We start from the raw sequence: 100,954 nt of genomic DNA on the forward strand, positions 1-100,954 counted from the left end.
GAGGGAACCGGCGCCCGCGGGGCCGCCCTGACCGCCCTCGACTCACTTGAGGTCAAGGGCCGCGCGCCGAAGACCGGTTACTCCCGTGAGCGATTCGGCAGCGCCTGGGCCGACACCGACTCCAACTCCTGCGACACGCGGGACGACATCCTCAAACGGGACCTGAAGGAGGTGAAGTTCAGCGGAGGCACGTGCAAGGTCGTCTCCGGGGTGCTCGAACACGACCCCTACTCCGGCAAGACGGTCACCTACCGGCGCGGTCGCAGCCAGGTCGACATCGACCATGTCGTCGCCCTCTCGGACGCCTGGCAGAAGGGCGCCAAGTACTGGGACTCCAGCAAGCGCATAGCCCTCGCCAACGACCCCCTCAACCTCCTGGCGGTCGACGCGAGCACCAACCGCGGCAAGGGCGACGGCGACACCGCCAGCTGGGTCCCCCCGGAGAAGGGATACCGCTGCACCTACGTCGCCGCCCAGGTCGCCGTGAAGAAGAAGTACGACCTGTGGGCCACCTCGGCGGAGAAGTCCGCGATGAAGAAGGTCCTCACCGGCTGCCCCGACCAGAAGCTCCCCACGGGCGGCAATCCCACCAAGGCCCCGTCCCGCTTCCGGGCCCGCTGAGCACCGCCGCCCGGGCAGGTCAGCTCTGGTAGGTGAGCTCTAGCAGGTCAGCTTCGGCAGATCAGCTCTTGGCCTGCGCGGCCTTCAGCGAGTCCACGACGTGCTTCGCCAGCTTGGCGGCTTCGGCGGCGCCGTTGTCCTTGCCGGTGGAAGACGTCACGCTGACCACAGCGTTGCCCACGCGGGCGGCGACCAGGGTCGTGCCGTTCTCCCACTGGGCACTGGTGATCGTCATGGTGTAGGCGTCGTCGCCGAGCCCGGGGGTCGTGGTGCCCACGAGCTTCGCCTTCGAGTGGTCCTGGAGGTTCGTGAACGAGGCGCAGGTCCCGGCGGCGGCCCGCACCTCCTTCATGACCGAGGCGGCGGTCGCGCCCTGGAACACGTCGATCTCCTGGACCATCACCTCGGTCTCGTCCTTGTTGGCGTAGCCGCCCAGCGCGAACGAGGCGCCGCCCTTGTAACCCGTCACGTCGAGCCACGTCGTGTTCTCGAACTTGACGCAGTCCGGCTTCGCCGTGTCCCGGCTGACCGTCGAGGCGTACTGCTTGCCGCTGTCCGTGAAGCCGTCCTTCATCGGGCTGAGGTGCGACGGGAAGAACGACGCCGGCGCCAGAACTCCCTTGAGCTGGCTACCCGTCATCAGGCCGGCGTTCAGGTTCTTCGCCTTCGGCTCCTTGCCCGGCGCGGCGGAGTCGGAGGAGCCACCGGAGCAGGCGGCCAGGGCCAGCGGAAGCGCGGCGACGGCGAGGACCTGGGCGAAGCGGGACTTGATGCGCATGAGAGTTCCTACCGAGGAGTGGGTGAGAGGGGACGGAAGAAGAGGCAGAGGAAGAGGGGGGAGGGGGGGAGGGGGCGGGCGGGGCGAGAGGAAGGGCGGACCCGGTCCGGAAGATGAAGAGCGCCAAGGAACACGGCGTAGGGGCGTGACAGCCGCCCCCCCCCGCGCCACCAAAAGGTGTCGGCGGGTCAGCCGGTCCTTGTCCAGCCGCCGCAGCCGGACGACCTGAAGTAGGCGTCCGTGGAGCGGATGGTGACGACGGCGGTACCGGTCACCTCGGCGTCGGCGATCACCGACCCGAGGCCGTTCCCGGCGTTGGCGGTGCGCTCCCAGCGGCAGGAGCGGCGGGCGCCGCCGGTGGAGCGGTAGGTGCCCGGCTCGATGTCCGAGCCGACCCGGAAGGTGCCGTTCCCGGACAGCGGCGCCTTCACCGCGTCCGGCTCGGCGTCCCCGGAGACCCTGCCGGAGCCGTCCGGCACTTGGACGGAGCCGCTCCCGGCGGAGGTTGACACCCCGTTGTCCGGACCGCCGGCACCCCCGTGACCGGCGTTCGCGGACATGCTGCCGATGACCACGAGTCCAGTGGCCGCGCTGAGCGCGATCCTGCCCTTCATGCCCACGGCGAGGCCCCTCCCCGATGCCTGCGGCCACCCCCGTTGCGGCGGCCGCTCGTTCGCTGGGTCAATAAGAGCAGAGCTTGTGAACCGAGTCAACACAGTTCACGGGAAGTGAGGAGTGCACAGGTGTGAATCCATGGGTCTTGTTGGCGTCGGTATGCTCGGTGCACACATGGAACGAGGGGAGCCGGGGCCGGTGCAGGACAACGCGACAGAGGTGACCGCGGCCGGGATCGCGCGGCTCGCCGGGGTGGGCCGCGCCGCCGTCAGCAACTGGCGCCGCAGACACCCCGACTTCCCCAAGCCGGTGGGCGGCACCGAGACCAGCCCCTCCTTCGCCCTCGCCGAGGTCGAGGCATGGCTGCGCGAACAGGGGAAACTCGCCGAGGTCCCCCTCCGCGAGCGGGTCTGGCAGCAGCTCACCGGCCACCCCGAGGGCTCCGCCGTCGCCCTGGTGCACGTGGGCTGTGTCCTGCTGCTCATCCAGGAGCGGCCCACCGTCTGGCTCGACACCGAAGCCGGTTCCGACGAGCGCCTCGCCGCGCGGCTGCCCGGTGTGCTCGACCCGGTGATCAGGTCGCGGTTCGGCTGCGGGCCCGTGAGCGAGCCGGTGGTTGTGAACACCGCGGCGCCGGTTCACACGCCGTCCGGCCCGCAACTCCTCACCTCCGCCCCCCTCCTGCGGGGCGCGGCCGAACTCGCCGCGGAACTGGGTGCACGGCAGACCTTCGAGTTCCTGCTGGGCCGGTACCTGGACGCCCACTCGCGCCAGTACACGCCCACCCCGGCCGAACTGGCGGACCTCATGGCCGAGCTGGCCGGCCCCGCCGACACCGTCCTCGACCCCGCCTGCGGCACCGGCGCCCTGCTCCGCGCCGTGGACGCCCGCCCCCACCAGACCCTGTGCGCCCAGGACAGCGCCCCCGACCTCGTCGCCCTCACCGCGCTGCGCCTCGCCCTGCGCACCCGCGCCGCCGTGCGCGGCATGGTGGGCGACACCCTGCGCGCCGACGCGTACCCGGAACTCCGGGCCGATGTCGTCCTCGCCCACCCGCCGTTCAACGAGCGCAACTGGGGCCACGACGAACTCGCCTACGACGCCCGCTGGGAGTACGGCTTCCCGGCGCGCACCGAGTCCGAGCTCGCCTGGGTGCAGCACGCGCTGGCCCGGCTGGCCGACGGCGGCACCGCCGTGCTGCTCATGCCCCCCGCCGCGGCCTCGCGCCGCTCCGGGCGCCGTATCCGCGCCGACCTGCTGCGCAGGGGCGCGCTGCGCGCCGTGATCGCGCTGCCGGTCGGAGCGGCGCCGCCGTACAACCTCCCGCTCCACCTGTGGGTGCTGCGCCGCCCCGACCGGACACCGGCGGCGCCCGAGGTGCTGCTCGTGGACACCGGCGTGTTCGCCGGGGAGGCGCGCGGCGGCCCCGACTGGCAGGCGGTGCGGGACACCGCGCTCGACACCTGGCGCGCCTTCGCGCGCGACGGACGGCTCGCGGAGCGTCCCGGTCTCGCCCGTTCCGTGCCGGTCATCGAACTCCTCGACGACGACGTGGACCTCGCCCCCGCCCGGCACCTGCCGCCCGCCACCGCGGCCGACGGTGTGGAGCAGCTCGCCGCCGTCCGGGACGACCTGGCCGCCACCCTCCGCCTCGCCACCGGCCTCACCCCGCCGCCCGCCGCCCCGGCCCCGCCCGCGCGCTGGCCGGTCACCACCGTCGGCGAACTCGCCCGGGGCGGAGCCCTGACGCTGCGCACCGGCGGCACGACGGGCACCGTGACCACCGGCTTCGCCGCGGCCGCCGCGCCGACACTCAGCACTCCGGCAACCGGCACTCCGGCAGCGGGCACTCCGACAACCAGCACTCCCGCGACCGGGACCGGGACCGCCGCCTCCGGCGGCCACGCGCGCGTGCCCGTGCTGACCGACCACGACGTGCTCGCCGGATCGCGCCCCTCCGGCACGCTCGCCGAGAGCGACGAGGAGACCGTGCTGACCGAGCCGGGCGACGTGGTCGTGCCCGTGCTCGGCGGCGGCTCGGTGGCCCGCGTGGTGGACGCGGAGACCGCGGGCGCCGCCCTCGGCCGCAACCTCGTCCTGCTGCGCCCGGACGCCGCGTCCCTCGACGCCTGGTTCCTCGCCGGGTTCCTGCGCGGCACGGCCAACAACCGCCAGGCCAGCAGCTACGCCTCCACCGCCACCCGCCTGGACGTGCGCCGCCTGCAACTGCCCCGCCTCCCGCTGGACGAACAGCGCCGCTACGGCGAACGGTTCCGCGCCCTGGACGAGTTCGAGCGGGCGCTGCGCCAGGCGGGCAGGCTGGGCGAGCAGTTGCTGCGCGGCATGTACGACGGGCTCACGGACGGGACGGTCGCGCCGCACTGACCGGAACCCCGGGCAACGGTTCGGTACAACCCGTAACACCCTGTCGGCGTGGGCCTATACGCTCGGACCCTGATACCGAAACGTCCAGGAGCAGCCATGCACGGCCACGGCGAGCCGCCGCCCGCCCGCAACGCGGGGACCGTCATCACCCTTCGCGTGCTGATGGCCGCCTGCTCCGTGCTCTCGTGCGGCGTCTTCGCCTGCGTGCCGCTGTTCCGGGTCGCGTTCCTGAGGGGCCGCTGGTACGACTGGCTGGCCTCCTGGGTCAGCCTGGTGGTGTCCGTCGGCTGCTTCGTGACGATCGGCGAGCTGCCGGAGAACGACCCGCGCAGCGACATCGCGGTGATCGCCATCCTGCTCGTCGCGCTCGGCGCGGCCGTCCACTTCCTGGTCGCCGACATCCGGTTCCACAACAACGCCGCCGCGCACCCCGGTTACGCGCCTCCGCACGGCCGGACCATGCCCGCGGCGTACGGCTATCCGCAGCCCGCCGCGCCCTACCAGGACACGCCGGCCCCGATGCCCGTACCGCCCCGGCCCGAGCACCCGGCGCCGCAGACGTACACGCCGGCCCAGCCGCCCGTCCACCCGCCCGCCCCCGCCCGTCCGGCGCCCGCGCGCATCGACCAGGTGCGCGCCGAGCTGGACGAGCTGAGCGACTACCTGCGCCGGCAGGACGGCAAGCCCGAGGGCGGACGGTGAGCGTGACGCAGGGACGCGTCGTCGCCGGCCGGTACGAGCTGTCCACGCTGATAGGGCAGGGCGGCATGGGCCAGGTCTGGACGGCCTACGACCGCAGGCTCGACCGCCGGGTGGCGGTGAAGCTGCTCCGTCCGGACAAGGTGGCCGGGCAGGAGGCGGACGAGCTGCGCCGCAGGTTCCTGCGCGAGTGCCGGGTGACCGCGCAGGTCGACCACCCCGGCCTGGTCACCGTGCACGACGCGGGCAGCGAGGGCGAGGAGCTGTTCCTCGTCATGCAGTACGTGGACGGCGCCGACCTCTCCGACCACCTCGCCGAGCACGACCCTTACCCCTGGCAGTGGACGGTGGCGGTGGCCGCGCAGCTGTGCGCGGTGCTGAGCGCGGTGCACGCGGTGCCGATCGTGCACCGCGACCTCAAGCCGCGCAACGTGATGGTGAAGCAGGACGGCACGGTCACCGTGCTCGACCTGGGCGTGGCGTCCGTCATGGACACCGACACCACCCGCCTCACGCACACCGGTTCACCGATCGGCTCGCCCGCCTACATGGCGCCCGAGCAGGCGATGGGCGGCGCGGTCGGCCCGTACACCGACCTGTACGCGCTCGGTGTGCTGATGCACGAACTGCTCAGCGGCGACGTGCCGTTCACCGGGTCCACCGCGCTCGGCGTGCTGCACCGGCACCTGTATGAGCCCCCGCTCCCGGTGCGCCGCCTGCGCCCGGAGGTGCCGGACGCGCTGGAGGCGCTGGTGCTGCGGCTGCTCGCCAAGGACCCGCAGGACCGGCCGGCCTCCGCGCAGGAGGTGTACGAGCAGCTCGCGCCGCTCCTGCCCGGGCGCGGCGTGCCCACCGGGGCGCCGCTGGACCCCACGCGCCCCTTCCTGCGCCCGCACGCTCCCTGGCCGGACCGCGCCCGCACCCCCGCGCCGCAGCCCGCCCCGGTCGCCCCGGCGCCGCCGGTGGACGAGAAGCCCGACGTCGCCGCCGCCGTGGACGAGGTCAAGCGGCTGCTGGGGGAGGGCCGCATCACCCAGGCCGTGGACATCCTCGGCGCGATCCTGCCCGCCGCGGCCGAACAGCACGGCGCGCACTCACCGGTCGTGCGCACCCTGCGCAAGCAGTACGCGGCCACCCTGCTGGACGACGGGCAGTACCGGCGTGCGCTGCCCGAGCTGCGCCGCCTGGCCGACGAACGCGCCGCCGAGGCGGGCCAGGCCGACGAGCAGTCGCTGCGCTTCCGCTACGAGGCCGCGCAGTGCCTGGAGCAGCTGGGCGAACCCGCGGCCGCGCTCGCGGAGTACCGCGCGCTGCTGCCGTACTACGAGAACCGGTACGCCTTCGACGACCCCCGGCTCGCCCACGACGTCCGCCGCCGCATCGGCCATCTGCTGCTCGCCCTGGGCGACCGGCCGGCCGCCCACGACATGCTCGCGCGGCTGCTGATGGACGTGGAGCGGACGCACGGCCCGCTCGATCCGCTGGCGGCGGAGATCCGCCGGACCCTGCAGTGGCTGGGCCAGGTGCGGGGCTGACCCCGGTCCGCCGCGCGCCGGTCAGCGCGTGACCGGCAGCGCCGCGACGAAGCGCGGTCCGTCCGACTTGTGCTGGACAGGGAAGGTCACCTTCAGCCCCTGCTCCTGGCCGGCCACGGAGAGGACGGTGGCGTACTGCAGGCCGAGGAACGCCTTGCGGGAGTTGCCCGCGGAGAGGTAGGGGCGGGGCAGGTTCAGCAGGAGCCTGCCCGGCTTGCGGCCCTGGTTGCCGTCGAAGAACAGCAGGCGCTGGTCGGTCAGCACCAGGTAGAGCGGGCGGGGCGTGAGCGTGGCCATCACCGTCCCGCCGCTCAGCACACCCACCACCGCCGCGGTGAGCGCCTGCCTGCGCACGGACACCGAGCCGACCCCGGCGAGCGAGGTGAACTCGACCCGCTCGCCCTGGAGGAGCAGCGGTGCGGTGGCTTCGAGCAGCTGCCGGTTGCGGCGGGAGCTTATGGACATCCGGGACTCCGAGACGGTGCGCTGGGAAAAGGGACTCCAGGGAGACCTCTCCGAAGCGGCGATGGTTGTACGGAAGTTCCGGAAGGCGCCCCGTGCGAGGGGTTGTCACTGGTGTCGCCTAGTATCCGCCGCATGTCGATCGCTTCCGGATCATCCGCGCTGCCGTCACCCGACTTCGAGGCCGCCTCCGCCTACCCCGAGGTCGCGTGGCTCCGGCAGACCGCCGCCGCGCGTGACTGGGCGTCGGTCCGCGGCCATCTGGACGGCCTGCCGCGCGAGACCGCCCGCAGCTTCGCGGTCGGCGTGCTCGACGAGATCGCGGGGATCGAGACGTGGATGCGCGAGATCCTGGCCGCCGCACCCGACGACGTGCTCGCGCTCACCGTCCTCGGCGCCCGTGAGGTGCAGATCGGCTGGGAGATACGCACCTCGGCGTCCGCGAAGGACGTCAGCCGCGAGCAGTTCGCCGGGCTCCACGCGCATCTGCGCCAGGCCGAGCAACTGCTCATCCGGGCCACCGCGCTCGACCCGTCGTACGACGCGGCGTGGGCCGAGCGCATCACCACCGCGATGGGGCTGCAGCTCGGGCAGAACGAGGCGCGCCGCCGTTACGACCGGCTGGCCGCGCACCACCCGCACCACTTCAACGGCCAGTCGCGGATGCTGCAGCAGCTCTGCCCCAAGTGGAGCGGGAGCTGGGAGGCGGCCCACGGCTTCGCCCGGCAGTGCCTGCTGGACGCGCCCGAAGGAGCGCTGAGCGGAACGATGGTGGCCGAGGTCCACCTCGAGCACTGGCTCTCCCTGAGCGGGCAGGAGCGCGACGCCTACCTCCGCCAGGGCCACGTCCACGCCGAACTCGCCGAGGCCGCCGAGCGTTCCGTGCTCAGCGCGCACTTCCGGCGCGAGCACGGCTGGGTCATCGCCCAGAGCGCCTTCGCGGCGATGTTCTCCCTGACGGGCGACCTGGCGCGGGCCGCCGCCTGCTTCCGGGCACTGGGCAACCTCGCCTCCAGGTACCCGTGGGACTACCTGGGCGACGCCGCCAAGTCCTACGTCAAGCACCGCGACGCCGCCCTCGCCCGAGGTTGACCGCGACCGCACCCGCACCCGCACCCGACGACGGTCCACGCGTCCCCACCCTTCGCACGACGAACCCGCCGAACAGAGGCCGGAGATGAACCCCCAGGCTGCCATCCAGACCACCGAGGCCGACGGCATACCCGCCCTCTTCGCGCACGCCACCGGGCCGATGCGCGCCGGACTCGTCTTCCGTGCCGGAGTCGCCGACGAGACGCTCGCCCGCGCCGGGATCACCCACCTCGTGGAGCATCTCGCCCTGCACCGCCAGGGCCTGGCCGACTACCACTTCAACGGCGAGACCAAGGCGGCGTTCACGCACTTCTACATGGAGGGCGCGGAGCACGAGGTCGTCGCCTTCCTCCAGGGCGTCTGCGCCTCCCTGCACGACCTGCCCATGGAGCGCCTGGAGACCGAGAAGGAGATCCTGCGCACCGAGGAGTCCCGGCGCGGCTCGGCCCAGCTCCCGCTGTGGCGTTACGGCGCTCAGGGGCACGGCCTGGTCAGCTACCCGGAGTGGGGCGTGCGCGACCTGGGCCCCGACGACGTGCGGCACTGGGCGCGGACCTGGTTCACGCGGGGCAACGCCGTGCTGTGGGTCGCGGGCGAGCGGATGCCGGAGGGCCTGTCGCTGAGGCTGCCCGAGGGCGGCCGCATGCCGATGCCCGCCGTCACCTCGGCGCTCCCCGAGACCCCGGCGTACTTCTCCGACGGCAGCGGCGGTGTGCTGCTCGACGCCGTCGTCGCCGACACCGCCGCCGCCCGGCTGTACGCGGGAGTCCTGGAGCGCGAGCTGTCCCGCTCCCTGCGCCAGGAGGGCGGCTGGTCCTACACGGCCGGCACCGACTACACCCCCCGCCGCGACGGCATGGCCCTCGTGACGGCGTTCGCCGACTCCCTGCCCGACAAGCAGGACGCGGTGCTCGGCGGCTTCGTCGACGTCCTCGCCGCGCTGCGCGCGGGCCGTGTCCGGGCGGAGGACCTGGAGGCGGTGCGCGCCCGCTTCGACGCCGCGCTGACCGCGCCGGACGCCTCGGCCAAGCGGCTGCCCGGCGTCGCCGAGGACCTGCTCGCCGGACGCCCGGTGCGGACCCCGGACGCGCTGCGGGCCGAGCTGCGGGCGGTGACACCGGAGCAGGTGCACACCGTGGCGCTGCAGGCCGCGCAGACGGCCCTGATGCAGGTGCCGTCCGGGCACAGCGCGGACTGGGCGGGTTTCACGGCGGCTCCCACCGACTCGTCGTACACGGTGACCGGGCGCCGGTTCCGCTCGGTGCGCGACCGGAGCGCGGCGCTGGTCGTCGGCGCCGAGGGCGTCAGCGTGACCACGAAGGGGCCGGACGGCGCCGAGTGCGCGGTGTCGGTGCCCTTCCGTGCCTGCGCCGCCATGCTGTGCTGGCCCGACGGCGGCCGCCGGCTCATCGGCACCGACGCCCTGTGCGTCGACGTGGAACCCGGCCTGTACGACATCGACGCGCACACCATGGCGACCATCGACGCCGCCGTCCCGCCGCACGCGGTGGTGCGGCTGCCGCCCCGGCAGCAGCCGACGGCCGGGCCGGCCCCCGCGGCCGCCTCCCCGAGCGGCGCCGCCCAGGGCGCGTCCCCGGGCGGCCGTACCTTCACGCGGCGGACCGTCATGCAGTCCGTCGGACTGGTCGTGCTGGGGATACTCGCCGTCCTCTCCGGCTTGGTGGCCCTCTCCTTCACGGTCTTCGAGGCCGAGGACCCCGAGCTGACCATGGGGGAGTGGATCGCCATCTCGGCCTTCCTCTGGGGCGTCACCGCTCTGCTGGTGTGGCCCGCCGTACGGATCGTGCGGACCACCCGGCGGGCCTGAGGCGGCGGCGGCCGGGCGCCACGCCCTCGGCAGAGTGACGCGGCGGTGCCCGAACTCGTGGTGAATCGTTGGTCCAATGGGTTGGCCGGAGCAGTACGGCTGCCTAACATCGATCACCGCAAGACTTTGTGCACCGCCGCACAATCTCCTCAGGAGGTTCCCTTGCCCCGCCGCCGTCGCACCGCGCTAGCCCTCACCGCCGCGATCGCCGCCGCGGCCCCGCTCCTCACCGCCTGCGGGAACGACGCGCACCCCGGTGCGGCGGCCGTCGTCGGCGGACAGCGGATCACCGTGTCGCAGCTGGAGGACCGGGTGAACGAGGTACGGGCGGCGCAGCGCTCCGAGGTGACGGACCAGGCCCAGTACCAGCAGGTCCTGGCCTCCACCGGCAGCCTCACCCGCGACACCCTGCACAACATGGTCCTCGACCAGGTGCTGCACCGCGCCGCGCGGGACCAGGGCGTCACGGTCACCCGCAAGGAGGTCCAGCGGATGCGCGCGGACCTGCAGAAGCAGGCGGGCGGCGGGAAGCAGCTGAAGTCCGCGTGGCTGCAGAAGTACGGCATCGCCCCCGCGCGCCTCGACGACAACCTCGGGCTGCAGATCGAGGCGCAGAAGCTGGCCGCCAAGCTCGGCACCGACCCCAGCCAGCCCCCGTTCTGGGACGCGCTGTCCAAGGCGTCCAAGGCCCTGCGCATCGATGTCAACCCGCGCTACGGCGCCTGGGACGTGGCCAGGAGCAGCCGGGTCGACGCCCGTACGCCCTGGCTGCGGGACGCCACGGCGGCCCAGAGCGCCTGACGGGTCCGGTCGCGTCCGGCGCGGGCCGGGTGACCTGCTGGTTCCCGGCCCCGCACCACACGCCGGTCATACGATCACAGGACTCTCCCGGCCCTGTGGACGACCGGACCCGTCGTTCCGCGTCCTGGGTTACGTTCGGACCGTGAACGCAATCAGTCCCGAACCCGCCCCCGGCCGCATCGTCCTGCTCACCACCAGCCACCGGGTCGCCCCCGGCCTGCTGTCCTGGCCCGCCTGGCAGGCGCTGCGCTCCGCCGACGCCGTGCTGTGCGCGGACGGCGCCCATCCGCAGGTGCCGTATCTGCGCGAGGCCGGGATAACGGTGTCGGAGGCGTCCCCCACCGCAGAGGACCTGGTCGGCGCCTGCGCCGGTGACCGCACGGTGGTCGTCGTCGCCACCGGTGAGGGCGAGCCCGCCCTCACCGACGGCCTCGCCCGGCTCGCCGGATCGGGGCGGGTGCGGATGCCGGAGCTGGAGCTGCTCCCCGCCTCCTACGACCTGCCCGGCGCCCGCCTCCTCGACCTCGTCCAGGTCATGGACCAGATCCGCGCCGAGTGCCCCTGGTCCTCCCGGCAGACCCACGAGGGCCTCGCCAAGTACGGCATCGAGGAGGCGTACGAACTGGTCGAGGCCATCGAGGCCGGCGACCGGGAGGAGCTGCGGGAGGAACTGGGCGACGTGCTGCTCCAGGTCGTCTTCCACTCCCGCATCGCCGAGGAGGACCCGGACGCCCCCTTCTCCGTCGACGACGTAGCCGGGGGCATCGTCGCCAAGCTGATCCACCGTCACCCGCACATCTTCGGCGAGGAGACGGCCGAGACGCCCGAGGACGTCCGGGCGCAGTGGCTGCGCACCAAGGCCGAGGAGAAGCGGCGCACCTCGGTGACCGAAGGCATCCCCCTCGGCCAGCCCGGCCTGGCCCTCGCCGCCAAGCTCGCCTTCCGCGTCCGCACCGCCGGCCTGGACGTCCCCCTGCCCCAGGGCGACGGCGTCGGGTACGAACTGCTGGCCATGGCCGCCCGTGCCGAGAAGGCGGGCATCGACCCGGAGTCGGCCCTGAGGGCGGCCGCCCGCGCCTACCGGGACGCGATACGCGCGGCCGAGGGCGAGCCCGCCCCGGACCACGACACCGAGTAGCCGGGCCCGGCGCGGGGCCGCCGGCAGACCCGCGGGAAAGGAGCCGACCCGCCCCCACCCCGGGCCGCCGGATACCGTCGGGGAGTGACCCAGCCGCACCGCCCCACCCCCGACGACCCCACCCCCGGAGCCCCCGCCGAGGGATCCGCCCAGGCCCCCGCCCCGGACCTCTTCACCTGGGAGTTCGCCGCCGACCCCTACCCCGCCTACGCCTGGCTGCGCGAGCACGCCCCCGTGCGCTGGACCAAGCTGCCCAGCGGGGTGGACGCGTGGCTGGTCACCCGGTACGCCGATGCCAAGCAGGCGCTGGCCGACCAGCGGCTCAGCAAGAACCCCGCGCACCACGCCGAGACCGCGCAGGCCAAGGGCAAGACCGGTATCCCCGGTGAGCGCAAGGCCGATCTGATGACCCACCTGCTGAACATCGACCCGCCGGACCACACCCGGCTGCGCAGGCTGGTCAGCAAGGCGTTCACCCCGCGCCGGGTGGCCGAGTTCGCGGACCGCGTGCAGGAGCTGACCGACGACCTCATCGACCGGTTCGCCGAGCGGGGCTCGGCCGACCTCATCCACGAGTTCGCCTTCCCGCTCCCCATCTACGCCATCTGCGACCTGCTCGGCGTCCCGCGCGAGGACCAGGACGACTTCCGGGACTGGGCGGGCATGATGATCCGGCACGGCGGCGGGCCCCGGGGCGGGGTGGCGCGGTCGGTGAAGAAGATGCGCGGGTATCTCGCCGAGCTCATCCACCGCAAGCGCCAGGCCCTCCCCGACGAGCCCGCGCCCGGCGAGGACCTCATCTCGGCGCTCATCCGGGCCTCCGACCACGGCGAGCACCTCACCGAGAACGAGGCCGCCGCGATGGCCTTCATCCTGCTCTTCGCCGGGTTCGAGACCACCGTCAACCTCATCGGCAACGGCACCTACGCACTGCTCACCCACCCGGAGCAGCGCGAGCGGCTCCAGCGTTCGCTGGCCGCCGGGGAGAGGGGCCTGCTCCAGACCGGACTGGAGGAACTGCTGCGCTACGACGGACCGGTGGAGCTGGCCACCTGGCGTTATGCCACCGGGCCGCTCACCATCGGCAGCCAGGACATCGCGGCCGGGGACCCGGTGCTGGTGGTCCTCGCGGCCGCCGACCGCGATCCCGACCGGTTCGCCGACCCGGACCTGCTCGACCTCGGCCGCCGCGACAACCAGCACCTCGGTTACGGACACGGCATCCACTACTGCCTGGGCGCCCCGCTCGCCCGGCTGGAGGGCCAGACCGCGCTGGCCACCCTGCTCGGACGGCTGCCCGATCTGCGCCTGGCGGCCGACCCGGCCGAACTGCGCTGGCGCGGCGGACTCATCATGCGTGGACTGCGCACACTCCCGGTGGAGTTCACACCGGTCCGTCCCAGCCGTGAAACCTCACATGACGGACGTTCAACTATGTGATCTTCACGTGATCTGTGCGGCATGAACTTGTGACAACGGATCGTCTGACGCTACGTTCACCCATCAGTGTGGCGTCGAGCATCACCTGCCACGCCGTACTGCTGTCGCACGAAAGGCAACCGCATGCTCTCCGGGAACGGTAGGCACCGTCGCCCCCGCCAGGCTCCGGCGCTCCTCGTCGCGGCCGGCGTGACCACGTCCGCCATCGCCATCCCGCTCCTCGGGGCGGCCAGCGCGAACGCGGCCGACGGCACCACCTGGGACAAGGTCGCCGAGTGCGAGAGCGGAGGCTCCTGGAGCGCCGACACCGGCAACGGCTACTACGGCGGTCTCCAGATATCCCAGGACGACTGGGAGAAGTACGGCGGCACGCAGTACGCGGGCAGTGCCGACCAGGCCAGCCGTTCGCAGCAGATCTCGGTGGCGGAGAAGATCCTCTCCGACCAGGGCACCACCCACTGGGCCACCTGCGCCCTGATCGCCGGGCTCACCTCCAACTCCGGCTCGGTCGACGTCGACACGGGGGTGAGCGAGTCCCCGTCCGCGGACAAGGGCGACTCCGGCACCGATGACGACACGTCCGGCGAGTCCCCCGAGGCGAGCACCCCGGCCGAGGACTCCGGCTCGCCCGCGCCGTCGGACTCTGCCGCCTCGTCCTCCCCGTCCGCCGAGGAGACCGGCAAGTCGTCCCCGAGCGCCGACGCCAAGGCCGGTTCGGGGCACTCCGGCAAGGACACCGACACCTCCCGGTCCGGCGGCTCCGCGCCCGCGGCCTCCGAGGGCGGCTACCAGGGCGGTTCGTCTTCCCGCGCCGACGCGGGCAAGGACGCGGACGAGTCGTGGGAGGACGGCGGCTCCTGGAGCCTCGTCGACACCGGCGACCTCGGCGGCGGCGGCCGTCACCGCGGGAGCAGCGCCGCGGAGGGCGTGACGGGCGGTCAGCACACGGCCGGCACCGGACGCCACGCCACCGCCTCCCCGGGCACCTACACCGTCCGCGACGGCGACACGCTCGGCTCCATCGCCGACTCCCTGGATGTGCGGGGCGGGTGGGAAGCGCTCTACTCCGCGAACGAGCAGGCCATCGGCGGCGACCCGAACCATGTCGACCCGGGGCAGACCCTGAAGCTGCCGGGCGAAACGGACGCCGAATAGCGGGATTTGACGCCCACTATCTTCTTATATGTCCCATTTGGTGAAAGTGTGGGATGACTCTCAGAAGCCTTGATCGTCTTTGAATTTCGCCTCGGCGCATGTCTACGGTCGGGACCGCTCGTCACCACGAGCCCCCGAGGCCGCAACGCCGAATCCTGCCAGCGGCCGCCGGGGACAACCGTCGCGTAAAGCGCCGTAGGCAGGAGCGGGGGACCCAAGGTACGTGCCCGACCCGGTGTTTCGACGCCGGTGCGGGCTTGGGGTGGAGCCACGCCTTCCGGGAGTGATGGGGAGGGGTGGCCGGGCACTCATCCGGCCCGAACCCGACAGCTCACCTCGCAGGCGTCGGTGAGGGGATCGATCCATGCTGTTCTCCAGCAAGGGCATGCACCGTCGCCCGTCCAAGACCGCCCGTGTCCTCGCGCTCGCCGGTGTCGCCGGCGCGGCCGTCGTGGGCCCGGTGATGGCGTCGGGCAGCGCCTCCGCCGCCACCGGTTCCGAGTGGGACGCCGTCGCGCAGTGCGAGTCGGGCGGCAACTGGTCCATCAACACCGGCAACGGCTTCTACGGCGGTCTGCAGTTCTCCGCCTCCACCTGGTCCGGCTACGGCGGCACGCAGTACGCCGCCACCGCCGACAAGGCGACCAAGGAGCAGCAGATCACCGTCGCCGAGAAGGTGCTCGCCGCCCAGGGCAAGGGCGCCTGGCCGGTCTGCGGCACCGGCCTGTCCAGCACGCCGTACAGCGGCTCGGCCGCCCCGGCGCCGTCCGCGGACAGCAAGACGGAGGACAAGGCCGCGGCCGACACCTCCGAGCGCGCCGCCGACGACCAGGCCGCCTCCCGCTCGACCGAGCGCCCGGACGCGAGCAACACCGTCACCACCCCGACCGGCCAGAAGGTCGAGAAGGGCGACGGCGAGTACAAGGTGGTCAAGGGCGACACGCTCAGCTCCATCGCCGCGAAGCACAAGGTCGAGGGCGGCTGGAAGAAGCTGTTCGACCTGAACAAGGACATCGTGAAGAAGGCCGACGTCATCTTCCCCGGCCAGATGCTGCACCTGAAGTAACCGCGACCCGTTCACGGGGACCGGCCCCCCCGAACCCGTCCGGCCCCGTGAACCTCCGGTCCCCTGACGGACCCCCCGCCCCGGTGCGCGTTCCCCCCGCGCGCCGGGGCGGTGCGCTTTCCGCCCCCCCGGCCCATTCCTCCCCGGCCCATTCCTCCCCGCCCATTGCCCAGAACCCTTTGTTCCGGGCGTGAACAATGGGTACGGTCTCCCTGTCCCACCCCGTCCATGAGGCGGTCGGTCGACGGCCGACGCCCCGGGGACGGTTAGGCTCTAGACGCTGGGCATGCCATCAGGCACCCGCCCCGCACCGAACGCGTCACATCCACGAAGGAGATGCTCGTGCCGTCCATCGACGTCGTCGTAGCTCGGGAGATCCTGGACTCCCGAGGCAACCCCACGGTCGAGGTCGAGGTCGGCCTCGACGACGGCAGCACGGGTCGTGCCGCCGTCCCGTCCGGCGCCTCCACCGGTGCCTTCGAGGCCATCGAGCTGCGTGACGGTGACCCGAACCGCTACCTGGGCAAGGGTGTCGAGAAGGCCGTCCTCGCCGTCATCGAGCAGATCGGCCCGGAGCTCGTCGGCTACGACGCCACCGAGCAGCGCCTGATCGACCAGGCCATGTTCGACCTGGACGCCACCGACAACAAGGGCTCGCTCGGCGCCAACGCCATCCTCGGCGTCTCGCTCGCCGTCGCCCACGCCGCCTCCGAGGCCAGCGACCTGCCGCTGTTCCGCTACCTGGGCGGCCCGAACGCGCACCTGCTGCCGGTGCCGATGATGAACATCCTGAACGGCGGCTCGCACGCCGACTCCAACGTGGACATCCAGGAGTTCATGATCGCGCCGATCGGCGCGGAGTCCTTCTCCGAGGCCGTCCGCTGGGGCGCCGAGGTCTACCACACCCTCAAGAAGGTCCTGAAGAGCAAGGGCCTCGCCACCGGTCTCGGCGACGAGGGCGGCTTCGCGCCGAACCTCGGCTCCAACCGTGAGGCCCTCGACCTCATCCTCGAGGCCATCAAGGAGGCCGGCTACACCCCCGGCGAGCAGATCGCCCTCGCGCTCGACGTCGCCGCGTCCGAGTTCTACAAGGACGGCAAGTACCTCTTCGAGGGCAAGGAGCGCTCCGCCGCCGAGATGACGGAGTACTACGAGGAGCTGGTGGCGGCCTACCCGCTGGTCTCCATCGAGGACCCGCTGTTCGAGGACGACTGGGCGGGCTGGAAGGTCCTCACCGACCGCATCGGCGACAAGGTCCAGATCGTCGGCGACGACCTGTTCGTCACCAACCCCGAGCGCCTCGCCCGCGGCATCGAGGAGGGCGTCGCCAACGCCCTGCTGGTCAAGGTGAACCAGATCGGCTCGCTGACCGAGACCCTGGACGCCGTCGAGATGGCCCAGCGCAACGGCTACAAGTGCATGATGTCCCACCGCTCCGGCGAGACCGAGGACGTCACCATCGCCGACCTGGCCGTCGCCACCAACTGCGGCCAGATCAAGACCGGCGCCCCGGCCCGCTCCGAGCGCGTCGCCAAGTACAACCAGCTCCTGCGCATCGAGGAGATCCTGGACGACGCCGCGGTCTACGCCGGCCGCAGCGCCTTCCCGCGCTTCAAGGGCTGACCCCGGCGGGTCGGCGCGAGCCGGCCCCGCCCGTCGTACGTACGTCCCCGGACCCGGTCCCGTACCGTGTCCGGGGACGTACGCACGTGTGAGCTCGAAAGCACGCGCACAGCAGAAGACGCACAGGCACAGTGGAGGCGGAGCGCCAGATGGCCGCGAGGGACCGGGACCGTTTCTCCACCACGACCAGGCTGCGGCTGCTCGGTGAGCAGACGGCGGCCCGTGTCTACCGCTCCCAGACCAAGCGGCAGGCCCGCCGCTCCCGCCTCACCGGCCGGGCCGCGCTGCTGGCCCTCGTGCTGTGCTCGCTCATCGTCGCGCTCGCCTATCCGATGCGGCAGTACGTGTCCCAGCGCGCCGAGATCGCGGACCTGAGACACCGCCAGGAGCAGGCCCGCGACCGGGTCGAGCAGCTCAGGGACACCAAGGCCCGCTGGCAGGACGACGCCTACGCCGAGCAGCAGATCCGGCGCCGGCTGCACTACGTGATGCCCGGCGAGACCGGGTTCGTCGTGATCGACCCGGGCGCCGCCAAGCAGTCCCGTACCGACAAGGGGGCCGCCCACCGGCCCTGGTACGCGAACGTCTGGGACGGCGTCGACAAGTCCGACGCCTCCGACCAGTGACCGGCACCCGCCGGTGACCGAAGACCAGCCACCTACGGAAGCAGTCATGGAAACGCCCCCGCCCCACACCCCGCGCACCGAGCCCACCGAGGCGGACATCGCCGCCTTCGAGCTCCAGCTCGGCCGCCCGCCGCGCGGCCTGCGGGCCATCGCCCACCGCTGCCCGTGCGGTCAGCCGGACGTCGTGGAGACGGCGCCCCGGCTGCCCGACGGCACGCCCTTCCCGACGACGTACTACCTGACGTGCCCGCGCGCCGCCTCGGCGATCGGCACGCTGGAGGCCAACGGCGTCATGAAGGAGATGACCGAGCGGCTCCAGTCCGACCCGGAGCTGGCCGCCGCCTACCGGGCCGCGCACGAGGACTACATCCGACGCCGCGACGAGATCGAGGTCCTGGCGGGCTTCCCCAGCGCGGGCGGCATGCCCGACCGGGTGAAGTGCCTGCACGTCCTGGTCGCCCACTCGCTGGCCGCCGGTCCCGGTGTGAACCCGCTGGGCGACGAGGCCATCGCCATGCTGCCCGAGTGGTGGGCGAAGGGTCCGTGCGTGACGCCCGGCGACGCCTGCGGCGCGCAGCCGGCCGAGCCCGGTGAGGAGAGCCGGTGACCCGCGTCGCCGCCGTGGACTGCGGCACCAACTCCATCCGGCTGCTCGTCGCCGACGTGGACCGTCGGACGGGTGAACTGACCGACCTGGACCGGCGGATGACGATCGTCCGGCTCGGCCAGGGCGTCGACCGCACCGGCCGGCTCGCCCCCGAGGCGCTGGAGCGCACCTTCGCCGCCTGCCGGGAGTATGCCGGGGTCATCCGCGAACTCGGCGCGGAGAAGGTGCGGTTCGTCGCCACCTCCGCCTCGCGCGACGCGGAGAACCGGGACGAGTTCGTCCGCGGTGTCGTGGACATCCTCGGGGTGGAGCCGGAGGTCATCACCGGCGACCAGGAGGCGGAGTTCTCCTTCACCGGCGCGACCGGGGAGCTGAAGGGCGGCGACCACCTGGAGAAGCCGTACCTGGTGGTGGACATCGGCGGCGGCTCCACCGAGTTCGTCGTCGGCGACGACCACGCGCGGGCCGCGCGGTCCGTGGACATCGGCTGTGTGCGTCTGACCGAACGGCACCTGGTGCACGACGGCGAGGTCACCGACCCGCCCACGCACGAGCAGGTCGCCGCCATGCGGGCCGACATCCGGGCCGCGCTCGACCTCGCGGCCCAGACCGTGCCGCTCGGCGAGGCGCGCACCCTGGTCGGACTCGCGGGCTCGGTCACCACGGTGTCCGCCATCGCCCAGGAGCTGCCGGAGTACGACTCCGCCCGCATCCACCACTCCCGGATCTCGCGGGCCCGGGTCCGCCAGATCACCGAGTGGCTGCTCGGCTCCACGCACGCCGAGCGCGCGGAGATCCCCTCCATGCACCCGGGCCGGGTCGACGTGATCGGCGCGGGTGCCCTCGTGCTGCTCTCGATCATGGAGCGGACCGGTGCCGAGGAGGTCGTCGTCAGCGAGCACGACATCCTCGACGGCATCGCGTGGTCCATCGCGTAGCGAGGCCCGACGGCCGTACGAGAACGGCTTGTTACCGCCCAGTAGTGTGCGGCTGAGCAGGCTGGACGACGTTTGAGCACCCCCCGCGGGGCGGCCGACACGCCGCTTCGCGGGGCTCCGCCGGAAACCTTCGTGAAGTTCTTCACAAGGAATTCGGCCCTGGTGGGGGATACGGGGGTCCGCATTGACCCGTTCGGGGGTTCAACCACCCCTGGAGCGTGCTCACAACCGTATTGCGAGGGTGTTTCGCGGGGATGTCGAAAGCACCCGGAAAGGGTGCCCCGCGAGTGGCTCCGGAGGCCGGACGGCCAGCTCAAGAGGCATTGACAACGGGTCCGGGCGGCTCACGGTTCCCCCTCGTGAACATGACTTGCGTCACGTGAGTGGCGGAGGATAACACACCCCCTCCACAAGCTTGTGAAGGGGCGCACGAGCTACCCCCCAGGGGCGGGTGGATACTCGATCCCATGAGCACCACGGAGCGTCCCAGGATCCTCGTAGTAGGCGGTGGGTACGTAGGCCTGTACGCGGCTCGGCGCATCCTCAAGAAGATGCGCTTCGGCGAGGCGACCGTCACGGTCGTCGACCCCCGGTCGTACATGACCTACCAGCCCTTCCTCCCCGAAACCGCCGCCGGCAACATCTCCCCTCGCCACGTCGTCGTACCGCTGCGACGCGTGCTGCCGAAGGCGGAGGTCCTCACCGGCCGGGTCACCACCATCGACCAGGACCGCAAGGTCGCCACGATCGCCCCCCTCGTGGGCGAGGCGTACGAGCTGCCGTTCGACTACCTGGTCATCGCCATGGGCGCGGTCTCCCGCACCTTCCCGATCCCCGGTCTCGCCGAGCAGGGCATCGGCATGAAGGGCATCGAGGAGGCCATCGGCCTGCGCAACCACGTCCTCGAGCAGCTCGACAAGGCCGACTCGACGACCGACGAGGAGATCCGCCGCAAGGCGCTCACCTTCGTCTTCATCGGCGGTGGCTTCGCGGGCGCGGAGACCATCGGCGAGGTCGAGGACATGGCCCGCGACGCCGCCAAGTACTACAAGAACGTGTCCCGCGAGGACATGCGCTTCGTCCTGGTCGACGCCGCCGACAAGATCCTTCCCGAGGTCGGCCCCAAGCTCGGCCAGTACGGCAAGGAGCACCTGGAGAGCCGCGGTGTGGAGATCTACCTCTCCACCTCCATGGACTCCTGCGTCGACGGCCACGTCGTGCTGAAGAACGGCCTCGAGGTCGACTCCGACACGATCGTGTGGACCGCGGGCGTCAAGCCCAACCCGGCGCTCGCCCGCTTCGGTCTGCCGCTCGGCCCGCGCGGTCACGTCGACTGCGCGACGACCCTCCAGGTGCAGGGCACGGACTACATCTGGGCCGCCGGCGACAACGCCCAGGTCCCGGACCTCGTCGGCCGCAAGGCGGGCAACGAGAACGCCTGGTGCCCGCCGAACGCCCAGCACGCGCTGCGCCAGGCCAAGGTCCTCGGCGACAACGTGGTGTCCGGCATGCGGGGCTTCCCGCAGAAGGACTACGAGCACGCCAACAAGGGCGCCGTCGCGGGTCTCGGCCTGCACAAGGGCGTGGCGATGATCGTCATGGGCAAGATGAAGATCAAGCTCAAGGGTCGTCTCGCCTGGTACATGCACCGCGGTTACCACGGTATGGCCATGCCGACCTTCAACCGCAAGATCCGCGTCTTCGCGGACTGGACCCTCGGCATGTTCCTCAAGCGCGAGGTCGTCGCCCTCGGCGCCATGGAGCACCCGCGCGAGGAGTTCTACGAGGCCGCCAAGCCCGCCCCGGTCGCCGCCGCGCCGAAGACCGAGGAGAAGGCCAAGGCTTCCTGACCTCCGGTCAGCCTCGGCACCCGGCTTCATCCGAAGGACCTCCCGCCATCCGTGGTGCGGGAGGTCCTTCGGCGTTCCCGGCCCGCCGCGTCCCTCGTTTTGCCCTGTCGTAACCCCAATGCGGGACTGTGCCGGGTACGCGCGGGTGTTTACGTGGTAACGGACATCCGGGATCGTCGTCTTGGAGGTGTGCGTCATGGCCCACGCCGCGTCGCGCTTGGTGAACGCTGCCGAACAACTGCTGGGGGCACCGCTGCCGGTGCGGGTCCGGGCCTGGGACGGCTCGCAGGCCGGACCGCCGGGAGCCCCCGTGATCGTCGTCCGCAACCGGCGCGCCCTGCGCCGTGTGCTGTTCAAGCCGGGGGAACTGGGCCTGGCCCGCGCCTGGGTCTCCGGCGACCTCGACATCGAGGGCGACCTCTACACCGCCCTCGGCGCCCTGGCCGGCCCGCTCTGGGAGCACGACGACGACGCCGAAGGCCGCTCCCTCGCCCGGACCCTGCGCGACCCCGCCGCGCGGGCCGCCGTCCGCGAACTGGTGCGGCTCGTCGGGCCGCCGCTGCCCCCGGCCCCGCCGCGCGAGGAGATCCGCAGACGGCGCCATCTGCACACCCGCCGTACCGACAAGCGGGCCATCAGCCACCACTACGACGTCGGCAACGACTTCTACGAGCTGATCCTCGGCCCGTCCATGGTGTACTCCTGCGCCTACTGGGAGGACGGCGGCTCCCTGGAGACCGCCCAGCGCGACAAGCTCGGACTCGTCGCGGCGAAGCTCGGCCTGAGGCCCGGTCAGCGGCTGCTGGACGTGGGCTGCGGCTGGGGGTCGATGGCCATCCACGCGGCGCGCGAGCACGGCGTGAGCGTCGTCGGCGTCACCATCTCCCAGGAGCAGGCCGCCCTCGCCCGCAAGCGCGTCGCCGAGGAGGGGCTCACCGACCGGGTCGAGATCCGCGTCCAGGACTACCGCGACGTCCGCGACGGCCCCTACGACGCGATCTCCTCCATCGGCATGGCCGAGCACGTCGGCGCCGAACGCTACCTGGACTACGCCCGCGACCTGTACGGCCTGCTGAAGCCCGGCGGACGGCTGCTCAACCACCAGATCGCCCGCCGCCCGCGGCGTGACGAGACGGAGTACGAGGTCGACGCGTTCATCGACTCCTACGTCTTCCCCGACGGCGAACTCGCCCCGGTCGGCACCACCGTCACCCAGCTGGAACGCGCCGGTTTCGAGGTGCGGGACGTGGAGTCGCTGCGCGAGCACTACGCCCGCACCCTGCGCTCCTGGGTGACCAACCTGGAGGGCGACTGGGAGCGCGCGATGCGGCTCGCCGGACCCGGCCGGGCCCGCGTCTGGCGGCTGTACATGGCCGCCTCCGCGCTCGCCTTCGAGCGCAACCAGATCGGCGTCAACCAGGTACTCGCCGTGCGCACTCCGGAGTCCGGCACCTCCGGACTCCCGGCCCGCACCCGCACCTGGAACACCTGACGGCACACGTGGGGCCCCGCTCCGATCCCGGAACGGGGCCCCACGCCTACGGCCGCCCGGCGGCTACTCGGCCTTGATCGCCGCCAGCATGTTCAGCCGGGCCGCGCGCCGGGCCGGCCACAGCGCGGCCAGCACGCCCACCAGGGCCGCCAGCAGCAGGAACAGCGCCAGCCGGGACCAGGGGAGCACCAGCTCGTAGGTCGCCATCTTCGTGCCCAGCAGCTCACCGGCCGCCCAGCCGAAGAACACGCCGAGGCCGATGCCCAGCACCCCGCCGAACAGCGAGATGACCAGGGACTCCAGGCGGACCATCCGCTTGACCGACCCGCGCTCCAGGCCGATCGCCCGCAGCATGCCGATCTCCTGGGAGCGCTCGAACACCGACATGGCCAGGGTGTTGATGACACCGAGGACCGCGACCACCACGGCCATGCCGAGCAGGCCGTAGACCAGGTTCAGCATCAGCGTGAAGATCTTCGCGATGCCGTCGGAGATGTCCTTCTTGTCCTGTACCTGGATGGCCGGGTTGGAGCCGAGGGCCTTGGCCAGCCGGTCCTTCGTGGCGTCCGAGGCGCCGTCCTGCATGCGCACCAGGACCTGCATGTCGGCCGGGGCGCGCAGGTGCGGGGTGAGCACCTTGTCGTCGATCATGATGCCGCGGATCATCTCGTTGCCCTCGTAGACCCCGGCGACGGTCAGGGTGCTCCTCTTGCCGTCCTCGAAGAACGCGGTGAGCTTCGAACCGGCCTTCCAGCCGTGCTCCTTCGCACGGTCGGCGTCCACCACGATCCGCGAACCGGACACGTCGAACGTGCCCTGCTTCACCTTCAGGTCGGTCAGCTGGCCGATCGCCGAGCCGTTGACGCCGGTCAGGAACTCCGTGCCGCCGTCGATGCGGGAGGCGCCGTTGCGCAGCGGACTGGACGCGGCGACCCCGTCGGAGGAGGCCAGCTTCCCGGCGACGTCGGGGGAGAGCGGGGTGTGGTTGGCCATCGAGACGATGTAGTCCGCGCGGATCGCTCCGGCGGCCATCTTGTCGATGGACTTCTGCAGGCTGCCCGCCATCACCGTCATGCCGGTGATCAGGGTCAGGCCGATCATCAGCGCGGAGGCGGTGGCCGCCGTACGGCGCGGGTTGCGCACCGCGTTCTGCCGGGCCAGGCGGCCCGAGACGCCGAACAGACGCAGGACCGGGGCGGTCGCCGCGATCAGCGGGCGCGACAGCAGCGGGGTCAGCACGAACACGCCGATGATCAGCAGCACCGCGCCCAGGCCCATCGCGCCCTGGCCCTTGTCGGTGTCCATGGTGGTGGCCGCGAGGACCACCGCCGCGCCGGCCGCCGCGAAGAGCGAGCCGATGGTGTTGCGCACCACCAGCGAGCGGGTGGTGGCGGTCGCGTGCACGCTGTTCATCGCCGCGACCGGCGGGATCTTCGCGGCCCGGCGGCCGGGCAGCCAGGCGGCGAGCACGGTGATGACGATGCCGACGGCGAGCGCGGCGACCACCGTGCCCGGCGTGACCACCAGCGGCCCGTCCGGCATGGACGCGCCGAAGGAGTTCAGCATGGCGCGCAGACCGGCGCCGATGCCGACACCGGCGGCGAGACCGGCCACGCCCGCGACCGTGCCGACCGCGAACGCCTCGGCCAGCACCGAGCGGGTGACCTGGCCGCGCGAGGCGCCGACCGCCCGCAGCAGGGCGAGTTCCTTGGTGCGCTGGGCGACCAGCATGGTGAAGGTGTTGGCGATGATGAAGGTGCCGACGAACAGGGCGATGCCGGCGAACACCAGCAGCACCTGGCGCAGACCGCTCATGGAGGAGGAGATCTGCTCCGCCTGGTCGGCGGCGAGCTTCTCACCGGTGGTGGTGCTGACCTGGCCGGCCGGGAGCGCCTTGTCCAGCGCCGCCTTGAGCGCGCTCTGGCTGGTGCCGGGGGCGGCGGCCACGTCGATCTCGTCGTAGCCTCCCTTCTTGCCGAACAGGGTCTGCGCGGTCGGCGTGTCGAAGAGGGTGAGGCTGCCGCCCGCGGCCACGTTGCCGTCGTCGGTGTTGAAGACGCCGGCGACGCGCGGGGTGAGCACCGGGCCGTCGATGGAGAGGCGGACGGTGTCACCGACGCGATAGCCGGTGCGCCGGGCGGTCTCGGAGTCGATCAGCAGCTCGCCCGCGCCGTGCGGGGCGTGGCCGGAGACGAGCGTGTAGCGGGCGTCCTTCGTGCCCCAGTAGTTGCCGCCCATCGACTGCCAGCCGTCGCCGACCAGCTTGCCGTGCTTGTCGGCGAGCGCGGTGAAGCCGCTGACGACACCGGTGGCGGAGGCGGCGCCGGGCGCCTTCTCGGCCTTGGCCAGCAGCGCCGGGGTCAGGTCCGGGGTGGAGCCGACCCGGTCGCCGCTCGCCTTCTGGTGCTTGGCCTTGACGGCCACGTCGACGCCGTCGAAGCCCTGGGCGGAGCTGTTCTCGAAGGCGCGGGAGAGGGTGTTGGTGAAGACCAGCGTCCCGGACACGAAGGCGACGCCGAGCATGACGGCGAGCACCGTCATCATCAGCCGGGCCTTGTGCGCGAGGACGTTGCGCAGCGCGGTGCGGAACATCAGCTCGTACGGCCCTTCGCGTCGAATCGCTTCATCAGGTCGAGGACGGAGTCGGCCGTCGGGTCCTGGATCTCGTCGACGATCCGGCCGTCGGCGAGGAAGACCACCCGGTCCGCGTAGGCGGCGGCGACCGGGTCGTGGGTGACCATGACCACCGTCTGGCCCAGCTCGCGCACGGAGTTGCGCAGGAAGCCCAGCACCTCGGCGCCGGAGCGGGAGTCGAGGTTTCCGGTCGGCTCGTCACCGAAGATGATGTCCGGCTTGGAGGCCAGGGCGCGGGCCACGGCGACGCGCTGCTGCTGGCCGCCGGAGAGCTGGGAGGGGCGGTGCGAGAGGCGGCCGGACAGGCCGACCATCGCGATCACGCGGTCCAGCCACTCCTTGTCGGGCTTGCGGCCCGCGATGTCCATCGGCAGCGTGATGTTCTCCAGCGCGGTCAGCGTCGGGAGCAGGTTGAACGCCTGGAAGATGAAGCCGATCTTGTCCCGGCGCAGCCGCGTGAGCTGCTTGTCCTTCAGCGAACCCAGCTCCGTCTCGCCGATGCGCACCGATCCGGAGGAGAAGGAGTCCAGCCCGGCCACGCAGTGCATCAGCGTGGACTTGCCGGAGCCGGACGGGCCCATGATCGCGGTGAACTCGGCCTGCCGGAAGTCGACGGAGACCTGGTCGAGGGCGACCACGCGGGTCTCACCCTGCCCGTAGATCTTCGACAGCTCCGTGGCGCGCGCGGCCACGGCGGTGGTCCTGCCGGTGGTGGGGGTGGTGGTCACGGGGTGAGGCTCCTGTCCGACGGGTCTCGGGTGTCTGTTCCCATCGTCCCCGTTCCCGGAGGCCGTCCGGTCAGACGCTGTACCCGTTCCCGACCGCGACTGGGGTCGGAGGGAGCCGCGCGGTGTCATACCTGGGGAGGACGGCCGACCCTGAGGCCGTCTGCCACCGGGAACAGGGGGACCGCCCTTGTTCGGTAGGTGAAATTCCGTCATTCCGCGTACGTGCGTCGGAGTGTCCCGGCAGGCTGTTGGCAAGTGCGGATGGCTCGTACCGTGGTCTGATGCACCCTCAGACATCAATAAAATAAGACAACATCGGTCCGTCCTTTCCGCTGCCCGAGCGAGCCCTCCCGATAGGCTCAGGATCTCGAAGCGGAGCCCACGGCCTGCCCGGATGGTGGAATGCAGACACGGCGAGCTTAAACCTCGCTGCCCCTTCGCGGGCGTGCCGGTTCGAGTCCGGCTCCGGGCACATTCCTTGTCATGGCGGACCGGCGGACCGGCCCTACAGTCCCCCCGCTTCCTCAGCCCTCGTACACCGTCAGCACCGCCCCGTCGACCTCGACGCTGCGGCCCGCCCGCATGCCGTTGCGGCGCAGGGCGGCCAGGCAGGTGTGGAAGAGGGCCAGCTCCGCGGGGTCGAGGATGGCGGCGGCGAGGTCGAGCAGTTCGCGGACCGCGCGGTCGGTGAGGACCTCGGGGAGTTCGCCGGACAGGAGTACGACGGACTCGCCGTCCGGGCCCCTGACCACCGCCGTGGCCGGCCCGCCATGCACGAACAACACGTTCCCCCCAAGGGCCCGTGGTCGTGCGGCTCTCGCTCCTCGGGCAGGACGAGAGACTAGCGGGGGATCTCGGCCCGTTCGGGGGGACTTGCTTTCTTTTTCCGAGTTGACGGAAGCGTGCCCGGGTGAGGGCGCCGCCCGGACACCCCGGGACGCGCCCCGGCGCCCGCCTCAGGCGTCCGGTGCCTGCTTCGCCGACCGGCCGAGCAGCGACTCCACCAGGGCGGCGACGTGTCTGCGGTCGTCGGAGGAGAGCTGCTGCACGCTGGCGATGAGCAGGTCCACCTCGGGGTCACCGGAGCGGGGCGCGGCCGGGCCGTCGTCCTCGCCGGCCGGAGTGCCGTACACGTGGATGCCGCACGCCTCGGCGGCCGCCCGGCGGACGGCGTCCAGCGGGAGCTGGAGCCCCTTGGCCAGGCCCTCCAGGGTGCCGGCCTGGGGCATGCGCACCACGCGGTCGGTGGTGGCCAGGTGGTGGACGGTGGAGCGGGGTACGCCGCCGCGTCGCGCCACTTCGCCGTAGGACCAGCCCTCGCGGTCCAGGCGTTCGCGGATCAACTGCTGCAGTGCGTTGGCCACCGTTGGTCACTTCCTGCTCGTCCTGCTCGCCGCTCGGCCGCACGTCCCTGTCGGGAGGGAGTCTACGGGCCAGTAGGTGAACCGCCGAAGGGGTGATTACCCGAAAGGGTTGCGGGACGCCCTCGCGAGGCCCTAGTGTCCAATCTCGTTGGACAGCTCGTCCGACCAAGTTGGACAGAGTCCGGGGGGAACCTGACTCGGTCCGACCGGAAGTGCCCATTTCCCGAGGGGGAATCATCATGATGGACGCCCACGAGCTCGAGGCCGAGTCCGCCGAACTGCTGCCCGGCCGCGAGGCCCTCGGCAAGCTGAAGTTCAGCTTCGGCAAGACGGTCAACGTCACCAAGCACGTCGCCAACATCGAGGCGGCCAACCAGTCGGCCGCGCTCAACGACCACTCGGCGTGGTCCGTCGCCAACTCCGGTGCCTCGCAGGCCATCAGCGTCAGCCAGTAGTCCGCGCGCTCCACCGCCCACGACACCAGATCATCAGGAGAGGACACCCATCATGAGCATGGACATGCGCGACCTGGACTCCGAGTCCGCCGAGCTGCTGCCGGGCCGCGAGGCCCTGGGCAAGCTGAAGTTCAGCTTCAACAAGACGGTCAACGTCACCAAGCACGTGGCCAACATCGAGGCCGCGAACCAGTCGGCCGCGCTCAACGACCACTCCGTGTGGTCGGACGCCCAGTCGCACGCCGGACAGACGATCACCGTCAAGCAGTAGCCCCACCGCCGCGACGGCGTTCGCGGGGGCGGGCCGTGCCCGGGTACGGGACGGTCCGCCCCCGCGGTCATGCCGGGGGGAAGGCGGCGGTGAGGCGGCATCGACGTGGATCAATGTGGGGGGAGACCACAGATGACGGTGCTGGGGAACGGCACGACCACGCTCCACGACACCGGCCCGCTGCCCGGACCAGGTGGCTGGCCAGTGACGTACGAGCAGGTGGCGACCGGCAGTCTGCCGGCAGCCGGGGTGCCCGCCCGGCCCGTCCCGAGGCTGAGCGCCGGGATGCGGCTGCACGGCGAGTACCAGGGCTCGGGGTTCACCGAGTCCAAGTACATCGCCCGTCGGGGGGACGGGCAGGTCGTGCAGCTCTCGCGCCTGCTGTACCTGGTGGCGTCGTCCGTCGACGGAATCCGCGACGACGACACGATCGCCCACCGGGTCAGCGCGCGCTTCGGCCGCGAGGTCAGCGCGGAGAACATCCGCTACCTCGTGGAGAACAAGCTCGAACCGCTCGGCGTGACCGTGCCCGAGGGGCAGGAGAGCGACGAGGTCGACGCCCCGCGCTCCGACCTGCTGCTCGCCCTCAAGGGGCACCGGGTCATCTTCGACGAGCGCCGCACGGCGCGGATCGCGCGGTCGCTGACCTGGCTGCACCGGCCGGTGGTGGTCGCCGCGGTGCTGCTGGCGGCCGTCGTCATGGACGTCTGGCTGTTCGGCTTCTTCGGGGCGATCGAACCGGTGCTGGAGGTGCTCGACCAGCCGGTGCTCATCCTGCTGGTCTTCGTCCTCACCGTGGCCTCCCTCGTCTTCCACGAGTTCGGCCACGCCTCCGCGTGCCGGTACGGCGGCGCCAGACCCGGCTGCATCGGCTGCGGGCTCTTCCTGATCTGGCCGTCCATGTACACCGACGTCACCGACGTCTACCGGATCAACAAGGCCGGGCGCATCCGCACCGACTTCGGCGGGGTCTACTTCAACGTCGTCTTCATGCTGGTCATGGCCGGGGCCTACTTCGCCACCGGGGAGCCGTTCTTCCTGGCCGCGGTCTACCTCGGCCACTTCGAGATCCTGGAACAGCTCATGCCGGCCGTCCGCCTGGACGGCTACTACATCCTGGGCGACCTCGCGGGCGTCCCGGACCTGTACGGCAAGATCAAGCCGATCCTGCTCTCCCTGGTCCCGGGCAAGCGGGGACAGGCGGCCCGCGTGGAGGTCGCGGGGCTGAAGAAGTCCGCGCGCACCATCGTCGCCACCTGGGTGCTCACCATGGTGCCGCTGATCATCGGCGAGCTGAGCTACGCCCTGTGGAACCTGCCCCGGATCATCAGCACGATGATCCGCTCGCTCACCGAGCAGGTCACCGGCACCGGGTCGGCCTTCGCCGAGGGGGACGTGCTGCCGGGCGTCGTCGGAGTCCTCGGCACGCTCATGCTGCTGTTCCCGATGGCCGGTGTCCTCTATCTCTCCGTGAAGATCGGCGGCCGCCTCTTCCGGCTGGCCAAGCGCTCCACGGCCGGCCGGCCCGCCCTGCGGGTCGGGCTGTGCGCGGTGCTGCTCGCCGGACTCGGCGGACTGAGCTACGCCTGGATGTCCGGGGTCACCCCGCAGCCGCTGCCGAAGAAGCCGCCCATCGCGCCGATCCTGCAGCCGGGGGTGCCCACCACGGCGCCGCCGTCGCCGGACGCCTCGACGCCGGGCGCCGGCCCGGACGGCACCTCCGGCGGGCCGGGCACGGCCTCCGATGATCCCTCGGCGGTGCCCGGCGCACCGGCCGGGGGTGTCTCCGGGGAGCCCAGCGCCGGTGCCTCGGACGGCGCCTCCGCCTCCGCGCCGGAGTCGTCCGCCGGCGCGTCGGCGGCGGAGGGCGAGCCCACGCGCCGCGAGGACGGCCCGCGGCAGAGCGAGAGCAGCGGCGGGGAACCGGGCGGCGATCCGTCGCCCCGGCAGCCGCCGCCCCCGGTCACCGAGCCCTCGCCGGTCCCCTCGGAGAGCGCCGCCCCGACACCGACCGCCGAGCCCTCGACGGCGGCGCCGCCCACCAGCGATCCGCCGGTTCCGGTGTCGTCGTCCTGACCCCGTCGCGGCCCGGCCCGGCCACGCCCGTGCGTGTGCCGGGCCCCGTCATCAGCACGTCATCCATTCATCGGGAGAAACCCATGAGCAGCCACCGCAAACCATGCAGCAGCCCGTTCAGCGGGCGTGCCGTCCGTACCGTCCTCCTCGCCGCCGGGGCCGCCGGGGTCGCCACCGCCGTCCCGGCGCACGCCGCCACCGGGCCCGCCAGGTCCGCCGCGGTCGTCTCGGACAGCGTGTTCACCAACGCCAACCGGCTCCACCACACCCAGGCCCGCGACTCCTTCACCATCCGCCAGTTCGGCAAGGTCAACGCGACCTCCGTGCGCAACCAGGCCAACGCGGTCTCCATGGGCTGCTCGGTCGACGACCGCTGCCGTTCGGTCGCGCTGTCCTTCCAGATCGTCACGGTCGCCGGGGACGCCCACCACCTGAAGGCGGTCAACGTCAGCAACGCGTCCAACAAGTACTGCGACGGCTGCCAGACGCTGGCCGGCGCCTACCAGTTCGTCGTCTCCACGCCCCACAGGCTCACCCTGGACGCGGGAGCCCGCCGCCAGCTGGACGACGTCCACCGCAGGCTGGACGTGCTGACCCGGTCCACGCTGCCCGCCGCCGAGCTGCAGAAGCGGGTGGACGCCCTCGCGGGCGAGGTGAACGGCGTCCTCCAGGCCGCCGTGGCCAAGGCGCCCAAGGGCACCGAGAAGCCCGACGTCACCCTGCACCGCCGACTGGACGGCTGGCCGGGCCACTGACCCCGGCCTGACCGTCCCTCCCCGGCCGGCCGCCGGTCCCCGCGAGCGCCTCCCGCGGGGACCGGCGGCCGGCCTCTCGTGCGGGTGACCGGCATATAAAAGGACAGGTCCGGGAACATGGCTTCCGCGCGGCGCGTTGGTCAAGCACGGTGAAGGAAAGATCCTCCTTGAGGAGCAGAGACGATCCTTTGCCAATCCATTACTCTTGAGCCAAGGCTGCGCACGGCAGCCATGGAGGAGTGAAATGAGGAGCAGCAACCCGGTCTTCTCGCGCCGAGGATTCGGCCGCGACAACGGCTACGCAGGCTTCGACACCGCATCGCAGGCCGGGTACGCGCAGGGCAACCCGTACGGCCAAAACCCGTATGCGCAGAACCCGTACGCGCAGACGACCGTCGGCCAGGGCGCCCCGCCGCAGGCCCCGCCCGCCACCGGCCGGATGACCATGGACGACGTGGTCGTCCGCTCGGCGATCACGCTCGGCACCGTCGTCGTCGGCGCGGTGCTCGCCTGGGCCCTGCTGCCGGTCTCCACGACCAGCTACGCGCTGGCCTTCGGGTCCGCGATCATCGCCATGGTCCTGGGCCTGGTGCAGAGCTTCAAGCGCAAGCCGTCGCCCGCCCTGATCCTGGGATACGCCGTCTTCGAGGGCATCTTCCTCGGGGTCATCAGCGAGATGTTCAACAGCCGGTGGAGCGGCGCCCCCTTCCAGGCGGTGCTCGGCACCATGGCGGTCTCCGCCGCCACCCTGCTGGTCTACAAGGCGGGCTGGATCCGCGTCACCGCCCGGTACGCCCGCATCGGCATGACCATCGCCATCGCGTTCGTGCTGGCCATGGTCGTCAACATGCTGCTGGTCGCCTTCGGCGTCGCGCCGGACGGCGGTCTGCGCGGCATGGGCCCGCTGGGCGCGATCGTCGGCGTCATCGCCATCCTGCTCGGCGCGTTCTTCCTGACGCTGGACTTCAAGCAGATCGAGGACGGCATCGCCTACGGTGCCCCGCGCGAGGAGTCCTGGCTCGCCGCGTTCGGTCTCACCGTCTCCCTGGTGTGGATCTACCTGGAGATGCTGCGGCTGGTCGCCATCTTCAGCAACAACGACTAGCGCGAGAGCGCGCCGTCACGACGGAGGGCCCCCGGTGCGCACGCACCGGGGGCCCTCCGTCCTGTGCGGGCCGGGGCCCGTCAGCGCAGCTTGCGCGCGGCCCTCCTCAGGTCGTACTCGTGGACGAGGGCCTTGGCGTGGCCGTACGCGAGGTTGTGCTCGTGCCTGAGCCAGTTGACCTTGTCCTCGAAGCGGAAGAGGGACGGTCCGTCCTCGACGGTGCGCAGCCAGTCGGCGACTTCGCGGCCGGTGCAGTGCGGGATGCGGGCGAGCAGGTTGCGGTGGGTCTCCTCGGAGAAGACTTGGGACATCGGCGCCTCCGGAAACAAGGGGATTAAGGCCGGTCCTTCGTGTCACCGTGCCCGAGCGCGGGCCGCTTGGCAACAGTGCCCGCGTTACGCTCGGCGCGTGCTGGATACGACGCCCCTGACCAAAGCAGTGGAACACTTCGCCGACCGGCTGCGCGCCGCCCCGCAGAGCCGGCTGCAGCGCGGCGCCGCCGCCGAGGCGCTGGCGGTCGCGCGGGAGCTGGCCCGGCGGGCCCAGGAACTGGAGGAGCCGGGCAGCGAGCCGCGCGAGATGCCGGACGCCGGGATGTTCGCGGCGGCCGACCAGATCACGGTGGCCGGGCACGACCTGGCGGTCGCGCTGCGCGGCGAGGACCAGCTCGCTCAGGCGGTGGAGCTGGTCGAGGAGGCCCGCAAGCGGGCCGGTGTCTGAGGCGCGGGTCAGAGAGAGGCGATGACCCGGTCGGCGAGGACGTACACCGTCTCCTCGCCGTAGGCGAAGGTCAGGGTGAAGGCGCCGGAGATGCCCGAGCCGCCCAGCAGGGAGGGCGCCTCGCCCTCGTGGAGCGCGGCGGCCAGCCGTTCGGCGGTCTCGCGGTGGCCCGGCGTCATGCACAGGGTGGTGCCGTCGGCGAAGACGTAGACGTCGAGGGTGCCCAGCGGGCCGGGGCGGACGTCGGCGAGCGCGGTGCCCTCGGCGGAGAGCCGCTCCAGGATGGTGACGGCGCGGTCCTCCTCGTCGCCCACGGGCGACTGCACGGGGACGAAGTCCGGGTGCGAGGGGTGGCGGCGGCGGGCCGCGGCCAGCTCGGGGGAGTCGCCGGTGAACTCGTCCGGCTCGACGGCCGGCTCCAGGCCCGCGAAGTCCGAGGGGCGGGGCAGGAACGTATCGGCGTCCAGGCCGTAGAGCGGGGGCGGCGCGTCGGAGAGGTCGCGGACCTCCTGCGCGGCCCAGAACGCGCGGGCCTCGGCCAGTTCGCGCTCCCGCTCCTCGGCGAGCGCGGCGGCCACGGCCTCGCGTATCTCCTCCGCGTCGGCGGTGGTGCGGGCCGCGGGCAGCAGCGCGCGGATCTCGGCCGCCTGGTTCGCGGAGAGCTGGGCCTGCAGCTCGGCGATCTGGCGGCGCAGCCGCAGCACGGTGCACAGGACGGCGACGCCCACGGCGCCCGTGGCGGCCGTGGTGAGCAGCAGGGCGATGGACATGGCGCTCACTGACGTACTCCCAGGTTCAAAGTCGACCCCCGACTTCCTACCTCAGCTTGAGGGGTGGGCTGACCGCCTGTCAGTGCGTAACGTCACGAAACGGACAGCCGATTGGTCTCCGTGGCCTCAGGCGCCACTCGGTTCACGGCATTGACCTGCGCCGATCCCCCAGTGCGCGAGATAGGTCACACCCTGGGGGAGATTGGATCACAAAACGGCCCAGAACCCGGGCGCTTTACCGGGTTCTGGGCCGTTCTCGACCGACCGTGCGGGAGTGGTCACCGAGGGTCGACCGGGAGGCGTCCCAGGGCCTGTCTTCCGGATCTTGCCGGGGTCGCGGGCCCTGGCACGCACGTCTGCGGCGTTGTCGTCGGTCGCCGACGCTCCGCGTCGACTCCCTCCTCCGCCTTGCAGCCGCACGCACCAGACCCCGCTCGGGTCCGCCCGAAGGGTGCCGTCGGCCCGAGCCGGCCTGATCCGGAAGAAAGGCCCTAGCTCAGGCGCTCGATGACCATCGCCATGCCCTGGCCGCCGCCGACGCACATGGTCTCCAGACCGAACTGCTTGTCGTGGAACTGCAGGGAGTTGATCAGCGTGCCGGTGATCCGGGCGCCGGTCATGCCGAAGGGGTGGCCGACCGCGATGGCGCCGCCGTTGACGTTGAGCCGGTCCAGGTCGATGCCCAGCTCCTGGTAGGAGGGGATCACCTGGGCGGCGAACGCCTCGTTGATCTCGACCAGGTCGATGTCGCCGACGCCGAGACCGGCGCGGCTCAGCGCCTGCTTGCTCGCCTCGACCGGGCCGAGGCCCATGATCTCGGGGGAGAGGCCGGAGACGCCGGTGGAGACGATGCGGGCGAGCGGGGTCAGCCCCAGCTCACGGGCCTTGGTGTCGCTCATGATGACCAGGGCCGCGGCGCCGTCGTTGAGCGGGCAGCAGTTGGCCGCGGTGACCAGGCCGTCGGGGCGGAAGACCGGCTTCAGGCCCTCGACGCCCTCCAGCGAGACACCCGCGCGCGGACCGTCGTCCTTGGCGACGACCGTGCCGTCGGGCAGCGTGACCGGGGTGATCTCGCGCTCCCAGAAGCCGTTCTTGATGGCTTCCTCGGCGAGGTTCTGCGAGCGGACGCCGAACTCGTCCATCTCCCGGCGGCTGATGCCCTTGAGGCGGGCGAGGTTCTCCGCGGTCTGGCCCATGGCGATGTACGCGTCCGGGACGAGGCCGTCCTCGCGCGGGTCGTGCCAGGTGGTGCCCTCCTGCTCGGCGACGGCCGCGGTACGGGCCTCGGCCTCGGCGAAGAAGGGGTTGCGCGTGTCGGGCAGGCTGTCGGAGTTGCCCTTGGCGAAGCGGGAGACCATCTCCACACCGGCGGAGATGAAGACGTCGCCCTCGCCGGCCTTGATGGCGTGCAGCGCCATGCGGGAGGTCTGCAGCGAGGAGGAGCAGTAGCGGGTGACCGTGCAGCCCGGCAGGTGGTCCATGCCCATCTGCACGGCCACGATCCGGCCGAGGTTGTTGCCCTGCTCGCCGCCGGGCAGGCCGCAGCCGAGCATCAGGTCGTCGATGTCCCGGGGGTCGAGCTCGGGGACCTTGGCGAGCGCCGCCTGGATGATCGTGGCGGTGAGGTCGTCCGGGCGCAGGTCCTTCAGGGAGCCCTTGAAGGCGCGGCCGATGGGGGAGCGGGCGGTCGACACGATGACGGCTTCGGGCATCACGGCTCCAGAGGCTTACGGGAATTCGGGCAGGGCCGAGTCGGAAGTTACCCGTACGTATGGTCCGGGTCACCGGTGCGGCGGTGTGACACTGGCCGCAATTGTCTAAGCGCTTGCTTGGCCGGTGTCATTCCCCTCAGGACGGTGTGGCCGGTTCGGCCTCCCGCACCCGGCGGCGCCTGCGCCGCTTGAGCAGCGCCCAGGGCCCGCGCGGCCCGGTCGGCATCGCCGCCGCGACCTCCGTACCCGCCTCGGACGCGGCCTCGGCGGCCGCGCGGGCCACCGGCAGGAAGCCCTCCCGGCGCGAGGCGTCCGGCACCTCCTCCTCGGCCGGCCACATGCCGAGCGCCGCGCAGAGGGTGGGCAGCACCGCCATCGCCGCCGTCGCGTACCCCTCGGCCGAGGGGTGGTAGTGGTCCGGGCCGAACAGCTCGCGGGGGTTGGCCGCGAACTCCGGGCCCAGCAGATCGCCGAGCGACACCGTCCGGCCGCCCTGCTCCACCGCCCCGATGGTCTGCGCCGCCGCCAGCTGCCGCGAGGCCCGCCGGGCCAGCCAGCGCAGCGGCTGCCGCACCGGCTCGATGGTGCCGAGGTCGGGACAGGTGCCGATGACGACCTCGGCACCGGCCGTGCGCAGCCGCCGTACCGCCGCCGACAGGTGCCTCACCGAGCGGGTCGGCGGCATGCGGCGGGTGACGTCGTTGGCGCCGATCATGATCACGCAGATGTCGGGGGCGCCCTGCGGTGCCGCCAGCGCCAGCGCCACCTGGCGGTCCAGGTCGTCCGAGGTGGCGCCCGGCAGCGCCACGTTGTGCAGGCGCACCGGCCGCTCCGCGACCGCCGCCAGCCCCGAGGACAGCAGCGCCCCCGGTGTCTGCCCCGCCCGGTGCACGCCCTGGCCGGCGGCCGTGGAGTCACCCAGCATGGCCAGCCTCAGCGGGGGCTCGCCGGAGCGCTCGTACCCGGCGCCGTAGATGCCGTCCGCCGGGGGCACCCGGCCGGTGGCGCCGTTGTTCACATGGCGCCGCGCCAGGCGCATCTCCGTGAGCAGCAGCCCCACGGCGGCCGCGCCGACCAGTCCCACCCCGCCGCCGCCGTACGCCGCCCCGGCCGCGATGCGCCGGGCCACCCTCGCCCTCGACATGCTCGTCATGCGTCGCCGCCACCTCCTCGTAGCCGTACCCACTCCTTGCCCCGTACGGCATGTGCGTCAATCTCCACACGGAGTGAAGGCCCGTCCGCATCTCCTCCCGCTGGCCGTAGGCTGGCACAACCACTACGACCACAAGTTTTTTGCAAGCAACCGGAGACAACGGTGCATTTCCACGACTCGATGATCAGCCTCGTCGGCAACACCCCGCTGGTGAGGCTCAACAGCGTGACCGAGGGCATCCAGGCGACCGTCCTGGCCAAGGTGGAGTACTTCAACCCCGGCGGTTCCGTGAAGGACCGCATCGCCCTGCGCATGATCGAGGCCGCGGAAGCGAGCGGGGAGCTGAAGCCCGGCGGCACGATCGTCGAGCCGACCAGCGGCAACACCGGTGTCGGGCTCGCCATCGTGGCGCAGCAGAAGGGGTACAAGTGCGTCTTCGTGTGCCCCGACAAGGTCAGCATGGACAAGATCAACGTGCTGCGCGCGTACGGCGCCGAGGTCGTGGTCTGCCCGACCGCCGTGGACCCCGAGCACCCGGACTCCTACTACAACGTCTCCGACCGGCTCGTCCGTGAGACGCCGGGCGCGTGGAAGCCGGACCAGTACTCCAACCCCAACAACCCGCTCTCGCACTATCACTCCACCGGCCCCGAGCTGTGGGAGCAGACCGAGGGGAAGATCACCCACTTCGTGGCGGGCGTCGGCACCGGCGGCACCATCTCCGGCACCGGCAACTACCTCAAGGACGCCAGCGAGGGCCGGGTCAAGGTCATCGGCGCCGACCCGGAGGGCTCGGTCTACTCCGGCGGCTCGGGCCGCCCGTACCTGATCGAGGGCGTCGGCGAGGACTTCTGGCCGACCGCCTACGACCCGAACGTCGCTGACGAGATCGTGCCGGTCTCCGACAAGGACGCCTTCCAGATGACCCGCCGCCTCGCCAAGGAGGAGGGCCTGCTCGTCGGCGGCTCCTGCGGCATGGCGGTCGTCGCCGCGCTGCGCGTCGCCGAGGGCCTCGGCCCGGACGACGTCGTGGTCGTGCTGCTCCCGGACAGCGGCCGCGGCTACCTCTCGAAGATCTTCAACGACGAGTGGATGGCCGACTACGGCTTCCTGGAGGACGAGGGCCCCAACGCCCGCGTCGCCGACGTGCTCAAGGACAAGGTGGGCGGCGTCATCCCGTCCCTGGTCCACATGCACCCCGAGGAGACGGTCGGCGAGGCCATCGAGGTGCTGCGCGAGTACGGCGTCTCGCAGATGCCGGTCGTCAAGCCGGGCGCCGGCCACCCCGACGTCATGGCCGCCGAGGTCGTCGGCTCGGTCGTGGAACGCGAGCTGCTGGACGCGCTGTTCTCCCAGCGGGCCTCGCTGGGTGACCCGCTGGAGAAGCACATGTCGGCCCCGCTGCCGCAGGTCGGCTCCGGCGAGCCGGTCGGCGACCTCATGGCGGTGCTGGGCGCGGCGGACGCGGCGATCGTCCTGGTCGAGGGCAAGCCGACCGGCGTCGTCAGCCGCCAGGACCTGCTGTCCTTCCTCGCCAAGGGCGCGAACCACTAGCCGACTTGACCGGGTCGTGGTCCAAGCGGCATGAGGGTGTCACGTGCGCGCAGCACGTGCTTAACACGGGCCAGGCAGAGTGGTGGGCGTCGGCAGGGGCGATGGAGGTACCTCCCGGGCATTGAGCCCCGGGGGAGGCTCCCCGTCCGTGCCGGCGCCGAACGGCGCCCAGGAAACTCCGGAGCGGCTCCCGGACCTCCCACGGCGCCCAGGACGCGCACGGGCCTGACCCGACCCGCGTCCCTCGCGGGGACCGCCGTCGTCCCGCCCCCCTTCACCGGGGGTGCGGCGGTCCCCGCGAAAGCCCTTTCCGGGACTTCAGCTCGCCGCGCTCGGCCCCGAGGTGTCCACCGCCAGCGTCAGGGCCAGCGCCCCCAGTACCGTGCCCATCGCGTACCGCTGGACCTTCAGCCAGGACGGGCGCCGGGCGAGGAACGTGGCGATCGTCCCGGCGGCGAGGACGATGGCGAGGTTCACCGCCACGCTCACCGCGATCTGGCAGGAGCCCAGCAGGAGCCCCTGGGTGAGGACGTGGCCCCGGTCGAGGTCGACGAACTGCGGGATCAGGGACAGGTACATGATGGCGATCTTCGGGTTGAGCAGGTTCGTCATCAGGCCCATCGTGAACAGCCTGCGCGGCGAGTCCGGCGGCACCTCGCGCGGGGCGAACACCGACACCCCGCCCGGCCGCAGCGCCGACCAGGCCAGGTACGCGAGGTATCCCGCGCCGGCCAGCTTCACCGCGACGTACAGCTGCGGCACCGCGAGGAAGAGCACCGAGAGGCCGAGGTTGGCCGCCAGCAGGTAGGCGACGAAGCCCAGGGCCACCCCGCCGAGGGAGACGAGCCCGGCGCGTCTGCCCTGGGTGATGCTGCGGGAGACCAGGTAGATCATGTTCGGGCCCGGCGTGAGGACCATCCCGAGGGCCACCACCGTCACCCCCAGGGCAGCGCTGGGCTCGATGAGCATGGGAAGTCCCCCCGGTGGTTGCGTGAGCGGTATTGCCTTGAGGCTATGGACCCTCAATTCTCGGTGCAATAGCCGCTATTGTTCTCGGGGCAATGTCGTGGGAGGAGACCGGAGTGAGCGACTACCGGAGCGTGGCCGACGCGGTGGCCGAGGAGATCCGGGGCGGAGCCCTCCGCCCCGGCGACCGGCTGCCCCCGCAGCGGACGTTCGCCCGGCGGCACGGCATCGCCGACTCCACCGCCACCCGCGTCTACCGGGAACTCGCCCGCCGCGGCCTCACCGTCGGCGAGGTCGGCCGGGGCACCTACGTCCGCGCCGGAGCCGAGGCCGCCGCCCCCGCCCTCACCGAACCGGCCGCGGCCCGCGTCGACCTGGAGCTGAACCACTCCACCCTGCCCGGCCACGCCGGCCTCCTCGCCGAGGGCCTCGCCCCGCTCGCCCGGCCCGACATCCTCGGTGACGCCCTCCGCCCGGTCGGCGCCGCGGGCACCCCCACGGCCCGGGAAGCCGCCGCCGAGCTGCTCGCCCGGGGCGGCTGGCGCCCCGACCCCGACCAGGTGTTGTTCGCCGGGAACGGCCGCCAGGCCGTCTCCGCCGCCGTCGCCGCCCTGGTCCCGCCCGGCGGCCGGCTCGGGGTGGAGGAGCTGACGTATCCCGTCATCCGCACGGTCGCCGCCCGGCTCGGTGTCACCCTCGTACCGCTCGCCATGGACGACGAGGGTCTCCTCCCCGGTGCCGTCGAGCAGGCCCACCGCCGCGCCCCGCTGCACGCCGTGTACACGCAGCCGACCCTGCACAACCCGCTCTCGCTCACCGCCCCGCCCGCCCGCCTGGCCGCACTCGCCGAGGTGCTGACCCGGCTGGACCTTCCCGTGGTCGAGGACGCGGTCTGGGGCTTCCTGCGCGCCGAACTCCCGCCGTTCGCCGCCCTGCTGCCCGAGCGGACCGTGCTCGTCGACAGCCTCTCCAAGCGTGTCGCCCCCGGCCTCACCCTCGGATTCCTCGTCGCGCCGCCCGCCCGCACCGACGCCCTGGCCACCTCATTGCGCTCGGGCGGCTGGACCCCGATGCGCTTCGCCCTGGAGGTCATGCGGCGCTGGCAGCGTGACGGCACCGCCGACCGGCTCGCGGCCGACAAGCGGCAGGACGCCGCCGAGCGGCAGGCACTGGCGGCACGGCGGCTCGACGGGTTCGACGTGCGCGGGGACGCCCGCGCCTATCACTGCTGGTGGCGGTTGCCCGAGGGCTGGCGGGCGGACACCTTCGTCGCCGCCGCCGCGCGGCACGGCATCGCCGTCGCCCCGGCCGCCGCCTTCGCCGTCCGCCGCGACAGCGCCCCGCACGCGGTCCGGCTCGCCCTCGCCTCCCCACCCACCGACGCGCTCGCGCCCGCCCTGGACGCCCTGGCGGGTATCGCCCGGTCCACGCCGGAGGATCTCCAGGGCCGTTACTGAGGAACAGGGCCGTTACTGAGGAACGAGCCTGCGGCCCGGGCGTCATCACGGGGACGGGCATGACGACGCGCGTCCGGCGAGAGACCCTCCGGGCGCGCGTGATGATCGCCGCCCCTCAGACGGGAACCACGTCCCGTCCCTCCGAAGCCGCCGTCCGCACCTCCACGCTCCCGCGCGTACCCCAGCCCGTCTTCCAGCAGGTCACCATCGCGTAGATGCGCAGCGGCCGCAGCACCAGCGCGGTCCACACCAGCATGACCGGCGTGAGGGCGAAGGTCACCAGCTGACTGCCGAAGCTCTGGTCGCTGCGCCGGATCGTCAGGTATTTCAGCCCCGTCGCGTAGGCCACCAGCACCGAGAAGAGGAACAGGAACGGCATCACCTCGTGGTTGAAGATCGGTGCCAGCACGAACAGGACGAGGAAGGCGAACGAGACCAGGACGAAGTTCAGCCACGCCGCGAAGTGCTCCCAGTACGCGAACCCCTTTAGGGGCAGGTAGCGGAAGCGCCAGATGGACCTGATGGTGCTGCCCCGCATCCAGCGCAGCTGCTGCCGCCAGTGGTGCCCGATCTTCTCCGGCAGCACGGTGAAGGCGAAGCTCGACGGCTGCTGGACCGTCCGTCCCCGCAGGTGCGCGAAGAGCGTCAGGAGCGAGTCGTCCGAGAACTGCACCTGGTTACCCAGGAAGTACTCCCGCTCGTAGGCCGGGAGGGCGTCCCGGACGACCTGGGCCCGGTACATGGAGAAGTTGCCGGAGTTCACCAGGACGCAGCCCAGCTTGCTCATCGCGCTGCGCACCGCGAGCTGGAAGGCGAGCAGCCACGGATCCGTGATCCGGACGAGCGGATGCCGGGAGTTGAAGGCGAGGATGACGGACGCCACGCTCGTGACCCTCTTGTCCGCGAACGGCTTCAGCCCCTCTTCGATGCACTTCGGGTCCATGACCGTGTCGGAGTCCATCGTGGCGAAGATGTCCGCCTGGCCGCCGTCCTTGAACGTGCGGATCTGCGCGTCACGCTTGCCGGGCACGTCCTGATGGACCCATTCCACGATCATCTCGGGGAACAGTTCGGCCGCCCGTGCCGTCCACTCGTCGCGGATCGCGCTGTAGTCGGGGTTGCCGAGCCCGTTGGTGACGATCTGCACGCGCTGGGGCATCCGGGTCTGCCGGAGGATGGCCTCCAGGACGCGTCGCAGAGCCTCCTCGTCCTCCTTGTGGACCGGCACGTTCACCGTGACGAAGAGCTTGTCGAGCTGCGCCTGCTGACGTGCCGTCGTCCGGAAGGGCCGTTCGGTCCACGCCAGTCCGAGATGCCAGACGAGGGAACCGAAGACGACCGCCCACAGCAAGGTGAAGCTCTGCGTGCTCGTCCTGCCCTGTGAGAAGGCCACCAGGTTGGCCACATGGCGGGCCGTCCACGCGATGCCCCCTCCGAGGAGGAGGAGTGCGAGCACCAGATACGTCTTCGAGGCGAGGTGCGCCGTGGGCAGCCTCACTGTTCCGTCGCCCCCTTGCCGCGCCGGAAGCCGACGCGGACCATCACCGCACCGAGGCCCACGAGCAGCACTGCCGCAAGCAGGAGCCAGCTCTGTTCGATCTGCAGGCCGCCCACGACGATGGCGGGCCCCGTCATAGGCAGCGTCTTCTGGTAGTCCATCGTGAATCCCCCCTGGATTCCTCGAGGCAGGCGGGACCCGGCTCCGGTTCCCCAACCGGAGGGACAGCCGCCCGAAGCGGCTCCGCCTGCGCTTTCCCCCATGTCCCGCCCCCTGAAAAGGCGGTAATGACACCAACTCTGCCAGAAACCCGACGGGTTCATACACAGAACCCACACATTCTTGGGGCGCACATGTCATATCTCGCGGTGCCCGGTGCTCCGGTCGGCTCGCTCGACGGGCCGGATCGCGCTCGGATCCGCTCGATGGAGGGCGCCCCACCCCCACGCGCTGTATAAAGGTATGCAAGGCACCTCAAACCTGAATAACCGACGGTGCCCGCCCCCGCCCCGGCGCTGTACTCTCCGTACTTTCCGTGCGGGGGTGACCTGGACCCGACGACATCTGGAGGGGGAGCGTGGCATGAGCGTGAGCGACAGTCCTGCGAACCGGTTGCAGGCGCTCTTCGAGGGGCACCGGCTCACCCCGACCCAGCGGCGGATCGCGCACAGCATGGTGCGGCGGGCCGCGGACGTGCCGTTCCTGTCCAGCGTGGAGCTCGCCGAGCTGGCCGGGGTCAGCCAGCCCTCCGTCACCCGGTTCGCCGTCGCCCTCGGCTTCGATGGGTACCCGGCGCTCCGGCGCCATCTGCGCGAGGTCGTCCCCGCCGAACCGGCCGTCGCGGGCGGGGAGTTCAATGAGTACCAGCAGGCGGTCGAGGCCGAGATCGAGAACCTCAGGCACCTCGCCGAGCTGCTCGCCGACCCCGCCCCCGTCCAGCGCGCCGGCCGCCTCCTCGCCGCCTCCCGGCCGCTGCCGGTGCTGGGCCTGCGCGCGGCCGCCCCGCAGGCGTTCGGCTTCGCCTACTTCGCCGCCAAGGTCCACCCCGACGTCCGGCTGCTCGACGAGGGCGGCTCGATGGTGCAGGACCGTATCGACGCGGCCGTACGGGCCGGCGCCTCGGCACTGCTCTGCTTCGCGCTGCCCCGGCACCCGCGCGAGGTGCTGGACGCCCTCGCGCACGCCAAGGAGGCGGGGCTGAGTGTCGTCACGGTCGCCGACTCCGCGTTCGCGCCGGTCGCCAAGTACTCCGACCTCCTGCTGCCCGCCGCCGTCGGCACCGGGCTCGCCTTCGACACCGCGTGCGCGCCGATGCTGCTGGGCCGAGTGCTGCTGGAGGCCATGTGCGATGGGCTGCCCGACGCGCAGGCCCGGCTGGAGGAGTTCGACGCGCGTGCGGCGGCCCGGGGGCTCTTCGTGGAGTGACCGGCGCGCTCTCGAGGCTCGTCCCGGCTTGCGCCGTCACCCTGCCGCGCGGCGGGCGACGCGCCCCCTGGCGGGGCCCGCCGCCGTGCCACGGCGTCGGTGTGGCGCAGAGGTGCGGCGGAGGTCCTGCTCAGACCTCCAGGTCCTGCTCGATCCGGCGCAACTGGTGCCGCGCCATCGCCAGGTTGGCCCTGCTGTCCAGCACCAGGTAGAGGAACAGGCCGTTGCCGCCGCGCCCCTTGAGCAGCCGGATCATGTGGTACTGGTCGCTCAGCGTGATCAGGATGTCCTCGATCTCGGCCTTGAGCCCCAGGTGCTCCATGGTGCGCATCTTGGCGCGGATCACGTCGGTGTTGCCCGCGGCGGCGACGTTCAGGTCGAAGGTCTTGCTGCCGCCCAGCGTGCCCAGCGCCATGCCGCTGGTGTAGTCGACGAGCGCGACGCCGGTGGCACCCTCGATGGAGGTGAGCGCCTCTTTCAGCGCCGTTTCGGTGTTCGCCATGGTTCTGCTGTCCTTTCGGGGTTCAACTCTCGGTTGCGGTCGGTGTTTCGGTGGCCGTGGCCCGCGGGGTGCGGGTGGCGCGGGTGCGGGCGGTCGCCGCCCGGGCGGGCCGCTCCGGCGGGCGGAGCCGGGCCTCGGCCTCGGCGGCGTCGAGCAGTTCCCCGACGCGGGCGCCCGCCCGGCGGCCCTCCAGGTGCAGCCGCCCGACGTTGACCCGGTCCTGGGCGAGCAGGGTCAGCACGGCGGTGCGCCCGGCCGCGTACGTGGCGACGTAGCCGCGCTCGCCGCGCACCAGTAGTTCCCTGAAGCCGCCGTTGCCGGTGGCGTCGGCGAGCCGGACGGCGACGCCGAGCGAGGCCGCGGTGAGCGCCGCGAGCCCGTCGGGGTCGACGCCGGGTGTGTCGTGGGCGACGACGAGGCCGTCCACCCCCGCCGCCAGGGCGCCGGTGAGCTGGGGTACGCGGGTGCGCAGCCGCCGCAGCTCGTCCTGGACGGCGGCCAGGTCCGATTCGGGCAGCATCAGCTCTCTCCTCTCGGCGGGCGGTTGCCGTTCAAAGCGCCTCCAGCGCATTCCTGAGCCTCTTCAGCAGCGCGATGTCGGGGTCGGTGACCGTGAGCGGGGCCGGGGGACGCCACGCCGCCTGCGGAGGGTCCGGAGCGGTGGGCACCGGGGCCAGCAGGCCGTCCGCCGTGAGCCGCCGTACGTCCACCAGCGTGTGGAACGCCTGGCGCCCCAGGTCGTGGGCGATCCCCAGGGCGGTACGGACCCCGTCGGCCCGCTCCAGCACCGCCCGGCGGCGCGGCGGCACCTGCGCCGTGCTCGACGCGTCGGCCTGGACCAGGGGGGCGCTGTCGGCTGCCGGGTCGGGCCAGAGCCGGTGCAGCAGCAGGCGGCGGCGCAGCGTCTCCCGCTCCAGCGCGACGACGGGCACCGAGGGCAGCGGGCCGAGCCGGGGTGCGGGGTCGTAGCGGAACCGGCCCGGGGTGCTGCTCGGGGCCAGGGCGAAGTAGCCGGCGTCGTACAGCGCGTCCAGGTGGCACAGCTCCAGGGCGCCTTCGGGCAGCAGTCCCGCGTCGAGCAGCAGGCGGGCGGCGTCCGGCGGGCCGGCGGAGTGTTCGGCGGCGTGCTGCCAGGCGGCCGCCGCGAGGGTGCCATGGGCCGTGAGGAGCACGCCGAGGCCGGGGGCGAACGGACTCTCGGCGTGCACCACCTGGCCCTGGGCGAGGTAGAGGGTGCCGTGTTCGCGGACCAGGACGCCGGTGGCCTGTTCCTCCGCGAGTCGTCTGAGCATCGGTGACAGTGCCCCCGAGGTCATGTCGCGCTGGTCGCCGCGGTCTCGTACCGGCAGCGGCGGGGGTATGTCCACCACGGTCATCCCAGCACCAGCCGGTCGGCCATCTCGCCGAGACGGATGCGGGCGAGCGCGAGGTTCCCCTCCGCGCGGCCGACCCACAGATGGAGGAAGACGCTGCTGTCGAAGGACGTGTCCACGAACCTCAGCAGGTGGTAGCTGTCCTGGTTGCTGACGATCACGTCCTCGACGGGCGGCCGCCCGTCCTCACCCTCCCCGGCGGAGAAGGCGCCGTGTTCGGCGGCCAGCCGGGCCAGTTCGGCGGCCTCGGCCGCCGTGGTCTCGTGGTCACCGCCGGGGGCCTCGCCGACGGTGCCGAGGGCCAGTCCGCTGGTCCAGTCCACCAGCGCCGCCCCCCGCGCGCCGGGCAGCCGCATGGCTTCCAGTAAGCATTCGTCGATTCCGGGCACCGTGGGCTCCCCTCCCCGCCTGGGACTCCGGCTCAGTGACACTGACACTACGCAACGTGTGCGTGGCGGGTGAGGGCTTTGGCATTTTCCGTTGGAACGTGCGTCCGGCGCGCTAAGTTGGGCCGATTGGCGTGCGTTGCGGAGGAAGTCGGTCTCTTTGTCCTTCGGGCCCGCCGTCCGCGTCAACGGCTCCCGGGCGCGCCCAGGGTGGTGAGCGCGTCCGCGTGCGCCCCGCCGGATTCGGCCACGATCTCCGCCACCGTCTGCGGCGGCCGTACGGTCGCGAAGTCCACGCCCCCGGCGCCGTCCGGCGTGAAGCCGTAGACGCCGGGCCGGGCAAGGGAGTTGTAGGCGTAGTGGTGGGCGAAGAAGTAGGCGCCGGTGTCCAGGACGGCCGCCAGGTCGCCCTGCTCCAGCGCGGGCAGCGCGCGGCCCTCGGCGATCAGGTCCCCGGAGAAGCAGGCCGGGCCCGCCACGTCCTGTACCACGTCCGGCCCGGTCTTCGGCCGCCCCCCGGCGTCGTACGCGGCCACCCGCAGCGGCCACTGCTCCGGGGCGTACACCGTCCGCGCGGCCACCTGTACGCCCGCGTGCGTCACGGCGATCCGCCGGCCGCCCGCGCTCTTGGCGTACTCCACCCGGGTCAGCATCGTGCCGTGCTTGGCCAGCAGGGACCGTCCGAACTCGGTCACCAGCCCGTACCGCCCGTCGAACAGGCCCGGTACCTCGTCGGCCAGCAGCCGGGCGTACTCCGCGTACGTCGGCGCGGTCGCCTCGGCCGTGAAGTCGACCGGCAGGCCGCCGCCGATGTCGAGGGTGTCGATCTGGCGCCGCCCGGCCCGCTCGTTGATCTCCTCCGCCAGCGTGTACGCCGCCGCCACGCCCCGCGCCATCAGCGGCAGCGGGATGCCCTGCGAGCCGGTGTGGGCGTGCAGCCGGGTCAGCCAGGGCCGGTCCAGGTACGCCCGTACCACCCACTCCCTGGCCCCCTCGTCCCGCAGTGCCACGCCGAACTTGGAGGTGGGCGTCGCGGTCGAGGTCGCCCCGATGCTCCCGCCGCCGACCTGCGGGTTCACCCTGATGCCGAGCGGGGACCGGGTGGGCGTGGCGGCGACCAGCGCGTCGATACGGGCCAGCTCCTGCGGGTTGTCCGCGTTGACGGCCACCCCCAGCGCCAGCGCCTCGCGCAGCTCGCCGGGCGTCTTGGCGGGGGAGTCGAGCACGGTCCGCGAGGCGGGCACGCCGGCGGCGCGGACGAGGGCCAGCTCGCCGGGGCTCGCCGCCTCGGCGCCCAGGCCCGCCGCGTGCAGCAGGCTCAGGACCGGCACCAGCGGGGCCGCCTTGACCGCGAACGCGTGCAGCACCGGCGTGCCCGGCGCCGCCACCGCCTCGAACGCGGCGCGCAGGGCCGCCGCCGACTCCCGGATGCCGGTCACGTCCAGCAGCGCCACCAGCGGCGCGTCCGCCCCGAGCAGCCCCTCGGCCACCGCTTCGCGCACGGCGGTGTCCCGCCGCGCGACACGCGCGGCCGCCTCCCGCTCCCGCGCGGCGGTGTCCTCGTGCTCCACGGTCTCCTGTGCCACGGTGCCCTCGTCCCTTTCGCTCGTCCCCGTCCACTGCTTCCAGCCAAACATTCCCGGCGCGCGGGCGGTGGCACCCGGTACCTATTGACTAGCTCTATTCACGACTGGACTATGTGAATAGACATAGCAACAGGAGGAGCACACGATGCCGGGACCCCGCCCCGTACGAGCACCGCGCGGCACGGAACTGAGCGCCCTGGGCTGGCAGCAGGAAGCCGCCCTCCGGATGCTGCAGAACAACCTCGACCCCGAGGTCGCCGAGCACCCCGACAAGCTCGTCGTCTACGGCGGCACCGGCAAGGCCGCCCGCGACTGGCGCTCCTTCGACGCCATGGTGCGTACGCTGCGGACGCTCAAGCAGGACGAGACGATGCTCGTCCAGTCCGGCCGCCCGGTCGGCGTCATGCAGACCCACGAGTGGGCCCCGCGTGTCCTCATCGCCAACTCCAACCTGGTCGGAGACTGGGCCAACTGGGAGGAGTTCCGCCGCCTGGAGGCCCTCGGCCTCACCATGTACGGCCAGATGACCGCCGGTTCCTGGATCTACATCGGCACCCAGGGCATCCTCCAGGGCACCTACGAGACCTTCGCCGCCGTCGCCGCGAAGAAGTTCGGCGGCACCCTGGCCGGCACCATCACGCTGACCGCCGGACTCGGCGGCATGGGCGGCGCCCAGCCGCTCGCCGTGACGATGAACGACGGCGTGGCCATCTGTATCGACGTCGACCCGCGCGCCATCGAGCGCCGCATCGAGCACAAGTACCTCGACGTGAAGGCCGACAGCCTGGAGCACGCCCTCCGGCTCGCCACCGAGGCCCGCGACGCCCGCCGCCCGCTCTCCATCGGCGTCCTCGGCAACGCGGCGGAGCTGGTCCCGCAGCTCCTCGCCATGAGCGCCCCCATCGACATCGTCACCGACCAGACCTCCGCGCACGACCCGCTGGCCTACCTGCCCGTCGGCACCGCCTTCGAGGACATGGCCGACGCCGCCGCGAAGGACCCGGCCGGGTTCACCGCCCGCGCCCGCGAGTCCATGGCCCGGCACGTCGAGGCCATGGTCGGCTTCATGGACGCGGGCGCCGAGGTCTTCGACTACGGCAACTCGATCCGGGGCGAGGCCCAGCTCGCGGGCTACGAGAGGGCGTTCGCCTTCCCCGGCTTCGTCCCCGCCTACATCCGGCCCCTGTTCTGCGAGGGCAAGGGCCCCTTCCGCTGGGCCGCGCTCTCCGGCGACCCGGCCGACATCGCCCGGACCGACAAGGCGATGCTGGAGCTGTTCCCGGAGAACGAGTCCCTCGCGCGCTGGATCAAGATGGCCGGTGAGCGGGTCCACTTCCAGGGTCTCCCGGCCCGGATCTGCTGGCTCGGGTACGGGGAGCGCGACAAGGCGGGGGAGCGGTTCAACGACATGGTGGCGAGCGGTGAGCTGGCCGCGCCGCTTGCCATCGGGCGGGACCACCTCGACTGCGGTTCCGTCGCCTCGCCCTACCGGGAGACCGAGGCGATGCTGGACGGCTCCGACGCGATCGCCGACTGGCCGCTGCTCAACGCCATGGTCAACGTGGCCTCCGGTGCCTCCTGGGTCTCCCTCCACCATGGGGGCGGTGTGGGCATGGGCCGCTCCATCCACGCGGGCCAGGTCACGGTCGCCGACGGCACGAAGCTGGCCGGGGAGAAGATCCGCCGGGTGCTGACCAACGACCCCGGCATGGGTGTCATCCGGCACGTCGACGCCGGGTACGACATCGCCGAGTCCGTCGCCGGGGAACGGGACGTGCGGGTGCCCATGCGTGAGGGTGAGGGGGAGTGACCTCCTCCTTCCAGGACATGTGGGCCGGGCTGCTGCCCATCGGGCGGCACCGGGACTCCGGGGGCTACCGGCGGCACGCCTGGACCGGTGCCGACGCCGAGTGCCGGGACTGGTTCAGGGAGCAGGCCGAGGCCCGCGGGCTCACCTGCGAGGTGGACCGCAACGGGAACCAGTGGGCCTGGCTCGGCGACCCCGCCGAGGGCGACGCCGTCGTCACCGGGTCGCATCTCGACTCCGTCCCGGACGGCGGCGCCTTCGACGGGCCCCTGGGTGTCGTCTCCGCCTTCGCCGCGCTGGACGAACTCCGCTCCCGTGACGTCCCGTTGAGCCGCCCCCTCGGCATCGTCAACTTCGGGGACGAGGAGGGCGCCCGGTTCGGGCTCGCCTGCGTCGGCTCCCGGCTCGCCGCCGGGCAGCTCACCGCCGAGCAGGCGCACCGCCTCACCGACGGCGACGGGATCACCCTGCCCAAGGCCATGGCGGCCGCCGGCCACGACCCCGACGCCATCGGCGCCGACCCCGAACGCCTCGCCCGCATCGGCGCGTTCGTCGAGCTGCATGTCGAACAGGGCCGCGCGCTCGACCTGTCCGGGGACGCCGTCGGCATCGCCAGCTCCATCTGGCCGCACGGCCGCTGGCGGTTCGACTTCCGCGGCGAGGCCAACCACGCGGGCACCACCCGGCTCGCGGACCGGCGCGACCCGATGCCGGCCTACGCCGAGACCGTGCTGGCCGCCCGCCGGGAGGCCGAACTCGCCGGAGCGGTCGCCACCTTCGGCAAGATCTCCGTGGAGCCCAACGGGGTCAACGCCATCCCCTCCCTGGTGCGCGGCTGGCTGGACTCCCGCGCCCCCGGACCCGAGACGCTGGACACGGTCGTCGACGGCATCACGCGGGCCGCGCGGGAGTACGCCGACGCCCACGGCATCGACCTCGACGTGGTCCGGGAGTCCTTCACCCCGGTCGTGGAGTTCGACCACGCCCTGCGCGACGAACTCGGCCGCATCCTGGGGCGGGACACCGGGCTGACGGTGCCCGTGCTGGGGACCGGCGCCGGACACGACGCCGGGATTCTCTCCGGGAGCGTGCCGACCGCCATGCTGTTCGTACGCAACCCCACCGGCGTCTCGCACTCCCCGGCCGAGTCCGCGACCGAGGACGACTGCGTGGCCGGGGTGCGCGCTCTCGCCGACGTACTGGAAGGACTGACCCGCAGGTGACCCAGGGAACCTACTGGTTGGAGCACGCCTGGCTCGGCACGGCGGTCGAGCCGGGCGTGCTCGTCGAGGTGGCGGACGGCCGCCTCACCGCCGTCCGCACCGGCACCCCCGCACCCCCGCCCGGCACCGAGATCCTGCGCGGCCTCACCCTGCCGGGGCTGGCGAACGCCCACTCGCACGCCTTCCACCGGGCCCTGCGCGGCACGGTCCAGGTCGGCTCCGGGACCTTCTGGACCTGGCGCGAGGTGATGTACTCCGTGGCCGGCCGACTGACCCCGGAGAGCTACCACGCCCTCGCCCGCGCGGTGTACGCCGAGATGGCCCTCGCCGGGATCACCGCCGTGGGGGAGTTCCACTACCTCCACCACGCCCCGGGCGGCACGCCCTACGCCGATCCCAACGCCATGGGGGAGGCCCTGATCGCGGCCGCCGCCGAGGCCGGCGTCCGCATCACCCTCCTGGACACCGCCTACCTCTCGGCGGGCTTCGGACAGCCGCCCAGCACCCACCAGCTCCGCTTCTCCGACAAAACCGCCGACGCCTGGGCCGAGCGCTGTTCGGCACTGAGGGAGCGGGACCACGCCCGGATCGGCGCGGCCGTGCACTCCGTACGGGCCGTGCCCGCCGCCCAGCTGGCGACCGTGGCCCGCTGGGCAGAGGAGCGGCGGGCCCCGCTGCACGTCCACCTCTCCGAGCAGACCGCCGAGAACGACGCCTGCCGCGCCGCGCACGGCGTCACCCCGGCCCGGCTGCTCGCCGACCACGGCGTGCTCGGACCGCGCACGACCGCGGTGCACGGCACGCACCTCACCGACGAGGACATCGCACTGCTCGGCGGCTCGGGCACAGGCACCTGCATGTGCCCGACGACCGAACGCGACCTGGCCGACGGCATCGGCCCCGCCGTCGCCCTCCAGGCGGCCGGCTCCCCGCTCTCCCTCGGCTCCGACAGCCACGCCGTCATCGACCTGCTGGAAGAGGCGCGCGCGATGGAGCTCGACGAGCGGCTGCGCACCCGCACCCGCGGACACTGGACCGCCGCCGCCCTGCTGCGCGCCGCCACCGCCGACGGCCACGCGGCCCTCGGCTGGGACGAGGCGGGCGCTCTGGAGACCGGCGCGCTCGCCGACTTCACGACCATCGCCCTCGACTCGGTCAGAACGGCAGGGCCGCCTCCGCGGCTCGGGGCCGAGACGGCCGTGTTCGCCGCTTCGGCAGCGGACGTGTCGCACACGGTCGTGGCAGGCCGGCACGTCGTACGGGACGGGGTCCACACCCTCGTACCGGATGTGCCGAAGGCCCTCGCGGACGCCGTCGAAGCCCTGCGCGGATGACGCGGGCGGCGCCGCGCCACCCGGCCGCGCGGCCCGCCCGGGGCACCGCATCCGACCCCACCGCCGACCAGGCAACCAAGGACGCCATGAGCAACGCGACGATCGTCAGCCCCACCCACTCAGCGAGCACCGCAAGCACGCTCATCACCAACATCGCAGCCCTGGTCACCAACGACCCCTCCCTGGGTGACGGTTCTCCCCTCGGACTGATCCAGGACGCGGCCGTCGTCATCGAGGGCGACCGCGTCGTGTGGACCGGTGAAGCCAGCAAAGCACCCGGCACTGACAACCGGGTCGACGCCAAAGGCCGGGCGGTGCTCCCGGGGTTCGTCGACTCCCACTCCCACCTGGTCTTCGCGGGCGACCGCACCCAGGAGTTCAACGCCCGCATGTCCGGCCGCCCTTACAGCGCGGGCGGCATCCGCACGACCGTCGCGGCCACCCGCGCCGCGACGGACGCGGAGCTGGAGGCGAACCTCGCCCGCCATCTGGCCGAGGCGCTGCGCCAGGGCACCACCACGATGGAGACCAAGTCCGGTTACGGCCTCACCGTCGAGGACGAGTCGCGCGCCCTGCGCCTCGCGGCCGCCCACACCGACGAGGTGACCTACCTCGGCGCCCACATCGTCGCCCCCGAACTGGCCGACGACCCGGCCGCGTACGTCGCCCTGGTGACCGGGGAGATGCTCGACGCCTGCGCGCCGCACGCCCGCTGGATCGACGTGTTCTGCGAGAAGGGCGCCTTCGACGGCGACCAGGCCCGCGCCATCCTCACCGCCGGGCGGGCCAGGGGCCTGCACCCGCGCGTCCACGCCAACCAGCTCTCCTACGGCCCCGGCGTGCAGCTGGCCGTCGAGCTGGACGCGGCCAGCGCCGACCACTGCACCCACCTCACCTACGCCGACGTGGACGCGCTGGCCAACAGCGGCACGGTCGCCACGCTGCTGCCCGGCGCCGAGTTCTCCACCCGGGCCGAGTGGCCCGACGCGCGCCGGCTGCTGGACGCGGGGGCCACGGTGGCGCTGTCCACGGACTGCAACCCCGGCTCGTCGTACACCTCGTCCGTGCCGTTCTGCGTCGCGCTGGCGGTGCGGGACATGGGGATGACCCCGGACGAGGCGGTGTGGGCCGCCACGGCGGGCGGGGCGGCCGCGCTGCGCCGCACCGACGTGGGACGCCTGGCGCCCGGCGCTTCGGCCGACCTGGTGCTGCTGGACGCGCCCAGCCATGTCCACCTGGCCTACCGGCCCGGCGTGCCCCTGGTCACAGGGGTGTGGCGGCGCGGCGTCCGGGTGCTCTGAGGGCCCCGCCCGGCTGCCGCCGGGCCGCTGAGGACCTGTCGCAGACGCGGAGAGGCGGCCCGGCACTGTCTGCCGAGCCGCCTCACGCGTGCGGAAGAGGACCGCCCTCCGGCGGCGCCCACCGTCACTCGTCCAGCGTCAGCCCCTTGCGCAGCCGCGACAACGTCCGCGAGAGCAGCCGCGAGACGTGCATCTGGGAGATGCCGAGCTCCTCGCCGATCTCCGACTGGGTCAGACCGGCCACGAAGCGCAGCGAGAGGATCTTGCGGTCGCGGGGCGCCAGTTCGGCGATGAGCGGCTTCAGCGACTCGACGTACTCGATGCCCTCGAGCCCGTGGTCCTCGTAGCCGATGCGGTCCGCGAGCGCGCCCTCGGTGTCGTCCTCGGCGGGCTGGGCGTCCAGCGAGGAGGCGGTGTACGCGTTCGAGGCCGCCATGCCCTCGACGACCTCCTCGTGGGAGAGTCCGAGCCGCTGGGCCAGTTCCGCGACAGTGGGGGCGCGGTCCAGTCGCTGGGCCAGCTCGTCGCCGGCCTTGGCCAGGTCGAGCCGCAGCTCCTGCAGGCGGCGCGGGACGCGCACGGACCACGAGGTGTCACGGAAGAAGCGCTTGATCTCGCCGATGATGGTCGGCATGGCGAATGTGGGGAACTCCACGCCACGCGACATCTCGAACCGGTCGATCGCCTTGATCAGGCCGATCGTGCCGACCTGGACGATGTCCTCCATCGGCTCGCTGCGGGAGCGGAAGCGCGAGGCGGCGAACTTGACGAGCGCCAGATTCAGTTCGACCAGGGTGTTACGGACGTACGAGTACTCGTACGTGCCCTCCTCCAGCGACTCCAGACGCTCGAAGAGCGTCTTGGACAGGGCTCGCGCGTCCACCGGACCGACCTCGTCGAAGGGCGGGATCTCGGGGAGCCCCGCCAGGGGGTCGAGAGGGGCGATGGTGTGGTCCAGCTTTTCCGGTGGGGGTGTCGACGTCGCTTTGTGGGTAGGCGATGCGTCGAGCCGGGGTGACATGGGTGTCCTCCATCGTTCTCGGCATATGGCTGCCGAAGCCAAATACGTGCACTACGAGGTGCGGCGCCTCCGAAGCCGGCGTGTAGGGATGTGTGTAGCTACTAGCCCTACCTGCTCCGGTGAGCTGGTCGCAAGTGTCGTATGAGGTGATATGCCCGATTTCGGTGGGTTGTTCGGGTGTCGAAGTGTGGCCGGAAGGCGTAATGTTCGAGGGCATCAGCAGCCAAGACCTCGGGAGAGAGACGGCATGGACCACGGGACGGTCGGCAGCGCACAGTCGGGCCGGCTTCTGGTGGAGGTGCGGGAAGAGGGCTCCAGCGCCGTAGTGACGCCGGCCGGTGAGCTCGATCACCACACCGCCGATCTACTGCGTGAGCCGCTCGACGACCTCCTGGAGAAGGGCTTCTCGCGACTCGTCGTGGACTGCTCACGACTGGAGTTCTGCGACTCCACGGGACTGAACGTCCTGCTGGGTGCCCGCCTCAAGGCGGATGCCGCCGGCGGCGGAGTGCACCTCGCGGGCATGCTGCCCGTGGTCGCACGCGTGTTCGAGATCACGGGAGCCGAGGCGGTCTTCACCGTCCACGACTCCGTCGAGGCGGCCCTCTCGGGCGAGACCGGCTGATCCGGTCCCGTACGCCCCTTTCCGGCGGCGCTCTCAGCGCCCCGGACGAACGCGGGGGTGTTCCGGAGGATCAGTCGGGCAGGAGACATCTGAAACCTGTCGGCAGGCCCGCCGCCGAACCCGGCCCGGGAACCGGAGAAGGGGTCCGGCGCGACGTAGGGGGCGAGGGGCGGACCGCCGACGGGTGACGGAGGCAGCACGCGGACACCGGACGGACGGTGAACCGGCCGTCCGGGACCGAAACGGAGTCGGACTTTTGGAATCGTGTACTGGTGGATCGGTGAGGTGAAGCGCTGATGAGCACCACCCGGCCCTACTCGCCGGGCGACGGTGGCCCGGAGCCGAGCGGCGTTCCCGGCATGCCCGAGGCGGACGTGACAGTGCCCGCGACGGCCCTGGGCGCCGTCGCGCCCGTCGCGCCCTCCTCACTCGCGCCGGAGGCGGGAGGACGGCAGGTCCGCAGGCTCAGTCTGGACGGCGAGAGCGGGGTGGTCCCGCTCGCCCGTGACTTCACCCGCCAGGCGCTGTACGCGTGGGGGTGGCTGCCCGCCTCCGGCGCGGAGCAGCGCGCCGCCGCCGAGGACGTGCTCCTCGTCGTCTCGGAGCTGGTCACCAACGCCTGTCTGCACGCCGACGGACCGGACGAGCTGTTCCTGTCCTGCGACCGCAAGGTGATCCGGCTGGAGGTCACCGACCGCGGCGCCGGCCAGCCCTCCCCCCGCACCCCGCACCAGGCGGGCCGCCCCGGCGGCCACGGCATGTTCATCGTCCAGCGCCTCAGCCTGGACTGGGGCGTCGTACGCACCCCCGACCGCTCCGGCAAGACGGTCTGGGCGGAACTGGGCGCCCCGGCCTGAGCCCCGGCGCCACGGAACACGGCGAAGGGCCCCGCATCACCGATGCGGGGCCCTTCGTGCGTCCGTGAGGAGCGCGTCAGGTCAGTTGACGTCGCCCATCAGGGCCTTGACCTTCTTGCGGTACATCCAGACCGCGACGCCCGCGAGGACGGCCAGTATGGCCTCCAGGGCGACGAAGCCCATCTTGTCGAGGTTCACCCCGCCGACGGCCGGGTTCGACAGCAGAGCGGTGACCGAGTCGCCCGCGGTGACCGCGAGGAACCAGACGCCCATCATCTGCGAGGCGTACTTCTTCGGCGCCATCTTCGTCGTCACCGACAGACCCACCGGCGACAGCGTCAGCTCACCGACGGTCTGCACGAAGTAGATCGCCACCAGCCACATCGCCGCGGCCTTGTGACCGCCCTCGGCGATCGACAGCGGAGCGAGGAAGAGGAAGAAGGACGCGCCGACCAGCACCAGACCGGAGCCGAACTTCACGATCGTGCTCGGCTCCTGGCCGCGCCGGTTCAGCCAAAGCCACAGCCAGGCGAAGACCGGGGCCAGCGCCATGATCATGATCGGGTTGACCGACTGGTACCAGGAGACCGGGAAGCCCCAGCCCGCGATGGTGTTCTTCGCCGAGTTGTCGGCGAACAGCGACAGGGTCGAACCACCCTGGTCGTAGATCATCCAGAAGACGGCGGCGGCGACGAAGAACCAGATGTAGGCGGAGACCTTCGAGCGCTCGGCCGGCTCCAGGTCCTTGTCGCGGTAGATCCGGGCGATCACCAGGATCGGCACGACCAGGCCGATGACCGTCAGCGGGATCAGCGCCCAGTTCAGCGTGAAGTGGCCGGTGCCGCCCACGAGGCCGTAGAAGACCGCGGCGATGGCGAGCCAGATCAGGCCCTTGCGCAGCGTGGACTTCTTCTCCTCGGCGGACAGCGGGGTCGGGACCTCGCTGCTCTTCTCGGCGAGGTGGCGGCCGCCCAGCATGTACTGGACGAGACCCAGCGCCATGCCGAGCGCGGCCAGCGCGAAGCCGAGGTGCCAGTTGACGTTCTCGCCCACCGTGCCGATGGCCAGCGGGGCGATGAAGGCGCCCAGGTTGATGCCGATGTAGAAGAGGGTGAAGCCACCGTCACGGCGCGGGTCGTCCACGCCCTTGTACAGGTGGCCGACCATCGTCGAGATGTTGGCCTTCAGCAGACCCGAGCCGATGGCGACCAGCACCAGACCCACGTAGAAGCTCGCGGCGACCGGCAGCGCCAGGCACAGGTGGCCCAGCATGATGATGAGACCGGAGACGGCCACCGTCTTGCGGGGACCGAGCAGACGGTCGGCGACCCAGCCACCGGGCAGGGCGAGCAGGTACACGAGCGACAGGTACACCGAGTAGATCGCGGTCGCGGTGCCCGCGCTCAGGTGCAGGCCGCCCGGAGCGACCAGGTACAGCGGGAGCAGGGCCCTCATGCCGTAGTAGGAGAACCGCTCCCACATCTCGGTCATGAAGAGAGTGGCCAAGCCGCGGGGGTGGCCGAAGAAGGTCTTCTCGGAACCCGGAGACTCCGGGCGGACCGAGTCCTTCGTCAGGCTGGACGCCATGGTCGTTCCTTGCTGGTCGGGACGCGCGATGGAGCGCTGCGCGCCCGGTGGGGGTGTGGCCGGCACCGGCAGGGTCGGACGTCCGCCCCCACGCCCTGGGGGTTCCCGCGTCGAGAGCGGAGGACGGCGACCACCGGGATCCACGCTCCGACGCGTCACTGCGTACGGAGCCCGGCCAGAGGTCATTCCTTTCAAGGCTGAGCGGAGTCAGCCCGCACAGAAAGGGAGACCCTCGGCGTCACGCGCCCGCCAAAAGGTCCCCGATGTGCTACAGGCGTTCAGGTCACCATACGGCAGGACACTGCCGGATATGGAAGGACTTGAGACACGGATCACAGGGTTCCGGGGAACTGTGCGACCTGTTTCCAAGGTCTCTTACACGATCGCATCCCGCCGGCACTGGTTTGTACCAGCAGGGTACAAAGGTAAGAGCACTGCCGCCGACCACACCTCGGTCCTACGCGCGGGCGGTCTACCATCAGCTCATGACCCGTGTACTGCTCGCCGAGGACGACGCGTCCATCTCGGAGCCGCTGGCCCGCGCTCTGCGCCGGGAAGGTTACGAGGTCGAGGTGCGCGAGGACGGCCCCAGCGCGCTCGACGCCGGACTGCGGGGCGGAGTCGATCTCGTCGTGCTGGACCTTGGCCTGCCCGGCATGGACGGCCTCGAGGTCGCCCGCCGGCTGCGTGCCGACGGCCACACCGTGCCGATCCTCATCCTGACCGCGCGCGCCGACGAGGTGGACACCGTCGTGGGCCTGGACGCGGGCGCCGACGACTACGTCACCAAGCCCTTCCGCCTCGCCGAGCTGCTCGCCCGGGTCCGGGCCCTGCTGCGGCGCGGCTCGGCCGAGCCCCAGCAGCCGCCGGCCACGCACGGCGTGCGGATCGACGTCGAGTCGCACCGGGCCTGGATGGGCGAGGAGGAGCTCCAGCTCACGGCCAAGGAGTTCGACCTGCTGCGGGTGCTCGTGCGCGACGCCGGCCGTGTGGTCACCCGGGACCAGCTCATGCGCGAGGTGTGGGACACGACGTGGTGGTCCTCCACCAAGACGCTGGACATGCACATCTCGTGGCTGCGGAAGAAGCTCGGTGACGACGCGGCCAACCCCCGCTACATCGCCACGGTGCGCGGCGTGGGTTTCCGCTTCGAGAAGAGCTGAGGCCCGCCCGCTGACCGGCGGGGGACACTGGGGGTCCTGAGTTTCTCCGGAGGGACCCCGTGCGCCGTCGTCTCATTCAGTCCACGCTGGCCGTCGTGCTGGTGGTGATCGCCGTGTTCGGGGTCTCGCTGGTGATCGTGGAAACGCGCACGATCAGCAACAGCGCCCAGGAACGGGTCGAGTCCGAGGCGGTCCGGCTGGCCAGCATCGTGGACAGCCGCATCCTCGCCGCCGAGAACGTCAACGCCGACGTGCTGCGCAATCCGGTCAGCAAGGACCAGTACGCGGTGATCAAGATGCCCGGCCGGGCGCCGATCGAGATCGGCAGCAAGCCCGAGGGCGACGTCATCCACTCCACGCAGCACGGCGAGGAGGGCGAGACGGTCACCGTGCAGGAGCCCCGCTCCGCCGTGACCCGCGAGGTCGGCCGCACCCTGCTGATCATCGGCCTGGTCGCCCTGCTGGCCGTGATCGCCGCCGTCCTGCTCGCCGTACGCCAGGCCAACCGGCTCGCCTCCCCGCTCACCGACCTCGCCGAGACCGCCGAACGCCTCGGCTCCGGCGACCCCCGCCCCCGGCACAAGCGGTACGGCGTGCCCGAACTGGACCGCGTCGCGGACGTCCTGGACTCCTCCGCCGAGCGCATCGGCCGGATGCTGACCGCCGAACGGCGCCTGGCCGCCGACGCCTCCCACCAGCTGCGCACACCGCTGACGGCGCTGTCGATGCGCCTGGAGGAGATCACCCTCACCGACGAACCGGAGACGGTGAAGGAGGAGGCCACGATCGCGCTGGCACAGGTGGAGCGGCTCACCGACGTGGTCGAGCGGCTGCTGACCAACTCGCGCGACCCCCGTACCGGCTCCGCCGTCACCTTCGACCTGGACGAGGTCATCCAGCAGCAGCTCGCCGAGTGGCGCCCCGCCTACCGCAGCGCGGGCCGCGCCATCGTCAGCTCCGGCAAGCGGCACCTGACGGCGGTCGGCACGCCGGGCGCGGTCGCCCAGGTGCTGGCCGCGCTGATCGAGAACTCGCTGATGCACGGCGGCGGCACGGTCGCCCTGCGCACCCGGGTCACCGGCAACCAGGCCGTGATCGAGGTCACCGACGAGGGCGCGGGCGTCCCGGCCGACCTCGGCGCGCGGATCTTCGAGCGGACCATCAGCGGCCGCAACTCCACCGGCATCGGCCTCGCCGTCGCCCGCGACCTCGCCGAGGCCGACGGCGGCCGGCTGGAGCTGCTCCAGACCCATCCGCCGGTGTTCGGCCTGTTCCTGTCCCGCACCGCCCCCGCCCACAAGGCGGGCGAGGCGACGGTCCGCTAGCGGACCCGCTCGGGGTTCTCCGGCTCGTGCCGGGCCACCGGCTCCTCGCCGGTACCCGCGTCGGGCAGCGCCCGGAACACCCAGGTCCGGTACGACCAGAAGCGGAACAGGGTGGCGACGCCGATGCCGACGAACTTGAAGACGTTGCTCTGCAGCGGGCTGTCCCAGCCGAACCCGTAGGTGGCGAGGTACAGCACCCCGTTCTCGATCACCAGGCCGATCGCGCTGAACACCAGGAACAGCATCAGCTCGCGAGGGCGTCCGCCCTTGTCGCGGTCCCGGTACGTCCAGTAGCGGAAGCCCAGGTAGTTGAAGATGATGGCCACGATCGTGGCGATGATGCTGGCCCGCACCACGGGCAGGTCGGATGCGTGCCGGACCAGGTTGAACACACCGAGGTTGACCAGGACCCCGGCCCCTCCGACCGCGCCGAACTTGGCCACCTCACGGGCGAGCCGGTGCAGCCCCGAGGAACGACGTTCCATGGCTGTGCAGCTCCCGTCCATAGGTTCTTCTCGGCCCGGCCATGCTATCCACGCGATCCCTCACATGCCCGCGTGGCGGGCCCCGGCGGGGAAACGGGTCGGCAAGAGGTAGGCAAGGGGCGGGTAAGAGATCGGCGCCGCGGCGGCTCTCCTGCCGGAAGTCCGGGCCGGTCCGTACGGCCGATACGCTAGGGGGGTGACGTTCCCGGTAGTCGGCATGGTCGGCGGGGGGCAGCTCGCGCGTATGACGCACGAGGCGGGCATCCCGTTGGGCATCAGGTTCAAGCTCCTCAGTGACACTCCACAGGATTCCGCGGCGCAGGTCGTGAGCGAAGTCGTCATCGGCGACTACCGCGACCTCGACACGCTGCGTGAGTTCGCGCGCGGCTGTGACGTGATCACCTTCGATCACGAGCACGTGCCCACCGAGCACCTCAAGGCACTGGAGGCGGACGGCATCCCCGTCCGGCCCGGGCCCGACGCGCTCGTGCACGCCCAGGACAAGGGCGTGATGCGCGCGAGACTCACGGAGATCGGCGTGCCCTGTCCGCGCCACCGCATCGTGCGCGACCCGGCCGACGTGGCCGCGTTCGCCGCCGAGGGCGAGGGCTTCCCCGTCGTCCTCAAGACGGTGCGCGGCGGATACGACGGCAAGGGCGTGTGGGTCGTCGACTCCGAGGCCGAGGCCGCCGAGCCCTTCCGGGCGGGCGTGCCGGTGCTGGCCGAGGAGAAGGTCGACTACGTCCGCGAACTGGCCGCCAACGTGGTCCGCTCCCCGCACGGCCAGGCCGTCGCCTACCCGGTGGTGGAGTCCCGGCAGGTCGCCGGGGTCTGCGACACGGTGATCGCGCCCGCGCCCGACCTGGACGAGTCCCTCGCGCTGCACGCCGAGCGGATGGCGCTGAACATCGCCAAGGAACTCGGCGTCGTCGGCCACCTCGCGGTCGAGCTGTTCGAGACGCGCGACGGCCGCGTCCTCGTCAACGAGCTGGCGATGCGCCCGCACAACTCCGGCCACTGGTCCATGGACGGCGCGATCACCTCGCAGTTCGCCAACCACGTGCGCGCGGTCCTCGACCTCCCCCTCGGCGACCCGCGCCCGCGGGCCCCCTGGACGGTCATGGTCAACGTCCTCGGCGGCGACTTCCCGGACATGTACTCCGCGTACCTGCACTGCATGGCCCGCGACCCGCAGCTCAAGATCCACATGTACGGCAAGGACGTCAAACCCGGCCGCAAGGTGGGGCACGTCAACACCTACGGCGACGACCTGGCCGACGTGCTGGAGCGCGCCCGGCACGCAGCCGGCTACCTGAGAGGCACGATCACCGAATGAGCCCCGTTGTTGGCATCGTCATGGGGTCGGACTCCGACTGGCCCGTCATGGAGGCCGCCGCCAAGGCCCTCGACGAGTTCGAGATCCCGTACGAGGTGGACGTCGTCTCCGCGCACCGGATGCCGCGCGAGATGGTCGCCTACGGGGAGCAGGCCGCCGGCCGGGGGCTCAAGGCGATCATCGCCGGCGCGGGCGGCGCGGCCCACCTGCCCGGCATGCTCGCCTCGGTGACGCCGCTGCCGGTCATCGGCGTGCCGGTGCCGCTGAAGTACCTCGACGGCATGGACTCGCTGCTGTCGATCGTGCAGATGCCGGCCGGGGTGCCGGTCGCCACCGTCTCCGTCGGCGGGGCCCGCAACGCCGGGCTGCTGGCCGCGCGGATGCTCGCCGCGCACGACGAGGACCTCCAGCAGCGCATGCGCGACTTCCAGCAGGAGCTGAACGACCAGGCCACGGAGAAGGGCAAGCGCCTGCGCGCCAAGGTCGAGGGCTCGGCCGGATTCGGATTCGGGAAGTAGACGCGGATGACCTCTCTGGACGAAGCCCGCGCGCTGCTGCGCGAGTTCCCGGTGGTCGACGGCCACAACGACCTGCCGTGGGCGCTGCGCGAGCAGGTCGCCTACGACCTGGGCGCGCGGGACATCGCCGGTGACCAGGGCGCGCATCTGCACACCGACCTGCCCCGCCTGCGCGAGGGCGGGGTCGGCGCGCAGTACTGGTACGGTGTACGTCCGCTCGGACCTGCCCGACGCGGTGCCCGCCACGCTGGAGCAGATCGACTGTGTGACGCGGCTGATCGAGCGGTACCCGGCCGAGCTGGCGCCCGCGCTGACGGCGGCCGACATGGAGGCGGCCCGCGCCTCCGGGCGGATCGCCTCGCTGATGGGGGCCGAGGGCGGCCACTCCATCGCCAACTCCCTCGGCACGCTGCGCGGCCTGTACGCGCTGGGCGTCCGCTACATGACCCTCACCCACAACGACAACGTGGACTGGGCGGACTCGGCGACCGACGAGCCGAAGGCGGGCGGTCTGACGGCCTTCGGCCGTGAGGTCGTCCGCGAGATGAACCGGCTCGGCATGCTGGTCGACCTCTCCCACGTCGCGGCGACGACGATGCGGGACGCGCTGGACGCCACCTCGGCGCCGGTGATCTTCTCGCACTCCTCCGCCCGTGCCGTCTGCGACCACCCGCGCAACATCCCGGACGACGTCCTGGAGCGGCTGCCGGCCAACGGCGGCATGGCGATGGTGACCTTCGTGCCGAAGTTCGTCCTCCAGGCCGCCGTGGACTGGACGGCCGCCGCCGACGACAACATGCGCGCGCACGGCCTGCACCACCTCGACACCACCGAGGAGGGCATGAAGGTCCACCGGGAGTTCGAGGAGCGCCACCCGCGCCCCGTCGCCACGGTCTCCACGGTCGCCGACCACCTCGACCACATGCGCGAGGCCGCCGGCATCGACCACCTCGGCATCGGCGGCGACTACGACGGCACCGCCTTCACCCCGGACGGCCTGAACGACGTCTCCGGCTACCCGAACCTGATCGCGGAGCTCCTCGACCGCGGCTGGTCCAGGCCGGACCTCGCCAAGCTGACCTGGCAGAACGCGGTCCGCGTCCTGGGCGCCGCGGAAGACGTCGCCCGAGAGCAGCGCGCCGCCCGCCCGGCCTCCACTGCGACGATCGGGTCGCTGGACGGCTAGCCGTCGAGGGCGGGGTAGTCGGTGTAGCCGTCCGCCCCGCCCACCTACATCAGGTACTGCTCGCGCAGCGGGTGAGCGGGGCGCCTCGCCGCCCCGGGGTGAGTGACGCACCGTTCCGGGATGCCTGGTACCGAAAGGTGGTACATATAGCGTACCGGCTTTCGGTACCGCCAGGAAGGGTGACGCGACGATGACCATAAGCGCGAGTGAGGCACGCCGGGACCTGTTTCCCCTGATCAAGCGCGTCAACGACGACCACACGCCGGTCCGGATCAGTTCCAGGAGCGGAGACGCCGTCCTGATGTCCGCCGAGGACTACGAGTCCTGGCAGGAGACGGTGTACCTGCTGCGTTCACCCGCGAACGCGCGGCGCCTCATGGAGGCGGTCGCCCGCGACAAGGCGGCGGCCGCCGCCGTCACCAAGTCGCTGGACGAACTGCGCGAACTGGCCGGTGAGGAGTGAGGAGCGTCCACTTCGATCCCGACGCATGGGAGGACTTCCTCTTCTGGCTGGCCTCCGACCGCCGGATGGCGCGCCGGATCACGCGGCTGATCGCGGAGATCCAGCGGGACCCCTTCACGGGCATCGGCAAGCCGGAACCGCTCAAGGCCGACCTCTCCGGGTACTGGTCCCGACGGATCGACGACGAGCACCGGCTGGTGTACCGGGCCGACGACAAGGAAGTGAAGATCCTCAAAGCCCGGTACCACTACGGCTGACCCACCCGCCGCCTCAGCACGCGCACAGGCAGAACGGGTGGCCCGCCGGGTCGGCGTAGACGCGCCAGTCGCGGTCGGGGGTGTCGGTGTCCAGGGGCTTGGCGCCCAGGGAGAGGATCTGGCGTTCGGCCGTGTCGAGGTCGGGGACCGTGAGGTCCAGGTGGAACTGCTGCGAGGCCTCCGGGGCCGGCCAGGCCGGGGGTACGTGGCCGGGGGCGCGCTGGAAGGCGACGGTCTGCCCGGTGGGGGTGCGCAGGTCCGCCCAGTCGGCGTCCCCCTCCACCGTGCCGCCCAGGATCTCGGCGTAGAACCCGGCCAGTGCCCCGGGGTCGGGACAGTCCAGGACGACCGCGCCCAGTTCGGCGAGAGCCATGAGTTCCTCCTCAGTTACTCGTAAGGCACAGCAACCGGTAACGGTTACCTCATGGTCCCGTATGAGGGGTAACGTCGCAAGCATGAGTGAGAGATCGGCCGCACCGGGCGGCCTCGCCCTGGTGGAGTCCCTGGTGAACACCCTGGACATCGAGAGCGGCCGCGACACGCTCGACACCGCGGAGGGCCGCGCGGCGCTCGGGATCGGCGACGGCGAGCTGGACACCGCCCGCGCGCTGCGCGAGTCGCTGCGCGCCGCGCTCCTCGCGCACGCCGGGCACCCGCCGCACGCCCGGATCACCCCGCTCGGCGAACTGCTCGCGCGGGCCCCGCTGCATGTCACCGTCGACGACGGCGACGGCTCCGCCGCCCTCGCCCCCGCCGACACCGGCCCGCTGCTCTCCCGCGTCGCCGCCGCCGTGGCCACGGCGCTGGTCGTGGGCACCTGGGACCGGCTCAAGGCGTGCGAGGCGCCGGCCTGCCACTGGGCGTACTACGACCGCAGCCCCGCCGGGCGGGGCCGCTGGTGCTCGATGCAGGTGTGCGGGGCGCGCGCGAAGATGCGCCGCTACCGGGCCAAGGACAGGTAAGGCGAGGGGGGTTGTCCGGTCGCCGCGCGGCCGGGTGGTGCACAATGCGCACAGACGCCGGTTCGGCCGACTGAGCCTCGGCCGAACCGGCGTCGTGCACGAGAAGGGCTACGCGGTCGGGCGGCCCATCGCCCGGTACGTCCAGCCGGCCTTGCGCCACGGCTCCGGGTCCAGCGCGTTGCGCCCGTCCAGCACCACCCGCGACGTCGCGACCTCGCCCAGCTCCGCCGGGTCCAGCTCGCGGAACTCCCGCCACTCGGTCAGGTGCAGCACCACGTCCGCGCCCCGTACCGCCTCCCGCGCCGACTCGGCGTAGCCCAGCGTCGGGAAGAGCCTGCGGGCGTTCTCCATGCCCTTGGGGTCGTACACGGTGACCTGGCCGCCCTGGAGGTGTATCTGGCCGGCCACGTTCAGCGCGGGCGAGTCCCGGACGTCGTCGGAGTCGGGCTTGAAGGTGGCGCCGAGCACCGCGACCCGCTTGCCGAGGAACGAGCCGCCGCCGAGCGCCTCCCGCGCCATCTCCACCATCTGGCCGCGCCGGCGCATGTTGATGGAGTCGATCTCCCGCAGGAAGGTGAGCGCCTGGTCCGCGCCCAGCTCACCGGCGCGCGCCATGAAGGCGCGGATGTCCTTGGGCAGACAGCCGCCGCCGAATCCGATCCCGGCGCGCAGGAACTTCTTCCCGATCCGCTCGTCGTGCCCGATGGCCTCGGCGAGCTTCACCACGTCGCCGTCGGCGGCCTCGCACACCTCCGCCATCGCGTTGATGAAGGAGATCTTGGTGGCGAGGAAGGAGTTCGCGGCCGTCTTCACCAGCTCGGCGGTCGGGAAGTCGGTCACCACGAACGGGGTGCCCTCGGCGACCGGGGTGGCGTACACCTCGCGCAGCAGCTTCTCCGCCCGTTCCCCGCGCACGCCGACCACGATCCGGTCCGGGTGCAGGGTGTCCTTGACGGCGAAGCCCTCGCGCAGGAACTCCGGGTTCCACGCCAGCTCGGCGTCGGCCCCGGCGGGCGCGTGCTCGGCGAGGTAGGCGGCGAGGCGGTCGGCCGAACCGACCGGCACCGTCGACTTGCCCACCACCAGGGCCGGGCGCCGCAGGTGCGGGGCGAGGGAGGCGACGGCGGAGTCGACGTAGCTCATGTCACAGGCGTACTCGCCGTGCTTCTGCGGGGTGTTCACGCAGACGAAGTGGACGTCGCCGAACTCCGCGACCTCCGCGAAGTCGGTGGTGAAGCGGAGCCGTCCGGTCGAGCCCTCGAAGCCCGCGACGTGCTTGCGCAGCAGCTCGTCCAGGCCGGGCTCGTACATCGGGGTCTCGCCCCGCTCCAGCATCGCGATCTTCTCGGGGACCACGTCCAGCCCGAGCACCTCGAAGCCGAGTTCGGCCATGGCCGCGGCGTGCGTGGCGCCGAGGTAGCCGGTGCCGATCACGGTGATCTTGAGGCTCATTGATGCTCCAGCCGGGGTACGTCGATGATGCGGCCCCCGAGCATAGTCGTGCCCGGGGAGTGCCTCGTCCGGGGGAAATCCCGACCTGTCGCCAAGCTCACCTATGCGGGCCGGGCGCCGCGCTCTAAACTTTCAGTTACTTAACGGTAATTAGCGTCAGTATCACTGCGTCTTTGGAGCGTGAGAGACCGTGGCCGGATCGGCTGACTTCGACCTGTACCGCCCGTCAGAGGAGCACGACATGCTCCGCGACAGCGTCCGTTCGCTGGTCGAGGCGAAGATCGCGCCGTTCGCCGCCGCCGTGGACGAGGAGGCGCGCTTCCCGCAGGAGGCGCTGGACGCGCTGGTGGCCAACGACCTGCACGCGGTCCACGTCCCGGAGGAGTTCGGCGGCGCCGGCGCGGACGCGCTCGCCACGGTCATCGTGATCGAGGAGGTGGCCCGCGCCTGCGTGTCCTCCTCGCTGATCCCGGCCGTGAACAAGCTCGGCTCCCTCCCGGTGATCCTCTCCGGCTCGGCCGAGCTGAAGAAGAAGTACCTGGGCCCGCTCGCCAAGGGCGACGCGATGTTCTCGTACTGCCTCTCCGAGCCGGACGCCGGTTCGGACGCGGCCGGCATGAAGACCAAGGCCGTGCGCGACGGCGACTTCTGGGTGCTCAACGGCGTCAAGCGCTGGATCACCAACGCGGGCGTCTCCGACTACTACACGGTGATGGCCGTCACCGACCCGAGCAAGCGCTCCAAGGGCATCTCCGCCTTCGTGGTGGAGAAGTCGGACGAGGGTGTCTCCTTCGGCGCTCCGGAGAAGAAGCTCGGCATCAAGGGCTCCCCGACCCGCGAGGTCTACTTCGACAACGTCCGCATCCCCGCCGACCGCATGATCGGCGAGGAGGGCACCGGCTTCGCCACCGCGATGAAGACGCTGGACCACACCCGCATCACCATCGCCGCCCAGGCCCTCGGTGTCGCCCAGGGTGCCCTGGACTACGCCAAGGGCTACGTCCAGGAGCGCAAGCAGTTCGGCAAGCCGATCGCCGACTTCCAGGGCATCCAGTTCATGCTGGCCGACATGGCGATGAAGATCGCCGCCGCCCGCGCCCTGACCTACCAGGCCGCGGCCGCCTCCGAGCGCGTCGACGCCGACCTCACCTTCCAGGGCGCGGCCGCCAAGTGCTTCGCCTCGGACGTGGCGATGGAGGTCACCACCGACGCCGTCCAGCTCCTCGGCGGCTACGGCTACACCCGTGACTACCCGGTGGAGCGCATGATGCGCGACGCCAAGATCACCCAGATCTACGAGGGCACCAACCAGGTCCAGCGGATCGTGATGGCCCGCAACCTGCCGAAGTAGCCGGTACGCCGAAGGCGCCTCCTCTGCCGGGCAGGGGAGGCGCCTTCGGCATGTCCGGGTTCAGTTGCCCGAGACGGTGACCTTCTCGTCGTTCTTCAACTCGTCCACCAGCGTCTTCACCTTCGCCTTGTCCCAGACGAGGTTGCCGCCGACCGAGCCGGAGACGGGCATGTTCAGGGACGTGCCGTCGCCGCTGTTGACGCCCTTCATCGCCCAGAACATCGAGGCCAGGTCGAACAGGCCCATGTCCTTGTCGACGCTGAGGGAGTCCAGGCCCGCGCCCATCGTCGGATAGAACTTGAAGGGGTTCAGCACGGTCGACGGGGTCGCCACCTGGTGGGCCAGCGCCGCGAGGAACTTCTGCTGGTTCTTGGTCCGCTCCAGGTCGGAGGCGGCGAAGGCGTGCCGGGTGCGGACGAAGGCGAGTGCCTGCTCGCCGTTGAGGGTCTGCTCGCCCGCCTGGAAGTCGGCGCCGGAGTACTTGTCCTTGAAGCCCTTGTCGATCTTGATGTCGACACCGCCGACCGCGTCCACGATGTTGGCGAAGCCCGCGAAGCCGATCTCCACGTAGTGGTCGATGTGCAGCCCGGTGTTGTACTCCACGGTCCGCGTCAGCAGGGTCGGGCCGTCCTCGGCGTAGGTCGCGTTCAGCTTCGCGTGCCGCCCGCTCGCGGGGTAGACCTTGCCGGAGGTGGAGCCCTTGTAGGAGGGGACGACCACGTCGGAGTCGCGGGGCAGCGATATCAGGGTGTCGCCGTTGGAACCGACGTGCAGGATCATCACCGAGTCGGTGCGCTGGCCCTCGGCGGAACCGGTGTGGAGTCTCTTCTTGTCCTCGCTCGACATGCCCTTGCGGCTGTCGGAGCCGACGATCAGGTAATTGGTGCCCTCGCCCTCCTCGGGGCGGTCGATCACCTGGGACAGGTCGACGTCCCGGTTCAGCTTGGAGTCGGCCCAGAAGTAGGTGCCCACCGAGGTGACGAGCAGCACGACGGCCAGGGTGATCGTGCCCACCTTGATCCGGCGGCCCCAGTTCGGCGCCGGGCGGGGGGCGCGGGTGCCGGCCGGGGCGCCGGGGCCACCCGGGCCGCCGCCGTAGACCTGGCCGGTGTTGTAACCGCTGTCGTAGCCGTCATGGCCCTGGCCGTCGACGTACGAGGGCTGCCTCGGGACCCCGCCGCCGTAGGGCGGCGCGGGGGCGCCGGGCGGCGGCGCGGCCGGGCGGCGTACCTGCCGCATCACGCGCGGGCCTTCCGGCTGCGCACCGGCGCTGCCGCGTCCGTAGCGGGGGCCGCGCTCGTCGTCGGACCATCCCTCGGGCCAGTCATTCATGCGCCCCAGTGTGCAGGGTGCCGACCGATGCCTTACAAGGGTTGTCGGAAAATCGGAGCGCCTCTGTTGCGAACCCGACATAAATTCCGCGAAAGCCGCTTCGGCATAAGGTGGGGGACATGACAGACCTGGCGCCCGCCGCTTCTCCGGAGATTCCGGGCAAGCCCACTTCCGCTTCCCGCACCACCCTCAGCCACATCATGACCCACAACGACACCAACCTGCTGGGGACGGTGCACGGTGGTGTGATCATGAAGCTCGTCGACGACGCCGCGGGCGCCGTGGCGGGCCGCCACTCCGGAGGGCCCGCCGTCACCGCGTCCATGGACGAGATGGTCTTCCTGGAGCCCGTGCGGGTGGGTGACCTGGTCCACGTCAGGGCCCAGGTGAACTGGACCGGCCGCACCTCCATGGAGATCGGCGTCCGGGTCCTGGCCGAGCGCTGGAACGAGTCCGCGCCGCCCACCCAGGTCGGCTCCGCCTACCTCGTCTTCACCGGCGTCGACGCCGACGGCAAGCCGCGCCAGGTCCCCCCGGTGCTCCCGGAGACCGAGCGCGACCGCCGCCGCCATCAGGAGGCCCAGATCCGCCGCACCCACCGCCTGGCCCGCCGCCGCGCCATCCGTGAGCTGCGCGAACGCCGCGCGGCCGAGGGCATCACGGACTGACGCCGGGCCCGCGGCGAGCCACCCCCCCCCAGGGGTTCAGGCCCGTCCCGAGCACACCACCTCGTCGCCCCTGACCACCGGCGCGTCCGGTTCGGCCACCTGCGGGGCCCGGACCGGGCGGACCGGCTTGTGGTCGGCGCCCGCCGTGACGCGCAGGACGGGGCCCAGACCGGGCACCGCGCGCAGCTCGCTGCCCGGGAGGGCGACGGCCAGGGAACGGGCGGAGCGGTCCCAGCGGGGGTCGTAGGAGATCACCGTGCGGGGGACCGGCTTCGCGGCGGTCACCGGGCGGTGGGTGGTGGCGAAGCCGGTCGCGGCCAGCTCCGCGTCCAGCTTCCGGCCGAGCCCCGCGGTGCCGGTGCCGTTCTCCACCCGGACCCGCACCGAGGACGGGGCGACCTCGACGGTCGCGGCCACCGGGCCCTTCCTCGGCGGGTGCGCGGCCAGCGGTCTGTCCTCGCGCAGGTCGGCGAAGAGCCGCTCCGACTTGGCCGGGTCCCACTTCAGGGTCGAGCCGATGCCCTTGACGGCGTACCCCATCTGCCCGATCGGCACGGTGGTGAACTCCGAGGACGAGGGCGAGAAGTTCCGCATGGCCCGGCCGAGGTCGAGCAGCTCGTCGGTGCCGAAGCCGTTGTCGGCCCGCACCGAGCCCAGCACCGCCCGGGTCACGTCCCGGAACCGCATCGGGTTGAACAGCACCCCCGAGGACGTGGCCCGCTCGATCAGCGCGGCCAGGAACCGCTGCTGGCGCTGCATCCGGCCCAGGTCGCTGGCGCCGTCCACATGCCGGGCGCGCACGTACTGCAGCGCCTGTCCGCCGCCCAGGGTGTGCGGGCCGGGCGCGAGGTCCAGCCCGGTGTAGGAGTCCTTCAGCGGGGTCGGGGTGCAGATCTTCACCCCGCCGAGCACGTCCACGGTCTTCATGAAGCTGGTGAAGTCGACCTCCAGGTAGTGGTCGACCTTCACCCGCGTCATCGCCTCCACGGTGCGCACCGTGAGCTGCGGCCCGCCCTCGGCGTACGCCGCGTTCAGCTTCATGGGGTGCGCGTGGTGCCGTTCACCGGTGGTCCGGTCGACGTGCTCGGGCACCTCGGTGTACGAGTCGCGCGGCAGGCTGACCACGCTCGCCCGCTCCCGGTCCTCGGAGATGTGCACGATCATCACCGTGTCCGTGCAGTGGCAGGGCGCGCCGCCCAGCCGGTACGCGCGCCGCTCCGCCTCGGTGATCCTGTCCCGGCCGTCGGTGCCGACCAGCAGGACGTTCATGCCGTGGCCCGCGCGGGGCCGGTTCTTCATGTCCTTGAAGGCGTCGACCCGGGCGATGCCCGAGTCCAGGCTGCTGACGACCACGTGCCCGATCCCGGCCGAGGCGAGCACCACCGCCGACAGCGCGGTCACCGCCCGCAACGGCCAGCGCGGCCCCCGCCTGCGGGCGACGGGCCGCCGCACCCGGCCTGGCGGCCGCGGCCGCCGCTGCGGCCGGGGAGCACCTCCCGCACCCCGGGCGGAGGGGGAGGGGGGCCGAGGCGGGCTGGGCAAGGGACACCTCCGGGCTGCGGCCGTACGTGGGAATGTGAGAACCGTAGGTCGATACGATCTCCAGCCCGCGTCGCGGCCGCGGCGGCGCGCACCGGTGTCCCCCATTCGCGGTAACGTGAGCCCCCTATGAACGCCAAGCCCGATGTGCGGCACCCCGCCGTGTCCGTGATCATGCCCGTGCTCGACGAGGAGCGGCATCTGCGCGGCGCCGTCCAGGCGATCCTCGCGCAGGAGTACGCCGGCGACATGGAGGTCGTGATCGCCCTCGGTCCCTCGTCGGACCGTACGGACGAGATCGCGGCCGAGCTGGTGGCCGAGGACCCGCGCGTGGTCACCGTCCCCAACCCGACCGGCCGTACCCCCGCAGCGCTCAACGCCGCGATCAAGGCGTCCCGGCACCCGGTCGTGGTCCGCGTGGACGGCCACGGCATCCTCTCGCCGGACTACATCACCACCGCCGTACGGCTCCTGGAGGAGACCGGCGCGATGAACGTCGGCGGCATCATGCACGCCGAGGGCGAGAACGACTGGGAGCACGCGGTCGCCGCCGCGATGACCTCCCGGATCGGTGTCGGCAACGCCGCCTTCCACACCGGAGGCGAGGCCGCCCCCGCCGACACGGTCTACCTCGGCGTGTTCCGCCGCGAGGCCCTGGAGCAGCAGGGCGGATACAACGAGGAGTTCATCCGCGCCCAGGACTGGGAGCTTAACTTCCGCATCCGCGAGGCGGGCGGCCTGATCTGGTTCTCGCCCGAGCTGAAGGTCTCCTACCGGCCGCGCCCGAGCGTCAGGGCGCTGGCCAAGCAGTACAAGGACTACGGCCGCTGGCGGCACGTCGTCGCCCGCTACCACGAGGGCTCCATCAACCTGCGCTATCTCGCCCCGCCGGCCGCCGTGTGCGCGATCGCGGCCGGTGTCGTGGCCGGCGTGGCGCTGACCCCCTGGGCCTTCGTGATCCCCGGCGGCTACCTGGCGGCCATCGCGCTGGGCTCGGTCCCCGCGGGCAAGGGCCTGCCGGCCAAGGCGCGGCTGCAGATCCCGGTGGCGCTCGCCACCATGCACATGTCCTGGGGCTTCGGCTTCCTGACCAGCCCCAAGGCGCTGGCCCGCAAGGTCATCGCCTCGCGCCGCCCGGCCGTGCTCGAACCCCGCTGAGCACGCGAGCCGCTGACGGTGTGACAGCAGCGCGAAAGGGCCCCTCCCGCCGCCGGGAGGGGCCCTTCCCCTTGGTTCACGCGGCCGTGCCGCCTACCACTGGTAGGGCTTGTACACGTCCATGCAGGACGACTTGTCCGAGCCGTTGATCGCGTCCGTGCCGCCCGGCAGGTCACCGGCCTTCGGCGTCTCCTGCTTCGGATAGGCGTCCCCGGCGCGCCAGTCGCCGCCGACGACGACCGTCACCCCGGAGACGTTGGTGGAACGTTCCACCTGCTTCGCCGGGATGCCCAGCGCCTTGGCCACCGCCTGCGCGTCGCCCTCCAGATCGGCGCTCGGATAACGCACCACCGTCCGGTCGGCCGACGGCGCCGCCGAGGTGTCCGCCTGCGCCAGCGCGTACCCCTTGGCCCCCAGGGCGCTCGCCACCGTGCGGGCCCGGCCGCTGACCGGGGCCAGGGTGGCGGTGCGGGTGCCGTTCTGCACCTGGACCCCGAGCCGGGCCGGGGCCGCCGAAGGCGCCTTGGCCGGCTCGGCCTTCGCGGGCGCCTTCTTGGCGGGCTTGCCGTTCTTGTCGAGGGAGACGTCCTCGCGGAGCATCTGCCACAGCTTGTCGGCGCTGCCCTGGGCGGGCAGGACGTGCGAGTTGTTCCGCGGGTCCTCGATGTTGGGCATGGTCAGCGACGTGATGCGGTTGGCCGGCACCGCCTTCAGCTCCATGCCGAGGTCGTACAGCTTCTTGACGCTGCCGATCTCGTCGGACACGGTCAGGGACTTGGTGGCCGCCTCCGCCAGGTCCATCAGCCTGCCGCTGTCGGTGAAGACGTTCTGGCCCTTCAGCGTGCGGATCATCGAGTTCAGGTACATGTGCTGGGCGCGGGCCCGCATCACGTCGCTGCCCCAGGCGTGCCGGGTGCGCAGCCACTGCAGGGCCTGCTTGCCCTGCACCTTGTGCGTACCGGCGGTCATCTTCAGGCCGGAGCCGCCGCGCTGGGCCGCGGTGGAGCGGTCCCACACGTTCTGCCTGACGCACACGTCGACCCCGCGGACGGCGTCGGCCATCCGCACCACACCGGAGAAGTCGATGGTCATCCAGTGGTCGATGTAGACGCCGGTGAGGTTCTCCCAGGTCGCCAGGGTGCAGCCGGCGCCGCCCCGGGCCAGCGTCGTGTTGATGATGTCGTTGGTCGCCGGGTAGACCCGGCCCGTCTTGGCGTCCTTGCACTCCGGGATGTCCACGCGGGTGTCCCGGGGGATGCTCACCATGGAGGCGCTGCGCCGGTCCGCGGAGACGTGGATCAGCATCTGCACGTCACCGAGGGGCGGGTTGTTGCGGTTGTCCTTGCTGCCGCCGAGCTTGACGTTCTCCGCCGAGGCCCGGCTGTCGGAGCCGATCAGCAGGATGTTCAGCGGGATCTGGCCGTCCGCGTTGGGCCGGGTGCGCTGTGCCCGGGAGTCGTCGCTGCCGCTGCGCGCTCCCGCCTGGATGTTGCCGTTGAGGTGCTCGTAGTACAGGTATCCGGCGCCGGCCGTGCCGAGTATCAGCAGCGCCAGCGTGCTCGCCGACCAGCGCAGCGCGCGCCGCCCGCCCGGCTTGCCGTCACCGCCCTTGCCCGCCCGCCTCGAGCCCCCGCCCCGTGGTGCACCGCTACCCGGCGCCCGTTCCCCGGTGTCCTGAGCCACCGAACCCCTCCCCCGAACCCGACTCTGCGACAACTGCCCGTCCCTCCACCACACACAGCAACGGGCCCGTCCCGCGCCGGGTTAGACGCACGACGGGCCCGATGGGTTACCTATGAGGCGCACCCGACCTTGTCGGCCGTGGACTTGTCACTCTCGTTCACGTCCGGCGCCTTTGCCGGTGCGGTGAGCGAGACGCCCGCCCCCTTGAAGTCCTTGCCCAGCGTGAGGTTCATCGCGGGCAGCCCCTGCGCGTTCTGCGTACTCTCGCCCGGCTTCAGCGCCGAGCCCGGCAGACCCATGAGGGCCGCCAGCTCACGCGCCTGCGGTGCCTGGTCGGGCGCGTACTCCAGCGTCGTCCTGTCCAGCTCCGCCGGGGCGTTGCCCGCGTTCTCCGACTTCAGGATGCTCTTCTCGGTCTGCATCCAGTTGAGGGTCTCCTGCGCGCTGCCGGCGACCGCGCCGCCGTTCATGACGCGCACCCGCACGTCGGACGGCGCCGACCTGCTGCCCTTCAGACGGGCGGCCTGGGCGTCCTTGGCCGCCTTCTCCTTCTTCTTGACGTCGGTGAAGGAGACGTCGCTGTTGATCGCGTCGAAGATCTGCGGACCCGTGGTCTGGTTGACCACGACGGTCGCGTGCACCTTCTCGGTGGGGTTGTCGATCACCGGGACGGTGAGGAAGGTGATGTTCTTCGGCGGCACCTTCTTCATCTCCAGCGCGATGTCCTTGAGCGTGCTCACGGACTTGATGCCCTGGTCGACGGTGAGCGCCTTGGTCGCCGCCTCGGCGAGGTCCAGCAGCTTGCGGGGGTTGGTGAGGGTGTCGCTGGAGGACATGTCCCGCATCAGCGAACCCATGAACTGCTGCTGCACCTTGATCCGGTCCAGGTCGCCCTGGTTGCCCCAGGCGTGCCGGGTGCGGACGAACGCGAGCGCCTGCTCGCCCTGGATCTTGGACTCGCCCGCGGGGAGTTCCAGGTGGGAGTCCTTGTCGTTCACCGCGTGCTTCAGGCACACCTTCACGCCGCCGACCGCCGCGGTCAGCGTCTTGACCGCGTTGAAGTCGACCATCATGAAGTGGTCCGGCGTGATGCCCGTGACCGCCTTCACCGTGCGCATGGTGCAGCCCGCGTCCCGGCCCTCCTGGCCGAGGCTGGTGTTGAAGCGGACCTGGCTGGAGCCGGGGACGATCTTCTTGCTGCCGTCGGGCTGGATCGTCTCGCAGTCCGGCACGTCCACGATCATGTCGCGGGGGATGCTCAGCGCCGTCGCGTTGGTCCGGTCCTTGGCGACGTGCAGCAGGATGTTGGTGTCCGCGTGCCCGACGCTGTTCTTGTCGCCGTAGCCCTCGTTGCCCGAACCGGTGCGCTTGTCGGTGCCGATGATCAGGATGTTGAAGGCGTCGTCCTTGCTGAAGCCCGCCTTGGCCGCGCTGCCGACGTCGGTCGCGGAGACGTTGCCTTCCAGGTGCTTGAGGTAGAGGTAGCCCGCCGAGCCCGCGACCACCAGCACCAGCGCCATACCGCCGCCGGTCCAGGCCGCGATCTTCTTGGCCTTCGACTTCTTCTTCGCCGGGCGGCGGTTGCGCCGGCCCGGCGGCTCGGGCTCGGCACCCCTGCGGCGGCGCGGCTGCGGCACCTCGGCGCCCCGCTCCGGAGCGTCCTCGCGCACCGGCGCGCCGTCCCGGCCGCGCGCGGCGCCGGGATCAGCCGGTCGTCCCCGCCGGGAAGACCGGGGCGAGGGAACCGATGACTGCGGTGCGGAATTGCCCAGTCGCAGTTCGTATTCGCCGGTGTTCGGATTGAGTACCCACTGGTCTGCGGGGTCGATGTTCTCCGCCCGCCCACGGCTTTGCGCGTCCACGGTTGTCCGAATCCTCCGTCGGGGCCACGCGGCGCCTTCCCCCTCGTAGGCGCTCGGGTCTCGGTGAAACCGGCGCACGGCCTGAGGACGGACCTCGCGGGCCGGGTGCACCGGATCGCTCACACTATCCGCCCTGTTCAGCGTCGAGCGACGCCGGTGACGAAATCCACGTTCCTAGAACTGGGCAATCCCGCTCATTCCTCTGAACAAAAGTTCGTCGATTTGGTGTGGGGATTACTCACACATGTGCGCGGCGGCGGTGCTGCCCTGATACGTGGGGGTGGCCGAGGGGGTCTCCCCGGAAGTGTCGCCGGGGGATTTGCCGCCGTTTTCCGGCGAAGTGTCCGCCACTTCGACGGGCCGGTCCACGCGCAGCCGGGCGAACAGTTCCCCGGCCTCGGGCTGCACCAGCTGGTCGCGGTCGGAGTCGTACACATACGCCTCGCGCGGCACCGTGAGGAACTGCACATGTTCGGTGGGGATGTCGCGCAGGCCCCGCACCAACCGGTACAAGCCGCGCAGACTGGCCAGCTCGGGGTCGGTGGTGAGGGCGGAGGTGGCCGCGTCCAGCACCGGATACAGCTTCACCGGGTTCAGCAGCACCCCGTCCCCGCGCACCTTCTCCACCAGCGCCCCGAGGAACCGCTGCTGGCGGTCCATCCGGTCGGTGTCGCTGCCGTCGCCGAGCGTCTTGCGGGCCCGTACGTAACCGAGCGCCTGCTCCCCGTCCAGCGTGACCCGGCCCGCGGGCAGCCTCAGCCCGGCCGCCTTGTCGTCGATCGGCTCCCGCAGGCACACCCGTACACCGCCGACGGCGTCCACCATCTGCTCGAACCCGCTGAAGTCGACCACGATGTGGTGGTCGACCCGGATGCCCGTCAGCTCCTCGACGGTACGGATCGTGCACGCCGAACCGCCCAGCTGGAAGGCGTGGTTGAGCATGGCGAACGCGGGCTCGCCCCGGCCGCCGTCCGCGAGCGGGCAGGCCGGGACGCGCACCATCAGGTCGCGGGGGAGCGAGACGGCGGTCGCGCTGCGCCGGTCGGCCGCCAGGTGCAGCAGGATCGTGGTGTCCGAGCGCGCGCTGCCCGAGTCGCGCCCGTACTTCTGGTTGCTCCCGGCCCGGGTGTCCGAACCGATCAGCAGGATGTTCTGGGCGCCCGACACCAGCGCCGTCGGCCGTTCCCGCTCGTAGCGGGCCAGCTCCCGCGCGGCCGCCTCGTCGGGCGTGATGTTGTCGCTGAGCCTGGCGTACAGCGCCCAGCCCACCCCGCCCGCCGCCAGCAGCACCGCGGCCGCGCCGACCGCGCCGCCCCGGACCCACCGCCGCCGACGCCGCCGCGCCAGTCCGTCACCGGTGGCCGAGGCGCCGGGGACGGGGGAGTGGTCCGCGGTGTCGGGCACGGCGCACCACCCCTCGCGGTCGTACGGACGTCACGTCCTGTCTCCTACGACCATGGCGGCGCACCGGGCTCCGGGCCGCCCTTTGCTGGGCCCAACGGGTGACCCGGGGGGCCTCAGGAGCCGTCTTGCCAGACGCCACTTCGCGGACACGGCCTAGTGCCGGGAGGCGGTCACCCGCTCGGTGTCGATCCGCTGGGCCAGCGCCTCGGCGGGCAGTTTGTCGAGGTTGCGGCACAGCACCACCGAGCCCCCGGCCGCCAGCGGCGCGTACAGCCCGGCGCTCAGCCCGGCCCAGGTGTCGTACGGCAGCCCCGACAGCAGCCGCGAGCCCGGCCCCGTCAGGTCGAGGCCGGGCGCGTCGGTGAGGGCGCGCTCCACCACCTCGGCGGCGCTGAACTCGGCCCCGGCCACGATCAGCGCGGGCTCCTCGGGGTCCACCGGTGCGAAGGGGACGAACCGGTCGCCCTGGCCGGGCACCTCGGCGGCGTAGTCGACGAAGCCCTCCGGGCGCTCGGGGAACCGGCCGCCCAGCGGGCGCAGCGCCATGGCGACCCGCTCGCCCCGGCAGGCCCGCGCATCCTGGAGCGTGTCCGGTCCGCTCACCACCACGTCCGCCGCGGCCGGGTCGCCCGACACGTCGGCCACCGCGCCCACCGAGGCGCACGCCAGCAGCCACACGGCCGTCTGCCAGTGCGCGGGCAGCAGCAGGGCGACCCGGTCGCCGGGGGCCACGGACAGCTCGCCCTGGAGCAGATTGGCGGTCTTGGCCACCCAGTTGGCGAAGGTGGCGACGGACAACTCGACGCGTTCGCCGGTGGCGTCGTCGTAGAAGGTCACCAGGGGGCGTCCGGCATCCGCGGCGAGCGCGGAACGCAGCAGGTCGGCTGGGGTGCGATCGGTGGCGTTCACCCGCGCAAGCGTACGCGGGCGCCGCCGGGCCCGGGGGCCGCCCGCGCGGTCCGGCCCGGCCCGCACATGACCGGCCGCCGGAGGTGGGCAGCCTTGTGGCGGGCGGCCGGCCGCCCGGGCGGACGCGTACGGCCGGGGGACGGCGCGCACCGATCTTCCCGGACACCGCGCGGCCACCGGGGGCGCGGCCGCCCGGTCTGCATACACTGGCCGGCCGGAACGAGACGTTCCGCCGGTCCCGGCAGGAAGCAGAGACGACAGGTGACAGAAGCGATCCTCCTGGTCGGCGGCAAGGGCACGCGGCTGCGGCCGCTCACGGTGCACACGCCCAAGCCCATGGTCCCGGCGGCCGGGGTGCCGTTCCTCACGCACCAGCTCGCCCGGGCGAGAGCGGCGGGCGTCGAGCACATCGTCCTCGCCACCAGCTATCTCGCCGAGGTCTTCGAACCCCACTTCGGCGACGGCTCCGCCCTCGGGCTGCACCTGGAGTACGTCACCGAGCGGGAGCCCCTCGGCACCGGCGGCGCCATCCGCAACGTGGCCGACCGGCTGCGCTCCGGCCCGGACGACCCCGTACTGATCTTCAACGGCGACATCCTCACCGGCCTCGACATCCGGGCCCTGGTCGACACCCACGAGTCCACCGGCGCCGATGTCTCCCTGCACCTGAGCAGGGTGAGCGACCCCAGGGCGTACGGACTGGTCCCCACCGACGACACCGGGCGGGTGCTGGCCTTCCTGGAGAAGCCGCAGACGCCCGAGGAGATCGTCACCGACCAGATCAACGCCGGGGCCTACGTCTTCCGCCGTTCCGTCATCGACACCATCCCCGCCGGGCGCCCGGTCTCCGTCGAGCGCGAGACCTTCCCCGGCCTGCTGGCCGCCGGGGCCCACCTCCAGGGCATGGTCGACTCCACCTACTGGCTCGACCTCGGCACCCCGGCCGCCTTCGTCCGCGGCTCGGCCGACCTGGTCATGGGCCGCGCGCCCTCCCCGGCGGTGCCCGGCCGGCGCGGCGACCGGCTGATCCTGCCCACGGCCAGGGTCGCCCCGGACGCCAAGCTGACCGGGGGCACGGTGGTGGGAGAGGGCGCGTTCGTCGCGGAGGGGGCCCGGATCACCGGGTCCGCCATCCTGCCGGGCGCGGTCATCGAGCCGGGCGCGGTCGTCACCGACTCCCTCATCGGCAGCCGGGCCCGGGTGGGCGAGCGGTCCGTGCTCACGGGGGCGGTCGTCGGCGACGGCGCCGTGGTCGGAGCCGACAACGAGCTGCGGGAAGGGGTCCGGGTGTGGTGCGACGCGCTGATCCCGGCCGGAGCGGTCAGGTTCTCCTCCGACCAGTAGCCCCGCTCACCACCTGCCGATGTCCGTCTTCCGCATCTTGGGGTGCCTGCGCGGCGGGGTGACGCCGCCGAGCAGGATGTAGCGGGCGGCCCGGTGGCGCTGGCCCTGGGAGGCGTACGGCTCCAGCAGGCGGAGCATCTCCGCGTCGTCGGCGTCCCGGTTCCCGGCCAGCGCCCAGCCGACGATGCGGGGCAGGTGCAGATCGCCCGTCGTCACCGCGTCCGGCGCGCCGTGGCTGCGCTGCACCACCTCGGCCGAGGTCCACGGCCCGACGCCGGGGACGGCCTCCAGCCGGGCCCGCGCCTCGGCCGGGGGCATCCCCGCCGTCTGCTCCAGCCGCGCGGCCAGCCGGACCGCGCGCAGGATCGTCGAGGCACGCTTGTCGTCCACGCCCGCCCGGTGCCACTCCCAGGACGGGATCAGCGCCCAGGTGCGCGGCGCCGGCATCACCCACATCGGGCGCTCGCCCGTCCCCGCGGGTCCCGGCGCGGGCTCCCCGAACCGGCTCACCAGCCGCCGCCACGCCCGGTACGCCTCGTCGGCGGTGACCTTCTGCTCCAGCACCGAGGGGATCAGCGACTCCAGCACCAGCCCGGTCCGGGTCAGCCGCAGTCCGGGGCGCCGGTGCCGGGCCAGCGCGACCAGACGGTGCCGGGGCTCGAACTGGCCGGGGTCGTCGGCCGCGCCCAGCAGCTCGGGCAGCCGCTCCAGCAGCCAGTCGGCGCCGGGCCCCCACGCCTCACCGCGCACCTCGCCGCCGCACGCGTACACGCGCAGGGTGCCCGGCCCGGCGGGGGTGCGGGCGGTGCGCCACACCGAGCCGTCGCGCGTCGCGCGGAAGGCCGGGTCGCCGGCCCCGCGCCGCAGCGGCCCCATCACCAGGCCGAGGTCGAACGGCCCGTCGGGCACGTAGGTCCGCGTCCGGGGGCCCTCCGCCTGCCGGGGCACCGTCGCGGACACCACGGGTGCCGGGATCTCCCCGCCGCGTACGGTCGTACGCGACGCGGGACGGGGGGCGAAGCGTCCTGCCACGGGGAGCGGTCCTAGGGGTGCGGGCGGTGCGTGCGGTGCGGGGGGTGTCCTTAAGAGACTAGGACCTTTCAGCGCACCTCGATGAAGGCTTCCGCCTCCCGCGCCGGGCGGGCGGCCGGTTCCCGGTCCGGGTGGCCGATCGCCACCGCGCCCATCGGGTCCCAGTGGGCGGGCAGGCCCAGCACCTCGCGGACCACGTCACGGCAGAACATCGTGGACGACACCCAGGCCGAGCCCAGCCGCTCCCCGGCCAGCGCGACCAGGAAGTTCTGCACGCCCGCGCCCGTGGCGACCACGAACATCTCCCGCTCGGCCGCGTCCCGGCGCGCGTCGCCGTAGGTGTGCGAGCCGTCCATGACGAGGCAGGGCACCGCCAGGTACGGCGCGTTGCGCAGCACGTCACCGCGCCGGACCCGCTTGGCGATGGACTCCTCGCTCTTGCCGTCCCGGCGCAGGTCGGCGATCCAGGCGTCCCGCATCGCGTCCAGCAGCGCGAGCCGCGAGGCGGCCGACTCCAGCAGCACGAACCGCCACGGCGTGGTGTGGTGCGGGGCGGGCGCGGTCACCGCTGCGGCCACCGCCCGGCGGACCGAGCCGGGGTCGACCGGCTCGTCGGTGAAGGCCCGTACGGTGCGGCGCAGGCTCACCGCCTCCCGTACCGCCTCGGAGGTGCCGAGCCGGAACATGTCGTCGCGCGCCGAGCGCACCAGCGCCCGCGCGCCCTCGCCCTGCCCGCCCGCGTCGGTGACCACGTGGGGCAGGCCGCGCACGACCGCCACCGGCAGCCCCGCCGCCTTGCCCTTGACCAGGTCGCCCGCCGAGGCGAGTTCGTCGGCCGTGGCGACGACGGTCGCCGAGAGCGGGTTGCCGTGCGCGTCGGTGCCGCCGCGCAGGTCGTCCAGGACCCGCAACCCGGCCGCGCCGATCGCCACGTCGGTGAGCCCGGCGCGCCAGGGCCGGCCGAAGGTGTCGGTGACGACCACGCCCACGGTGACGCCGAGCGCCTCCCGCAGGCCCTCGCGGATCGCGCGCGCGGAGGCGTCCGGGTCCTCGGGCAGCAGCAGGACGGTGCCCTCGGCGGTGTTGGACGCGTCGACCCCGGCGGCGGCCATGACCAGGCCCTGCCGGTTCTCCACGATGCGCAGCGGACCGCGCCGGGCCACCACGCGCACCGTCTCGGCGTCGATCGCGGCCTCCCGGTCGGCGGCCCGGACGATCCGGCCCTCGGCCTTGGACACGATCTTGGAGGTGACGAGCAGCACGTCACCGTCGGCGAGGCCGGGCTCGGCGGCGGCGATCAGCTTGGCCAGGTCGTCGCCCGGGGCCACCTCGGGCAGACCGGAGGGCGCCCAGACCCGGTAACCGCTCACGCGCCCCGCACCTCCTCGGCCAGCGCCAGCGCCTGCCGCGCCATCTCGGCGGTCGCGTCCGGGTCGCTCATCATCAGCGGGACGGCACGGCAGCGGATGCCGGCCGCCTCCACCGTCCCGACCGAGCCCGCGTCCACGGTGTCGACGAGCCAGCCGTCCAGCAGGCCCGAGCCGTAGTGCGCGGCGACCGCGGCGGCGGTGGACTCCACGCCGACGGCCGCGAGCACCTTGTCGGCCATCCCACGCACCGGCGCGTCACCGACGATGGGGGAGAGCCCGACCACCGGGACGCCCGCCTCGGCGATGGCCTCCCGGATGCCGGGCACCGCGAGGATGGTGCCCACGGACACCACCGGGTTGGACGGCGGGAAGAGGATGACGTCGGCCTCCGCGACGGCCTCCAGCACGCCGGGCGCGGGCTTGGCCTGCTCGGCGCCGACCGGCACGACCGCCTCGGCGGGCACGGAGGCGCGCAGCCGTACCCAGTACTCCTGGAAGTGGACCGCCCTGCGCTCGCCGTCGATGTCGACGGCGACGTGGGTCTCCACCCGGTCGTCGGTCATCGGGATCAGCTTCACGCCCGGCTTCCAGCGGTCGCACAGCGCCTCGGTGACCGCGCTCAGCGGATACCCGGCGCCCAGCATCTGGGTCCGCACGATGTGGGTGGCGAAGTCCCGGTCGCCGAGCCCGAACCAGCCCGGTCCGGCGCCGTAGGCGGCGAGCTCCTCCTTGAGGCGGAAGGTCTCGCCCTCGCGTCCCCAGCCCTGTTCCTCGTCGATGCCGCCGCCCAGCGTGTACATCACGGTGTCGAGATCCGGACAGACCTTGAGCCCGAAGAGATGGATGTCGTCGCCGGTGTTGCCGATGACCGTGATGTCCGCGTCCGGGGCGGCCTGCTTCAGACCGCGCAGGAAACGGGCACCGCCGATGCCGCCTGCCAGAACCACAATGCGCATGGGATCAGTGTGTCAGCAGCCGCCGACAGCCCGTGCGGCCGGTGATCACACCCCGGCCGGGCTCGGCTCCGTACGGGCCTCGCAGTGCGGGGCGTGCATCGGCATCTCGGTGAGGCCCGGGTGGTAGATGTGCAGGCTGACCGCGGGCTCCAGGGCGTCGTTGACCACGTCGTGCACATAACCGGGCGCGAAGACCCGCTGGGCACCGGCGGCGAGGCTGCGGGTGCCCCGCCCGGTGCGCTCGGTCAGGGTGCCCTCCAGCACGGTGAGGATGCCGCAGGAGCGGCCGTGGTCGTGCGGTCCGCTGCCCTGGCCGGGCACCCAGGACAGCAGCCACACCTCGTAGCCGGGCCCGGTGCGCAGCCGGTGGTACCAGCGGGTGGTGGCGTCGTAGCGGACCAGGTGGGCCCACTGGCCGCGGTCGGCGGCGACGGACCGGGCGAGCCCGGCGAACTCGGCGACGGTCAGCGGGTGCTCGCGGGGCGGCTGGAGAAGGTGCGGGACCTCGAGGATGTCGCCGGCGATCTGCAGGTCGTTGTCGCTGTTCATGGGGGTGTGGGGTTCCTCGGCTCAGAGGCGGTGGCTGGGAGTCGCTGGGCCCCGGCCCGGATCACGGGCGTACGGGCGGGTGTCCCCGGAGGGTGGGGGAACGGCGGGACGCGTCGGGCCTCGTGTGGGCCCGGGGTCGGCTGGAGCGCGGTCGGCTCAACAGCAGGTACAGCAACAACAGCGCACGCGGACGGCACCGGGGGACCCGGCGATGCGGGTCGTGGCGGGTGCGAAGTCGGCGAGCATGCCCTCTAGGACAGCGGTTCACACCTGCCGTGTCAACTCGTGCCCCGCTTCGGGGGCACGGTTCACCTCATCCGGTGCATCCCTCAGGTGAAAGGTTTGTGCACCCCGAACCGGGGACACATGGCGCACATCCGGGTGGCGCCCCTCGGCGTCCTCAGCCGCGCGTCAAGGTTTATGGCGATTTGAACACTTAACGCAGAGCCTTGGTTCCGCAGAGTGAATAACGGGCTCAATAGCAGATCTCGGCTTGACTCGCTCGGAGCAGCACACTTGTAATTTCACTCGTGTCGTTCGGCCGGGACCGGCCAGGCACGGGGACGCGAAAGACAGACGAGGGGCGCACATGACCGAGCTCGTGGAGCAACTGCTGGTCGACGACGCGGACGAGGAACTCGGCTGGCAGGAGCGCGCGCTGTGCGCCCAGACCGATCCCGAGTCCTTCTTCCCCGAGAAGGGCGGCTCCACGAGAGAGGCCAAGAAGGTCTGCCTCGCGTGCGAGGTCCGCTCCGAATGCCTCGAGTACGCCCTCGCCAACGACGAGCGCTTCGGCATCTGGGGCGGCCTGTCCGAGCGGGAGCGCCGCCGCCTGAAGAAGGCCGCCGTCTGACCGGTGCCACCGCCGCACGCCGCCCCCCCGGGCCGGCGAACGGCCCCCGGGTACACGCACATACGGTGCGAACGGCCCGTCGCACGTGGGTTGTCCACAGGCGGCGGGCCGTCGTCATGACCGACCGATAGTGTGGGCGCTCGTCCGAGACGCCTGTCCTGCGAGAGGCCCAGGCGTCCACCGCAGTCCATCGAACCGGGGCCCGTACCTCGATGTCCGTGCACAGCCATACGGCAGCCCAACACGACGCTGCCACCCCTGAGTTCCCGCGCCACGTGGTGACGGCCGTCCTCGTCACCCACGACGGCGCCCGCTGGCTGCCCGACGCGCTCGCCGGGCTGCTCGGCCAGGAGCGCCCCGTGCAGTACGCGGTCGCGGCCGACACCGGCAGCGCGGACGACTCCGCCCGAATGGTCACCGAGACCCTCGGGGACGAGGCCGTCGTCCACCTGGCCCGGCGCACCGGCTTCGGCCAGGCGGTGGAGGAGGCGACCCGCCTCGCGCCCGTCCTCACCCCGGACGAACTGCCCTACCTCAGGCGTCCGAACAGCTGGGACCCCGCCACCCGCACCTGGCGCGACGACGCCTACGACCTGCCCGAACTGCCCCACGGCGAGCCGGTCCAGTGGCTCTGGCTGCTGCACGACGACTGCGCACCCGAACCCGACGCCCTCGCCGAGCTGCTGAGGGTCGTCGAGAACGAACTCGAGCTCGGCCGGGACGACGTGGCCGTGGTCGGCCCCAAGCTCCGCGGCTGGTACGACCGCAGGCAACTGCTGGAGGTCGGCGTCTCCATCGCCAACTCCGGCCGCCGCTGGACCGGCCTGGACCGCCGCGAGCAGGACCAGGGCCAGCACGACCACGTCCGCACCGTGCTCTCCGTCTCCACCGCGGGCATGCTGATCCGCCGCGACGTCTTCGAGCGGCTCGGCGGATTCGACCGCCGGCTGCCCCTGATGCGCGACGACGTCGACCTGTGCTGGCGCGCCCACAGCGAGGGCTACCGCGTCCTCGTCGCCCCCGACGCCGTCGTACGGCACGCGGAGGCCGCCTCCCGCGAGCGCCGCACCGTCGACTGCGCGGGCCGCACCACCGCCTCCCCGCACAAGGTGGACAAGGCCGGTGCCGTCCACACCCTGCTCGCCAACACCCGCACGGCCGCGCTGCCCTGGGTGCTGCTCCGGCTGGTCCTCGGCACCCTCCTGCGCACCCTCGCCTACCTCGTCGGCAAGGTGCCGGGACAGGCGCTGGACGAGATCCGCGGCCTGCTCGGCGTCCTGCTGCGCCCCGAGCGCATCCTCGCCGCCCGGCGCGACCGCGGCCCCTCCCAGCTCGACAAGGACGAACTGCGGCAGCTCTTCCCGCCGCCCGGCGCCACCATCCGCGCCACGGCCGAACAGATCGCCGCCGACTTCTCCACCAGCTCCGACATCGACACCTCGGCGGGCCGGCACGGCAGCGCCGTCGAGTCCGGACCCGGCGGCGACGACGCCGACTTCCTGGAGATCGAGCAGTTCGCCCGGCTCAAGCGCATCGCCCGCAAACCCGGCCCGGTGCTCTTCCTCGCCCTGCTCGGGATCTCGCTTGTCGCCTGCCGCGCCCTGCTGGGCGGCGGCGCCCTCGCGGGCGGCGCGCTGCTGCCCGTCCCGCCCGGCGCGAGCGACCTGTGGGCGGCCTTCGGTACCGCCTGGCACCCCGTCGGCGCCGGAAGCACCACCTCCGCGCCGCCCTACCTCGCCGTCGTGGCGACGCTCGCCTCGCTCTTCCTCGGCTCCACCGGACTCGCGGTCACCGTGCTGCTGGTCTGCTCGGTGCCGCTGGCGGGCTTCACCGCCTACTTCGCCTCCCGGCCGCTGGTCAGCTCCCGGCTGCTGCGCGCCTGGGCGGCCATCGCCTACGCCTTCCTGCCCGCCACCACCGGCGCGCTGGCCCAGGGCCGCATCGGCACCGCCGTACTCGCCGTGCTGCTCCCGCTCATCGCCCGCGCGGGCGTCGCCGCCAGCGGCCTCGCGAGCCGCTCCGGCGCCCGCGGCAGCTGGCGCGCCACCTGGGCGTACGCGCTGCTGCTGACCATCACCACCGCCTTCACGCCCGTCGTCTGGCCCGCCGCGCTGGTCCTCGGCATCGGTGTGCTCGTCCTGCGGCGCTCCGACCCGGTCGCCCACCTGCTGCGCTTCCTCGCCCAGCTCGGCACCCCGCTGCTGGTCCTCGCGCCCTGGTCGCTGACCCTGCTGCCGACCGGCTTCTTCACCGAGGCCGGACTCGACTTCGGGGCCTCGGCCGCCACCGCCTTTGACCTGCTCGGCACCAGCCCGGGCGGACCCGGCACCGTGTCCGGAACCCTGCTCATCGGCATCGTCCTGGCCGCGCTGGCCGCACTCCTGCGCTCCGAGCGCCGGCTGGGCATCCGTGCCGCCTGGGCCGTCGCCCTGACCGGGCTGCTGCTCGCGGTGCTGGCCAACCGCTCCGTCTGGGCCGGACCGGCCACCCTGGTCTACGGCATCGCCCTGCTCGCCGCCGCCGCGCTCGGCGCGGACGGGGCCCGCGCGCGGGTCGCCGAGCAGAGCTTCGGCTGGCGCCAGCCGGTCGCCGCCCTGATCGCGCTGGCCTGCGCCGTCGGCCCGCTGGTCGCCGCCGCCGGCTGGATGATCCGGGGCGCCGACGGCCCCCTGGAGCGCCGCGACCCCGCCCAGGTACCGGCCTTCGTCGCCGAGGACGCCGGCACCCGCGACCAGGCACGCACCCTGGTCCTCGACAGCGACTCCGCCGCGCGCGTCCGCTACACCCTGGTCCGCGGCTCCGGCGCGCGCATGGGCGACGGCGAGATCGCCGCGGCCGACGGGGCGAACACCCGCCTCGACAAGGTCGTCGCCAACCTTGTCGCCGGGTCCGGCGCCGACCAGACCGGCCAGCTCGGCGGCTTCGCCGTCCGCTACGTCCTCGTCCACCAGGGCACCCCGCGCCAGATCACCCGCGTCCTGGACGCCACCCCCGGCCTCAGCCGGCTCAGCCAGCAGAACGGCAACGCCCTGTGGCGCGTCGACCGCCAGGTCGCCCGCGCCACCCTGATCGGCGCGGGCGGCTCCGGCACCCCGCAGGCCGTCGCCGCGGGACCGGTGGAGATCCACACCACCGTCCCCACCGGTTCGGGCGGCCGCGTGCTGCGCCTGGCCGACGCCGTCTCCGACGGCTGGACCGCCACCCTGGACGGCAAGCCCCTCACGTCCAAGACCGTCGACGGCTGGGCCCAGGGCTTCGAACTCCCCGCGGGCGGCGGCAGGCTGGACGTCACCTACGACGCCCCGTTCACCCACACCGTCTGGCTGTGGGCCCAGGGAGCGCTCGCCGTCCTCCTCGTCGTCCTCGCCCTGCCGGGCCGCCGCCGGGACGTCGACGACGACCTCCCCGAGGAGCAGCCCGTCCCCGCCCAGGCCATGGAGGGCGACGGCCGCCGCGCCCGCCGCCTGCGCGCCCAGGCGGAGGCCGAGGAGGCCGCGGAGGCGCCGGAGGTCCCGCAGGAAGAGGCCGAGCAGTACGCCGACCCCGACTTCCCGCCGTACGGGCAGCAGGAACAGCCCGTCGTCCCCCAGCAGCAGCCCTACGCCGACTGGGACACCGGCACGAACACCTACGCCGACCCCGACTACGCGGCCTACCCCGCCGACCCCTACCAGGCGCCGTACCAGAACCCCGGGTACGACCAGGGCGCGTACCAGCCCGACCCCTACGCGCAGCAGCCCTACGACCCCTACGGCTACGGCGGCCGGCCCGACCAGCAGCCGTACGACCCGGCGGCCCACCCACAGGGCTACGACCCCGCCCAGCAGCCGCCCTACGGCGACGGCAGTGAGCGCCACGACGGGAGCCAGCAGTGAACCGCACGACCCTGTCCCTGATCGCCTGCACCGTCGCCCTGGCCGCCGTCACCGGGTTCGCCGCGTTCGACCCGCCCGCCGCCTCCGGCGCGGGCGCGGCCGCCGGCGCCACCGAACGGCCCGTGGAGCGCACCGGACTGCTGTGCCCGGCGCCGAGCTTCTCCGACATCGCCGACACCGCGTACACCTCCTTCACCCCCGTCACCCAGGGCGCCGGGAGCGGCGGCCGTGCCGCGCTGGAAGCGGCCGCCGTGCAGAGCGCCGACGGCAAGGGGGCCAGGAGCGGCGACAAGAAGACCGAGCCGGTGCTCACCCCGAAGCCGCCGGGCACCCCGGCCACGGGCGACACCTCCGGGAGCGACACACCCGCGCTGACCGGCACCGCCGACGGCAAGTACGCGCCCGGCTGGACCGTGCAGGAGACGACGCGGATCGCCGCGGGCACCGGCCGCGGCCTCCAGGGCGTCACCTGCACCCCCGCCGACACCGACTTCTGGTTCCCCGGCGCCAGCACGGCCGAGGGCCGCACCGACTACGTCCACCTCACCAACCCCGACGACGCGGCCGCCGTCGTCGACATCAAGCTCTACGGCAAGGGCGGCGCCCTGAAGTCCGCCGTGGCCGACGGCATCACCGTGCCGCCGCACTCCAGCGAGCCGGTGCTGCTCTCCACGCTCACCGACGACCCGCAGGCCGACCTCACCGTGCACGTCGGCGTGCGCAGCGGCAGGGTCGGCGCCACCGTGCAGGCCCAGGACGACGCGGGCGGCGGCGACTGGCTGCCCGCCGCGGCCGACCCGGCGGGCACGCTGGTGCTGCCCGGCATCCCCAAGGACGCCACCGACGTCCGCCTGGTCGCCTTCACCCCCGGTGACGACGACGCCGACCTCAAGGTCCGCCTGGCCTCCCCGGACGGTTCGATCACCCCGGCCGGCAACGAGACCGTGCACGTCAAGGCGGGCATGACCACCGCCGTCGACCTCGGTCCCGTCACCCGGGGCGAGCCGGGTTCGCTGATCCTCACGCCCACCGACGACGCCGTCCCGGTCGTCGCGGCGCTGCGCGTCGTGCGCGGCAAGGGGGCCAAGCAGGAGACGGCGTACATCCCCGCCACCGCCCCCGTCGGCCGCCGCGCCACCGCCGCCGACAACACGGCCGAGGGCTCCACGCTGTCCCTGACCGCGCCCACCCGCACGGCCACCGTCAAGGTCACCGCCTCGGCGGGCAGCGAGGGCGGCAGCCCGGCGACCAAGACGTACACGATCAAGTCCGGCACCAGCCAGGACATCAGCGCCCCCGAGGGCGGCAAGGGCACGTACGCGCTGACCGTGGAGACCGTCTCCGGCGGCCCCGTCCACGCCGCCCGCACCCTCACCGGCACCGAAGGTGTCTCCGGATTCACCATCCAGACCCTCCCGAACGACCGCGGCCTGGTCGCGGTGCCCCGGGCGGAACAGGACCTGTCGGTACTGCAGCGGTGACGCGCGCGGGCGGCCGCCCGGCAGGACGGCCGCCCGTTACTCCTCGCCGTACCGGGGGTCCACCGTCTCCGGGGTCAGCCCCAGCAGCTCGGCGACCTGCTCCACGACCACCTCGTGCACCAGCTCGGCGCGTTCGTCGCGGCCCTTGGTGCGGATCTCGATCGGCCGCCGGTACACCACGACCCGCGCCCGGCGCCCCTCCCGCGCGGGGACGATCCCGCCCAGCGGCACGCCCTCGTCGGCCGGCGCGTCCGCGCCGGTGCCCTCCAGCCGGGGCACCTCCAGCACCAGGAACTCCACCTCGGCGAGCTGCTCCCAGCGCCGCTCCAGCCGCTCCACCGAGTCGCGGACCAGGTCCGCGAAGACCTCGGCGCGACTGGCCGCCAGCGGCACCTGCGGCGGCGCGACGGGGCCCCGCATGCCCCGCCCGTGACGATCACGGCGGCGGGGGCGGGGGCCTGCGGGACTGGGCGTTCCACGGTCGTCCATCACCGCAGAAGGGTAGTCCTCGCCCGCCCGGCGCGCCCGGTTCCACGCGGCAGCCGCCCGGACAGGCACACGCGAGCGCCTCCGCGCACGGCCTCCCCGGACTCTTCGCGCACTTTTCTCCCCTTGTTCGCACGGTCGTCTTCCCGCCACGGCAGGGCCCTTCCGGCCACCACGCGCCTCGCCGACCGGCCCCGGCCGAAGTAGTTTGTACCGGATCATCACCCGATGCACCCCCGCCCGTGCCCGCCCGGAGGGCCGCCGCGCCGGGCGCCGAGGGGTGGCGCGCGGCACGACACGGGGTGGTGACCTGGTGGAGAGTCGTCGCGGCCCGCTCAAGAGTGCGGTACCGTCCAACATCGTGAGCCTTGTACGTCGCTGTTCGCGCACCGCCTGCGGCCGACCCGCCGTTGCGACGCTGACGTACGTCTACGCCGACTCGACCGCGGTCCTCGGCCCCCTCGCCACCTACGCCGAACCCCACTGCTACGACCTGTGTGCCGAGCACTCCGAGCGCCTCACCGCCCCGCGCGGCTGGGAAGTCGTCCGGCTGCTCGACGGCTCCGCCCCGGCCCGCCCCAGCGGCGACGACCTGGAGGCACTCGCCAACGCGGTCCGGGAGGCGGCCCGTCCGCAGGAGCGCGCGGCCGGAACGACGGGCGGCGCACGCACCGCCGACCCCATGGAAGTCGCCCGGCGCGGCCACCTGCGGGTCCTGCGCTCCCCCGACAACTGAGCACCCTCCCCGCCCCCGCCCACCCCAACAGGTAGTTTTGGGCCCTCAGTGGACTTTCAGGAGGGCTGGCCGTGGCTGATCTGTCGCAGATCGTGAAGGCGTACGACGTGCGCGGAGTGGTCCCGGACCAGTGGGACGAAGCGCTCGCCGAACTCTTCGGCGCCGCCTTCACCGAGGTCACGGACGCCACCGCCGTCGTCGTCGGCCACGACATGCGCCCCTCCTCGCCCGCCCTGTCCCGGGCCTTCGCGCGCGGCGCGCTGAGCCGGGGCGCGGACGTCACCGAGATCGGCCTGTGCTCCACCGACCAGCTCTACTACGCCTCGGGCGCGCTGGACCTGCCCGGCGCCATGTTCACCGCCTCGCACAACCCGGCGCAGTACAACGGCATCAAGATGTGCCGCGCGGGCGCGGCGCCCGTCGGCCAGGACACCGGGCTCGCCGAGATCCGTGCCCTGACCGAGCGCTGGCTGGAGTCGGGCGCCCCGGCCCCGGCCGCCACGCCGGGCACCCTCACCACGCGCGAAACGCTCCAGGACTACGCCGCCTACCTGCGCTCCCTGGTCGACCTGACCGCGATCCGCCCGCTGAAGGTCGTCGTGGACGCGGGCAACGGCATGGGCGGCCACACCGTCCCGACCGTCCTCGAAGGACTGCCCCTGACGGTCGTCCCGATGTACTTCGAGCTGGACGGAACCTTCCCCAACCACGAGGCCAACCCGCTGGACCCGGCCAACCTCGTGGACCTGCGCAAGCGGGTCGCGCAGGAGGGCGCCGACCTCGGCCTCGCCTTCGACGGCGACGCCGACCGCTGCTTCGTCGTGGACGAGAACGGCGACCCGGTCTCCCCGTCCGCCGTCACCGCCCTGGTCGCCGCCCGCGAGCTCGCCCGCAACGGCGGCTCGGGCACGGTCATCCACAACCTGATCACCTCCCGCACGGTCGTCGAGGTGGTCCGCGAGCACGGCGGCACCCCGGTCCGCACCCGCGTCGGCCACTCCTTCATCAAGGCCGAGATGGCCCGCTCCGGCGCGATCTTCGGCGGCGAGCACTCCGCCCACTACTACTTCAAGGACTTCTGGAACGCGGACACCGGCATGCTGGCCGCCCTCCACGTCCTGGCGGCCCTGGGTACCCAGCCCACCCCCCTCTCCGCCCTGACCGCCGAGTACGACCGCTACGCGGGCTCCGGCGAGATCAACTCCACGGTCACCGACCAGGCCGGCCGCCTGGCAGCCCTCCGCGCCGCCTACGAGCCGCTGCCCGACACGGCCCTGGACACCCTGGACGGCCTCACCGTCTCCACCCCCGCCTGGTGGTTCAACGTCCGCCCCTCCAACACCGAACCCCTGCTCCGCCTGAACGCGGAGGCGGAGGACGAGGCGATGATGACGAAGATCCGGGACGAGGTCCTGGCGATCATCCGCGCGTAGAGTCCCCGGCGCCCCCACGAGGGCACGTATCCGGCCGAACGGGACGGGCAGGCGGGTGGGAAACACCCGCCGAACCCGCGGAGCGACTCGCGGTACGCTGACCAGCACATCCGTAGACGCCGTTTCCGCCCGAAGGGACACCCCATGCCGCTCGAAGCCGGTCTCCTGGAGATCCTGGCCTGCCCGGCCTGCCACGCCCCCCTTAAGGAGCGGGACGAGGAACTGGTCTGCACCGGCCAGGGCTGCGGCCTGGCCTACCCCGTCCGCGACGGCATCCCGGTCCTCCTGGTCGACGAGGCCCGCCGCCCCGCGTAGGGCACCGCCCGCCGAAGGAACATCGCGCCCGCGCAGTAGGACCCCGGCGACCGGAGGCCCCCGCACATGCTCGACGAATCGCTCCTGGACACCCCGGAGGGCCTCGCGGCGGCCGACCGCCGAGGGCTGCTGCGTGGCGCCGCCGAGGCGGGCGCCCGGGTCCGTACCGCGGCCCGGCACGCCACCGAGGCCGGAGTCGGACGGCTCCAGCCGGACGGCCGCCCCCGCGCCGTGCTGATCGCGGGCCCCGGCGCCGCCGCCACGCACACCGCCGACCTCCTCGGCACCCTGGCCGGCCCCGGCAGCCCGGTGATCCGCCTCGAAGCGGCCGGCGTGGCCCCCGCCCCCGGTGCCCTGCGCTGGGAACTGCCCGGCTGGGCGGGCTCCGTGGACCTGCTGCTGATCGCCACCCCCGACGGCACCGAGCCGAGCCTCGGCCTCCTCGCCGAACAGGCGTACCGCCGGGGCTGCTCGGTGGTGGCCGTCGCCCCCTCCGGCACGCCTCTCGTTGAGGCGGTCGAGGGCGCCCACGGCCTGTTCATCCCGATGGCGACCGCCCCGTACGACCAGGAGGAGCCGCTCGCCGCGTCCTCCTCCGGCGTCTTCTGGGCCCTGCTCACCCCGCTGCTCGCCCTGCTCGACCGGGTCGGCCTGCTCAGCGCCGGCCCCGACGCCCTGGAGAAGGTCGCCGACCGCCTTGACCACGTCGCCGAGCGCTGCGGCCCCGCCATCGCCACGTACGGCAACGCGGCCAAGACGCTCGCCGCGGAACTCGCCGACGCCCTCCCCGTCGTCTGGACCGAGGGCACCTCCGCGGGTCCCGCCGGACGCCGCTTCGCCGCCGCGCTCGCCGAACTCGCGGGCCGCCCCGCCCTGGTGGCCGAACTCCCCGAGGCGCTCGCCGCGCACGAGGCCCTCCTCTCCGGCCCCCTGGCCGGACGCGCCGACCCGGACGACTTCTTCCGCGACCGCGTCGAGGAGGCGCCCGCGATGCACGCGCGCGTGGTGCTGCTCCGGGACCGCCCCCTCGGCGGCCTCACCGCCGCCCCCGCCGCCCGCGACCTGGCCCTCGGCCACGACACCCCGATCAGCGAACTCGAACCGGAGGAGGGCGGCGAACTGGAGACCCTCGCCGACCTGATCGCCGTCACCGATTTCGCCGCCGTTTACCTGGCGCTCGCCGCCGGCGCCTGAGCTGAACCCCTGGCACCCGGCCGGCAGCGCGCACACGGAGACAGAGAAGACACATGGACCGCCTCGACAACACCGTCCGCCCCTACGCCTGGGGCTCCTCCACCGCCATCCCGGGCCTGCTGGGCACCGAGCCCACCGGCGAACCGCAGGCCGAGATGTGGATGGGCGCGCACCCCGGAGCCCCCTCGCGCACCGCGCGCGGCACGCTGGTGGAGGTCATCGACGCCGACCCGGAGCGCGAACTGGGCGCTGGGGCGGTCGCGAAGTTCGGCCCCCGCCTGCCCTTCCTGCTCAAGATCCTCGCCGCGGGCGCACCCCTGTCCCTCCAGGTCCACCCCGACCTGGACCGGGCGCGGGAGGGCTACGCCGAGGAGGAGCGCCGGGGCATCCCCGTGGACGCCCCCGACCGCAACTACAAGGACGCCAACCACAAGCCCGAACTCATCTGCGCCCTCACCGAGTTCGACGGCTTGTGCGGCTTCCGCGCCCCCGCCGAGGCCGCCGCCCTGCTCGACGGCCTGGGTGTCGGCTCCCTCAAGCCGTACGTCGACATACTGCGCGCCCGCCCCGAGGACGCCGCCCTGCGCGAGGTGCTGACCGCGGTCCTCACCGCGGACGCCGGGGACATGGCCGAGACCGTCGCCGAGGCCACCGCCGCCTGCGTCCGCCTCGGCGGCCCGTACGCCCCCTACGCCGACATGGCCCACCACTACCCGGGCGACCCCGGTGTGATCGCGGCCATGCTGCTCAACCACGTCCGGCTCCAGCCCGGCGAGGCCCTCTTCCTCGGCGCGGGAATCCCGCACGCCTACCTCGACGGCCTCGGCGTGGAGATCATGGCCAACTCCGACAACGTCCTGCGCTGCGGCCTGACCCCCAAGCACGTCGACGTCCCCGAACTGCTGCGCGTGGTGCGCTTCGAGCCGAGCGACCCCGGCGTCCTGCGCCCCGAGGCGTCCCCGGACGGCGAGGAGGTCTACGAGACGCCCATCGACGAGTTCCGGCTCTCCCGCTGGGTCCTGCCCGGCGGCACCGCCCGCGAGCTGACCCTCGCGACCCCGCAGATCCTGCTGTGCACGGCCGGTTCCGTCAGCGTCGGCGAGCACGAACTGCTGCCCGGCCGGTCCGTCTTCGTCCCGGCGGGCGAGAAGACCGAGGCGTCCGGCGAGGGAACGCTCTTCCGCGCCACTGTGATCGTATGACCGCCTCTGTGGACACCTGACGCGCCGCACCCCGGTGGGACTGCAAGAATGACCCTCCGGCAAAGCACGGGCAAAGACGGAACCCTCCCGAAGAGTTCGGCCGTACGAGGGTGCAGAGGGCGAAGGGACTCGCGGACACATGAGCGCGTCAGGCGGTACCAAGGCGATCGTGGCGGCACTCGGCGCCAATCTGGCGATCGCGGCAGCGAAGTTCGTGGCGTTCGCGTTCAGCGGCTCCTCCTCGATGCTCGCCGAGGGCGTCCACTCGGTCGCCGACTCCGGCAACCAGTTCCTGCTGCTGATCGGCGGGAAGAAGGCGCAGCGCGAGGCGACCCCCCAGCACCCCTTCGGCTACGGCCGCGAGCGGTACATCTACGCCTTCCTCGTCTCCATCGTCCTCTTCTCCATCGGCGGCATGTTCGCCATCTACGAGGGCTACGAGAAGATCAGCCACCCGCACGCGGTGGAGCACTGGTACTGGCCGGTGGGCGTCCTCGTCTTCGCCATCATCGCCGAGGGCTTCTCCTTCCGGACGGCCATCAAGGAGTCCAACGAGCTGCGCGGCAAGCTCTCCTGGGCCCAGTTCATCCGCCGCGCCAAGGCGCCCGAGCTGCCCGTCGTCCTGCTGGAGGACTTCGGCGCGCTCATCGGTCTGGTCCTCGCCCTCGGCGGCGTCGGCATCGCCCTCCTCACCGGCAACGGCGTCTGGGACGGCATCGGCACCGTCTGCATCGGTGTCCTGCTCGTCCTGATCGCCCTCGTCCTGGCCGCCGAGACCAAGTCCCTGCTGCTCGGCGAGTCCGCCGGGCTGGAGGACGTCAAGAAGATCGAGGCCGCCATCGTCGACGGCGACACCGTCACCGGCGTCATCCACATGCGCACCCTGCACCTCGGCCCCGAGGAACTCCTCGTCGCCGCCAAGATCGCCGTCCAGCACGACGACACGGCCGCCGAGGTCGCCCACGCGATCGACGCCGCCGAGTCCCGCATCCGCGAGGCCGTGCCGATCGCCCGCGTCATCTACCTGGAGCCGGACATCTACAGCGACGCCGAGGCCGCCAAGGGTCCCGATCCGCTCGCCACGCCGGGCGGCCCGACCCCGCACCCGGCCGACCACTGAGCCCCCAGGCCCTTCGCCGAGGCCCCCGCCGCACCCCGGTCCCCACCGGATGCGCCGGGGGCCTCGGCACATCCGGCCACCCGCCCGCGCACCCACCCGTTCGCGCCACATCCTTCACCTGGACGGCACGCGGTGACCGAACGCGGACTGGGGCGCGCCCCGTCCCGCGGTGTAGCTTGGGACGGAGCCAGACGTCGCTGCTGATGGCGGTCGGGCGGTCCCTGAGCGGACCGGCCGAGGGAGAGAGGGCCTCCGACGGACTGCGCTGCGCGCACGCGGGCATGCCTGTGTCCTCTTCTCGGGGCACCCCTGTGTCCGCCGCCGCGCAGACCAGCCGTACCCATCGCGCCCCGATCCCGAGGAGCAGCCCGCCATGACCACTGTCGACAACCGACAGGACTTCAAGGTCGCCGACCTCTCCCTGGCCGAGTTCGGCCGCAAGGAGATCACCCTCGCCGAGCACGAGATGCCCGGCCTGATGTCGATCCGCAAGGAGTACGCCGCCGCCCAGCCCCTGGCCGGCGCCCGCGTCACCGGCTCCCTGCACATGACCGTGCAGACCGCCGTCCTCATCGAGACCCTCGTCGCCCTCGGCGCCGAGGTCCGCTGGGCCTCCTGCAACATCTTCTCCACCCAGGACCACGCGGCCGCCGCCATCGCCGTCGGCCCGAACGGCACCCCGGACAACCCGCAGGGCGTCCCCGTCTTCGCCTGGAAGGGCGAGACCCTGGACGAGTACTGGTGGTGCACCGAGCAGGCGCTGACCTGGCCGAACAGCCCCACCGGCGGCCCGAACATGATCCTGGACGACGGCGGCGACGCCACCCTCCTCGTCCACAAGGGCGTCGAGTACGAGAAGGACGGCAAGGTCCCCTCGCCCGACACCGCCGAGAACGACGAGCACCGCGTCATCCTCGAACTGCTCAACCGCACCATCACCGACGGCTCCCAGAAGTGGACCCAGCTCGCCTCCGAGATCCGCGGTGTCACCGAGGAGACCACCACCGGCGTCCACCGCCTGTACGAGATGCAGCGCGACGGCGTCCTGCTCTTCCCGGCGATCAACGTGAACGACGCCGTCACCAAGTCGAAGTTCGACAACAAGTACGGCTGCCGCCACTCCCTGATCGACGGCATCAACCGCGCCACCGACGTCCTCATCGGCGGCAAGACCGCCGTCGTCTGCGGCTACGGCGACGTCGGCAAGGGCTGCGCCGAGTCCCTGCGCGGCCAGGGCGCCCGCGTGATCGTCACCGAGATCGACCCGATCTGCGCGCTCCAGGCGGCCATGGACGGCTACCAGGTCACCACCCTCGACGAGGTCGTCGACAAGGCCGACATCTTCGTCACCACGACCGGCAACAAGGACATCATCATGGCCGCCGACATGGCCAAGATGAAGCACCAGGCCATCGTCGGGAACATCGGCCACTTCGACAACGAGATCGACATGGCCGGCCTGGCCGCGATCCCCGGCATCGTCAAGGACGAGGTCAAGCCGCAGGTCCACACCTGGAAGTTCCCCGACGGCAAGGTCATCATCGTCCTGTCCGAGGGCCGCCTGCTGAACCTGGGCAACGCCACCGGCCACCCGTCGTTCGTGATGTCCAACTCCTTCGCGGACCAGACCCTGGCCCAGATCGAGCTGTTCACCAAGCCCGACGAGTACCCGACCGGCGTCTACGTGCTCCCCAAGCACCTGGACGAGAAGGTCGCCCGCCTCCACCTGGACTCGCTCGGCGTCAAGCTCACCACGCTGCGCCCGGAGCAGGCCTCGTACATCGGCGTCGAGGTCGAGGGTCCCTTCAAGTCGGACCACTACCGCTACTGAGCCGCTGATCCCCGCTCGAGCACAGGCAGGCCCCCGCACCCCCGTGCCGGGGGCCTGCCCCTTTTCGCCAGACCCCAGGATCTCCAGGACCTCCCATGCCGCGCGGCCGATATTCGCTCCACGATCCGCACGATCACACCCCTCTCGCGGAAGAACACTTCCACTGCGCCCCCGGCCCCTCCGGCTGGCGCTACGTCTCCCAGCTCACCACCCCCGAGGGAGCGCACCGGGGCTCGGTCGACCTCGCCCTGGACGACCTCGGCCGCCCCATCCGCCTCGAACTCACCGCCGGCGGCTGGCAGGTGCGCGGCGCCGCCCTCGACGGCGTCACCTGGGTCCGTACCGACCCGGCCGGGCTGGAGGCGACGGAGGGCAATGTGCCCGCCCACGCCTTCACCGGCACCTCCCCGGCGTTCCTCGTCGCCACCGCGCGACTGCTGCGCCTCACCCCCTCCTCCGCCGCGACCCGTGTACGCCTCGTCGCCCTCACCGACCCGGTCCTCGCCCCCCGCACCGTGGACCAGTCCTGGGCACTGATCGACAGAGAAGCACACGCCACTGACAGCGGCCCCCTGATGGTGGACGCATACCAGGTCACCGCCCTGGACACCGGTGAGCGGCACACCGTCCACATCGCCGGGGACGTGGTCCTCTCCGCCCCCGGGATCGAGCTGGAGGAACTCCAGACCCCGCCCTCGACGTTCGACCCGCACGCCGCCTAGGCCGGGGGCGCGAACCCGGTGGGCCGGGCGCCGGTGCCGCCCTCCCCGGGACCCGGCGTCTTCCCGGTCACCGGCCCGACGGCCGGTCCGGACACGGGAGGCACAGATGCCGGGGCCTCCCCGGCCCCACCGGCGTCGTACCTGGCCTGCTGCCTGGCCTGCCGCTCATGCACCACGGCCGCCAGGAAGTCCGCCGGCCGGGCCTGGAGATCCGGAGGCACGGCGGCCCCCGTCCGGGCGGCGACATCGGCGGCCAGCCGCGAGGCCATGGACCAGGAGATCTGCGGCTGGAGCTGGTGCATCCGGGTCAGGTACTGACGCACGGCGAGCCAGAGCCCGTCCGGCACCGCCGACAGATCCAGCTCGGCGAACCTCTGCGCCGACTCCGGCGGCGGAGGCGGCACCACACCGGCCCGCCCCACCGGAATCCGCTCCCGCACGACCAGCGTCCCCGCGAACACGTCCCCGAGCCGCCGCCCCCGCGCCGAGACCAGCGAGGCGATGCACGCCACCACCCCGAACGTCATCAGGATCTCGATCATCCCGATGCCACCGCGCACCAGCGCGTGCCGGAACCGCACCGGCCCGCCGTCGTCCCGCACCACCCGCAGCCCGAACGCCAGCTTCCCCAGCGACCGCCCATGGCTCAGCGTCTCCACCGCGATCGGCCCGCCGACCAGCACCAGGAGGAAGACCGCCGCCGACAGCGCCGCCTGCGCCGCGTCGTCGAGCGACGAGGTGGCCGCCACCAGCCCCAGCACCACCGCGATGTAGACGAGCACGGCCACGACCAGATCGATCAGCACGGCCAACGCCCTGCTCGGCAGCTTGGCGGGCCGCAGCTCCAGCGCCACCGCCTCACCGGTCACCAGCTCATTCACGCGCCCGCCGTCCTTCCCCTCGCCCACCCCTGTGACGCAAGTCTGCCAAGCTGAGGGCGCATCGCGTCGCGGTACGACAAGCTGACAGCGTCCCCGTGGTTCCGCGGCAGCGGCCACGACGAGCCGAGGAGCAGGCAGACCCGATGGACCTGGACGTCTTCGTCGCCGCACACCGGGCCGAGTGGGACCGCCTCGACGCCCTGGTCCGCCGTCGGCGCCGGCTGACCGGTGCGGAGGCCGACGAACTCGTCACCCTGTACCAGCGCACCGCCACCCATCTCTCCCTCGTCCGCTCCAGCGCCCCGGACCCCCAGCTCACCGGCCGGCTCAGCCGGCTCGTGGCGCGGGCCCGCAGCGCCGTCACCGGAACCCGCCGCGCCTCCTGGCGCGACGTGACCCGGTTCCTGGGCCGCGGCTTCCCCGCCGCCGTCTACCGCGCCCGTCACTGGTGGGTGCCGACCGCACTCCTCTCCACGGCCGTGGCGGTGCTCCTGGGATGGTGGATCGGTGCCCACCCCGAGGTACAGGCGTCGATCGCCGCCCCCGGCCACCTCCGCGAGCTGACCCGCCCCGGCGGCGAGTACGAGACCTATTACTCCAGCCACCCCGCCGCGTCCTTCGCGGCGCAGGTATGGACGAACAACGCCCGCGCGGCCGCCCTCTGCCTGGTCCTGGGCGTCTTCCTGGGCCTTCCCGTCCTCTGGATCCTCTTCCAGAACATGCTGAACCTGGGCGTCGGCGCCGGCCTGATGTCCTCAGCGGGCCGCCTCGACACCTTCCTCGGCCTGGTCCTCCCGCACGGCCTGCTCGAACTCACCGCGGTCTTCGTCGCCGCCGGTACGGGGCTGCGCCTCGGCTGGACCGTGATCGACCCGGGCCCGCGCACCCGCCGCACCGCGCTCGCGGAGGAGGGCCGGGCCGCGGTGGGCATGGCCATCGGCCTCGCGCTGGTGCTGTTCGTCTCCGGCGCCATCGAGGGCTTCGTGACCCCGTCCGGCCTCCCCACCTGGGCCCGCGTCACCATCGGCATCCTGGCCGAGCTGGCCTTCCTCGCCTACGTCTACGTCCTCGGCGCCCGCGCGGTACGGGAGGGCGAGACCGGCGATCTCCCGGAGGGCGAGCGCAGTGCCTCCGTCCCCACCGCGGCCTGATGTGCGTAGAGGGCCTCTGAGCTGCTAGTCTCCTCATCGCCCCAGAAAACCCGTTGACACGGGCGGGACGGGGAGGTAGAGTCGAACAGTTGCCTGGAGCTGGACAAGTTCAGGGCTAACCGTTAAGCTTTATCTCGCTTCCAATGGAAATCGCTGAATGCGACATCCGCGAAGCACATCCGATTACACGGAAATGAACGCCGGTAAGACCGGCCGGAAACTTCTGATAGAGTCGGAACCGCCGGAAAGGGAAACGCGAAAGCGAGAACCTGGAAAGCACCGAGGAAATCGGATCGGAAAAAGATCTGATAGAGTCGGAAACACCGAAGGGAAGCCCGGAGGAAAGCCCGAGAGGGTGAGTACAAAGGAAGCGA

Annotated in this window: 91 protein-coding genes, 1 tRNA gene, 1 pseudogene and 1 riboswitch (1 of these 94 running past the window's edge); of the genes and pseudogenes, 57 read left to right on the plus strand and 36 right to left on the minus strand. The window is 72.4% G+C overall.

Annotation, left to right across the window (positions count from 1 at the left end; all coding sequences use genetic code 11):
- Positions 1-621, plus strand: partial view of an HNH endonuclease family protein gene (locus tag ABZ898_RS20655; RefSeq protein WP_361660660.1) — the 3' portion only. 96 nt of this gene lie to the left of the window's left edge; only the last 621 of its 717 coding nucleotides appear in the window; the start codon falls outside the window, past its left edge; the stop codon is at positions 619-621.
- A gap of 61 nt (positions 622-682) precedes the next feature.
- Here the strand turns inward: ABZ898_RS20655 and ABZ898_RS20660 are convergent, their stop codons facing one another.
- Both ABZ898_RS20660 and ABZ898_RS20665 read right to left on the minus strand, forming a co-directional pair.
- Positions 683-1,399 carry a hypothetical protein gene (locus tag ABZ898_RS20660; RefSeq protein WP_361660663.1) on the minus strand — a complete coding sequence of 239 codons (717 nt, stop codon included), beginning with the start codon at positions 1,397-1,399 and terminating at the stop codon, positions 683-685.
- A gap of 188 nt (positions 1,400-1,587) precedes the next feature.
- A complete protein-coding gene (locus ABZ898_RS20665; protein WP_361660666.1) occupies positions 1,588-2,013 on the minus strand; it encodes a hypothetical protein in 426 nt (141 codons plus the stop codon).
- Positions 2,014-2,188: 175 nt separating this feature from the next.
- On the opposite strand from ABZ898_RS20665, the gene ABZ898_RS20670 reads away from it, so the two are divergent.
- From ABZ898_RS20670 to ABZ898_RS20680, 3 genes are all read left to right on the plus strand, one after another.
- Positions 2,189-4,399, plus strand: a complete 2,211-nt coding sequence (locus ABZ898_RS20670; RefSeq protein WP_361660669.1) for an N-6 DNA methylase — start codon at positions 2,189-2,191, stop codon at positions 4,397-4,399.
- 96 nt (positions 4,400-4,495) lie between these two features.
- Complete coding sequence (locus ABZ898_RS20675) at positions 4,496-5,101, plus strand: hypothetical protein (protein ID WP_361660672.1); 606 nt, start codon at positions 4,496-4,498, stop codon at positions 5,099-5,101.
- 38 nt (positions 5,102-5,139) lie between these two features.
- Positions 5,140-6,633: a protein kinase gene (locus tag ABZ898_RS20680; RefSeq protein WP_361660893.1), complete on the plus strand. Its 1,494-nt coding sequence runs from the start codon at positions 5,140-5,142 to the stop codon at positions 6,631-6,633.
- A gap of 21 nt (positions 6,634-6,654) precedes the next feature.
- Here the strand turns inward: ABZ898_RS20680 and ABZ898_RS20685 are convergent, their stop codons facing one another.
- Positions 6,655-7,098 carry a hypothetical protein gene (locus ABZ898_RS20685; RefSeq protein ID WP_361660675.1) on the minus strand — a complete coding sequence of 148 codons (444 nt, stop codon included), beginning with the start codon at positions 7,096-7,098 and terminating at the stop codon, positions 6,655-6,657.
- 132 nt (positions 7,099-7,230) lie between these two features.
- Between ABZ898_RS20685 and ABZ898_RS20690 the strand changes: the two genes are divergently transcribed.
- The 13 genes from ABZ898_RS20690 to ABZ898_RS20750 all read left to right on the plus strand — a co-directional run bounded on the left by ABZ898_RS20690 (position 7,231) and on the right by ABZ898_RS20750 (position 22,751).
- Positions 7,231-8,187, plus strand: a complete 957-nt coding sequence (locus ABZ898_RS20690; protein WP_361660677.1) for a hypothetical protein — start codon at positions 7,231-7,233, stop codon at positions 8,185-8,187.
- A gap of 85 nt (positions 8,188-8,272) precedes the next feature.
- Positions 8,273-10,015, plus strand: coding sequence for an insulinase family protein (locus tag ABZ898_RS20695; RefSeq protein WP_361660680.1), 1,743 nt, complete (start codon positions 8,273-8,275; stop codon positions 10,013-10,015).
- A gap of 162 nt (positions 10,016-10,177) precedes the next feature.
- Positions 10,178-10,816 carry a SurA N-terminal domain-containing protein gene (locus ABZ898_RS20700; RefSeq protein ID WP_361660683.1) on the plus strand — a complete coding sequence of 213 codons (639 nt, stop codon included), beginning with the start codon at positions 10,178-10,180 and terminating at the stop codon, positions 10,814-10,816.
- A 142-nt stretch (positions 10,817-10,958) separates the two neighbouring features.
- Complete coding sequence (locus ABZ898_RS20705) at positions 10,959-11,954, plus strand: nucleoside triphosphate pyrophosphohydrolase (RefSeq protein ID WP_361660685.1); 996 nt, start codon at positions 10,959-10,961, stop codon at positions 11,952-11,954.
- Positions 11,955-12,038: 84 nt separating this feature from the next.
- On the plus strand, positions 12,039-13,394 hold the full coding sequence (locus ABZ898_RS20710) for a cytochrome P450 (RefSeq protein ID WP_361660688.1): 1,356 nt from the start codon (positions 12,039-12,041) through the stop codon (positions 13,392-13,394).
- Between the two features lie 123 nt (positions 13,395-13,517).
- Positions 13,518-14,549, plus strand: coding sequence for a transglycosylase family protein (locus tag ABZ898_RS20715; RefSeq protein WP_361660691.1), 1,032 nt, complete (start codon positions 13,518-13,520; stop codon positions 14,547-14,549).
- A gap of 181 nt (positions 14,550-14,730) precedes the next feature.
- A riboswitch (cyclic di-AMP (ydaO/yuaA leader) is annotated at positions 14,731-14,909 on the plus strand.
- 4 nt (positions 14,910-14,913) lie between these two features.
- On the plus strand, positions 14,914-15,615 hold the full coding sequence (locus ABZ898_RS20720) for a transglycosylase family protein (protein WP_361660694.1): 702 nt from the start codon (positions 14,914-14,916) through the stop codon (positions 15,613-15,615).
- 336 nt (positions 15,616-15,951) lie between these two features.
- Entirely contained in the window at positions 15,952-17,238 is a 1,287-nt protein-coding gene (gene eno, locus ABZ898_RS20725; protein ID WP_361660697.1) for a phosphopyruvate hydratase, read from the plus strand.
- Positions 17,239-17,387: 149 nt separating this feature from the next.
- Positions 17,388-17,864 (plus strand): septum formation initiator family protein, encoded by a 477-nt coding sequence (locus ABZ898_RS20730; protein ID WP_361660699.1) that lies wholly within the window; start codon positions 17,388-17,390, stop codon positions 17,862-17,864.
- A 46-nt stretch (positions 17,865-17,910) separates the two neighbouring features.
- Positions 17,911-18,471: a DUF501 domain-containing protein gene (locus tag ABZ898_RS20735; RefSeq protein WP_361660702.1), complete on the plus strand. Its 561-nt coding sequence runs from the start codon at positions 17,911-17,913 to the stop codon at positions 18,469-18,471.
- Positions 18,468-19,409 carry a Ppx/GppA phosphatase family protein gene (locus ABZ898_RS20740; protein ID WP_361660705.1) on the plus strand — a complete coding sequence of 314 codons (942 nt, stop codon included), beginning with the start codon at positions 18,468-18,470 and terminating at the stop codon, positions 19,407-19,409. Before ABZ898_RS20735 ends, ABZ898_RS20740 begins: the two co-directional genes overlap by 4 nt.
- 467 nt (positions 19,410-19,876) lie before the next feature.
- Complete coding sequence (locus ABZ898_RS20745) at positions 19,877-21,259, plus strand: NAD(P)/FAD-dependent oxidoreductase (protein WP_361660709.1); 1,383 nt, start codon at positions 19,877-19,879, stop codon at positions 21,257-21,259.
- A 196-nt stretch (positions 21,260-21,455) separates the two neighbouring features.
- The gene (locus ABZ898_RS20750) at positions 21,456-22,751 is read left to right on the plus strand and encodes a cyclopropane-fatty-acyl-phospholipid synthase family protein (RefSeq protein WP_361660712.1); all 1,296 of its coding nucleotides are present in this window, start codon (positions 21,456-21,458) and stop codon (positions 22,749-22,751) included.
- A gap of 63 nt (positions 22,752-22,814) precedes the next feature.
- Here ABZ898_RS20750 and ABZ898_RS20755 read toward each other — a convergent pair whose 3' ends face one another.
- Together ABZ898_RS20755 and ABZ898_RS20760 are read right to left on the minus strand one after the other, a co-directional pair.
- Positions 22,815-25,343 carry an FtsX-like permease family protein gene (locus ABZ898_RS20755; protein WP_361660715.1) on the minus strand — a complete coding sequence of 843 codons (2,529 nt, stop codon included), beginning with the start codon at positions 25,341-25,343 and terminating at the stop codon, positions 22,815-22,817.
- Positions 25,343-26,113, minus strand: coding sequence for an ABC transporter ATP-binding protein (locus ABZ898_RS20760; RefSeq protein ID WP_361660717.1), 771 nt, complete (start codon positions 26,111-26,113; stop codon positions 25,343-25,345). Before ABZ898_RS20760 ends, ABZ898_RS20755 begins: the two co-directional genes overlap by 1 nt.
- A gap of 388 nt (positions 26,114-26,501) precedes the next feature.
- Here ABZ898_RS20760 and ABZ898_RS20765 point away from each other — a divergent pair.
- A tRNA-Leu gene (locus tag ABZ898_RS20765) sits at positions 26,502-26,585 on the plus strand.
- Between the two features lie 52 nt (positions 26,586-26,637).
- On the opposite strand, the gene ABZ898_RS20770 is transcribed toward ABZ898_RS20765, so the two are convergent.
- Together ABZ898_RS20770 and ABZ898_RS20775 are read right to left on the minus strand one after the other, a co-directional pair.
- Positions 26,638-26,889, minus strand: coding sequence for a hypothetical protein (locus ABZ898_RS20770; RefSeq protein WP_361660720.1), 252 nt, complete (start codon positions 26,887-26,889; stop codon positions 26,638-26,640).
- A gap of 180 nt (positions 26,890-27,069) precedes the next feature.
- Complete coding sequence (locus ABZ898_RS20775; RefSeq protein ID WP_361660723.1) at positions 27,070-27,477, minus strand: helix-turn-helix transcriptional regulator; 408 nt, start codon at positions 27,475-27,477, stop codon at positions 27,070-27,072.
- A 239-nt stretch (positions 27,478-27,716) separates the two neighbouring features.
- Between ABZ898_RS20775 and ABZ898_RS20780 the strand changes: the two genes are divergently transcribed.
- The 5 genes from ABZ898_RS20780 (at position 27,717) to ABZ898_RS20800 (ending at position 32,139) form a co-directional block, all read left to right on the plus strand.
- Positions 27,717-27,932, plus strand: coding sequence for a hypothetical protein (locus ABZ898_RS20780; protein ID WP_161148036.1), 216 nt, complete (start codon positions 27,717-27,719; stop codon positions 27,930-27,932).
- Between the two features lie 52 nt (positions 27,933-27,984).
- Positions 27,985-28,203 (plus strand): hypothetical protein, encoded by a 219-nt coding sequence (locus ABZ898_RS20785; protein WP_361660726.1) that lies wholly within the window; start codon positions 27,985-27,987, stop codon positions 28,201-28,203.
- 132 nt (positions 28,204-28,335) lie between these two features.
- Entirely contained in the window at positions 28,336-30,279 is a 1,944-nt protein-coding gene (locus ABZ898_RS20790; protein WP_361660729.1) for a hypothetical protein, read from the plus strand.
- Between the two features lie 83 nt (positions 30,280-30,362).
- Positions 30,363-31,034 (plus strand): hypothetical protein, encoded by a 672-nt coding sequence (locus ABZ898_RS20795; protein WP_361660732.1) that lies wholly within the window; start codon positions 30,363-30,365, stop codon positions 31,032-31,034.
- A gap of 244 nt (positions 31,035-31,278) precedes the next feature.
- Positions 31,279-32,139 carry a Bax inhibitor-1/YccA family protein gene (locus ABZ898_RS20800; protein WP_361660734.1) on the plus strand — a complete coding sequence of 287 codons (861 nt, stop codon included), beginning with the start codon at positions 31,279-31,281 and terminating at the stop codon, positions 32,137-32,139.
- An 80-nt stretch (positions 32,140-32,219) separates the two neighbouring features.
- On the opposite strand, the gene ABZ898_RS20805 is transcribed toward ABZ898_RS20800, so the two are convergent.
- Complete coding sequence (locus tag ABZ898_RS20805) at positions 32,220-32,450, minus strand: DUF4287 domain-containing protein (RefSeq protein ID WP_361660737.1); 231 nt, start codon at positions 32,448-32,450, stop codon at positions 32,220-32,222.
- Between the two features lie 97 nt (positions 32,451-32,547).
- On the opposite strand from ABZ898_RS20805, the gene ABZ898_RS20810 reads away from it, so the two are divergent.
- A complete protein-coding gene (locus tag ABZ898_RS20810) occupies positions 32,548-32,859 on the plus strand; it encodes a hypothetical protein (protein WP_361660740.1) in 312 nt (103 codons plus the stop codon).
- An 8-nt stretch (positions 32,860-32,867) separates the two neighbouring features.
- Here the strand turns inward: ABZ898_RS20810 and ABZ898_RS20815 are convergent, their stop codons facing one another.
- From ABZ898_RS20815 to ABZ898_RS20825, 3 genes are all read right to left on the minus strand, one after another.
- The gene (locus tag ABZ898_RS20815) at positions 32,868-33,638 is read right to left on the minus strand and encodes a hypothetical protein (protein WP_361660743.1); all 771 of its coding nucleotides are present in this window, start codon (positions 33,636-33,638) and stop codon (positions 32,868-32,870) included.
- 482 nt (positions 33,639-34,120) lie between these two features.
- The gene (locus ABZ898_RS20820) at positions 34,121-35,341 is read right to left on the minus strand and encodes an acetyl-CoA C-acetyltransferase (protein ID WP_361660746.1); all 1,221 of its coding nucleotides are present in this window, start codon (positions 35,339-35,341) and stop codon (positions 34,121-34,123) included.
- A gap of 136 nt (positions 35,342-35,477) precedes the next feature.
- Complete coding sequence (locus tag ABZ898_RS20825) at positions 35,478-36,494, minus strand: SGNH/GDSL hydrolase family protein (RefSeq protein ID WP_361660749.1); 1,017 nt, start codon at positions 36,492-36,494, stop codon at positions 35,478-35,480.
- A 162-nt stretch (positions 36,495-36,656) separates the two neighbouring features.
- Here ABZ898_RS20825 and ABZ898_RS20830 point away from each other — a divergent pair, with 162 nt between their 5' ends.
- Positions 36,657-38,048, plus strand: coding sequence for a cystathionine beta-synthase (locus ABZ898_RS20830; RefSeq protein ID WP_361660752.1), 1,392 nt, complete (start codon positions 36,657-36,659; stop codon positions 38,046-38,048).
- 318 nt (positions 38,049-38,366) lie between these two features.
- On the opposite strand, the gene ABZ898_RS20835 is transcribed toward ABZ898_RS20830, so the two are convergent.
- The gene (locus ABZ898_RS20835; protein WP_361660756.1) at positions 38,367-39,017 is read right to left on the minus strand and encodes a LysE family translocator; all 651 of its coding nucleotides are present in this window, start codon (positions 39,015-39,017) and stop codon (positions 38,367-38,369) included.
- 113 nt (positions 39,018-39,130) lie between these two features.
- On the opposite strand from ABZ898_RS20835, the gene ABZ898_RS20840 reads away from it, so the two are divergent.
- Positions 39,131-40,471, plus strand: a complete 1,341-nt coding sequence (locus ABZ898_RS20840) for a PLP-dependent aminotransferase family protein (protein WP_361660759.1) — start codon at positions 39,131-39,133, stop codon at positions 40,469-40,471.
- 115 nt (positions 40,472-40,586) lie between these two features.
- Here the strand turns inward: ABZ898_RS20840 and ABZ898_RS20845 are convergent, their stop codons facing one another.
- Positions 40,587-41,969 carry a glycosyltransferase gene (locus ABZ898_RS20845; RefSeq protein ID WP_361660762.1) on the minus strand — a complete coding sequence of 461 codons (1,383 nt, stop codon included), beginning with the start codon at positions 41,967-41,969 and terminating at the stop codon, positions 40,587-40,589.
- Positions 41,966-42,130: a hypothetical protein gene (locus ABZ898_RS20850; RefSeq protein WP_361660765.1), complete on the minus strand. Its 165-nt coding sequence runs from the start codon at positions 42,128-42,130 to the stop codon at positions 41,966-41,968. The genes ABZ898_RS20845 and ABZ898_RS20850 overlap by 4 nt, the downstream gene beginning before the upstream one ends.
- Before the next feature lie 421 nt (positions 42,131-42,551).
- Here ABZ898_RS20850 and ABZ898_RS20855 point away from each other — a divergent pair, with 421 nt between their 5' ends.
- Positions 42,552-43,394: a MurR/RpiR family transcriptional regulator gene (locus ABZ898_RS20855; protein ID WP_361660768.1), complete on the plus strand. Its 843-nt coding sequence runs from the start codon at positions 42,552-42,554 to the stop codon at positions 43,392-43,394.
- A 130-nt stretch (positions 43,395-43,524) separates the two neighbouring features.
- Here the strand turns inward: ABZ898_RS20855 and ABZ898_RS20860 are convergent, their stop codons facing one another.
- The 5 genes from ABZ898_RS20860 to ABZ898_RS20880 all read right to left on the minus strand — a co-directional run bounded on the left by ABZ898_RS20860 (position 43,525) and on the right by ABZ898_RS20880 (position 47,226).
- Positions 43,525-43,896 carry a hypothetical protein gene (locus ABZ898_RS20860; protein ID WP_361660770.1) on the minus strand — a complete coding sequence of 124 codons (372 nt, stop codon included), beginning with the start codon at positions 43,894-43,896 and terminating at the stop codon, positions 43,525-43,527.
- Positions 43,897-43,918: 22 nt separating this feature from the next.
- On the minus strand, positions 43,919-44,416 hold the full coding sequence (locus ABZ898_RS20865; protein WP_361660773.1) for a roadblock/LC7 domain-containing protein: 498 nt from the start codon (positions 44,414-44,416) through the stop codon (positions 43,919-43,921).
- Positions 44,417-44,447: 31 nt separating this feature from the next.
- On the minus strand, positions 44,448-45,272 hold the full coding sequence (locus ABZ898_RS20870; RefSeq protein WP_361660776.1) for a transcriptional regulator: 825 nt from the start codon (positions 45,270-45,272) through the stop codon (positions 44,448-44,450).
- Positions 45,269-45,658 (minus strand): hypothetical protein, encoded by a 390-nt coding sequence (locus ABZ898_RS20875; protein ID WP_361660779.1) that lies wholly within the window; start codon positions 45,656-45,658, stop codon positions 45,269-45,271. The genes ABZ898_RS20870 and ABZ898_RS20875 overlap by 4 nt, the downstream gene beginning before the upstream one ends.
- 182 nt (positions 45,659-45,840) lie before the next feature.
- Positions 45,841-47,226, minus strand: coding sequence for a diaminopimelate decarboxylase (locus ABZ898_RS20880; protein ID WP_361660896.1), 1,386 nt, complete (start codon positions 47,224-47,226; stop codon positions 45,841-45,843).
- Positions 47,227-47,386: 160 nt separating this feature from the next.
- On the opposite strand from ABZ898_RS20880, the gene hutU reads away from it, so the two are divergent.
- The 4 genes from hutU to hutI are packed head-to-tail and all read left to right on the plus strand — an operon-like array spanning position 47,387 to position 52,906.
- Complete coding sequence (hutU, locus tag ABZ898_RS20885) at positions 47,387-49,051, plus strand: urocanate hydratase (RefSeq protein ID WP_361660782.1); 1,665 nt, start codon at positions 47,387-47,389, stop codon at positions 49,049-49,051.
- A 17-nt stretch (positions 49,052-49,068) separates the two neighbouring features.
- Complete coding sequence (locus ABZ898_RS20890; RefSeq protein WP_361660899.1) at positions 49,069-50,271, plus strand: allantoate amidohydrolase; 1,203 nt, start codon at positions 49,069-49,071, stop codon at positions 50,269-50,271.
- Positions 50,268-51,605 (plus strand): formimidoylglutamate deiminase, encoded by a 1,338-nt coding sequence (locus tag ABZ898_RS20895; protein ID WP_361660785.1) that lies wholly within the window; start codon positions 50,268-50,270, stop codon positions 51,603-51,605. The genes ABZ898_RS20890 and ABZ898_RS20895 overlap by 4 nt, the downstream gene beginning before the upstream one ends.
- The gene (gene hutI, locus ABZ898_RS20900) at positions 51,602-52,906 is read left to right on the plus strand and encodes an imidazolonepropionase (protein ID WP_361660788.1); all 1,305 of its coding nucleotides are present in this window, start codon (positions 51,602-51,604) and stop codon (positions 52,904-52,906) included. The genes ABZ898_RS20895 and hutI overlap by 4 nt, the downstream gene beginning before the upstream one ends.
- 124 nt (positions 52,907-53,030) lie before the next feature.
- Here the strand turns inward: hutI and ABZ898_RS20905 are convergent, their stop codons facing one another.
- On the minus strand, positions 53,031-53,927 hold the full coding sequence (locus ABZ898_RS20905; RefSeq protein ID WP_361660791.1) for an RNA polymerase sigma factor SigF: 897 nt from the start codon (positions 53,925-53,927) through the stop codon (positions 53,031-53,033).
- A 247-nt stretch (positions 53,928-54,174) separates the two neighbouring features.
- Between ABZ898_RS20905 and ABZ898_RS20910 the strand changes: the two genes are divergently transcribed.
- Together ABZ898_RS20910 and ABZ898_RS20915 are read left to right on the plus strand one after the other, a co-directional pair.
- Positions 54,175-54,552: an STAS domain-containing protein gene (locus tag ABZ898_RS20910; RefSeq protein ID WP_161147969.1), complete on the plus strand. Its 378-nt coding sequence runs from the start codon at positions 54,175-54,177 to the stop codon at positions 54,550-54,552.
- Positions 54,553-54,848: 296 nt separating this feature from the next.
- Complete coding sequence (locus ABZ898_RS20915) at positions 54,849-55,409, plus strand: ATP-binding protein (RefSeq protein ID WP_361660794.1); 561 nt, start codon at positions 54,849-54,851, stop codon at positions 55,407-55,409.
- Between the two features lie 81 nt (positions 55,410-55,490).
- Here the strand turns inward: ABZ898_RS20915 and ABZ898_RS20920 are convergent, their stop codons facing one another.
- On the minus strand, positions 55,491-56,996 hold the full coding sequence (locus tag ABZ898_RS20920) for an oligopeptide:H+ symporter (RefSeq protein WP_361660797.1): 1,506 nt from the start codon (positions 56,994-56,996) through the stop codon (positions 55,491-55,493).
- A gap of 485 nt (positions 56,997-57,481) precedes the next feature.
- On the opposite strand from ABZ898_RS20920, the gene ABZ898_RS20925 reads away from it, so the two are divergent.
- The gene (locus tag ABZ898_RS20925) at positions 57,482-58,159 is read left to right on the plus strand and encodes a response regulator transcription factor (RefSeq protein ID WP_361660800.1); all 678 of its coding nucleotides are present in this window, start codon (positions 57,482-57,484) and stop codon (positions 58,157-58,159) included.
- Between the two features lie 59 nt (positions 58,160-58,218).
- On the plus strand, positions 58,219-59,484 hold the full coding sequence (locus tag ABZ898_RS20930; RefSeq protein ID WP_361660803.1) for an ATP-binding protein: 1,266 nt from the start codon (positions 58,219-58,221) through the stop codon (positions 59,482-59,484).
- Here the strand turns inward: ABZ898_RS20930 and ABZ898_RS20935 are convergent.
- A complete protein-coding gene (locus ABZ898_RS20935; RefSeq protein ID WP_361660806.1) occupies positions 59,481-59,969 on the minus strand; it encodes a GtrA family protein in 489 nt (162 codons plus the stop codon). The two genes, ABZ898_RS20930 and ABZ898_RS20935, sit on opposite strands and share 4 nt — an antisense overlap.
- Before the next feature lie 196 nt (positions 59,970-60,165).
- On the opposite strand from ABZ898_RS20935, the gene ABZ898_RS20940 reads away from it, so the two are divergent.
- The 5 genes and pseudogenes from ABZ898_RS20940 (at position 60,166) to ABZ898_RS20960 (ending at position 63,729) form a co-directional block, all read left to right on the plus strand.
- Positions 60,166-61,305, plus strand: a complete 1,140-nt coding sequence (locus tag ABZ898_RS20940) for a 5-(carboxyamino)imidazole ribonucleotide synthase (protein ID WP_361660808.1) — start codon at positions 60,166-60,168, stop codon at positions 61,303-61,305.
- A complete protein-coding gene (purE, locus tag ABZ898_RS20945; protein WP_361660811.1) occupies positions 61,302-61,823 on the plus strand; it encodes a 5-(carboxyamino)imidazole ribonucleotide mutase in 522 nt (173 codons plus the stop codon). Before ABZ898_RS20940 ends, purE begins: the two co-directional genes overlap by 4 nt.
- 6 nt (positions 61,824-61,829) lie before the next feature.
- Positions 61,830-63,009: pseudogene (locus ABZ898_RS20950) on the plus strand (dipeptidase).
- Positions 63,010-63,199: 190 nt separating this feature from the next.
- Positions 63,200-63,472 carry a type II toxin-antitoxin system prevent-host-death family antitoxin gene (locus ABZ898_RS20955; RefSeq protein ID WP_361660814.1) on the plus strand — a complete coding sequence of 91 codons (273 nt, stop codon included), beginning with the start codon at positions 63,200-63,202 and terminating at the stop codon, positions 63,470-63,472.
- A complete protein-coding gene (locus tag ABZ898_RS20960; protein ID WP_361660816.1) occupies positions 63,469-63,729 on the plus strand; it encodes a Txe/YoeB family addiction module toxin in 261 nt (86 codons plus the stop codon). Before ABZ898_RS20955 ends, ABZ898_RS20960 begins: the two co-directional genes overlap by 4 nt.
- Positions 63,730-63,742: 13 nt before the next feature.
- Here the strand turns inward: ABZ898_RS20960 and ABZ898_RS20965 are convergent, their stop codons facing one another.
- Entirely contained in the window at positions 63,743-64,102 is a 360-nt protein-coding gene (locus tag ABZ898_RS20965; protein ID WP_361660819.1) for a VOC family protein, read from the minus strand.
- 82 nt (positions 64,103-64,184) lie between these two features.
- Here ABZ898_RS20965 and ABZ898_RS20970 point away from each other — a divergent pair, with 82 nt between their 5' ends.
- Positions 64,185-64,691, plus strand: a complete 507-nt coding sequence (locus ABZ898_RS20970; protein ID WP_361660821.1) for a CGNR zinc finger domain-containing protein — start codon at positions 64,185-64,187, stop codon at positions 64,689-64,691.
- Between the two features lie 108 nt (positions 64,692-64,799).
- Here ABZ898_RS20970 and ABZ898_RS20975 read toward each other — a convergent pair whose 3' ends face one another.
- Positions 64,800-66,143 (minus strand): UDP-glucose/GDP-mannose dehydrogenase family protein, encoded by a 1,344-nt coding sequence (locus ABZ898_RS20975; protein ID WP_361660824.1) that lies wholly within the window; start codon positions 66,141-66,143, stop codon positions 64,800-64,802.
- Positions 66,144-66,333: 190 nt separating this feature from the next.
- Here ABZ898_RS20975 and ABZ898_RS20980 point away from each other — a divergent pair, with 190 nt between their 5' ends.
- A complete protein-coding gene (locus ABZ898_RS20980) occupies positions 66,334-67,494 on the plus strand; it encodes an acyl-CoA dehydrogenase (protein WP_361660827.1) in 1,161 nt (386 codons plus the stop codon).
- A 60-nt stretch (positions 67,495-67,554) separates the two neighbouring features.
- Here ABZ898_RS20980 and ABZ898_RS20985 read toward each other — a convergent pair whose 3' ends face one another.
- Positions 67,555-68,826: an LCP family protein gene (locus ABZ898_RS20985; RefSeq protein WP_361660828.1), complete on the minus strand. Its 1,272-nt coding sequence runs from the start codon at positions 68,824-68,826 to the stop codon at positions 67,555-67,557.
- Between the two features lie 119 nt (positions 68,827-68,945).
- Here ABZ898_RS20985 and ABZ898_RS20990 point away from each other — a divergent pair, with 119 nt between their 5' ends.
- On the plus strand, positions 68,946-69,494 hold the full coding sequence (locus ABZ898_RS20990) for an acyl-CoA thioesterase (RefSeq protein WP_361660831.1): 549 nt from the start codon (positions 68,946-68,948) through the stop codon (positions 69,492-69,494).
- 36 nt (positions 69,495-69,530) lie between these two features.
- Here ABZ898_RS20990 and ABZ898_RS20995 read toward each other — a convergent pair whose 3' ends face one another.
- On the minus strand, positions 69,531-70,904 hold the full coding sequence (locus ABZ898_RS20995) for an LCP family protein (protein WP_361660901.1): 1,374 nt from the start codon (positions 70,902-70,904) through the stop codon (positions 69,531-69,533).
- A 258-nt stretch (positions 70,905-71,162) separates the two neighbouring features.
- On the opposite strand from ABZ898_RS20995, the gene ABZ898_RS21000 reads away from it, so the two are divergent.
- Positions 71,163-72,191: a glycosyltransferase family 2 protein gene (locus ABZ898_RS21000; RefSeq protein ID WP_361660834.1), complete on the plus strand. Its 1,029-nt coding sequence runs from the start codon at positions 71,163-71,165 to the stop codon at positions 72,189-72,191.
- A gap of 93 nt (positions 72,192-72,284) precedes the next feature.
- On the opposite strand, the gene ABZ898_RS21005 is transcribed toward ABZ898_RS21000, so the two are convergent.
- The 4 genes from ABZ898_RS21005 to ABZ898_RS21020 form a co-directional block, all read right to left on the minus strand.
- Positions 72,285-73,766, minus strand: a complete 1,482-nt coding sequence (locus tag ABZ898_RS21005) for an LCP family protein (RefSeq protein WP_361660904.1) — start codon at positions 73,764-73,766, stop codon at positions 72,285-72,287.
- 218 nt (positions 73,767-73,984) lie between these two features.
- The gene (locus ABZ898_RS21010; protein ID WP_361660837.1) at positions 73,985-75,736 is read right to left on the minus strand and encodes an LCP family protein; all 1,752 of its coding nucleotides are present in this window, start codon (positions 75,734-75,736) and stop codon (positions 73,985-73,987) included.
- A 234-nt stretch (positions 75,737-75,970) separates the two neighbouring features.
- Positions 75,971-77,140 carry an LCP family protein gene (locus ABZ898_RS21015; RefSeq protein ID WP_361660839.1) on the minus strand — a complete coding sequence of 390 codons (1,170 nt, stop codon included), beginning with the start codon at positions 77,138-77,140 and terminating at the stop codon, positions 75,971-75,973.
- 153 nt (positions 77,141-77,293) lie between these two features.
- Positions 77,294-78,049, minus strand: coding sequence for a TIGR03089 family protein (locus tag ABZ898_RS21020; protein ID WP_361660842.1), 756 nt, complete (start codon positions 78,047-78,049; stop codon positions 77,294-77,296).
- Positions 78,050-78,310: 261 nt separating this feature from the next.
- Between ABZ898_RS21020 and ABZ898_RS21025 the strand changes: the two genes are divergently transcribed.
- The gene (locus ABZ898_RS21025) at positions 78,311-79,393 is read left to right on the plus strand and encodes an NDP-sugar synthase (RefSeq protein WP_361660845.1); all 1,083 of its coding nucleotides are present in this window, start codon (positions 78,311-78,313) and stop codon (positions 79,391-79,393) included.
- Between the two features lie 6 nt (positions 79,394-79,399).
- Here ABZ898_RS21025 and ABZ898_RS21030 read toward each other — a convergent pair whose 3' ends face one another.
- The 4 genes from ABZ898_RS21030 to ABZ898_RS21045 all read right to left on the minus strand — a co-directional run bounded on the left by ABZ898_RS21030 (position 79,400) and on the right by ABZ898_RS21045 (position 83,300).
- Positions 79,400-80,425: a DNA-3-methyladenine glycosylase 2 family protein gene (locus tag ABZ898_RS21030; protein WP_361660848.1), complete on the minus strand. Its 1,026-nt coding sequence runs from the start codon at positions 80,423-80,425 to the stop codon at positions 79,400-79,402.
- 68 nt (positions 80,426-80,493) lie between these two features.
- Positions 80,494-81,795: a coenzyme F420-0:L-glutamate ligase gene (locus ABZ898_RS21035; RefSeq protein WP_361660851.1), complete on the minus strand. Its 1,302-nt coding sequence runs from the start codon at positions 81,793-81,795 to the stop codon at positions 80,494-80,496.
- Complete coding sequence (gene cofD / locus ABZ898_RS21040) at positions 81,792-82,751, minus strand: 2-phospho-L-lactate transferase (RefSeq protein WP_361660855.1); 960 nt, start codon at positions 82,749-82,751, stop codon at positions 81,792-81,794. Before cofD ends, ABZ898_RS21035 begins: the two co-directional genes overlap by 4 nt.
- A 45-nt stretch (positions 82,752-82,796) precedes the next feature.
- Positions 82,797-83,300: a cysteine dioxygenase family protein gene (locus ABZ898_RS21045; protein WP_361660858.1), complete on the minus strand. Its 504-nt coding sequence runs from the start codon at positions 83,298-83,300 to the stop codon at positions 82,797-82,799.
- Positions 83,301-83,889: 589 nt separating this feature from the next.
- Here ABZ898_RS21045 and ABZ898_RS21050 point away from each other — a divergent pair.
- The 3 genes from ABZ898_RS21050 (at position 83,890) to ABZ898_RS21060 (ending at position 89,509) form a co-directional block, all read left to right on the plus strand.
- Positions 83,890-84,153, plus strand: a complete 264-nt coding sequence (locus ABZ898_RS21050; RefSeq protein ID WP_030377564.1) for a WhiB family transcriptional regulator — start codon at positions 83,890-83,892, stop codon at positions 84,151-84,153.
- A gap of 212 nt (positions 84,154-84,365) precedes the next feature.
- On the plus strand, positions 84,366-88,028 hold the full coding sequence (locus ABZ898_RS21055; protein WP_361660861.1) for a glycosyltransferase: 3,663 nt from the start codon (positions 84,366-84,368) through the stop codon (positions 88,026-88,028).
- The gene (locus tag ABZ898_RS21060) at positions 88,025-89,509 is read left to right on the plus strand and encodes a DUF5719 family protein (protein WP_361660863.1); all 1,485 of its coding nucleotides are present in this window, start codon (positions 88,025-88,027) and stop codon (positions 89,507-89,509) included. The genes ABZ898_RS21055 and ABZ898_RS21060 overlap by 4 nt, the downstream gene beginning before the upstream one ends.
- A 36-nt stretch (positions 89,510-89,545) precedes the next feature.
- On the opposite strand, the gene ABZ898_RS21065 is transcribed toward ABZ898_RS21060, so the two are convergent.
- Positions 89,546-89,998: a metallopeptidase family protein gene (locus ABZ898_RS21065; protein ID WP_361660907.1), complete on the minus strand. Its 453-nt coding sequence runs from the start codon at positions 89,996-89,998 to the stop codon at positions 89,546-89,548.
- A gap of 310 nt (positions 89,999-90,308) precedes the next feature.
- Here ABZ898_RS21065 and ABZ898_RS21070 point away from each other — a divergent pair, with 310 nt between their 5' ends.
- From ABZ898_RS21070 to ABZ898_RS21105, 8 genes are all read left to right on the plus strand, one after another.
- The gene (locus ABZ898_RS21070) at positions 90,309-90,731 is read left to right on the plus strand and encodes a DUF3499 domain-containing protein (protein WP_361660866.1); all 423 of its coding nucleotides are present in this window, start codon (positions 90,309-90,311) and stop codon (positions 90,729-90,731) included.
- Positions 90,732-90,796: 65 nt separating this feature from the next.
- Positions 90,797-92,164 carry a phosphomannomutase/phosphoglucomutase gene (locus tag ABZ898_RS21075; protein ID WP_361660910.1) on the plus strand — a complete coding sequence of 456 codons (1,368 nt, stop codon included), beginning with the start codon at positions 90,797-90,799 and terminating at the stop codon, positions 92,162-92,164.
- A 144-nt stretch (positions 92,165-92,308) separates the two neighbouring features.
- Entirely contained in the window at positions 92,309-92,479 is a 171-nt protein-coding gene (locus ABZ898_RS21080; RefSeq protein WP_361660869.1) for a Trm112 family protein, read from the plus strand.
- A gap of 66 nt (positions 92,480-92,545) precedes the next feature.
- Positions 92,546-93,673 (plus strand): SIS domain-containing protein, encoded by a 1,128-nt coding sequence (locus ABZ898_RS21085; protein ID WP_361660872.1) that lies wholly within the window; start codon positions 92,546-92,548, stop codon positions 93,671-93,673.
- Between the two features lie 53 nt (positions 93,674-93,726).
- Positions 93,727-94,875, plus strand: a complete 1,149-nt coding sequence (gene manA, locus ABZ898_RS21090; RefSeq protein ID WP_361660873.1) for a mannose-6-phosphate isomerase, class I — start codon at positions 93,727-93,729, stop codon at positions 94,873-94,875.
- A 139-nt stretch (positions 94,876-95,014) separates the two neighbouring features.
- Positions 95,015-95,995 (plus strand): cation diffusion facilitator family transporter, encoded by a 981-nt coding sequence (locus ABZ898_RS21095; RefSeq protein WP_361660875.1) that lies wholly within the window; start codon positions 95,015-95,017, stop codon positions 95,993-95,995.
- 373 nt (positions 95,996-96,368) lie between these two features.
- Complete coding sequence (gene ahcY, locus ABZ898_RS21100) at positions 96,369-97,826, plus strand: adenosylhomocysteinase (protein WP_361660878.1); 1,458 nt, start codon at positions 96,369-96,371, stop codon at positions 97,824-97,826.
- A 95-nt stretch (positions 97,827-97,921) separates the two neighbouring features.
- Positions 97,922-98,548, plus strand: a complete 627-nt coding sequence (locus tag ABZ898_RS21105; RefSeq protein WP_361660881.1) for a hypothetical protein — start codon at positions 97,922-97,924, stop codon at positions 98,546-98,548.
- Here ABZ898_RS21105 and ABZ898_RS21110 read toward each other — a convergent pair.
- A complete protein-coding gene (locus tag ABZ898_RS21110; RefSeq protein ID WP_361660884.1) occupies positions 98,545-99,429 on the minus strand; it encodes an RDD family protein in 885 nt (294 codons plus the stop codon). The two genes, ABZ898_RS21105 and ABZ898_RS21110, sit on opposite strands and share 4 nt — an antisense overlap.
- 143 nt (positions 99,430-99,572) lie before the next feature.
- On the opposite strand from ABZ898_RS21110, the gene ABZ898_RS21115 reads away from it, so the two are divergent.
- A complete protein-coding gene (locus ABZ898_RS21115) occupies positions 99,573-100,580 on the plus strand; it encodes a stage II sporulation protein M (RefSeq protein ID WP_361660887.1) in 1,008 nt (335 codons plus the stop codon).
- The last annotated feature ends 374 nt before the right edge of the window (positions 100,581-100,954 follow it).

It is taken from the genome of Streptomyces sp. NPDC046860 (genome assembly GCF_040645115.1).
Taxonomy (GTDB): domain Bacteria; phylum Actinomycetota; class Actinomycetes; order Streptomycetales; family Streptomycetaceae; genus Streptomyces.

Excerpts from the sequence above, each read along its gene's own strand:
- ABZ898_RS20660 (WP_361660663.1), bottom strand. The coding sequence starts at position 1,399 with ATGCGCATCAAGTCCCGCTTCGCCCAGGTCCTCGCCGTCGCCGCGCTT.
- ABZ898_RS20665 (WP_361660666.1), bottom strand. The coding sequence starts at position 2,013 with ATGAAGGGCAGGATCGCGCTCAGCGCGGCCACTGGACTCGTGGTCATC.
- ABZ898_RS20670 (WP_361660669.1), top strand. The coding sequence starts at position 2,189 with ATGGAACGAGGGGAGCCGGGGCCGGTGCAGGACAACGCGACAGAGGTG.
- ABZ898_RS20675 (WP_361660672.1), top strand. The coding sequence starts at position 4,496 with ATGCACGGCCACGGCGAGCCGCCGCCCGCCCGCAACGCGGGGACCGTC.
- ABZ898_RS20685 (WP_361660675.1), bottom strand. The coding sequence starts at position 7,098 with ATGTCCATAAGCTCCCGCCGCAACCGGCAGCTGCTCGAAGCCACCGCA.
- ABZ898_RS20690 (WP_361660677.1), top strand. The coding sequence starts at position 7,231 with ATGTCGATCGCTTCCGGATCATCCGCGCTGCCGTCACCCGACTTCGAG.
- ABZ898_RS20695 (WP_361660680.1), top strand. The coding sequence starts at position 8,273 with ATGAACCCCCAGGCTGCCATCCAGACCACCGAGGCCGACGGCATACCC.
- ABZ898_RS20715 (WP_361660691.1), top strand. The coding sequence starts at position 13,518 with ATGCTCTCCGGGAACGGTAGGCACCGTCGCCCCCGCCAGGCTCCGGCG.
- ABZ898_RS20720 (WP_361660694.1), top strand. The coding sequence starts at position 14,914 with ATGCTGTTCTCCAGCAAGGGCATGCACCGTCGCCCGTCCAAGACCGCC.
- eno (WP_361660697.1), top strand. The coding sequence starts at position 15,952 with ATGCTCGTGCCGTCCATCGACGTCGTCGTAGCTCGGGAGATCCTGGAC.
- ABZ898_RS20730 (WP_361660699.1), top strand. The coding sequence starts at position 17,388 with ATGGCCGCGAGGGACCGGGACCGTTTCTCCACCACGACCAGGCTGCGG.
- ABZ898_RS20735 (WP_361660702.1), top strand. The coding sequence starts at position 17,911 with ATGGAAACGCCCCCGCCCCACACCCCGCGCACCGAGCCCACCGAGGCG.
- ABZ898_RS20745 (WP_361660709.1), top strand. The coding sequence starts at position 19,877 with ATGAGCACCACGGAGCGTCCCAGGATCCTCGTAGTAGGCGGTGGGTAC.
- ABZ898_RS20750 (WP_361660712.1), top strand. The coding sequence starts at position 21,456 with ATGGCCCACGCCGCGTCGCGCTTGGTGAACGCTGCCGAACAACTGCTG.
- ABZ898_RS20755 (WP_361660715.1), bottom strand. The coding sequence starts at position 25,343 with ATGTTCCGCACCGCGCTGCGCAACGTCCTCGCGCACAAGGCCCGGCTG.
- ABZ898_RS20780 (WP_161148036.1), top strand. The coding sequence starts at position 27,717 with ATGATGGACGCCCACGAGCTCGAGGCCGAGTCCGCCGAACTGCTGCCC.
- ABZ898_RS20785 (WP_361660726.1), top strand. The coding sequence starts at position 27,985 with ATGAGCATGGACATGCGCGACCTGGACTCCGAGTCCGCCGAGCTGCTG.
- ABZ898_RS20790 (WP_361660729.1), top strand. The coding sequence starts at position 28,336 with ATGACGGTGCTGGGGAACGGCACGACCACGCTCCACGACACCGGCCCG.
- ABZ898_RS20795 (WP_361660732.1), top strand. The coding sequence starts at position 30,363 with ATGAGCAGCCACCGCAAACCATGCAGCAGCCCGTTCAGCGGGCGTGCC.
- ABZ898_RS20800 (WP_361660734.1), top strand. The coding sequence starts at position 31,279 with ATGAGGAGCAGCAACCCGGTCTTCTCGCGCCGAGGATTCGGCCGCGAC.
- ABZ898_RS20805 (WP_361660737.1), bottom strand. The coding sequence starts at position 32,450 with ATGTCCCAAGTCTTCTCCGAGGAGACCCACCGCAACCTGCTCGCCCGC.
- ABZ898_RS20820 (WP_361660746.1), bottom strand. The coding sequence starts at position 35,341 with ATGCCCGAAGCCGTCATCGTGTCGACCGCCCGCTCCCCCATCGGCCGC.
- ABZ898_RS20825 (WP_361660749.1), bottom strand. The coding sequence starts at position 36,494 with ATGACGAGCATGTCGAGGGCGAGGGTGGCCCGGCGCATCGCGGCCGGG.
- ABZ898_RS20835 (WP_361660756.1), bottom strand. The coding sequence starts at position 39,017 with ATGCTCATCGAGCCCAGCGCTGCCCTGGGGGTGACGGTGGTGGCCCTC.
- ABZ898_RS20850 (WP_361660765.1), bottom strand. The coding sequence starts at position 42,130 with ATGGACTACCAGAAGACGCTGCCTATGACGGGGCCCGCCATCGTCGTG.
- ABZ898_RS20855 (WP_361660768.1), top strand. The coding sequence starts at position 42,552 with ATGAGCGTGAGCGACAGTCCTGCGAACCGGTTGCAGGCGCTCTTCGAG.
- ABZ898_RS20860 (WP_361660770.1), bottom strand. The coding sequence starts at position 43,896 with ATGGCGAACACCGAAACGGCGCTGAAAGAGGCGCTCACCTCCATCGAG.
- ABZ898_RS20865 (WP_361660773.1), bottom strand. The coding sequence starts at position 44,416 with ATGCTGCCCGAATCGGACCTGGCCGCCGTCCAGGACGAGCTGCGGCGG.
- ABZ898_RS20870 (WP_361660776.1), bottom strand. The coding sequence starts at position 45,272 with ATGACCGTGGTGGACATACCCCCGCCGCTGCCGGTACGAGACCGCGGC.
- hutU (WP_361660782.1), top strand. The coding sequence starts at position 47,387 with ATGCCGGGACCCCGCCCCGTACGAGCACCGCGCGGCACGGAACTGAGC.
- ABZ898_RS20890 (WP_361660899.1), top strand. The coding sequence starts at position 49,069 with ATGTGGGCCGGGCTGCTGCCCATCGGGCGGCACCGGGACTCCGGGGGC.
- hutI (WP_361660788.1), top strand. The coding sequence starts at position 51,602 with ATGACGCGGGCGGCGCCGCGCCACCCGGCCGCGCGGCCCGCCCGGGGC.
- ABZ898_RS20905 (WP_361660791.1), bottom strand. The coding sequence starts at position 53,927 with ATGTCACCCCGGCTCGACGCATCGCCTACCCACAAAGCGACGTCGACA.
- ABZ898_RS20910 (WP_161147969.1), top strand. The coding sequence starts at position 54,175 with ATGGACCACGGGACGGTCGGCAGCGCACAGTCGGGCCGGCTTCTGGTG.
- ABZ898_RS20915 (WP_361660794.1), top strand. The coding sequence starts at position 54,849 with ATGAGCACCACCCGGCCCTACTCGCCGGGCGACGGTGGCCCGGAGCCG.
- ABZ898_RS20920 (WP_361660797.1), bottom strand. The coding sequence starts at position 56,996 with ATGGCGTCCAGCCTGACGAAGGACTCGGTCCGCCCGGAGTCTCCGGGT.
- ABZ898_RS20925 (WP_361660800.1), top strand. The coding sequence starts at position 57,482 with ATGACCCGTGTACTGCTCGCCGAGGACGACGCGTCCATCTCGGAGCCG.
- ABZ898_RS20935 (WP_361660806.1), bottom strand. The coding sequence starts at position 59,969 with ATGGAACGTCGTTCCTCGGGGCTGCACCGGCTCGCCCGTGAGGTGGCC.
- purE (WP_361660811.1), top strand. The coding sequence starts at position 61,302 with ATGAGCCCCGTTGTTGGCATCGTCATGGGGTCGGACTCCGACTGGCCC.
- ABZ898_RS20955 (WP_361660814.1), top strand. The coding sequence starts at position 63,200 with ATGACCATAAGCGCGAGTGAGGCACGCCGGGACCTGTTTCCCCTGATC.
- ABZ898_RS20965 (WP_361660819.1), bottom strand. The coding sequence starts at position 64,102 with ATGGCTCTCGCCGAACTGGGCGCGGTCGTCCTGGACTGTCCCGACCCC.
- ABZ898_RS20970 (WP_361660821.1), top strand. The coding sequence starts at position 64,185 with ATGAGTGAGAGATCGGCCGCACCGGGCGGCCTCGCCCTGGTGGAGTCC.
- ABZ898_RS20975 (WP_361660824.1), bottom strand. The coding sequence starts at position 66,143 with ATGAGCCTCAAGATCACCGTGATCGGCACCGGCTACCTCGGCGCCACG.
- ABZ898_RS20985 (WP_361660828.1), bottom strand. The coding sequence starts at position 68,826 with ATGAATGACTGGCCCGAGGGATGGTCCGACGACGAGCGCGGCCCCCGC.
- ABZ898_RS20990 (WP_361660831.1), top strand. The coding sequence starts at position 68,946 with ATGACAGACCTGGCGCCCGCCGCTTCTCCGGAGATTCCGGGCAAGCCC.
- ABZ898_RS21000 (WP_361660834.1), top strand. The coding sequence starts at position 71,163 with ATGAACGCCAAGCCCGATGTGCGGCACCCCGCCGTGTCCGTGATCATG.
- cofD (WP_361660855.1), bottom strand. The coding sequence starts at position 82,751 with ATGCGCATTGTGGTTCTGGCAGGCGGCATCGGCGGTGCCCGTTTCCTG.
- ABZ898_RS21045 (WP_361660858.1), bottom strand. The coding sequence starts at position 83,300 with ATGAACAGCGACAACGACCTGCAGATCGCCGGCGACATCCTCGAGGTC.
- ABZ898_RS21050 (WP_030377564.1), top strand. The coding sequence starts at position 83,890 with ATGACCGAGCTCGTGGAGCAACTGCTGGTCGACGACGCGGACGAGGAA.
- ABZ898_RS21055 (WP_361660861.1), top strand. The coding sequence starts at position 84,366 with ATGTCCGTGCACAGCCATACGGCAGCCCAACACGACGCTGCCACCCCT.
- ABZ898_RS21065 (WP_361660907.1), bottom strand. The coding sequence starts at position 89,998 with ATGGACGACCGTGGAACGCCCAGTCCCGCAGGCCCCCGCCCCCGCCGC.
- ABZ898_RS21080 (WP_361660869.1), top strand. The coding sequence starts at position 92,309 with ATGCCGCTCGAAGCCGGTCTCCTGGAGATCCTGGCCTGCCCGGCCTGC.
- ABZ898_RS21085 (WP_361660872.1), top strand. The coding sequence starts at position 92,546 with ATGCTCGACGAATCGCTCCTGGACACCCCGGAGGGCCTCGCGGCGGCC.
- manA (WP_361660873.1), top strand. The coding sequence starts at position 93,727 with ATGGACCGCCTCGACAACACCGTCCGCCCCTACGCCTGGGGCTCCTCC.
- ABZ898_RS21095 (WP_361660875.1), top strand. The coding sequence starts at position 95,015 with ATGAGCGCGTCAGGCGGTACCAAGGCGATCGTGGCGGCACTCGGCGCC.
- ahcY (WP_361660878.1), top strand. The coding sequence starts at position 96,369 with ATGACCACTGTCGACAACCGACAGGACTTCAAGGTCGCCGACCTCTCC.
- ABZ898_RS21105 (WP_361660881.1), top strand. The coding sequence starts at position 97,922 with ATGCCGCGCGGCCGATATTCGCTCCACGATCCGCACGATCACACCCCT.
- ABZ898_RS21115 (WP_361660887.1), top strand. The coding sequence starts at position 99,573 with ATGGACCTGGACGTCTTCGTCGCCGCACACCGGGCCGAGTGGGACCGC.